The 115,343-nt window shown below is 52.0% G+C and carries 103 protein-coding genes and 1 tRNA gene (2 of these 104 only partly in view); 44 read left to right on the top strand and 60 right to left on the bottom strand.

Going from position 1 to position 115,343, the window contains the following annotated elements; translation table 11 throughout:
• The 5 genes from pyrG to F0P93_RS04920 all read left to right on the top strand — a co-directional run.
• Positions 1–1,646 carry the 3' portion of a CTP synthase gene (gene pyrG, locus F0P93_RS04940; RefSeq protein ID WP_150875166.1) on the top strand. The gene continues 19 nt to the left of window position 1, outside the view, so only the last 1,646 of its 1,665 coding nucleotides appear in the window; its start codon lies beyond the left edge, outside the window; it ends in the stop codon at positions 1,644–1,646.
• 116 nt (positions 1,647–1,762) lie between these two features.
• Complete coding sequence (gene yidC / locus F0P93_RS04935) at positions 1,763–3,601, top strand: membrane protein insertase YidC (RefSeq protein WP_150875165.1); 1,839 nt, start codon at positions 1,763–1,765, stop codon at positions 3,599–3,601.
• Between the two features lie 175 nt (positions 3,602–3,776).
• Positions 3,777–5,420: an ABC transporter substrate-binding protein gene (locus F0P93_RS04930; protein ID WP_150875164.1), complete on the top strand. Its 1,644-nt coding sequence runs from the start codon at positions 3,777–3,779 to the stop codon at positions 5,418–5,420.
• A gap of 95 nt (positions 5,421–5,515) precedes the next feature.
• Entirely contained in the window at positions 5,516–6,799 is a 1,284-nt protein-coding gene (gene hemL, locus F0P93_RS04925; RefSeq protein ID WP_150875163.1) for a glutamate-1-semialdehyde 2,1-aminomutase, read from the top strand.
• Between the two features lie 9 nt (positions 6,800–6,808).
• Entirely contained in the window at positions 6,809–7,816 is a 1,008-nt protein-coding gene (locus F0P93_RS04920) for a glycosyltransferase family 2 protein (RefSeq protein ID WP_150875162.1), read from the top strand.
• A 51-nt stretch (positions 7,817–7,867) separates the two neighbouring features.
• Here the strand turns inward: F0P93_RS04920 and F0P93_RS04915 are convergent, their stop codons facing one another.
• On the bottom strand, positions 7,868–8,632 hold the full coding sequence (locus F0P93_RS04915; protein ID WP_150875161.1) for a class I SAM-dependent methyltransferase: 765 nt from the start codon (positions 8,630–8,632) through the stop codon (positions 7,868–7,870).
• 197 nt (positions 8,633–8,829) lie between these two features.
• Here F0P93_RS04915 and F0P93_RS04910 point away from each other — a divergent pair, with 197 nt between their 5' ends.
• Positions 8,830–9,120, top strand: coding sequence for a hypothetical protein (locus F0P93_RS04910; protein WP_150875160.1), 291 nt, complete (start codon positions 8,830–8,832; stop codon positions 9,118–9,120).
• A 69-nt stretch (positions 9,121–9,189) separates the two neighbouring features.
• On the opposite strand, the gene F0P93_RS31435 is transcribed toward F0P93_RS04910, so the two are convergent.
• Complete coding sequence (locus F0P93_RS31435) at positions 9,190–9,354, bottom strand: hypothetical protein (RefSeq protein WP_165840860.1); 165 nt, start codon at positions 9,352–9,354, stop codon at positions 9,190–9,192.
• A 165-nt stretch (positions 9,355–9,519) separates the two neighbouring features.
• Here F0P93_RS31435 and hisS point away from each other — a divergent pair, with 165 nt between their 5' ends.
• A complete protein-coding gene (gene hisS, locus F0P93_RS04905; RefSeq protein WP_150875159.1) occupies positions 9,520–10,890 on the top strand; it encodes a histidine--tRNA ligase in 1,371 nt (456 codons plus the stop codon).
• Between the two features lie 124 nt (positions 10,891–11,014).
• Here hisS and F0P93_RS04900 read toward each other — a convergent pair whose 3' ends face one another.
• The 6 genes from F0P93_RS04900 to F0P93_RS04875 form a co-directional block, all read right to left on the bottom strand.
• Complete coding sequence (locus F0P93_RS04900) at positions 11,015–11,794, bottom strand: PorT family protein (protein ID WP_150875158.1); 780 nt, start codon at positions 11,792–11,794, stop codon at positions 11,015–11,017.
• A gap of 80 nt (positions 11,795–11,874) precedes the next feature.
• A complete protein-coding gene (pgi, locus tag F0P93_RS04895; RefSeq protein ID WP_150875157.1) occupies positions 11,875–13,545 on the bottom strand; it encodes a glucose-6-phosphate isomerase in 1,671 nt (556 codons plus the stop codon).
• An 11-nt stretch (positions 13,546–13,556) separates the two neighbouring features.
• On the bottom strand, positions 13,557–14,342 hold the full coding sequence (locus tag F0P93_RS04890; RefSeq protein ID WP_191908725.1) for a glycoside hydrolase family 25 protein: 786 nt from the start codon (positions 14,340–14,342) through the stop codon (positions 13,557–13,559).
• A gap of 197 nt (positions 14,343–14,539) precedes the next feature.
• Positions 14,540–15,175 carry a peroxiredoxin gene (locus F0P93_RS04885; protein WP_150875156.1) on the bottom strand — a complete coding sequence of 212 codons (636 nt, stop codon included), beginning with the start codon at positions 15,173–15,175 and terminating at the stop codon, positions 14,540–14,542.
• A gap of 138 nt (positions 15,176–15,313) precedes the next feature.
• On the bottom strand, positions 15,314–15,967 hold the full coding sequence (locus tag F0P93_RS04880; protein WP_486284516.1) for a response regulator transcription factor: 654 nt from the start codon (positions 15,965–15,967) through the stop codon (positions 15,314–15,316).
• Positions 15,939–17,453, bottom strand: coding sequence for a sensor histidine kinase (locus F0P93_RS04875; protein WP_150875155.1), 1,515 nt, complete (start codon positions 17,451–17,453; stop codon positions 15,939–15,941). The genes F0P93_RS04880 and F0P93_RS04875 overlap by 29 nt, the downstream gene beginning before the upstream one ends.
• 176 nt (positions 17,454–17,629) lie before the next feature.
• Here F0P93_RS04875 and F0P93_RS04870 point away from each other — a divergent pair, with 176 nt between their 5' ends.
• The 6 genes from F0P93_RS04870 (at position 17,630) to F0P93_RS04845 (ending at position 20,814) form a co-directional block, all read left to right on the top strand.
• Positions 17,630–18,115, top strand: coding sequence for a DUF3299 domain-containing protein (locus F0P93_RS04870; protein ID WP_114404727.1), 486 nt, complete (start codon positions 17,630–17,632; stop codon positions 18,113–18,115).
• Positions 18,116–18,229: 114 nt separating this feature from the next.
• Positions 18,230–18,306 (top strand) — tRNA-Ala (locus F0P93_RS04865).
• A 226-nt stretch (positions 18,307–18,532) separates the two neighbouring features.
• Positions 18,533–19,090 (top strand): RNA polymerase sigma factor, encoded by a 558-nt coding sequence (locus tag F0P93_RS04860; protein WP_150875154.1) that lies wholly within the window; start codon positions 18,533–18,535, stop codon positions 19,088–19,090.
• A gap of 5 nt (positions 19,091–19,095) precedes the next feature.
• Positions 19,096–19,314, top strand: coding sequence for a hypothetical protein (locus tag F0P93_RS04855; protein ID WP_150875153.1), 219 nt, complete (start codon positions 19,096–19,098; stop codon positions 19,312–19,314).
• Between the two features lie 107 nt (positions 19,315–19,421).
• The gene (locus tag F0P93_RS04850; protein ID WP_150875152.1) at positions 19,422–20,099 is read left to right on the top strand and encodes a ClpP family protease; all 678 of its coding nucleotides are present in this window, start codon (positions 19,422–19,424) and stop codon (positions 20,097–20,099) included.
• A gap of 154 nt (positions 20,100–20,253) precedes the next feature.
• Positions 20,254–20,814 (top strand): NUDIX hydrolase, encoded by a 561-nt coding sequence (locus F0P93_RS04845; protein ID WP_191908724.1) that lies wholly within the window; start codon positions 20,254–20,256, stop codon positions 20,812–20,814.
• 88 nt (positions 20,815–20,902) lie between these two features.
• Here F0P93_RS04845 and F0P93_RS04840 read toward each other — a convergent pair whose 3' ends face one another.
• The 4 genes from F0P93_RS04840 to F0P93_RS04825 all read right to left on the bottom strand — a co-directional run bounded on the left by F0P93_RS04840 (position 20,903) and on the right by F0P93_RS04825 (position 24,504).
• Entirely contained in the window at positions 20,903–21,469 is a 567-nt protein-coding gene (locus F0P93_RS04840) for a C40 family peptidase (RefSeq protein WP_150875150.1), read from the bottom strand.
• Positions 21,470–21,557: 88 nt separating this feature from the next.
• A complete protein-coding gene (locus F0P93_RS04835) occupies positions 21,558–23,690 on the bottom strand; it encodes a Tex family protein (protein WP_150875149.1) in 2,133 nt (710 codons plus the stop codon).
• Between the two features lie 172 nt (positions 23,691–23,862).
• Positions 23,863–24,054, bottom strand: coding sequence for a cold-shock protein (locus F0P93_RS04830; protein WP_114404734.1), 192 nt, complete (start codon positions 24,052–24,054; stop codon positions 23,863–23,865).
• 186 nt (positions 24,055–24,240) lie between these two features.
• Entirely contained in the window at positions 24,241–24,504 is a 264-nt protein-coding gene (locus F0P93_RS04825; RefSeq protein WP_150875148.1) for a hypothetical protein, read from the bottom strand.
• A gap of 255 nt (positions 24,505–24,759) precedes the next feature.
• On the opposite strand from F0P93_RS04825, the gene F0P93_RS04820 reads away from it, so the two are divergent.
• On the top strand, positions 24,760–24,963 hold the full coding sequence (locus F0P93_RS04820; protein ID WP_150875147.1) for a hypothetical protein: 204 nt from the start codon (positions 24,760–24,762) through the stop codon (positions 24,961–24,963).
• Between the two features lie 87 nt (positions 24,964–25,050).
• On the opposite strand, the gene nudK is transcribed toward F0P93_RS04820, so the two are convergent.
• Entirely contained in the window at positions 25,051–25,632 is a 582-nt protein-coding gene (gene nudK, locus F0P93_RS04815) for a GDP-mannose pyrophosphatase NudK (protein WP_150875146.1), read from the bottom strand.
• Positions 25,633–25,690: 58 nt separating this feature from the next.
• Between nudK and F0P93_RS04810 the strand changes: the two genes are divergently transcribed.
• Positions 25,691–26,443: a DeoR/GlpR family DNA-binding transcription regulator gene (locus F0P93_RS04810; RefSeq protein ID WP_150875145.1), complete on the top strand. Its 753-nt coding sequence runs from the start codon at positions 25,691–25,693 to the stop codon at positions 26,441–26,443.
• Here the strand turns inward: F0P93_RS04810 and F0P93_RS04805 are convergent.
• Both F0P93_RS04805 and F0P93_RS04800 read right to left on the bottom strand, forming a co-directional pair.
• Positions 26,440–26,739: a hypothetical protein gene (locus tag F0P93_RS04805; RefSeq protein ID WP_114404737.1), complete on the bottom strand. Its 300-nt coding sequence runs from the start codon at positions 26,737–26,739 to the stop codon at positions 26,440–26,442. The genes F0P93_RS04810 and F0P93_RS04805 overlap by 4 nt on opposite strands.
• A 207-nt stretch (positions 26,740–26,946) precedes the next feature.
• A complete protein-coding gene (locus F0P93_RS04800; RefSeq protein WP_150875144.1) occupies positions 26,947–27,324 on the bottom strand; it encodes a DUF4397 domain-containing protein in 378 nt (125 codons plus the stop codon).
• Between the two features lie 169 nt (positions 27,325–27,493).
• On the opposite strand from F0P93_RS04800, the gene F0P93_RS04795 reads away from it, so the two are divergent.
• The gene (locus F0P93_RS04795) at positions 27,494–28,456 is read left to right on the top strand and encodes an MBL fold metallo-hydrolase (protein ID WP_150875143.1); all 963 of its coding nucleotides are present in this window, start codon (positions 27,494–27,496) and stop codon (positions 28,454–28,456) included.
• Positions 28,457–28,614: 158 nt separating this feature from the next.
• A complete protein-coding gene (locus F0P93_RS04790) occupies positions 28,615–29,820 on the top strand; it encodes a L,D-transpeptidase family protein (RefSeq protein ID WP_150875142.1) in 1,206 nt (401 codons plus the stop codon).
• On the opposite strand, the gene F0P93_RS04785 is transcribed toward F0P93_RS04790, so the two are convergent.
• Complete coding sequence (locus tag F0P93_RS04785; protein ID WP_150875141.1) at positions 29,821–30,501, bottom strand: murein L,D-transpeptidase catalytic domain family protein; 681 nt, start codon at positions 30,499–30,501, stop codon at positions 29,821–29,823.
• Between the two features lie 129 nt (positions 30,502–30,630).
• On the opposite strand from F0P93_RS04785, the gene F0P93_RS04780 reads away from it, so the two are divergent.
• Entirely contained in the window at positions 30,631–32,037 is a 1,407-nt protein-coding gene (locus F0P93_RS04780; protein WP_150875140.1) for a hypothetical protein, read from the top strand.
• Between the two features lie 21 nt (positions 32,038–32,058).
• The gene (locus F0P93_RS04775) at positions 32,059–32,802 is read left to right on the top strand and encodes an EcsC family protein (protein ID WP_150875139.1); all 744 of its coding nucleotides are present in this window, start codon (positions 32,059–32,061) and stop codon (positions 32,800–32,802) included.
• A 118-nt stretch (positions 32,803–32,920) separates the two neighbouring features.
• On the opposite strand, the gene F0P93_RS04770 is transcribed toward F0P93_RS04775, so the two are convergent.
• Both F0P93_RS04770 and F0P93_RS04765 read right to left on the bottom strand, forming a co-directional pair.
• Positions 32,921–33,511 (bottom strand): hypothetical protein, encoded by a 591-nt coding sequence (locus tag F0P93_RS04770; protein ID WP_114404744.1) that lies wholly within the window; start codon positions 33,509–33,511, stop codon positions 32,921–32,923.
• Between the two features lie 108 nt (positions 33,512–33,619).
• Entirely contained in the window at positions 33,620–34,090 is a 471-nt protein-coding gene (locus F0P93_RS04765) for an FKBP-type peptidyl-prolyl cis-trans isomerase (protein WP_114404928.1), read from the bottom strand.
• 223 nt (positions 34,091–34,313) lie between these two features.
• Here F0P93_RS04765 and F0P93_RS04760 point away from each other — a divergent pair, with 223 nt between their 5' ends.
• The 3 genes from F0P93_RS04760 (at position 34,314) to F0P93_RS04750 (ending at position 38,076) form a co-directional block, all read left to right on the top strand.
• The gene (locus F0P93_RS04760; RefSeq protein WP_150875138.1) at positions 34,314–34,979 is read left to right on the top strand and encodes a fasciclin domain-containing protein; all 666 of its coding nucleotides are present in this window, start codon (positions 34,314–34,316) and stop codon (positions 34,977–34,979) included.
• Positions 34,980–35,277: 298 nt separating this feature from the next.
• Positions 35,278–36,195, top strand: a complete 918-nt coding sequence (locus F0P93_RS04755) for an EamA/RhaT family transporter (protein WP_150875137.1) — start codon at positions 35,278–35,280, stop codon at positions 36,193–36,195.
• Positions 36,196–36,315: 120 nt separating this feature from the next.
• Positions 36,316–38,076: an ABC transporter ATP-binding protein gene (locus F0P93_RS04750; protein WP_150875136.1), complete on the top strand. Its 1,761-nt coding sequence runs from the start codon at positions 36,316–36,318 to the stop codon at positions 38,074–38,076.
• 60 nt (positions 38,077–38,136) lie between these two features.
• On the opposite strand, the gene F0P93_RS04745 is transcribed toward F0P93_RS04750, so the two are convergent.
• The 7 genes from F0P93_RS04745 to F0P93_RS04715 form a co-directional block, all read right to left on the bottom strand.
• The gene (locus F0P93_RS04745) at positions 38,137–38,412 is read right to left on the bottom strand and encodes a hypothetical protein (protein WP_150875135.1); all 276 of its coding nucleotides are present in this window, start codon (positions 38,410–38,412) and stop codon (positions 38,137–38,139) included.
• A gap of 103 nt (positions 38,413–38,515) precedes the next feature.
• Complete coding sequence (locus tag F0P93_RS04740) at positions 38,516–41,089, bottom strand: penicillin-binding protein 1A (RefSeq protein ID WP_150875134.1); 2,574 nt, start codon at positions 41,087–41,089, stop codon at positions 38,516–38,518.
• A gap of 233 nt (positions 41,090–41,322) precedes the next feature.
• Entirely contained in the window at positions 41,323–41,811 is a 489-nt protein-coding gene (gene msrB / locus F0P93_RS04735; RefSeq protein WP_150875133.1) for a peptide-methionine (R)-S-oxide reductase MsrB, read from the bottom strand.
• Positions 41,812–41,909: 98 nt separating this feature from the next.
• Positions 41,910–42,464 carry a fasciclin domain-containing protein gene (locus F0P93_RS04730; RefSeq protein WP_150875132.1) on the bottom strand — a complete coding sequence of 185 codons (555 nt, stop codon included), beginning with the start codon at positions 42,462–42,464 and terminating at the stop codon, positions 41,910–41,912.
• Between the two features lie 363 nt (positions 42,465–42,827).
• A complete protein-coding gene (locus tag F0P93_RS04725; protein ID WP_150875131.1) occupies positions 42,828–43,703 on the bottom strand; it encodes an anti-sigma factor in 876 nt (291 codons plus the stop codon).
• The gene (locus tag F0P93_RS04720; RefSeq protein ID WP_150875130.1) at positions 43,700–44,248 is read right to left on the bottom strand and encodes an RNA polymerase sigma factor; all 549 of its coding nucleotides are present in this window, start codon (positions 44,246–44,248) and stop codon (positions 43,700–43,702) included. Before F0P93_RS04720 ends, F0P93_RS04725 begins: the two co-directional genes overlap by 4 nt.
• A gap of 168 nt (positions 44,249–44,416) precedes the next feature.
• Positions 44,417–44,695 carry a hypothetical protein gene (locus tag F0P93_RS04715; RefSeq protein WP_150875129.1) on the bottom strand — a complete coding sequence of 93 codons (279 nt, stop codon included), beginning with the start codon at positions 44,693–44,695 and terminating at the stop codon, positions 44,417–44,419.
• Positions 44,696–44,896: 201 nt separating this feature from the next.
• On the opposite strand from F0P93_RS04715, the gene lysA reads away from it, so the two are divergent.
• Together lysA and F0P93_RS04705 are read left to right on the top strand one after the other, a co-directional pair.
• Complete coding sequence (gene lysA, locus F0P93_RS04710) at positions 44,897–46,156, top strand: diaminopimelate decarboxylase (RefSeq protein ID WP_150875128.1); 1,260 nt, start codon at positions 44,897–44,899, stop codon at positions 46,154–46,156.
• Between the two features lie 77 nt (positions 46,157–46,233).
• A complete protein-coding gene (locus F0P93_RS04705; protein ID WP_150875127.1) occupies positions 46,234–46,947 on the top strand; it encodes a YebC/PmpR family DNA-binding transcriptional regulator in 714 nt (237 codons plus the stop codon).
• 35 nt (positions 46,948–46,982) lie between these two features.
• On the opposite strand, the gene F0P93_RS04700 is transcribed toward F0P93_RS04705, so the two are convergent.
• The 4 genes from F0P93_RS04700 to F0P93_RS04685 form a co-directional block, all read right to left on the bottom strand.
• Positions 46,983–47,222, bottom strand: coding sequence for a hypothetical protein (locus tag F0P93_RS04700; RefSeq protein WP_150875126.1), 240 nt, complete (start codon positions 47,220–47,222; stop codon positions 46,983–46,985).
• A gap of 92 nt (positions 47,223–47,314) precedes the next feature.
• Positions 47,315–50,218 carry a T9SS type B sorting domain-containing protein gene (locus tag F0P93_RS04695; RefSeq protein WP_150875125.1) on the bottom strand — a complete coding sequence of 968 codons (2,904 nt, stop codon included), beginning with the start codon at positions 50,216–50,218 and terminating at the stop codon, positions 47,315–47,317.
• Between the two features lie 201 nt (positions 50,219–50,419).
• Positions 50,420–51,415, bottom strand: coding sequence for a glycosyltransferase family 2 protein (locus F0P93_RS04690; protein WP_150875124.1), 996 nt, complete (start codon positions 51,413–51,415; stop codon positions 50,420–50,422).
• A 107-nt stretch (positions 51,416–51,522) separates the two neighbouring features.
• Positions 51,523–53,007, bottom strand: coding sequence for a circularly permuted type 2 ATP-grasp protein (locus F0P93_RS04685; RefSeq protein WP_138990435.1), 1,485 nt, complete (start codon positions 53,005–53,007; stop codon positions 51,523–51,525).
• Positions 53,008–53,224: 217 nt separating this feature from the next.
• On the opposite strand from F0P93_RS04685, the gene F0P93_RS04680 reads away from it, so the two are divergent.
• The gene (locus F0P93_RS04680) at positions 53,225–54,781 is read left to right on the top strand and encodes a DUF5723 family protein (RefSeq protein WP_150875123.1); all 1,557 of its coding nucleotides are present in this window, start codon (positions 53,225–53,227) and stop codon (positions 54,779–54,781) included.
• A 4-nt stretch (positions 54,782–54,785) separates the two neighbouring features.
• Here the strand turns inward: F0P93_RS04680 and F0P93_RS04675 are convergent, their stop codons facing one another.
• Complete coding sequence (locus F0P93_RS04675) at positions 54,786–56,351, bottom strand: hypothetical protein (RefSeq protein WP_150875122.1); 1,566 nt, start codon at positions 56,349–56,351, stop codon at positions 54,786–54,788.
• Positions 56,352–56,677: 326 nt separating this feature from the next.
• On the opposite strand from F0P93_RS04675, the gene F0P93_RS31695 reads away from it, so the two are divergent.
• Entirely contained in the window at positions 56,678–57,016 is a 339-nt protein-coding gene (locus F0P93_RS31695) for a Uma2 family endonuclease (protein ID WP_225309374.1), read from the top strand.
• 63 nt (positions 57,017–57,079) lie between these two features.
• On the opposite strand, the gene hslU is transcribed toward F0P93_RS31695, so the two are convergent.
• Both hslU and porQ read right to left on the bottom strand, forming a co-directional pair.
• Entirely contained in the window at positions 57,080–58,477 is a 1,398-nt protein-coding gene (gene hslU, locus F0P93_RS04665; RefSeq protein WP_150875121.1) for an ATP-dependent protease ATPase subunit HslU, read from the bottom strand.
• Positions 58,478–58,616: 139 nt separating this feature from the next.
• Positions 58,617–59,654, bottom strand: coding sequence for a type IX secretion system protein PorQ (gene porQ / locus F0P93_RS04660; protein ID WP_150875120.1), 1,038 nt, complete (start codon positions 59,652–59,654; stop codon positions 58,617–58,619).
• 537 nt (positions 59,655–60,191) lie between these two features.
• On the opposite strand from porQ, the gene F0P93_RS04655 reads away from it, so the two are divergent.
• Complete coding sequence (locus F0P93_RS04655; RefSeq protein WP_150875119.1) at positions 60,192–61,040, top strand: NHL repeat-containing protein; 849 nt, start codon at positions 60,192–60,194, stop codon at positions 61,038–61,040.
• A gap of 209 nt (positions 61,041–61,249) precedes the next feature.
• Here F0P93_RS04655 and F0P93_RS04650 read toward each other — a convergent pair whose 3' ends face one another.
• The 3 genes from F0P93_RS04650 to F0P93_RS04640 are packed head-to-tail and all read right to left on the bottom strand — an operon-like array spanning position 61,250 to position 63,302.
• Positions 61,250–61,984 carry a hypothetical protein gene (locus tag F0P93_RS04650; protein WP_150875118.1) on the bottom strand — a complete coding sequence of 245 codons (735 nt, stop codon included), beginning with the start codon at positions 61,982–61,984 and terminating at the stop codon, positions 61,250–61,252.
• Positions 61,984–62,742 carry an LVIVD repeat-containing protein gene (locus F0P93_RS04645; RefSeq protein WP_150875117.1) on the bottom strand — a complete coding sequence of 253 codons (759 nt, stop codon included), beginning with the start codon at positions 62,740–62,742 and terminating at the stop codon, positions 61,984–61,986. The genes F0P93_RS04650 and F0P93_RS04645 overlap by 1 nt, the downstream gene beginning before the upstream one ends.
• A gap of 11 nt (positions 62,743–62,753) precedes the next feature.
• Positions 62,754–63,302, bottom strand: coding sequence for an LVIVD repeat-containing protein (locus F0P93_RS04640; protein WP_150875116.1), 549 nt, complete (start codon positions 63,300–63,302; stop codon positions 62,754–62,756).
• Positions 63,303–63,404: 102 nt separating this feature from the next.
• On the opposite strand from F0P93_RS04640, the gene F0P93_RS04635 reads away from it, so the two are divergent.
• Both F0P93_RS04635 and F0P93_RS31990 read left to right on the top strand, forming a co-directional pair.
• Complete coding sequence (locus F0P93_RS04635) at positions 63,405–64,961, top strand: acyl-CoA carboxylase subunit beta (protein ID WP_150875115.1); 1,557 nt, start codon at positions 63,405–63,407, stop codon at positions 64,959–64,961.
• Between the two features lie 13 nt (positions 64,962–64,974).
• Positions 64,975–65,148, top strand: coding sequence for an AAA family ATPase (locus tag F0P93_RS31990; RefSeq protein ID WP_225309373.1), 174 nt, complete (start codon positions 64,975–64,977; stop codon positions 65,146–65,148).
• A gap of 130 nt (positions 65,149–65,278) precedes the next feature.
• Here the strand turns inward: F0P93_RS31990 and F0P93_RS04625 are convergent, their stop codons facing one another.
• Positions 65,279–66,190 carry a sugar phosphate isomerase/epimerase family protein gene (locus F0P93_RS04625; RefSeq protein WP_150875114.1) on the bottom strand — a complete coding sequence of 304 codons (912 nt, stop codon included), beginning with the start codon at positions 66,188–66,190 and terminating at the stop codon, positions 65,279–65,281.
• Between the two features lie 316 nt (positions 66,191–66,506).
• On the opposite strand from F0P93_RS04625, the gene F0P93_RS04620 reads away from it, so the two are divergent.
• The 3 genes from F0P93_RS04620 to F0P93_RS04610 all read left to right on the top strand — a co-directional run bounded on the left by F0P93_RS04620 (position 66,507) and on the right by F0P93_RS04610 (position 70,378).
• A complete protein-coding gene (locus F0P93_RS04620; RefSeq protein ID WP_225309372.1) occupies positions 66,507–67,112 on the top strand; it encodes an RNA polymerase sigma-70 factor in 606 nt (201 codons plus the stop codon).
• 105 nt (positions 67,113–67,217) lie between these two features.
• Positions 67,218–68,330, top strand: coding sequence for a FecR family protein (locus tag F0P93_RS04615; RefSeq protein WP_150875113.1), 1,113 nt, complete (start codon positions 67,218–67,220; stop codon positions 68,328–68,330).
• A gap of 71 nt (positions 68,331–68,401) precedes the next feature.
• Complete coding sequence (locus tag F0P93_RS04610) at positions 68,402–70,378, top strand: STN and carboxypeptidase regulatory-like domain-containing protein (RefSeq protein ID WP_150875112.1); 1,977 nt, start codon at positions 68,402–68,404, stop codon at positions 70,376–70,378.
• 3 nt (positions 70,379–70,381) lie between these two features.
• Here F0P93_RS04610 and F0P93_RS04605 read toward each other — a convergent pair whose 3' ends face one another.
• Positions 70,382–71,110 carry a LytR/AlgR family response regulator transcription factor gene (locus F0P93_RS04605; protein ID WP_150875111.1) on the bottom strand — a complete coding sequence of 243 codons (729 nt, stop codon included), beginning with the start codon at positions 71,108–71,110 and terminating at the stop codon, positions 70,382–70,384.
• A gap of 47 nt (positions 71,111–71,157) precedes the next feature.
• Entirely contained in the window at positions 71,158–72,291 is a 1,134-nt protein-coding gene (locus F0P93_RS04600) for a sensor histidine kinase (RefSeq protein WP_150875110.1), read from the bottom strand.
• Positions 72,292–72,597: 306 nt separating this feature from the next.
• On the opposite strand from F0P93_RS04600, the gene F0P93_RS04595 reads away from it, so the two are divergent.
• From F0P93_RS04595 to F0P93_RS04585, 3 genes are all read left to right on the top strand, one after another.
• Entirely contained in the window at positions 72,598–75,066 is a 2,469-nt protein-coding gene (locus F0P93_RS04595) for a TonB-dependent receptor domain-containing protein (protein WP_150875109.1), read from the top strand.
• A gap of 114 nt (positions 75,067–75,180) precedes the next feature.
• Positions 75,181–77,532 (top strand): TonB-dependent receptor, encoded by a 2,352-nt coding sequence (locus tag F0P93_RS04590; protein WP_150875108.1) that lies wholly within the window; start codon positions 75,181–75,183, stop codon positions 77,530–77,532.
• Between the two features lie 177 nt (positions 77,533–77,709).
• Complete coding sequence (locus tag F0P93_RS04585; protein ID WP_150875107.1) at positions 77,710–78,795, top strand: M20/M25/M40 family metallo-hydrolase; 1,086 nt, start codon at positions 77,710–77,712, stop codon at positions 78,793–78,795.
• Positions 78,796–78,861: 66 nt separating this feature from the next.
• On the opposite strand, the gene F0P93_RS04580 is transcribed toward F0P93_RS04585, so the two are convergent.
• The 4 genes from F0P93_RS04580 to F0P93_RS04565 form a co-directional block, all read right to left on the bottom strand.
• Positions 78,862–79,773: a DUF4249 domain-containing protein gene (locus tag F0P93_RS04580; RefSeq protein WP_150875106.1), complete on the bottom strand. Its 912-nt coding sequence runs from the start codon at positions 79,771–79,773 to the stop codon at positions 78,862–78,864.
• A gap of 4 nt (positions 79,774–79,777) precedes the next feature.
• Positions 79,778–82,465, bottom strand: coding sequence for a TonB-dependent receptor (locus tag F0P93_RS04575; protein ID WP_150875105.1), 2,688 nt, complete (start codon positions 82,463–82,465; stop codon positions 79,778–79,780).
• Entirely contained in the window at positions 82,462–83,463 is a 1,002-nt protein-coding gene (locus F0P93_RS04570) for a FecR family protein (RefSeq protein ID WP_191908723.1), read from the bottom strand. The genes F0P93_RS04575 and F0P93_RS04570 overlap by 4 nt, the downstream gene beginning before the upstream one ends.
• A 73-nt stretch (positions 83,464–83,536) precedes the next feature.
• Complete coding sequence (locus tag F0P93_RS04565) at positions 83,537–84,142, bottom strand: RNA polymerase sigma factor (protein WP_150875103.1); 606 nt, start codon at positions 84,140–84,142, stop codon at positions 83,537–83,539.
• 221 nt (positions 84,143–84,363) lie between these two features.
• Here F0P93_RS04565 and F0P93_RS04560 point away from each other — a divergent pair, with 221 nt between their 5' ends.
• On the top strand, positions 84,364–85,329 hold the full coding sequence (locus F0P93_RS04560; protein ID WP_150875102.1) for a fasciclin domain-containing protein: 966 nt from the start codon (positions 84,364–84,366) through the stop codon (positions 85,327–85,329).
• 85 nt (positions 85,330–85,414) lie between these two features.
• Here F0P93_RS04560 and F0P93_RS04555 read toward each other — a convergent pair whose 3' ends face one another.
• The 4 genes from F0P93_RS04555 to F0P93_RS04540 all read right to left on the bottom strand — a co-directional run bounded on the left by F0P93_RS04555 (position 85,415) and on the right by F0P93_RS04540 (position 94,320).
• Positions 85,415–86,857 (bottom strand): DUF1501 domain-containing protein, encoded by a 1,443-nt coding sequence (locus tag F0P93_RS04555; protein ID WP_150875101.1) that lies wholly within the window; start codon positions 86,855–86,857, stop codon positions 85,415–85,417.
• A gap of 5 nt (positions 86,858–86,862) precedes the next feature.
• On the bottom strand, positions 86,863–90,207 hold the full coding sequence (locus tag F0P93_RS04550; protein ID WP_150875100.1) for a DUF1553 domain-containing protein: 3,345 nt from the start codon (positions 90,205–90,207) through the stop codon (positions 86,863–86,865).
• 259 nt (positions 90,208–90,466) lie between these two features.
• A complete protein-coding gene (locus F0P93_RS04545; RefSeq protein ID WP_150875099.1) occupies positions 90,467–93,340 on the bottom strand; it encodes an outer membrane beta-barrel protein in 2,874 nt (957 codons plus the stop codon).
• A gap of 128 nt (positions 93,341–93,468) precedes the next feature.
• Complete coding sequence (locus F0P93_RS04540) at positions 93,469–94,320, bottom strand: GLPGLI family protein (protein WP_150875098.1); 852 nt, start codon at positions 94,318–94,320, stop codon at positions 93,469–93,471.
• A 135-nt stretch (positions 94,321–94,455) separates the two neighbouring features.
• Between F0P93_RS04540 and F0P93_RS04535 the strand changes: the two genes are divergently transcribed.
• Positions 94,456–95,940, top strand: a complete 1,485-nt coding sequence (locus F0P93_RS04535) for a sensor histidine kinase (RefSeq protein ID WP_150875097.1) — start codon at positions 94,456–94,458, stop codon at positions 95,938–95,940.
• Positions 95,941–96,063: 123 nt separating this feature from the next.
• Positions 96,064–96,741 carry a response regulator transcription factor gene (locus F0P93_RS04530; RefSeq protein ID WP_150875096.1) on the top strand — a complete coding sequence of 226 codons (678 nt, stop codon included), beginning with the start codon at positions 96,064–96,066 and terminating at the stop codon, positions 96,739–96,741.
• Positions 96,742–96,745: 4 nt separating this feature from the next.
• Here the strand turns inward: F0P93_RS04530 and F0P93_RS04525 are convergent, their stop codons facing one another.
• From F0P93_RS04525 to F0P93_RS04505, 5 genes are all read right to left on the bottom strand, one after another.
• The gene (locus tag F0P93_RS04525; RefSeq protein WP_150875095.1) at positions 96,746–97,330 is read right to left on the bottom strand and encodes a DUF8453 domain-containing protein; all 585 of its coding nucleotides are present in this window, start codon (positions 97,328–97,330) and stop codon (positions 96,746–96,748) included.
• A gap of 173 nt (positions 97,331–97,503) precedes the next feature.
• The gene (locus F0P93_RS04520; protein ID WP_150875094.1) at positions 97,504–97,731 is read right to left on the bottom strand and encodes a DUF433 domain-containing protein; all 228 of its coding nucleotides are present in this window, start codon (positions 97,729–97,731) and stop codon (positions 97,504–97,506) included.
• A 65-nt stretch (positions 97,732–97,796) separates the two neighbouring features.
• Positions 97,797–98,573 carry a recombination directionality factor gene (locus tag F0P93_RS04515; protein WP_150875093.1) on the bottom strand — a complete coding sequence of 259 codons (777 nt, stop codon included), beginning with the start codon at positions 98,571–98,573 and terminating at the stop codon, positions 97,797–97,799.
• 92 nt (positions 98,574–98,665) lie between these two features.
• Complete coding sequence (locus F0P93_RS04510; RefSeq protein ID WP_150875092.1) at positions 98,666–100,348, bottom strand: ELWxxDGT repeat protein; 1,683 nt, start codon at positions 100,346–100,348, stop codon at positions 98,666–98,668.
• Between the two features lie 132 nt (positions 100,349–100,480).
• Positions 100,481–101,212, bottom strand: a complete 732-nt coding sequence (locus F0P93_RS04505; protein WP_150875091.1) for a class I SAM-dependent methyltransferase — start codon at positions 101,210–101,212, stop codon at positions 100,481–100,483.
• 36 nt (positions 101,213–101,248) lie between these two features.
• Between F0P93_RS04505 and F0P93_RS04500 the strand changes: the two genes are divergently transcribed.
• The gene (locus tag F0P93_RS04500) at positions 101,249–101,998 is read left to right on the top strand and encodes an ABC transporter substrate-binding protein (RefSeq protein ID WP_150875090.1); all 750 of its coding nucleotides are present in this window, start codon (positions 101,249–101,251) and stop codon (positions 101,996–101,998) included.
• On the opposite strand, the gene F0P93_RS04495 is transcribed toward F0P93_RS04500, so the two are convergent.
• The gene (locus tag F0P93_RS04495; RefSeq protein WP_150875089.1) at positions 101,990–103,255 is read right to left on the bottom strand and encodes a hypothetical protein; all 1,266 of its coding nucleotides are present in this window, start codon (positions 103,253–103,255) and stop codon (positions 101,990–101,992) included. The genes F0P93_RS04500 and F0P93_RS04495 overlap by 9 nt on opposite strands.
• 120 nt (positions 103,256–103,375) lie before the next feature.
• Between F0P93_RS04495 and F0P93_RS04490 the strand changes: the two genes are divergently transcribed.
• The 3 genes from F0P93_RS04490 (at position 103,376) to F0P93_RS04480 (ending at position 105,833) form a co-directional block, all read left to right on the top strand.
• Positions 103,376–103,891 (top strand): DUF2911 domain-containing protein, encoded by a 516-nt coding sequence (locus F0P93_RS04490; RefSeq protein WP_150875088.1) that lies wholly within the window; start codon positions 103,376–103,378, stop codon positions 103,889–103,891.
• Between the two features lie 186 nt (positions 103,892–104,077).
• Complete coding sequence (locus tag F0P93_RS04485) at positions 104,078–104,755, top strand: hypothetical protein (RefSeq protein WP_150875087.1); 678 nt, start codon at positions 104,078–104,080, stop codon at positions 104,753–104,755.
• A gap of 40 nt (positions 104,756–104,795) precedes the next feature.
• Positions 104,796–105,833, top strand: a complete 1,038-nt coding sequence (locus tag F0P93_RS04480; RefSeq protein ID WP_150875086.1) for an AraC family transcriptional regulator — start codon at positions 104,796–104,798, stop codon at positions 105,831–105,833.
• Here the strand turns inward: F0P93_RS04480 and F0P93_RS04475 are convergent.
• The 8 genes from F0P93_RS04475 to F0P93_RS04440 all read right to left on the bottom strand — a co-directional run bounded on the left by F0P93_RS04475 (position 105,769) and on the right by F0P93_RS04440 (position 113,802).
• A complete protein-coding gene (locus tag F0P93_RS04475) occupies positions 105,769–106,188 on the bottom strand; it encodes a DUF4260 domain-containing protein (RefSeq protein WP_150875085.1) in 420 nt (139 codons plus the stop codon). The genes F0P93_RS04480 and F0P93_RS04475 overlap by 65 nt on opposite strands.
• Before the next feature lie 116 nt (positions 106,189–106,304).
• Entirely contained in the window at positions 106,305–106,763 is a 459-nt protein-coding gene (locus tag F0P93_RS04470) for a DUF1569 domain-containing protein (RefSeq protein ID WP_150875084.1), read from the bottom strand.
• Between the two features lie 57 nt (positions 106,764–106,820).
• Complete coding sequence (locus F0P93_RS04465; RefSeq protein WP_150875083.1) at positions 106,821–107,177, bottom strand: DUF4180 domain-containing protein; 357 nt, start codon at positions 107,175–107,177, stop codon at positions 106,821–106,823.
• 18 nt (positions 107,178–107,195) lie between these two features.
• The gene (locus F0P93_RS04460) at positions 107,196–108,116 is read right to left on the bottom strand and encodes an NAD-dependent epimerase/dehydratase family protein (protein ID WP_150875082.1); all 921 of its coding nucleotides are present in this window, start codon (positions 108,114–108,116) and stop codon (positions 107,196–107,198) included.
• A gap of 274 nt (positions 108,117–108,390) precedes the next feature.
• Positions 108,391–109,929, bottom strand: a complete 1,539-nt coding sequence (locus F0P93_RS04455; protein WP_150875081.1) for an FMN-binding glutamate synthase family protein — start codon at positions 109,927–109,929, stop codon at positions 108,391–108,393.
• Positions 109,930–110,022: 93 nt separating this feature from the next.
• Positions 110,023–111,261 carry a 3-phosphoshikimate 1-carboxyvinyltransferase gene (locus F0P93_RS04450; protein ID WP_150875080.1) on the bottom strand — a complete coding sequence of 413 codons (1,239 nt, stop codon included), beginning with the start codon at positions 111,259–111,261 and terminating at the stop codon, positions 110,023–110,025.
• A 195-nt stretch (positions 111,262–111,456) separates the two neighbouring features.
• Positions 111,457–112,050 carry a hypothetical protein gene (locus F0P93_RS04445; RefSeq protein WP_150875079.1) on the bottom strand — a complete coding sequence of 198 codons (594 nt, stop codon included), beginning with the start codon at positions 112,048–112,050 and terminating at the stop codon, positions 111,457–111,459.
• Positions 112,051–112,182: 132 nt separating this feature from the next.
• Positions 112,183–113,802: a DUF4139 domain-containing protein gene (locus F0P93_RS04440; RefSeq protein WP_150875078.1), complete on the bottom strand. Its 1,620-nt coding sequence runs from the start codon at positions 113,800–113,802 to the stop codon at positions 112,183–112,185.
• 175 nt (positions 113,803–113,977) lie between these two features.
• Here F0P93_RS04440 and F0P93_RS04435 point away from each other — a divergent pair, with 175 nt between their 5' ends.
• Entirely contained in the window at positions 113,978–115,054 is a 1,077-nt protein-coding gene (locus F0P93_RS04435) for an Ldh family oxidoreductase (protein WP_150875077.1), read from the top strand.
• A gap of 29 nt (positions 115,055–115,083) precedes the next feature.
• Positions 115,084–115,343, top strand: partial view of a hypothetical protein gene (locus F0P93_RS04430; RefSeq protein WP_150875076.1) — the beginning only. The gene runs 1,090 nt beyond the window's last position; 260 of the gene's 1,350 nt are visible here — the first part of the coding sequence; it begins with the start codon at positions 115,084–115,086; its stop codon lies beyond the right edge, outside the window.

Raw genomic sequence — 115,343 nt, 5'->3', positions numbered from 1 at the left:
AAACCGCTAAGTACATATTCGTTACGGGCGGTGTAACTTCTTCGTTGGGCAAGGGCATTATTGCCTCTTCGCTTGCAAAATTGCTTCAGTCTCGCGGCCTGTCGGTCACGATTCAAAAGTTTGATCCTTATATCAATATTGACCCCGGTACGCTCAATCCATACGAGCACGGCGAATGCTACGTCACCGACGACGGCGCGGAAACCGATCTCGATCTGGGCCACTACGAACGGTTTCTGAACATTCGTACGTCACGCGCCAACAACATCACCACGGGCCGAATCTACAACAACGTCATCACCCGCGAACGCAAGGGCGATTTCCTCGGACGGACGGTACAGGTTGTGCCGCACATTACCGACGAAATCAAACGCAACATCCGGCTGCTGGGCGAAACCGGTGAGTACGACATCATCATTACCGAAATTGGTGGGTGTGTGGGCGACATCGAATCGCTGCCATTTGTGGAGGCTGTCCGGCAGTTGAAGTTTGAACTGGGCGAAAAAGATACGCTCGTCATTCACCTGACGCTGATTCCGTACCTGGCGTCGGCGGGTGAGCTGAAGACCAAACCGACCCAGCACTCCGTTCGGATGCTGCTCGAAAACGGCGTTCAGCCCGACATCATCGTGTGCCGCACCGAACACCCGCTTCCGCCCGACATTCGCCGGAAAATTGCGCTGTTCTGTAATGTGCAGGTGAATTCGGTCATTGAAGCCATCGACGCCGAAACGATTTATGACGTTCCGCTGCTGATGCGGAAAGAAAAACTCGACCAGCGGGCGTTGTACATGCTCGATCTATACAACGATCAGGACGCCGATCTCGATAGCTGGAAGGAGTTTCTGGGCCACCTCAAAAATCCGACGGATTCGGTTACGATCGGGTTGGTCGGCAAGTACGTTGAGCTTCGGGATGCCTACAAATCCATCGCCGAGTCGTTTATCCACGCCGGAGCCAAGAACGAGTGCAAGGTCAATGTCGAATGGATTCAGTCCGAAACCCTGGGCGATTTTGACCAGGTATCGGAACGGCTTCGGGACCTCGACGGCATTCTGGTTGCGCCCGGTTTTGGCGAACGCGGCATCGAAGGAAAGATCAACGCCATCCGCTTTGCCCGTGAAAATGGAATACCGTTTCTGGGCATTTGCCTCGGAATGCAGTGTGCCTGCATCGAGTTTGCGCGCAACGTGCTGGGCTGGTCCGACGCCCATTCGTCGGAAATGAACCCAAATGCATCGCACCGGGTTATCGACATGATGGAGAGCCAGAAAAAGGTGACCAACAAGGGCGGTACGATGCGGCTTGGTGCGTATCCCTGCAAAATCAAAAAAGATTCGCTGGCGTTCCAGATTTACGGAAAGTCGCAGATCAGCGAACGGCACCGCCACCGGTACGAATTTAACAATGAATTTATCAACCAGTTTGAGAAAGCCGGGCTGGTGCCAACCGGAATCAATCCGGAAACCGGGCTGGTCGAAATTGTGGAGCTGAAAAACCATCCGTGGTTCGTTGGTGTGCAATTTCACCCCGAGTTGAGAAGCACCGTGATGGACCCGCATCCGTTGTTCGTACATTTCGTGCGGGCGTCGATGGGACACTCTCAGGAGAAACGCCTGGTCGATACCACGGCGAATGTTGGTTAAGCCTTTGCTTCTCCGTACTTTTGCGGACTAATTATTACGTTTAAAGTTTAAGGTTTAACGTTTGAAGTGCTCGTTAGCCACGTTAAACCTTAAACTTTAAACTTTAAACCAAAAAAATGGATCGTAATCAAATTATTGGTATTGTATTGATTCTGGGGATGTTGCTGGGGTACCAGTTGTTAATGCCAAAGCCCGCTCCGGAAACAAAGCCCCAACAGCAAACCGCCACCACTGCCCCCACGCCGGAAGCCGCCAAACAGGCGGAACAACCCCTCGACTCGGCAGCCTCCCGAATGATGTACGGCGATTTTGCAGCCGCGGCAACGGGCCAGAGCCAGGATATCGTCGTCGAAAACCCTGATATCCGGGTTACCTTTAGCACCCAGGGAGGACGCGTCAAAGAAGTCCTTCTGAAAAATTACAAAACGTACGACCAGAAACCGCTCGTGCTGCTGAATGAAGAAAGCAGCGCAATGGTGCTGGAACTGCCTACTAACCGGGGGAAAGTTAACATCGAAAAATTGTATTTCGAAACGGCCACGCCACCCCAGACCACCGTTCAGGGAAACGCTCAAACCGTAACGTTCAAACTCGCCCTGTCACCCACCGAATCCGTTGAACAAACGTATACCATTCCCGCAAAAGGATTCGTGGTTGATTACGACCTGAAGCTGAACGGCCTGGATAAGCTATTGACGAACAACGATATCCGGTTCCTGTGGCAGGATAAAATGCGGCAGTTTGAAAACGATATGGCCGAAAACCGGAAGTCGGCTACCATCAATTACCTGTCGGCCGACGAAAATTTCGATGGTCTGTCGGAAGGAGCGGCCAATCAGGAAGCGACGCTGGAAGAGCCGGTGCAGTGGTTTACCATCAAGCACAAATACTTTCTGGCCGGGTTTATTTCGGAGAGCAGCCCCTTCAAAAAGCCGGTTTTCAAAACGATTGTGAACGAAGCGGATTCCAGTACGGTCAAAACCGCCATTGCCGACGTGCTGATTCCCATTGCCGATGTGAAAGCGGGCAAAGGCAATTACCGCTTCTATTTTGGCCCGAACGATTACCAGTTGCTCGACGAAGTGGCACCGGAATTTGACCGGAACGTCTACCTGGGGTATGCCATTCTGAAACCAGTGAACAAGTACTTTTTTGTGCCGGTGTTTAGTTTTCTGGAGAAATTCATTTCCAACTACGGTTTGCTGATCATCGCCCTTGTTGTTTTCGTGAAACTGCTGCTTACGCCTTTGACGTATCGTTCATACGTTAGTATGGCAAAAATGCGGGTTTTAGGCCCCGAAGTGAATGCGATTCGTGAGAAGGTGGGCGACGACATGGCCAAGCAACAGCAGGAAACCATGAAACTGTATCAGCAGGTGGGCGTGAGTCCGCTGAGTGGCTGTATTCCGGTTCTGGCCACGATGCCGGTTTTGATGGCGTTGTTCTTCCTGTTTCCAAACCTGATCGAACTGCGGCAAAAAGGGTTTCTGTGGTCGAATGATTTGTCGACCTACGATTCGTTCATCAAATTCCCGTTCACGATTCCTTTCCTGGGCTCACACCTGAGTCTGTTTACGATCTTCATGACGGCGTCGAGTTTGGCCTACGCGTATTATAATAACCAGATGACGCCCGCCCAGCCCAACAGCCCGATCAACATGAAAGCGATGAGCTACGTGTTTCCGCTGATGTTCATGTTTGTTCTGAACTCGTTTCCGGCCGGTCTGACGTTTTATTACTTTGTGTCGAACGTCGTGACGATTGCCCAGCAATTGCTGATTCGCAAGTTTGTCGACGAAGACAAGATCAAGGCAGTGCTGGAGGAAAACCGGAAGAAGTTTGCGAAGGGCGATGTCAAGAAATCGAAGTTCCAGGATTTGCTGCAACGCTCGCTTCAACAGGCTGAGGAAGCTAAAAAACAAGCTGAAGAGGCTAAAAAACGACCGAAAAAATAAAAAAGATGGCTCACTAATCTGTCTTCTTTCTAACAAAACCAACACGTCTGTGTTGGTTTTGTTAGTTTTGTGCCACGCTTCTTAATCCAGCCCCATGAATAGGTCTTTTGCTTTCCATACCGGTTTCAGGTCATTTAGCCTCTGTGTCCTAATCTGGACGACCGCATTGGCGGCTATGGCCCAAACCGATAACGCTGAACGGCGCTACCAGTATGCGGTACGCTTCTTTCAGCAGAAAGACTACGTGAAAGCCAAGGCTGAACTCAAGCCGCTGACCGAGATCCGAACCAGTGGCATAGCACCCTACGCACACTATTACCACGCGCTGGCCGATTTTAATCTGAAGCGGTTTTCGGAAAGCCGGTTGATGTTGAAGCAGCTGATCGACCGGTTTCCGGATTGGAAAAAAATGGACGATGCCTATTACCTGCTGGGGGCGGCTTTTTTTGAAAACGGGCAATACGAAGAAGGCATCGAAAACCTGGGCCGCATCGGCGACCCAGCCCTCAAACCGGACGTCAGCAAACTGCAAACCTATTATTTCAGCCAGATCAACGATTTGAACCGGTTGAAACTGATGCAGAAAGAATTTCCGAACAACCGCGAACTGGCACTGGCGCTGATCGATCAGATCCAGCGAACATCGACAGCCCCGGCCGACCTCGAACTGTCGGACCGGCTGACCAACCGGTTTGGCGTACCGGGCATTGCGCGGCCCGTAATGACGGAAGCGTCATCCAATACGGCGACCGTTGCCAGACCGGAGAAAAACCGCAACAAAGGGTATTACAACGTGGCCGTGCTGTTTCCGTTTCGGCTGAACGACATCAACCCGGACGACCGCGCCCGCTCGAATCAGTACGCGCTGGATTTGTACAACGGCATGCGGCTGGCGAAAACGAAATTGCAGTCGGAAGGTATTACGGTGAATCTGTTTGCCTACGACGTCGATAATGATGGCACCAAAATGACGACGCTGGTCAACAATCCGGGATTCATTCAAAACGATTTGCTGATCGGCCCACTTTATGCCGAACCCAACCGGATTGCCACGGAATTCGCCAATCAAAACAACGTATTGCTCGTAAATCCCATTTCAACGAGTAGCGAACTGGTCGTCAATCAACCCCTGGCTTTTCTGGCTACCCCGTCGCTGAACCAGCAGGCGGTGAAAACCGTCGCGTTTGCCCGAACCTTGTCGATGGTGAAAAAAGCGGCTATTTATTACGGGAACACCCGGAAGGATTCCACGTTGGCGACTCTATACCAGAACGAACTGAAACGAATCGGCTACGCGGTGCAGGATTTTCGGAAAGTGAGCAGCAGCGATCTGGAAGCGATCCGGCTGTCGGAAACGAACAAACCCGGCCATATTTTTCTGGTGAGCAGCGACGAAAACACGGGGGCAAAATTGCTCCGGCTACTCGCGCAACGGCAGGTGGAAGTTCCGGTGATTGCCACTTCGTCGGCCTTCAATTTTGACAAAGATCCTCTATCGATTTTTTCAAAAAACGATTTGTACCTGGTGTATCCCGAATTCGTTGATCCGGAGCGCCCCGGTTCGGACGAATTTGAGGAACTGTACCTGGATCAGCGTAACCTGATTCCGTCGACCTACGCGTACCAGGGGTATGATATGCTGCTGTTTTTTGGCCGGATGCTGGCCCGAACCCGCGGACAGATTACAAACCGGTCGCAACTCAAAGCCGCCCCCGAAGAAGGCTACCTGCTTTCCGGCTACGATTACACCGCCAGCAACGATAACCAGGTCGTGCCCATCGTAAAATACGACGGAACACGGTTTACACTCATAAAATAATTGTGAATGAGCGAATGAGCGAATGAGTGAATAGAAAAGCGCGATCTTTGATCCTATTCACTCATTCACTCATTCACTCATTCGCTCATTAAAAGATGAAAACGAGCGAGCAACTCTTCGAGAAAGCAAAAACATTGATTCCGGGCGGGGTGAATTCTCCGGTTCGGGCCTTTCGGGCCGTAGGTGGAAACCCGGTTTTTATTAAATCCGCAAAAGGACCTTACCTTTTTGATGAAGATGGTAACCGGTACATCGAACTGATCAATTCCTGGGGTCCGATGGTGCTGGGCCACGCGTTTGAGCCGGTGGAAGAAGCCGTTCGGGAAGCGATTCAGCACTCGTTTTCATTCGGCGCACCCACCCGCAAGGAAGTGGAAATGGCCGAATTGATCACCGACATGGTGCCGTCGGTCGAGATGGTGCGGATGGTCAACTCCGGCACCGAAGCCACGATGGCGGCTATTCGGGTGGCACGTGGGTTTACCGGGCGCGACAAACTGATCAAATTTGAAGGCTGTTACCACGGCCACGCGGATTCCTTTCTGATTGCGGCCGGTAGTGGCGCCATTACGATGGGTACGCCCGACAGTCCCGGTGTTACCAAGGCCACCGCTTTGGATACGCTGACGGCTCCGTTCAACGATCTCTACGCCGTTGAACGATTGATTGACGCCAACGCCAATCAGATTGCGGCCATCATCCTGGAACCCGTTGTGGGCAACATGGGCTGCGTGTTACCCGAACCCGGTTTTCTGCAGGGCTTGCGGGATTTATGCGATAAAAATGATATTCTGCTGATTTTTGACGAGGTCATGACCGGTTTCCGGCTGGCCAAAGGGGGGGCTCAGGAACGGTTTGGCATCCGGCCCGATCTCACCACGATGGGTAAAATCATCGGGGGCGGAATGCCGGTGGGGGCCTATGGCGGACGGCGCGACATCATGAGCATCGTTTCACCCGCCGGGCCGGTGTACCAGGCCGGAACCTTGTCCGGGAATCCGATTGCTATGTCGGCCGGGCTGGCGATGTTGCGGCATTTGAACAATCATCCGGAAGTCTACACGCGGCTGGAGGAACTGGGAACCAGACTCACCGACGGCATTCGCGCCAGCATGGTTAAACTGGGACTGGATTTTACGATCAATCACCTCGGCTCGATGTACACCCTGTTCATGACGGAGCGGCCGGTTTCTAATTTCGTCGATGCCAAAACCAGCGATTTGCCATTGTTTGGGCGGTATTTCCAGGCCATGCTGAAGCGGGGTGTCTATTTAGCTCCGTCGCAATTCGAGAGTTTGTTCCTCTCGGTTGCGCTGACGGACGAGTTAATCGATCAGGTGATCTGGGCGAACGAAGAGGCATTGAAGGAAGTCATCTAATCCCGTTCGATGCGTTTTTCCGTCATCATTCCCGTTTACAATCGCCCGGACGAACTGCGCGAACTGCTCGAAAGCCTGAGCCGGCAAACCCGTGTTCCCGACGAAATCGTGGTGGTGGAAGACGGTTCCGTAACCCGGGCCGACGCGGTGGTCGAGTCGTTCAAAAACCGCCTGACGATCCACTATTTTTTCAAACCCAACGGCGGTCAGGGGTTTGCCCGCAATTCCGGTTTTGAACGGGCAACGGGCGACTATTTCGTGATTTTCGATTCCGACGCGCTGGTACCTCCGCATTATTTTGCCGCCGTCGAACAGCGGTTGCAAACCGACTGGCTGGATGCGTACGGCGGCCCCGACGCAGCGCATCCCAGTTTTACGCCCATTCAAAAGGCGATCAGTTATTCGATGACCTCGCCGTTTACGACCGGTGGCATTCGAGGCAGCAAGAAGAACCTTGGCGGCAAGTTTCATCCGCGCAGTTTCAACATGGGTTTTTCGCGGCAGGTCTACGAGAAAATCGGCGGGTATAAAATAAGCCGGATGGGGGAGGACATCGAATTTGCCATCCGGATTATTGAGAATGACTTCAAAACCGGCCTGCTCCCGGATGCGTTTATTTACCACAAACGCCGGACGAATTTCGGCCAGTTTTACCGCCAACTCCGGTTTTTTGGCCGCGCCCGCATCAACATTGCCCGGTTTTTTCCGTCAGAACTCCGGCTGGTGCACACCTTTCCCGCGTTGTTTACGCTCTTCGTCTTCTCGGTGCCGGTTTGGTATTTCTTCCACCCGGTTCTGTTTGGTCTGGCGGTTTCGGTGTTGCTTCTGTTCTCCGTTCTGATTTTTGTAGACGCCGTCCGAAAAGAGAAGAGCCTGGAAGTGGGTTTTTTAAGCATTGGAGCGGCTTTCGTGCAGCTCATCGGCTACGGCGTCGGTTTTTTGAGCGAAGGCTGGAAACGACTTCGTGAACCCAAAGGCCACCAGGAAACCGGTGCCAATATGGAATATCCGTCGTAATCCATCCGAAAACCTTTTCCGAGGGGCCTTATCCGGTCGAAAGCGAACGACTTACTTTTTGCAGAGATAAATCACCTCCCCGGCGGGCAGCGAAAACCGTTTAACTTCTTCTTTCGGGAGCTCAAACACGAAGCGATCTTCCACGACGGTGAAACCGCCTTTGGCCAGCCGTTGGGCGTAGTCGCGGCCAAAAAGCCGGACGTGGTCGCTTTGCCAGAAAAGCCGTTCCCGCTCTTTCGGGTCGGTAATGGTGGCGTCTTCAAAGGTGGTTTCGCGGTTGTAGTCGATCGGCGACTGGATGATGGCCCAGCCGCCCGGTTTTAGTACGCGATACAGCTCACTGCTGGCTTTAGCATCATCTTCGACGTGTTCCATGACGTGGTTACAAAAGGCAACATCAAAGGTATTGTCGGGAAATGGAATCTGGTGGATGTCCATTTTTATTTTCGCCAGGGGCGATTCGATGTCGGCGGTGATGTAATCCAGATTCGGCAGTTTCTCGAACCGGTCAATAAAACAATGTTCGGGGGCTACGTGCAGGACTTTCAGCGGATCGCGGTAGAAATTGGTTTTTCGCTGCAGGTAGAGGTTCATCAGCCGGTGACGCTCCAGGGCTAAGCAGTTCGGACACAGAGCGTTCGGGCGCGGGATGTTCCGGCCGTAGGGCATAAACTCCCGGAAATGGTTGCTGCAAACCGTACACTCGACGTTATTGCCCCGGTAGAAAACCATCATCACCTTCATGGCATAATGGCTGACCCGCTGCAAAACCGGGCGCGGTACGGTTTTTAAAATAAAGCTGATGAGATGTTTCATACCACGGAAAAACACCGCCGGAACACGGGTCGCTATCGCTGATCCCCCACCGGCGATGGGGCCGAATACGCAATAATTAACAGATTTCCCGATAAAATGAGATTTAGTCTGTTAAATTAGTGCTTTGATCACTTGTAGTTTTACTTACGATGGCCGTTGCTCCCTCTAAACCTCCCGGTCGGCGTCTCATCAAGCGGATGAGTACACGCACCAAATGGCTTTTGCTGGCTCCCTTCAGTCTGATTCTGATTGGTTATGGCTTGTGCGTTTTTAGCGAAGCCGCCAACCTGAAACATACCGGTGAGCCCTTCAGCCGGTGGTTTTTGCTGGGAACCTACAGTCTGGTGGTCATCAACGCCGGGCTTTCCCTGTTTGGTCAGGCCATTATTTTCCGGATGCAGATCGAAAACCGCCGGACCATCCGCCGGTACCTGAAAAAGATGCTGCGGGAACGGCTTAAAAAAGAAAACCCCGTCCGTCGAGCGTGACGAGGCAATCGAATGACCCTGCGTTTTCAGGAAACAAGACAATACCGTTTACTGAAAGCTATTTTTCACTTACGCTGCGGCCTGGCTTTTCTTTTCGGCAAAAGACGCCTTGATGGCTTCTACATCAACGTTTTTCACATCCGGGCGACGCAATAGTTGTTTAATACGCGCAATTTTGTTGTTAGCCCGGGCTTTATTTTTTTGGTCTTTGCGTTTCAGTGCTGTTACTCCCATGATTGTATGTAATTAGTCCGTTTAATCCAAATTGTCCGCAAAATTAGCGGAAATAACTCAGAAAATCAATTTTTTATTGGTAGTTATCTGACCCGATGACGGGGGAGGAGCAGGTTCCTGCAAACAGCCTGCTGAAAACTCCGCCCGGCTTGCTATTTTTGCATCATGCAAAAACCGAGTTTACCCCGCGGCACGCGCGATTTTGGGCCGGAACAGATGAGCAAACGGCTTTTTCTGCTGGAAACCATCCGGCAAACGTTCCGGCGATACGGCTTTCAGCCCATTGAAACCCCCACCCTTGAAAACCTGTCGGTTCTGATGGGGAAATACGGCGAAGAAGGCGATCAGTTGCTGTTTAAAGTGCTCAATTCCGGCGACTTCGCCAAGGATTTGACCGAAACCGACTGGCAGGAAAATGCCCGCAAATTAACCCTGAAAATTTCGGAAAAGGGCCTTCGGTACGACCTGACGGTTCCGTTTGCCCGTTACGTGGTGATGAACCGCCACGCGCTGACGATGCCGTTCAAGCGGTACCAGATTCAGCCGGTCTGGCGCGCTGACCGTCCCCAGAAAGGGCGCTATCGGGAGTTTGTACAGTGTGATGCCGATGTGGTCGGAACGGATTCGTTGCTGTGCGAAGCCGAAATCGTTCTGATGTTGCACGAAAGCCTGCGAAATCTGGGTATTCAGGATTTTACCATTAAAATCAATAACCGCAAGATTCTGACGGGCATTGCCGAGGTGGTGGGTGCCGCCGGGCAGGAGGGACTGCTCGCCATTGCCATCGATAAACTGGACAAAATCGGAAAGGAAAAAGTGGTTGAAGAATTGAAACAACGCGGTTTCTCCGATGAATCGATTGCTAAATTAGAGCCAATGTTTCAGTTTCCGGAGCAGGCTCAGGCGGCTTTCGCACAACTAAAAAGCTGGCTGTCTTCTTCGGAGGTGGGACTGAAAGGCGTTGCAGAGCTCGAAGAAGTCTGGCAGTTGGTCGCCCAATACGGGTTGAACGATGCCCGGATGCAACTGGATGTGACACTGGCGCGGGGCTTATCGTATTACACCGGTGCCATTTTTGAAGTGAAAGCGAATGGGGTACAGATTGGAAGCATCAGCGGGGGCGGCCGTTACGACAACCTCACCGGCGCATTCGGGATGCCCGGTTTATCGGGCGTTGGCATTTCACTGGGCGTCGACCGGATTTACGATGTAATGGAAGAACTGAATCTATTTCCGGAAACCGGGTTGCAATCGACGCAGGTGCTGGTGGTTCACCTCGATACTGAAGGGCGTTCGCTTGGCTTGCCGCTGCTGAGCCAGTTGCGGGCGCTGAACATCCCGGCAGAAGCGTATCCCGATACCGCTAAAGTGAAAAAGCAACTGGAGTATGCGAATGCAAAACACATTCCCTATGTCGTTTTGATTGGCTCTGAAGAACTGCAAACCGGGCTACTGGGGCTGAAAAATATGGTGACGGGGCAGCAGGAGAAGCTGACGACCAGCGAGATTGTGTCGCGTTTGAAGGGCGAGCTATGAGCAAGTAACTAAATCGTAGAATTAAACTAAACCGCTGACAGGGCCTTTGGCCGCTGTCAGGGATATAAAAACGGCGTCCCGACTCAAAGTTGGGACGCCGTTTGCATGGAGGACAGTTTGCGAATTAAAACTTGAAGCCGAGATTGACTCCCACTGCCCGGCGCTGCGAATTGTTGAATCCGCTGATGGCATCGGAGAAGCCGTGGTGATATACAAGGTCGATCAGGACCGGGCCCATGTCGAAGCCCAGATTGACCAGACCCAGAAAGGTTCCGCTTTTGATCTCATTTTCATCCACATTGACAGTGTTGCTGCTGCTCAACCGATTGGCATATTCAGCACCAACAGCCAGCCGAACGGCAGAAATGCCACGATCCGATTGCGCCAGTTTTATGCCGACGTAAGCCGGAATCTGCAACCATTTGGTGTTGATACGGCCCGAAATGTCCTTTATCGAAGCGCCATCGCCCGGTGTGAAGTAGTTCGAGCTGGAAGCAAAATACTCTACGCCCAACTGACCGTAAATCCGGCCGCCACCGCGAACGAAACCACCGATCTGATAACCCAGACGGCCCGCAGGATTGTCGCCATCTACGTCTTCACCCCGGTACCGGGTGGAGTTGGCACCCACATAAATACCGCCAGTGAAAGCTTTATACGGTCTGTCCGCTTTTACACGGCTTTGACGGCTGCCATAGTCAGCGCTGGTCGTCGTTGAGGAATACGAGCTGGTCGTGGCTGGAGTCGACGAATACGTCGAGTTGTTGATTGGTGTGCTAACGGTGTCCGTTGGCGCGACCATGGTTGCGGAGGTTCTGGTGGTGTCTGACGAAGTGTTGTTCTGAGCATAAGCGCTCCACGTTCCCAAAAGGCACACCGCAAGCAGAATACTGTTGCGTTTCATACTGATAAGGTTGTTGAAATTGTAAAAAAAAAGGTGCATGCAGCGCATACACCTTATTAACAACGATCATCTTGGATTGTTTAAAGTTGTCGCCATTCTTTATAAGAATTGATCAGGCCATTGGTCGAACTGTCGTGCGACGAAACCGGCCGGTTGTCGGCCAGTTCGGGCAGGATGCGATTGGCCAGTTGTTTGCCCAGTTCGACGCCCCACTGATCAAAACTGAAGATATTCCAGATGATGCCCTGGGTAAAGATTTTGTGTTCATACATCGCAATCAGACTGCCGAGTGTCCGGGGTGTGATTTTCTTCACCAGAATCGAATTGGTGGGCCGGTTTCCCGAAAACACCTTGAAGGGCATCAGTAAAGCCACTTCCTCTTCCTTTTTTCCGGCTTTCACCAGTTCACCCACCACCTCTTCCCCGGATTTGCCGTTCATCAGGGCTTCGGTTTGGGCGAAGAAGTTGGACAGCAGCATGTTGTGGTGTTCGCCCAGTGGACGCTGGCTGATGGCCGGAGCAATGAAATCGCAGGGAATCAGCTTGGTACCCTGGTGAATCAGTTGGTAGAACGCGTGTTGCCCGTTCGTGCCGGGCTCTCCCCAGATCACCGGCCCGGTCTGGTAGGCCGTTGGCTCGCCGTTGCGGTCGACGGATTTGCCGTTGCTTTCCATGTCGCCCTGCTGGAAATAAGCCGCAAACCGGTGCATGTATTGGTCGTAGGGCAGAATGGCGTGTGACTCGGCTCCGAAAAAGTTGTTGTACCAGATGCCCAGCAAGGCCAGCGTCACCGGGATGTTTTCTTCGATGGGCGTATTCTTGAAATGCAGATCCATCGCATGGCCCCCTTCAAGCAGTTCGGCAAAGTGGTCGAACCCGATGTAGCAGGCAATTGACAGACCGATGGCCGACCAAAGGGAGTAACGCCCACCGACCCAGTCCCAGAACCCGAACATGTTTTGAGGATCGATGCCGAATTTTTCGACCTCGGTTTTATTGGTTGAAATGGCTACGAAATGTTTCGCCACCGCCGATTCGTCACTGGCGTGACTCAGGAACCAGTCGCGGGCCGAATGCGCATTGGCCATCGTTTCCTGCGTCGTGAAAGTTTTTGACGCAATCATGAACAGCGTGGTTTCCGGATCGAGTTTTTGCAGGGTTTCATAGATGTGAACGCCATCGACATTCGACACAAAATAGACCTGCAACTGCGGTTTTCCGTTTTTCTGAACGGCATACGGTTTCAGGGCTTCCGTGACCATCACCGGCCCCAGATCTGAACCGCCAATGCCGATGTTGACCAGTTGCGTGATTGGTTTGCCGGTATACCCTTTCCAGTCGCCCGAGCTAATGCGATGCGAGAAAGCCTCCATTTTGTCCAGAACCGCATTGACATCCGGCATCACATCGTTTCCATCGACCAGCACCGGCGTGTTGGAACGATTCCGCAGGGCGACGTGCAACACAGAACGGTTTTCAGTAACATTGATCGGGTCGCCGGAAAACATCTTTTCGATGGCTTCGTACAAACCCGCTTGTCCCGCCAGTTGACGCAGCAGTTGCAGGGTTTCGGCGGTAATCCGGTTTTTGGAAAAATCGACCAGAATGTCTTCAAACCGCAGCGAGAAATCAGTAAATCGATGGGGGTTCTGAGCAAATAAATCCCGCAGGTGCTGTTCTTTTAGTTGCTCGAAATGATTCTGGAGTTCCTGATAGGCAGGGAGTTGAAGAAATGAATGGGTCGGTAACATGGTAAATGGGTTCAAAGAGAAATTTCGTTCAATCGGTCCGGTTCGCAGACAAATACGTTAAAATCGACTTTCCCGCGAATGCCATCCACGGAGCCTTTTTCATTGTGTTGCCAAATGTACAACCGCTCCGCTTTAAAATGCCGGGGATGGTCGGAAGAATAATCGGCAATCCAGAGCGGATAGTCGTCAAAATTACCGGCAATGTAGAGCAAATAAAAGTGACGGTTGACATAAATAATCGGTTTGGTGCCGTAATGGACTTCCACCAGCCGCAGCCAGACCCGAATGTCGGCAATGAGCTGATCCGCCGGAACGGTTCCTTTGGCATTCCGTTCAAAGTCGAGCACGGGGGCAAAGTCGCCGGGTTTGAGCGTTACGGTTTTGATAAAATTCTGAGCCTGTTTTACGGGATCGCGCTTCGGGTGAAAGAAGTGATAGGCACCCCGTTTCAGGCCTGCTTTCCGGGCTTCCTGCCAGTTGTGTTTGAAGCGCCGGTCGACCAGGGATGCGCCTTCGGTAGCTTTGACAAAGACAAATTGCAGCCCAATGCCCCGGGCCTGTGCCTGCGAAACCCGCTTCCAGTTGATACGGTTGTTGTGGTGAGAGACATCAATACCGTGAATCGTATACTTCAGCGGCATTCGGATTCCGTAACCGTTTACAAACTCCCACTGCAACTCGTTGACTTTCTTCAGCGAACGGTTCCACCACAGCCCAACCAGAACCAACGAAAGCACCAGAAACGGCCAGACCAATACTTTTCTCTTCCTATAGATAAATAGAACGATCCGGCTCATACTGAGCAAAAATAAGTAGAAAAAGGGGGCGGGAGTCGGTTTCGGGGAGAAACGTTTTGGGTAAGCCGGTTGGATAAAAAATAAATTTCGAATAATAAATGATGAATGTTAAATGTAAAAGTGATGAACAATGAGATCCTTTTATATTTAACATTCATCATTTATTATTCGAAATTTAAGGCAATTACGCTTTATTTTTACTTATTCGGCTGCGGAGTCGTCCGAAGGTACGGTTTGACAATGGTAACCCCTTTCGGGAATTTCTTGATGGCATCTTCCGTGCTAACCGCCGGAACCACGATTACATCCTGACCTTCCGTCCAGTCGGCGGGTGTGGCCACCTGGTAGTTCGCGGTTAATTGCAGCGAATCGATGACCCGCAGAATCTCCGTGAAGTTCCGGCCCGTTGAAGCGGGATAGGTCAGCGTCAGTTTAATTTTTTTGTCAGGACCGATGATGAACACCGACCGAACCGTCGATTTTTCGCTGGCGTTCGGGTGAATCATGTCATATAATTCGGCCACCTGTCGGTCTTTATCGGCAATCATCGGAAAATTAACCGTCGTGTGCTGGGTTTCGTTGATGTCTTTCACCCATTCGGTGTGCGACTCGAGCGGGTCAACACTGACCGCAATCACCTTCACGCCACGCTTCGCAAACTCGTCAGTCAGTTGGGCGGTTCGGCCCAATTCGGTCGTACATACCGGCGTGAAGTCGGCGGGGTGAGAAAAAATCATGCCCCAGGAATTTCCCAGCCATTCGTGAAAATTGATTGTACCCTCGGTGGTCTCTGCCGTAAAATCCGGGGCAATGTCACCTAATCGGAGTGCCATAATAAAAAGAGGTTTAAAGACTACTATAGTAGTACTATAGTGTTGGTTACACAAATGTAAAACAGTTTATCAGAATTGCGCATCTCTGGGCGATAAAGACTGCAACCTGATAACATTACCTTTGCATAAAATGGTTTTTTAAATCAGTTTTTCTTCGACGGCCATTTTCACCAGCTCGGCAGCATTCTTCACCTGAAGGCGACGCATCATGTTGGCGCGGTGGTTGTCGACGGTTCGGACCGAAAGCTGGAGTTTTTCGGCAATTTCACGGCTGCTCATGCCATCGACCAAAAACTGCAGGATTTCTTTCTCCTTCTTTGAAAGCTTGGATCGCCGGATTTTGCTGCTACGTTCCGTCTTTTTCAATTGGTGCATGTAGCCGTTCAAAATAATAGTGGCTACGGGCGAACTGAAATATTTTTCCCCACTGGCAATGGTTCGCAGTGCTTTCATCATCTCATCGCTCGATGAGTCTTTCAGAATGTAACCAAAGGCCCCGGCTTCCACCGAGCGAAGAATGTAATCTTCGTTGTTGTGCATCGATAACATCAGGGTCTTGATGTTTTTGTACAGACGAGAAATGATCTGTGTCGTCTGAATGCCCGACATCCCCGGCAGTGAAATGTCCATCAAAACCACATCGGGTTGCTGGGTTTTCAGTTTTTCAAGAGCTTCTTCCCCATCGCCGGCTTCGTCGACAATTAAAAATTCATCGTTTTGTTCCAGCAGAGAGCGTATTCCGTTTCGGACGATAGAGTGGTCATCAACCAGCATCAACTTGAGTGTACTCATATTCCTGGTGTGCGAGTTTAAAAGGTATACTGACTTGTACTTTTGTGCCTTTGTCGGGCGCCGATGATATTTTAAATTTTCCGTTGATCAGGGCCGCCCGTTCATTCATGTTGTGAATGCCCTGCGAAGGCCGCTTGCTGTCTTCTTTCCGACTGCGGTGGATCCGGAACCCTTTGCCGTCGTCGTTGACAATCAGGTGCAAATAATTGTCTTTTTCGAACAGATCGATCGTGATCTGGTGCGGGTCGGCGTGGCGAAGGGCATTGCTGACGGCCTCCTGCGCAATGCGGTAGACACCAATCTCAACGCTCTTATCTAAACGTGTATTTGACAGATTAGTATGAAAAATAATATCGATGGTACTGTCTTTGTCGTGCGTATCGGCCAGCATTTTCACGGCCGGAACCAGCCCGAAGTCGCTTAAAACCGTCGGCATCAGGTTGTTCGACACGTTTCGAGTCTCCTGAATGGTCTGCGAAATCAGGTTTTTCAGAACCGTTAAATTTTTGGTTCCTTTGGTCTCGCCACTCAGACTTTTCTCAAAACTTTCGACCTGCAGCTTGATGGCCGTCAGCATTTGTCCGATGCCATCGTGCAACTCGCGCGAGAGCCGTTTGCGCTCTTCTTCCTGGCCGGCCACGAGGTAGGAAGTCCTCAATTTCTGCTCGTCCATCTGTTGCTGGTATTGCTGACGGGTGGCGTCGAAGAGTTGCTGGCGGGTTTCTTTCAGGGCGCGGTTCAGGGAGAGAAGTTTGCGGTTGGTTGTGGCGGTTCGGGTTTCGGCTTCGACCAACTGGCCAATAATGCCTTCAAATTTATTTACGGCGGGTCGCAGAATGAACCAGCCCGCAAACACCAGGGCCAGCAGGATAAAGAGGTAAATGACAAAACCGATGAGTCGGGTATCCTCTACATTCGCCAGCGTTTCGCGGGTATATTGCTGAACGACCTCGTCCATTTTTTCTAAAAAGGGTTTTTCGTTCGCCAGCAAAGCGGTTAAATCGGCTTCGGAAATGAATTTTCCGGGGTCAGTAGCACGATCGGCCTGGAGGATGAGTTGCTGCATACTGTCCCGAAAACCCGCGTAATAGGGTTTCAGGGATTGGTACCGAATCTTAATACTGTCACTGTTCTGAAGCAATACCGGATACCCCGGTACGGTGCCCTGTTCAATGTGCAGTTGATTCGTCTGAAACTGCGCGAACAGTTTCTTGATCTCGGTCAGCGTACGCGCGAAATTGGGTAACTCAGAAGGGCGGGTAAGTTGGAGAACCTGACTGACAAGTCGCTGGCTCTGATGGCGTTGCGCGGAAGCCATTCGGATGACCATTACCCGTTCGGATTCGCGCCGGGTTTGAAACTGGCTCACAATTTCGGCAACCGTTAACAGCACGGCAATGAACACCAGTGTTGTTAAGAACAGGCGGTTAAAATGGCGGGCCGAAGGCTGAGAGGTCTGGGGTATAACGTTAACTACTTCCGACACGGTTTTATGAGGCAACCACGTTGATTAAGGTAAAGGTAACAAAATTTGTGATAATTGCAGGATGGAGGTGGTAACTTATGACTTTCGCGCTTAAAAACCCGAACCAAACCCCACCCAGTGTTGTTTTTAAACCAGAAAACGACGTAGATTTGTAATTATCTGAACGCGACCTCATCATGAAAAAAAATGTCTGCTTCATCGCTCTTTTAGGACTGCTGACCCTGGCAGCGTTTACCCCCGCCAAAGTGGTGAGTAACCGTTCGGTGGCAACCGTCGCAGAACCCGTAAAGCTGTCGTGGGAAACGCTGCGCGATGTGACTTTCAAGAAAAAATGGTATCCCGAAGAATCTGTTTACATGCTGTATCCCACCTTCGGGGCCGGGATTCAGAAACTGAGCGGCAAACCGGTCGAGTTGACCGGGTACGTATTACCGGTTGATTACGAGTCCAATCTGTATGTTCTTTCGGCTTTTCCATACAGCGCGTGTTTCTTCTGCGGAGGAGCAGGCCCGGAATCGGTGGTATCCCTGAAATTCAAGAAAAACGGCCTCAAGTTCAAAACCGACGAGCGCCGGACCTTCCGGGGAACCCTCAAACTGAACGCTGATAATATCTACGAACTGAACTACATCATCGCCGACGCCGAAATGGTGGAGCAATGATAGAAACGGTTCAAAATCAGTACGCCATGCCATTGCGTGGCGTTTTTTTTGAAATCTGTCAAAAGCTTCATTGTTTTTTCTACAAAATTTCTCATCTTTGCACCACGAAAAAAAGGGGGTATAGCTCAGTTGGCTAGAGCGCTACAATGGCATTGTAGAGGCCGTCGGTTCGAATCCGACTATCTCCACCAAAATTCGTTAAAAGCCCCAGACTGGTCGAGTCTGGGGCTTTTTTTTAATATTTAATGAATAATGATGAACGCTACATGTAAAAGTACCGGATGGGTAACTCGTTTTACATTCGACATTCATCATTGCTCATGTAACATTCTCTCCCTTTCTTTTCCCGGCAGAAAATTTTTTTTCGTATCCTTGGGTGATACCGGCACGTTATTCTGATTAACCACTAAAAAGCGTATGAATTCAACCCAAACTCTGCCCAGAGAAGTCGCCCTGATTGCTGACCGGGAACGAACGATGGAACGAATCTATGCCCAAACCTATCCGATGGTGCGCCATTACATCCGGGAACAGGGTGGTAGTGAAGAGGATGCCAAGGATATTTTCCACGAGGCCATGATTGTGTTTTACGAGAAAACCGCTCTGGAACAACTAACGTTAACGTGTTCGGTCAGTACATATCTGATGGGAATCTGTAAAAACCTCTGGCGGCAGCAGGTGGAAAAACAGCGACGAAAAACGGCTTGGAATGAAACCCAGACCGACCTCGTTTGGGAGGAGCCGGAAGACGAAAACGAACTGCCGGCACTCAAGCTGATGGGCTTTGTGGAGCAGTTGGGCGAAACCTGTCAATCCATTCTGGTTAGCTTCTACTATTTCGGTCAGCGGCTGGAGCAAATTGCCACACAACACGGTTATCGGTCGGTTCGCTCCGCGACCGTGCAGAAATTCAAATGCCTGGAACGACTGCGCAAAGCCGTCAGCCACCTGTCGATTGGTCACTTTAAATCCTGATGGCGATGCGTCCCGAATTAGAAGAAGTTCAACTGCTGGAAGCCTATCTGCGCGGAACCCTGTCTGAAGAGCAACAGATGGACGTCTCCGTCCGGCTGCTCTGGAACCCGGACTGGCAACAGAAACTGGCGGCCCAGAAACTGGCCTATCAAGCCATTCACCTGGCCGGACGCCAGCAGTTGCGTCGCGAATTAGACGCGATTTACGTCCGTCTGTTCGGCTAAAACCGGCATACCAACCTCGTTTTATAGATTCTTCAACTGGCTTTTACCGAGCCGGGGGCATTGTCGTGCCTGATAAAAGCATTTTTCATCCCAACCATTTCCTTATTATGTATTATCCCGAACTTAGCCAACGTGAGTTCCGTAACTTCGCCGTACACGGACAAAACCTGAACGGTCTGACGGTCGATCGCTACCTGCACCAGGTGGAGAACATGACCCGTTCGGTCATTGAAGAGCGGCCCATGAATTTCCGTGAGGTCGATGTATTTTCCCGCCTGATGGCCGACCGGATCGTTTTTCTCGGTTCGGCAGTCGACGACAATATTGCGAACATCATCATTGCCCAGTTGCTGTTTCTGGAATCAGCCGATGCCAAAAAGGATATCTTGCTGTATATTAACAGCCCCGGCGGTTCGGTCTATGCCGGGTTGGGAATCTACGACACCATGCAATACGTCCGGCCCGACGTCGCGACGATCTGCACCAGCGTGGCCTTGTCGTTTGGGGCGGTTTTGCTATGCGCCGGGGCACCGGGCAAACGGTCGGCTTTGCCACATGCCCGCGTCATGATCCACCAGCCGCACGGCGGAGCGCAGGGCCAGTCTGTCGATATTGAGATAACGGCGCGGCAAATTGTCATTTTGCGCAATGAGCTCTACGAAATCATGGCCCGGCACAGCGGTCGTTCGGCGGAAGAAATTGAGCGGAACGCCGACCGCGATTACTGGATGAAAGCCACAGAAGCCAAGGAATTCGGCTTCATCGATGAAGTGCTGCAGCGGTAATTCATCGAATTCGATGCCGCTTTACCTGATTTTTGTGGCGCAGAACAGGAGGTTAAAAGCCGGGAATAACCATCTTTGTGACACTGCATCACAAACCAGGGAGAAACCGCCTGTCTCCGTAAACGTTTACCAGCCGCAGCGATGCGGCTTTTTTATGGACTTACTAGAAATTTTTGACGCCAGCAACCAACCGCTGGGCTACACCAAACCCAAAAAAGAAGCACACCGAGACGGCGACTGGCACCGCACCTCTGAAATCGTGGTGTTGAATGATCGTGACGAAGTGTTGCTGAGCCTTCGTCACCCGGACAAAGCGGTTTTGCCCAATTTCTGGGACGTCTGCGTCGGTGGACACGTTGATCCGGGCGAGAGTTATGAGCAGTGTGCGACACGCGAAGTGGAGGAAGAAATTGGCGTGCGGCCCAAAACCGGCGAATTGCAGTTTCTGGGCATGGTGGCTGTGGAGGTAATCGACCCGGCTGCTTCGCTGATCGACCGGGAACACGCGGCTGTGTATGTCTTTCGCACCCGCCGGACGCTCGATCAGTTCGTCATGCAATCGGATGAAGTGGCGGATTTGCGGTTTATGCCAATTGCGGTCGTCCTGGAAGAATTTCGCACGGGTAACAATTCGCTTCGGTATACGCCACCGCAGCACACCTATCTACGAACCCTGGAAATGGCGGCCGCTTTTATTTGCCCCCCAACCCCCTAAAGGGGGCCTTAAGACCGTCAAAACTCTCCCCATAGGGGGGGCGAAAAGTGGAAGCACTTAACGGACCCTGCTCTTCTGGGAAACGGACCTAAAATGGTCGAACGGCTTTTACAAACCGGCCTTTGAAATAACTCGAATACAAATTGTCTTCCCGAACACCCCGCGACGAAGACGCGTGAATAAACATGATGTTGGATGCCCCGCGAACTTCGGTAACAATTCCGGTGTGCGAAACATACCCGGATTTTCCATCATCCGGCACGAAAAATACGAGGTCGCCCGGCTGAATCTGCGGCACTTCCACTTCATACCCCACTTCAGACTGTTGCCAGGAAACCCGTGGCATTTGCAGACCGACGGTGTTAAATGAAGCAAAAATCAGCCCCGAGCAGTCCATGCCTTCCGAGGTCTGACCGCCCGTTCGATACGGGGTTCCGGTATAGGTTCGGGCAATTTTCACCACCTGCGGCACATACCCTTTCTGATAGGTTTGCGTATCGACGGTTTTCAGCGGTTTGCCAACCGGTTTGCGATTGGCCGCCACCGGTCTCCGCTGGGCGGGCGGGGTGTAATGCGAAGTTTTGAAAAAAGAACAGGACGACAGCGTCAACACCAGAAGAGCAGTAGGCCATAAGGGGCGTAATAAAGTCTTCATTCGTAGCGATTTAAGGTGTATCGTTTAAGGTCTGGCAGAGCGGCCATGGCAATATGCCGTGGCCATCACCCGAAACAGATATAAGCTATTAAAATTTCATCGTTAAGGCAATACGCTTGCGCTGCAAATCAACTTCCAGCACCTTCACCTGCACTTTCTGGTGAACACTGACGACCTGACGCGGATCGGAAACAAACTGATTGGCTAACTGCGAAATGTGAACCAGTCCGTCCTGTTTGACGCCGATATCGACAAAGGCACCGAAGGCTGTCACGTTCGTCACCACGCCCGGAAGCAGCATGCCCTCCCGCAGATCTTCCGGTTTTCGGACCCGCTCGTCATACTCGAAAACGGCCAGCGTTTCCCGCGGATCACGGCCCGGTTTTTCCAGTTCGGCCAGAATATCGCGGAGGGTTGGCAGCCCCACTGTTTCGGTAACGTACAATTCGGGCTTTATCTGCTTTTGAAGGTCCGTTTTTTTAACTAAATCGGTTACTGTGCATTTCAGATCGCGGGCCATGCGTTCCACCACAGCGTAGCTTTCCGGGTGAACGGCGCTGTTGTCGAGCGGATTTTTAGCCTGGTCGATGCGGAGAAAACCGGCACATTGCTCGTAGGCTTTCGCACCCAGCCGGGCCACTTTCTTCAACTGATCCCGGGATTGGAACGGGCCGTTCTGCGCCCGGTATTCAACGATGTTCTGCGCCAGTTGCGGCCCCAAACCCGAAACATACCGCAACAAATGACTGCTGGCGGTATTGAGCGAAACGCCCACCTGGTTCACGCAGCTTTCCACCACCCGATCCAGGCTGCTTTTCAGGTCATTCTGATCGACATCGTGCTGGTATTGCCCCACGCCAATCGATTTGGGATCAATTTTAACGAGTTCGGCCAGCGGGTCCATCAACCGGCGACCGATGGAAATGGCACCCCGCACGGTTACATCCTGATTCGGAAATTCCTGCCGCGCCACTTCCGATGCGGAATAAATCGACGCGCCCTGTTCGCTCACCATGAACAACGGGATGGTTTTGCCGAAATTCAGGCTTCGGACAAAGTCCTCGGTTTCGCGCCCGGCGGTTCCGTTGCCAATCGTAATGGCTTCAATCTGGTGCTGCGCGACCAGTTTTAATAAGGTCTGTTGCGCCTGTTCGCGACGGCTGTCGGGGTAAATAACATCGTTGGTCAGCAGATTTCCCTGTGCGTCCAGACAAACCACTTTGCAGCCGGTTCGAAAACCGGGGTCGATGGCCAGCACCCGCTTCTGCCCGAGTGGGGGCGACAGGAGCAGTTGGCGCAGGTTATCCGCAAATATTTTGATGGCTTCCTGATCGGCTTTTTGCTTCGACGCGTTTTCAAATTCGGTCTCAATCGACGGTTTGATGAGTCGTTTGTAGCTGTCTTTGATGGCCATCGCAACCTGATCGATGCTTTCGGACGAGCCGTGTCGCAAAAACTGCCGGTCCAGCCGTTCGAGGGCGGTTTGTTCATCCGGCGAAATACTGACTGCCAAAATTCCTTCCGCTTCTCCGCGCCGGATGGCCAGCAAACGATGGGAGGGAACCCGGCGGAGCGGTTCGGCAAAGTCGAAATAATCCCTGTATTTGATCCCGGCGGTTTCCTTGTCTTTTTTGACAACGGCCCGGAGAATAGCCTCCCGTTCAAACAGATTCCGGATGCGTTGCCGGGCATCGGCGTCCTCATTGATCCATTCCGCCATGATGTCGCGGGCGCCCTGCAAGGCGTCCTGAACGGAGGCCACCTGTTCGTTCAGGAACGATGCCGCTTTTCGTTCCACGGTATTTTCGCGCTGACTGAAAATGAATTTGGCCAGCGGTTCTAGTCCTTTTTCAATGGCGATGGTGGCGCGGGTTTTTCGCTTGGGTTTATAGGGTAAATACAAATCTTCCAGTTCGGTGACTGTACCGGTCGATTCGATTTTCTGGCGGAGTTCTGCCGTCAATTTGCCCTGATCGGCAATGGATTTCAGGATGGTTTCCCGCCGTTTGTCGAGTTCGACCAGTTTTTGGTAGGTATCTTTGATGGCCCCAATCTGCACTTCGTCCAGTTGCCCCGTGGCTTCTTTCCGGTAGCGAGCAATGAACGGTACGGTAGCACCATCGTCGAGCAACTGAACGGTTTGGGCAACCTGCCGGGCGTTCAGATTGAGCAGGGAAGCAATGCGCGACGTCAGGTTGCTGGGGTCGGTGGATGGGCTCATGGAGTCGATTTACTGAATGAAGCCGCAAAAAAAGCACGAAAGGATGGTTTGTCAACAAAAAAGAATTAGAATTCCCGCTACGGTTTGGTAATCCGTTCTGATTCAGTGGGCAAAAAAAAACATGCCACCAGGCATGTTTTCTTCTTGAAACTCAAACGGCTCTATCTTTCGATTATACCAGTTCTACGTTTACAGCGTTCAGACCCTTTTTGCCACGTTCAACTTCAAATTTTACTTTGTCGTTTTCGCGGATCTGGTCGACAAGGCCCGTCGAGTGAACAAAAATGTCCTCGCCTGGTGCATCCGGCTTAATGAAACCGTATCCTTTGGTTTCATTAAAAAATTTTACTACTCCTGTTTGCATTGAATTGTGATTGAAAGAATTTGTATAAAGGACTATTTTTTTATATTTCTTTCCAAATTTTTATAACATTTTTTTGTGGACAAAGGCCACTTATTTAGGCAGGAACGGTCTATTCAGCTACGTTTTGAATCGGAGGACCCCTAAATAAGCAAAGAATATCCGGTTTGCTCCAACACCCTTTTGCCTTTAAATCCGACAGTCCAGACAGCTTTCGTAGTCCTCGTGACCGGGCGCGTACACCCCGTTGACATTCACCAGTCGATTCACCGGAATTGACTCACCGGACGCCAGCATGACGGAGTCGCCCCCGGGTTTAGCCTTCAATTCAGTCATAATAGACGTAACCGAAATCAGTTCATTCAGGTCGGTGGTGTAGAATATCTTGACATATTTCCGCAATGCAATCAGCGAACGGAGCATGTCCATATAGGGTTCTGTGTACGTTGTCATGGGCTGCAAACCAGAGTTATACCCAGATAACAAAATTTGATTGAAACTGGCTCCGGACTTGTGAATTATTTCATATCGTATTTCCGTTCTAAGTATGACTATTGTGAGATTTTTGATTGCCGGTTTTTACGTTTTTTAATCCGGTTTTAATATAAACACATCATACTATGCCACTTTTAAGGTTCGCTTAATCTGGTTTACATCTTTTTTTAATGCCGTTATGCTTTCTTTGTGACTATAAATTATCCTATCCTCATGAAATACGATCCTTTCTTTTTTATCTCCTGTATTATGGGGGATGAATTGTATAAATTGAATTCTGCCAAGAACGAACAGCTCGACTACCGGGCGCTTGAGGAACGTTTCAAGCAAGTTTGGAACCAACCGATCGATGATTTTTACCTAAGCGGTTTGCCACCCGTGATCCGCCGAAATGCGAGACGTCCGTTTATCTACTAGTGCCCGATTCCGTTTTCCCCGTAAACTTGTGAAAGACGACTCCAACCTCCGGTGAGAAGGCTGTGCAGAGGGAGGTTGGAGGTTTGGTCAGGCTGCCTGAAATTGCTGAATGCAAAGGTGCTGGAGCAGCATTATGGTTTTCCCATCGACAATTTCACCTTCGGCGATCATCTGCAGGGCCTTCGACAGTGGCATTTCCAGCACGTCGATCTCTTCTTCATCAATGCCGCCCCCGGTTCGCTTTTCGGTGGAGTCGGAATAATCTGCCGTGAAAAAATATAGCTTCTCCGTGACCGATCCCGGACTCATATAGGCTTCAAAAACTTTCCGGATGTTGGTCACGACAAAACCGGTTTCTTCTTCTGTTTCACGTCGAATCGCGTCTTCCGGGTTGTCGTTGTCCAGCAAACCGGCACAGGACTCGATCAATAAACCGCTTGCATTGCCATTGACGTAGGTCGGCATTCGGAACTGACGGGTCAGAATGACAGTATTTTTTTCCGGATTGTGAAGCAGAATCGTTGCGCCGTTGCCCCGGTCGTAGGCTTCCCGGGACTGTGTTTCCCAAATCCCATTTTTGCGCTGATACTTAAACGTCACTTTCCGTAAGGTGTACCAGTTATCCGATAACACTTCCTGCCTGATGAGCTGAACCCGAGAATTATTCATTAGTATTGGTTGTTTTTGATTGAATTTGATTATTTTTGAACAAATTAAAAACGCAGTGATGAATTTTCCAACCCGGAAGCGGCTTATTTTACAAACGGTCGAAGAGAAAGGCTCTGTCGAGGTGAAAGAGCTTGCTGAGCTCCTGCAAACCTCGGAAATTACTGTTCGCCGGGATTTGAGTATCCTGGCAACCGACGGACTGATTTACCGTACACATGGTGGCGCTATGAAAGTGGGCCTTGCCACCAATCCGGTGCAGTTTGTGCACAAAACCGCCGTTAATTCGGAAAACAAAGATCATATTTGCCGGCTGGCAGCCCAGGAGATCAACGAAGGAGAGGTGGTGTTTATGGATTGTGGGAGTACGGTTTTCCGTCTTTGTCAGTTTATCCGAAACAAACGCATTCAGGTGATTACGAATTCATTACCAGTGGTCAACGAGCTGATGCAGTCGGAAGTGACGGTGAATCTGGTGGGAGGAGAAGTGGATCCGAAGCGGCAGGCTGTTCACGGATTGATTGCCCATGAACACGTGGCCCGCTACCACGCCCACAAGGCGTTTCTGGGTGTCGACGGAATTTCGACGCAGCACGGACTGTCGGCTCATAGCGAAACCGAGGGTGGGATGACGCTCGCCATGGCTGCCCAGGCCGAAACCGTGTACCTGTTGTGTGATTCGACGAAACTGGAAAAAGACAAATACGTGCAGTTTGCTCCGCTGAGCCTGGTTCAGGTGCTCGTAACAGACTCCAATGCCCGCCCGGACGTGCTGGAATCGTACCGCGAACAAGGTGTTCGGGTGTTGAATTAATTCAGAGATGTATTGCCATTCGAGCGCTTTCGGCTCGATAAATCCTCGTAATTACCCGTCAGAATCGCAGCCTGGTGCAGCAACTCCACGGCCTGAATCTCATCATACAGTATATCGAGTTTGCGCTCGATTCGTCCGATTTCGGCAACGGCATTCTGATACGCAAAGAAATCGTCCTCCTCGCTCCGGTTTTGCATGGACTCGGCCAGGAGGTATTTACCAGCCTGGAGCACGCCCCACGACGCCCGTAATTCGTGTAAAATCGGGCTGTATTTGGTCACTTTCAGAACTCGCATTCTCAACAGCGGTTTTCGCACGCAAAGATATACAAATTTAGAAGCCGACCATTACGATGGTGCTTAGTTTACGGTTTTATGGTTTTCGGTATACGGTTTTCTGTTTACGGTTTTTGGTTTACAGTTTACGGTGGCTGGCGCATTCATCCTGTTCGTGCGTCAGTCACCGAAAACCGAAAACCGTATACCGAAAACCGTATACCTTATTTACATCAATTCAAAGTCAACACATTTCCCCGCTTCGACGGTGAACGTTTCGGAGAAACTCTGGCCGTTGGCGGCCCGGAATTCGAGTTCGTGTTCACCCGCTTTCACGGTGGTTACGGGCGAGCCCGTCGCATCGCAGGAAGGAGCGGACGCCGTTACTTTACTCAGCGTACCCACTTTTGTGCCGTCGACGAAACAATCCACCTTGACGGTTTCGATGGCTTTGTTGGATGACCAGAAAATTACCCGGCCCGAATCCGGTTCAACTTCCGTTTCTTTTTTACAGGAAACCGTGACGCTCAGCAAAAGCACAGCACACAGGGATTGCAGACAAAACCGGGTTAAATAACGGTTTAAGATGGTAGGAAAGAAGCTCATAGCAGTAGTTGTTGTTGTCGTTTGTTGGGACAAAGGTGTTTACGTTCGTTGCGATTCGAAAACAAATTTTATCTGAACTGGTGAATTAAATAGGTGAAACGGTAAATAACTAATGTCAACAATCCGGGATAGATCAGGTTAAAAAATCAAACAAAATCAAACGTGGGGTATGGAAAGGCAGACACTCGAAAATCTGACAACCCGTGAAGAACGGAGTCCGTATGACGTCGCAGAAGACGTAAGAGGGATAAAAAACGGCTTTGTCAACATCTATTTTATCGGAGAATCGCAGCCCGGTGGGAAATGGGTTCTGATTGACACCGGAACACCATCCGGTGCCGACCAGATTCTGAAAAAAGCCCGGGAATGGTTTGGCGACGACAATCCGCCCCGGGCCATTGTGCTGACGCACGGGCATTTCGACCACGCCGGATCGCTGGAGGCCTTGTTGAAAGCCTGGGGAACGGTGCCGGTTTATGCCCATCCCCTGGAATTGCCGTTTTTACAGGGGAAGTCGCATTATCCACCGCCAGACCCATCGGTTGGGGGCGGGGCAATGGCCTATATGTCGTGGATGTTTCCGACGGCACCCTTCAATTTTGGAGATCGGATTCGGCCGGTTCCGGCGGATGGTCTGATTCCGGAATTACCCGATTGGAAGGTCATTCACACGCCCGGCCACTCGCCCGGCCATGTTTCGTTGTTCCGGGAGAGCGACCGGAGTCTGGTGGCGGGTGACGCATTTACCAATACCGACCAGAACTCGGCTTTTGCGGTAATGACCCAGAAGCAGGAGCTTCACGGCCCCCCGGCTTATTTCACGATTGACTGGGAAGCCGCCAAACGCTCGATTCAGGAACTGGCGGCTTTGAATCCGACGTCTGCCGGTACCGGACACGGAAAAGCGATTCAGGGCATTCAACTCCCGCAGCTTCTGGAAGACTTAGTTCTCCATTTTGAAAGCCGGGAAGTACCGAAAGGAGGTCGGTATGTGAAGCAACCGGTGCATTCGAACGAGGAAGGCATTGTGGATATGCCAGCCCCGATTTCGTACCATGTTACCCGCATCCTCAGTATTGGCGTCATCGTCGGTACGGTGATGCTGCTTTTGGGAAGCAAGCGGAAGAAATAAACCGCAGCACTGGTTCTGAAGGCGCAAAAGCCCTGAAAGCCCCGACGGCCGCTGATCCAATCAGGGCTTTCGGGGTTTTTTCCGGTAAATGATCCTTTAAAAATTAAACACCACGGCTCGGAATGGCGTTTTAGGGGTACGTATAATCGAACTCACGTATGGAACGCCGAAATATCATCATTTTAATAGGAAGTGCCGTCATTGTCGTCCTGGTTGCCTGGTTTTCGCTCAGGCACTTTGGTTTATTAAACAAGAACGATGTTCCGGCAGAGGGCTGGGATCGTTCTCAGGCCGAAGTGGTGATGAGGCAGTTGTGCCGGGCTGCGGATTCGGTCGGGATCGACACCAACCGCTATTCATTCCTTGAATCCGATACAAAAAAGGAGTTTGGCGAGAAATTCACCGGCTTGCTACTGGAACTGCGCTACGGACTAAAACCGTCCAGGATTACGTATAACAAGATCCCGGAAAAGATTGATACCGTCTGGGCAATTGCCATGCTGAAAAAAGACGAAGGAAAATCGGCTTTGGATTCGCTGCGGAAAACACCGGTTTTTGGGCATTATACCACGCTCGTTAGCGCCTATACCAAATTAAGGAAAAATGCGCCCTCCGACACCGGAAAATACATCCGGCAAACGCTGAATTTTTACCGCTATCTGAATCGCTTCGATTTTGATCGGTTTCTGGTTGTTAATGTTCCCGCAGCCGAATTGAACATCTACGACCGGAGCGGTAAATGCCTGTTGCCAATGGATGTCATTGCGGGAAAGAAGGATACCAAAACGCCATTTTTTACGACCTACCTTACCGACATCATCACGTATCCCTACTGGAATGTACCCCGTGGAATCGGTCTGAAGGAAATTCTGCCAAAGGTGCAGCAAAACGCGGATTATCTGGAAAACCAGAACATGGAAGTGCTGGATGAAAAGGAACAGGTGGTCGATCCGTCCGAGATTGCCTGGGAAGATATGTCCGCCGAGAATTTTCCGTACCGGTTTCGACAAGCTTCCGGGTGCAACAACTCCCTGGGTTTGATCAAGTTCAACCTGACGGGGCCGGGAGCTATTTACCTCCACGATACGAACGCCCGTGACCTGTTTGACCAAACCAGCGACCGCTGGCGGAGCCACGGCTGTATGCGGGTGCAGAAACCGGTTGAACTGGCTAACTACCTGATGGGGACGCCGGTGCTGGACGAGGGATTCATGAACCGCTGCATGGTCGATCAAAAACCGCAAACGTTGACGCTGCCCAAACCGTTCCCGGTTTTTGTGGTCTACAACCGGGTCGATGTCGATGAAAAAGGACATTTGCGTTATTACAAAGATGTGTACGATCTGGACGGTCGACCAATGTAATTACAGCAGAAACGTTGATTTTTGCAGATAATCCGGGCTGGGCGAATAGACAAACAGGCACGAGCCGCCTTTGATGGCTTGAATGATGTCTTTGCTGACCGCGTTGGCAATGGCCGGGCAACCCTGACTGCGGCCCAGCCGACCGGTTTTGCGAATAAAATCTTCGCAGACATAATCCGCTCCGTGCATAACGATCGCGCGGCTGAAGGCGTTATCATTAAAACCCTGTTCCAATCCTTTCAGTTGGAGCGACAAACCGTGTTTGCCCTGGTAGGTATTGAGGGTTTGGTAGAATCCCAGGCTCGACTGGAAAGACGAAAACGTATTTGAAAACGAAGCCGCCATTAGTTCGCCCGAGTTCCGGCCGTGGGCAACGTAGGTCTGAAACAGTAATTTCTGTTGATCGAGATCGATGACATACAACCGCTTCTTGGTCGACGGCTGGCTCAGGTCAACGATACTCAGAATGGATTTCGCAAACGTGCTTTTCTGTAAACCACGAAGGGCATAGTCGAACACTTCCTTTTGAAGCCCCATGCGTTCCAGATTCAGCTCGTCGTATACCCCCGCCCAAAGGCTGGTTTTGTCAACCGCGGAGTGGGCGTTGGCTCTAACCGTGGTGCCAACACTGGCGAGGCTAAGCGGGAGAATGGCAAGGAGAATCAGCAGCGCTTTTTTCATAAAACGTTGGTTAACTGGTTAGTATGTAAAAAGGGATGTAGGTAATTAACGCCAACAAGGTCATAATAATTCGATAGTTTCATGAATTTCTGCCTCAAGCTTCAGAATTACCTTTTCATCTTAGTCCTTATGCTCTGGGGGTCAGCGACTTTGGCGTTGCCGGTTGTTTCCATTCTAAAGTACAAAAAAAACGGCGAAACTGAGTATACACCGGCGGCAGTCCGGGCGATCGCCGATTTAAAAAGGCAGGGTGGAGGCACGTTGACCTACCCCGCCGGGCAGTTCGTGCAGGGGCCGGTCGAAATCACCGGATCGGGAATCAGCATTCAGGGAGCCGGTATAGGCCGGACGTTTCTGATCCGAAACTCCCAGCGCGGCTATGCGTTATGGGCCAACCGGAAGCAGCGGGTTCTTATTCGGGATCTGTCCATTGACTGCGACAAGAGCCCGATTGAGGGCGGCATATACTTCGGCGGTTGTACGGCCAGCGGGGCCGACCGGGTTTCCGTTCAAAATGCCGATGCCAGCACGTTTGTCGTTGAAAATCAACTGTTCAATGCCGGAGATGAAAAAGCGGTGTCGGATCGCAATGTTTTTCGGAACTGCCGGGCTAGTGGTCAAAAACGGTATCACGAAGTTGGTGGAAAATCCCCTTTTATTGCCGGGGGCTATGCCCGGAATACGCGTTTTGAATCCTGCACTGTTACCGACTGCGTGGGCGATGCCTTCGACAGTGACAATGCGCCCGGTACTGTGTTTGTGCGTTGTGTGGCCCGAAACACCAAAGGAATCAGCCCCTATGCCGGTTTCTGGTCGGAAGGTGAGCAAACGGATTCGGACCACCGCGTGATGTGGAGCAATTGCAAAGCGATCGGCTACCGGGTTGGGTTTGGCGTTTCGGAGCGCGTAAAAGCCACTATTCAAAACGGAGAGGCCGAAAATTGCGTGAATGCCGTAAAAGGGTTACATTACCAATACCGCATTGTGATCACCAACTTTACGGCCCGGAATTGTGGCAAAGGGCTGGAAGCGACCGACACCGACGGCGTTTTGACGTTCAGTGGCCCGGTTACCCTGACCAAAGTACGCACCCTGAATACCGTCGCCCGAAATTCGTTTTCCAATTACGGCGGAGGAACTTCCACCAACGAGGAAACCATTATCGGTCCCGGTTGCGAGTTTGACCGGGATGCCTACATCAGTTACGAAAATTCCGGTTCGCGCCGGATTACGGTCGATGGTGCCACCTTCCGGGGCGGCAATATTCGGTACTACAACGGCCAGTTGACCGAGTTGCTGGTCAAAAACAGCCAGTTTATTAACGGCGGTATTGTGGGGGCTCGAATCAAACAGAGCCGGATTACAGCCGGTAGTCGGTTCACTACGACCGACAGTACCAAAACGGCCATTCAATTGAGTCTGGATTCGTATAATACCACGATCGATAACGCAACCTTTGAAGGGTACAACCGGGTGTCGAACAACGCAAAAATGGGAACCGGCGTTCGGCAAACGAACCGTCGGCAACCCCGATAAGCCTGTAATCAACGAATAACTATGTCACCTTACGAAGACGCCGTTGTGCGTGAATTACAGGTCTGGCGACAGAAAATGATGCGCAGACCGTCGGCCGTCAACCGGCTTTCGAAGAACCTGCAGACGCGGATGAACCGGTTCATTCCCGAAAAAGTGCATCAGGCCATTACGGCAACCATCAAGCAAATGACGCGGGCGGTGTTGTTCGGCGCGGAGTTTCTGACCCGGCAGCCGGTGCTGGAACCGCTGTCGCTGGAAGAACGGGAGGAACGGGTTCGGGACCGCATTGCGTTCTACAAAACCGCCGGAGCAGCAGAGGGGGGCGTCACCGGCGCGGGCGGCATTCTGCTGGGGCTCGCCGATTTTCCGTTGTTGCTGGCCCTGAAAATGAAGCTGTTGTTTGAAATTGCGGCCATTTACGGGTATCCGGTCAACGAATACAAGGAGCGGCTTTACATCATGCACATCTTTCAACTGGCGTTTTCGAGTCAGGAGCGTCGGCAGCTCGTTTATCAACAGATGCTCAACTGGCAGGCCAAAAGCCAGCAACTTCCCGACGACATCAACCAGTTCGACTGGCGGACCTTTCAGCAGGAATACCGGGATTATATCGACCTGGTCAAAATGGCCCAGTTGGTTCCCGGTATCGGAGCCGCTGTCGGTCTGGTCGCTAACTATCGTCTGCTGGATTCGCTTGGCAAAACCGCCATGAACGCTTACCGGATGCGGTGGGCGGAAAGGAGGGTGCTGGAGAGTGGTTTGTAGTTTATGGTTTACGGTTTTCAGTTTACGGTGGCTGACGCATGCTGGCTCAATGAGTTGAACGCGTCAGCGAGCATGCGTCAGCCACCGTAAACCGTAAACTGAAAACCGTACACTTATTTTATTTCCTTGCCGGATTGATCATTATATGCGCCCGGTGGGTGCCGGGGTCCATGATCCAGGGCATGCCGGGTGCTTCGGCTTTCAGGGGCAGGCCGGTGCTTTCGGAGGTAGCATACGGAATGTAGACGACCGACCGGAGGTAACCATTTTTCACTTCGCCCGTTGCCGCATTGTAGCTGGAGTCAGGGGCCGAATATACGAAGAGAGAAGAGGGTTGCTTGGGCATTTTCCACTTGCCGGCTTTTTCTTCTTCCTCCCGAATTTTCATGATTTCAGCCGGAGACTTGCCTTCTTTTTTTAATTCCCGGCCGCGGGCCATGAAGGGTTCCAGACCCTGGTGGTAGCAGGAGACGTTGAGTCCTTTCTGCGTCGGATCATCCGCCAGGCAGACGTAATCGTTTGTCCCTTTTCGCAACACAATCATCTCATTTTTACCTGAATAGCCCAAGACCGTTGCGCCGTCACGTTTGTCGGAGGGAGCGGCCAGTACGGCAGTTTTGATTTGCAGATCGGGCGTCGGGGCAGTCGTCTGGGCCAGGGCATTGAACGCACAAAAGCCCGAAAGTAGAAAGAAGGTAAATTTTTTCATGGGATTAAAAAGAGAGGGTTTGTCTGCCTTAAATCGATCGATCACCGGCAGTATTCCAAATTTATGAAAAAATACCGGTGATCGATAGACTATTTACGACGGGTTGGATCAGTGATGGTGTCCGCCCGGTCCGTGTACGTGTTTGTGCGTCACCTCTTCCGCCGTAGCATCCCGAACGTCGATGATTTCGACATCGAAGTTTAGTTCCTGACCGGCAAGCGGGTGGTTGGCATCGATCATCACCTGATCGTCGTTCACTTCCGTAACCGTTACCACCTGGCCCTGATTGGTCTGGAACTGCATCCCGATCTGCACCGGCTGTCCGCCAAAGGCGCTGATGGGAACCGCCTGAATCATTTGCGGATCAGGAACACCGTAGCCATCTTCGGCAGGCACCTTGATCTGAAATTTGTCGCCGACGGATTTTCCGGCCAGTCCGTTTTCCATACCCGGAATGAGGTTTCCCTCGCCGTGGAGATAATATAATGGATCCCGTCCTTCGCTGGAGTCGAGAATATTGCCGTCGTTGTCGCGCAACGTGTAGTGTATGCCGGCAACTTTGTGTTTGGAAATTTGCATGTTTAAAATATTGAATAGAAAAACAAAGGTGATATAGTTTGCGAAAGGATGCAACTAATTGCCCGATTCTACGCTAAGATTACGGATGTAAGATGACCCAAAATGAAATATTCAGCAGCCATGCCCCGTTAACCCAACTATATTCAGACAACAAAACGAAGGCTGAATGTGTTAAAAGTTGTTACTGAATTCTCAACGTTTTGTTTACCAAACCAACTTTATCATGCAAAAGAAAGCAGTTTTCGCAGTGGCACTGGCACTAGGCTTGCTGGTCGGTACCAACAAGGCCGTGGTTGCTCAGACGGTTCAGGACACTACTTCGCGCCCCGCAACACAATCGAATCCGCTGGGAAGCAGCACGTCGGTTTCGACCCAAAGCAGTGCCAACGCTTACGGGCCGATGGGTGCAGGTCGGGAATCGCGGGGTGGCATGGCTCCCGGTGGCTCAACCGGTCGCGATCTGGCCATCAGTGCGGCCAAATCGGCCGATCATACGGTTTTATTCCGAGCCATGCGGCTCTCCGGATTGTCGGAGCAGGCTGCGGGAAAAGGGCCTTATACGGTTTTTGCGCCCACCAACGAAGCGTTTGATAAACTGCCGGCCGGAACACTCGACGGTTTATTGCAGCCAGCCTCCAAATCAAAGCTGGTGAAGCTGTTGTCGTATCACGTCGTCAAAGGAAATTACACCTCCGATCAGTTGCAGGACGGACAGAAACTGAAAACCGTTACGGGCGGAACGCTGACCGTCGGCAAGCAAGGTGATGCCATCACCATCACGGATGGACAAGGCAATGCCGCCACCATCAACCGCGCAGATCTGGAAGCGACGAACGGGGTTATTCACTCGGTGGATGCAGTGCTGATGCCCGCTGAAAAAGGGAAATAGGGGAAGTTTAGAATTTAGAACTTACGTCTGATAATTATGATGTACCCGCCTTTTGCCCCTAAATCCCCTAAAGGGGACTTTACGCATCCGGATTAATCCGCGTCCAAGTCCCCTTTAGGGGATTTAGGGGCAAAAGGCGAAAGTCCTAGAATTTTTAATGTAAAATGAAGAATGGAAAATGCTAAATGTAAAAGTGAGTCGCTGCAGGCGAAAACTTTTACATTTACCATTTACCATTCTTCATTTACATTTATTACTACCTTTCCGGCAAAAGAAAATTCCTCCTTCTGTCTTTGCCATGCTTTTTCTGTTCCTGAGCATTTTGCTTTCGGTTGTTCTGCTGCTTAATTTCCGGATGTTTCCCCGTTACAGGGTCAATACCGTTCAGGCAATCGTCTTCAACTACCCGGTGTGTTTCCTGACCGGTTTTCTGCTGCTGCCCCGCGACCAGCCTTTCGCCATTGATTTCTCCCAAACCTGGACGTGGCTCGCTCTGGGGCTGGGCGTTGGGTTCATCATTACGTTCATCCTGTCGGGTCTGTCGACGCAGCGTATGGGCATTACAGCCACGTCGCTGGCCAATAACATGTCGCTGGTGATTCCGGTCTGTTTCAGTCTGTTCGTCTTTCAAACCGGCGGAAAAACCTTCGATGCGCTGAATTATATGGGTTTGATTCTGGCCGTGGTGGCCGTCGGATTGAGTACGTACAAGAAGCAGGAAGGCCAAACCGTGAAAGCCCTGGGCTGGAATAAGCTCCTGCCGCTGGCGGTTTTTGTAATGTATGGAGCCACCAACACGATGATCAACTACATGAACATCCGGTATATTCCATCGACTGATCAAACGTTGCAGGTAACGTTGACGATGGTACTGGGGGCCATAGCTGCTGGTCTGGTGATGCTGGCAAGCCGGTTGATTCAGGGTAAAGAGAAGATTGAACGCCAGACGCTGGTGGGAGCCATCACCCTGGGCATTCCGAATTTCCTGAGTTTTTACACCCTGCTGCTGGCGCTTTCTGAATTTGGCGGCAACGGAGCCTTCGTCTATCCGCTCTACAACATTGGTGTCATTCTGGTGGCGGCTTTGTCGGCTCTGCTCTTTTTCAAAGAAAAGCTGCTGTTGGTCAACCGAATCGGGCTGGCACTCGCCATTCTCGCCATCGGTTTAATTTCCTGGCAGGAACTGGCTCAACTGGCGATAGGAGTGAAGAATTAAGAGTGAAGAGTTAAGAGTTGGCTGACGCGAACTGTCTTCACTCTTAATTCTTCACTCTGCACTGCAAACTCTTCACCCAATATTTCTGTTACTCCGAAAAACCTTCCAACTGTTTTCTTTGTGAATACCGAAACCAAGAGTGGTCAGATTTTTGACTGGATTACCCTGCGACGGCTTTATGCCTTCGTAAAACCGTACCAGCTCCAATTTTACGGGCTTATTCTGATTATTCTGTTGAGTGCGGTGCTGGCTCCCGTTGGTCCGTTGCTGATTCGCTACACCATCGACTCCAAAATTGCCACCGGCGATTATCCGGGCCTGACCAAAATGCTGATTTTGATGATCGTAATTCTGGTTTTGCAAGGCATTATTCAGTTTTTCAATACCTATCTCTCCGGCTGGCTGGGGCAAAACGTGATTCGGGATATCCGGGTTCAGCTCTACCAGAAAGTCCTGAAACTCCGTCTGAAATTTTTCGACAACACGCCCATCGGCCGACTCGTGACGCGCACCATTTCGGATGTTGAAACGCTCTCCGACGTCTTCAGCGAAGGCATGGCCGCCATTGTGGGCGACATTCTGCAACTGGTGCTGATCATCGCCGTCATGTTTTATACCGACTGGCGGCTTTCGGCCATCAGTTTGTCGATGATTCCGCTGATGTTATTGAGTACGTACGTCTTCAAGGAAAAAATCAAAGTATCGTTCAATGAAGTGCGGACCGCCGTAGCCAACCTCAGTTCGTTTGTGCAGGAACACATCACGGGCATGAACATCGTGCAGATTTTTGGCAGCGAAAAGATCGAAGAGGAGAAGTTCCGGCAGATCAACGACGAACACCGGAAAGCCAACATCCGGTCGATCTGGTACTATTCCGTTTATTATCCGGTAGCCGATATTCTGTCGGCAGCCGCCACGGGTCTTGTGGTCTGGTATGGTGCCAAAGCGATTCTGAACCAGGAAGTTACCTACGGAACGGTGACGGCTTTCATCATGTTCATCAACCTGTTTTTCCGCCCCATCCGGATGCTCGCCGACCGGTTCAATACCCTGCAAATGGGAATTGTAAGCACCGACCGGATTTTGAAACTGCTGGATAGCGATGATTTTACACCCAACACCGGTACGTATGCGCCCGCAACCTGGCGGGGTGAGGTGGAGTTTAAAAACGTCTGGTTTGCCTACAACGACGATAACTACGTCCTGAAAGACATCAACTTTACTGTGAAAGAAGGCGAAACCGTTGCGTTTGTCGGTGCCACGGGAGCCGGGAAGTCGTCCATTATCAATTTATTAAGCCGGTTTTACGACATCAATCAGGGGGAGATCAAAATCGACGGTGTCGAGGTACACGAGTATAGACTGGAAGCGTTGCGCCAGAGCATTGGCGTTGTTTTGCAGGATGTCTTTCTGTTTTCGGATACCATTGAAAACAACATTACCCTCGGCAATAAATCCATCAGCCGGGAGCGCATTGTTGAAGCGGCCAAACTGGTGGGCGTGCATGAGTTCATCGAGCGATTGCCGGGCGGTTATGAGTACAACGTGATGGAGCGCGGTTCGACGCTTTCGGTGGGTCAGCGACAGTTGATTTCCTTCGTTCGCGCGATGGTTCACGATCCCCGCATCATGGTGTTAGACGAGGCTACGTCGTCGGTCGATACCGAAACGGAAGGGCTGATTCAGGATGCCATTGGAAAACTAATGAAAGGGCGCACGGCCATCGTGATTGCCCACCGGCTCTCGACCATCCGTGAAGCCAACAAAATTATTGTTGTCGACAAAGGCAACATCGTAGAACAGGGAACCCACGAAGAATTGTTGCAGCAGGAAGGCACCTACGCGAACCTGTACCGGATGCAGTATAAGGAGATGGTTTAGTTTAAATGATGAATGATGAACGATGAATTAATCCATTCATCGTTCATCATTCATCACTCATCATTCTTTTCTATTCGGTTCCGCGCCCGCCAGGGCGTAGGCGATTTTTTCGTTTAGATTTTCATCGTTGGACGGATCGTCGTCCATGCCCGACGGAATGCGCCCGGTTGGGTTCGGGCTGGGTTGTAAATCCGTTTCTTCTTCACTGGGCGTGGGCCCGGTTTGATCGATTACTTCTTCATCGGCCCGTGGATCAGTGTCCATTTCTGACGGAACATCCTCCAGGGGCATGTCATTCCTGACCGGATGTAGGTTCGGATTTTGTGATGGTGTCATAGTCCTGAGTTGATGGTATCTCTCTATAACCACCGCTTCGCCGGGGTTGTTTTTAGATTGGGCCAACAAAAAAGGTCAACCCGGAAGGAGTTGACCTGAAATCTTAGCGGAAAGGCTGGGCGCGTTGGGTTGTATCGGGCGGATCGACCTGCTCTGGAGCCGAGGGTTCAATGAACAGCGAATCGGCAGGAATGTCAACATCCGTAGAGTCCGATTCATCCTCTTCGTCATCATCGTTTCCACCGGGGCAATTCAGATAATCCTTCGTTATTTTAACCGTCGGTTTATCAAAAGGACCCTGATAAAGCTTCAGCGCCTTGTCCTGATATACTTTCTCCAAAAAACGTCCCACCAGCGGCAAGGCGGTTTTGGCGCCTTCACCCATGTCTGTCGACCGGAAGTGGATGCTGCGATCATCGCCACCCACCCAGGCCCCCACTACCAGATCACGGGTGACCCCCATGAACCAGCCATCGGAGTTGTTGGAGGTGGTGCCGGTTTTTCCCCCCACCTGGTTCCGGTTTTTGAACAAATCGTACGACCACAAATTTTGCGACGTGCCGCCCGATTCTTCCAAACCACCTTTCAGCATGTGGAGCATCAGAAAAGCCGACTCTTCGCGAATAGCCTGTTTCTTCTCGGGTACAAATTCTTCAATGACTTTGCCATTGCGGTCTTCAATTCGCGTCACCAGCAACGGTTCAGTGTGTACGCCGTTGTTTGCAAAGGTGCAATAAGCCGCTACCATTTCATACAGCGACACGTCCGAAGAACCCAGACCCACCGAAGGAACAGCCGCCAATTGGCTTTTAATACCGAGCCGGTGGGCGTATTCCACCACCCGCTGGGGCGTTGCAACGTCATTGGTCAACTGGGCTGTCACCGAGTTGATGGAGCGGGCCATGGCCCGTCGCAGGGTCATATTGGAGTAGGAGAATGATCCGGCTGAGTTTTTTGGTGCCCAGAAATCTTCTTCGCCTTTTTCGTTGATGTATTCCTTCCGGAACGGTTCATCGCGACGACGGTCGCAGGGGCCTAAATTGATCGTTGAATCGTCGATCACCGTGGCATAAACAAACGGTTTGAAGGTCGAGCCAGGCTGGCGTTTGCCCTGTTTGACGTGATCGAACTGGAAAAAATTGTAGTCGAGGCCACCCACCCACGTCCGGATAAAACCGGTATGCGGGTCCATCGCCACCAGACCGGCCTGCAAAAACCGCTTGTAGTAGGCGATGGAATCCATGGGCGACATGTACTTCTTCTTCGGTCCGTTCCAAGAGAAGACCGTCATGCTGTCTTTTTTCTCCTTCATGTAATACTGAATGGAATCCGGCTGATTCGGAAATTTCAGTTGGAGGGCCTTATACCGCTCCGTCCGCTGGGCGACTTTGTCCAGAAAGTCCGGAATTTCCTTACCATCTTCATCCGTCCAGGGGTTTCGACCCGACCAGTGGTTGTCGAACGTTCGTTGCAGCAGCTTCATTTTTTCCGCAACGGCTTCTTCGGCCAGGGCCTGCATCCGGGAGTCAACGGTGGTATAAATGCGCAAACCATCGGTATACAGATCATAGCCGTTTTCTTCACCCCACTTTTTAACGACCTCGACTACTGCATTTTTAAAATAATTGGCCGGTCCCGAATACGGATTGTCGGGGCTGTAGCGCGTTACGAGGGGTAATTCACACAGTGAATCGGCTTGTGCTTTGGTGAGGTACTTGTATTTTTCCATTTGCCGGATCACCACATTCCGGCGGTTGCGCGACTTCTCGAAGTTTCGTTTGATCAGCGGATTATACGTCGTCGTCGCTTTCTGCAAGCCCACGAGAACGGCGGATTCCTGCACGTTTAACGTCTCCGGTGATTTGCTGAAGTACGTCCGGGCCGCCGTTTTGATCCCGTAGGCATTGCTGCCGAAATCGACGGTATTGAAATACATGGTCAGGATCTGTTCCTTCGAAAAATTCCGCTCCAGTTTGATGGCCATCAGCCATTCCTTGGTTTTCAGAATAACCGTTTTCACCAGCGGAACATTATACAGCAATCCCCGCGACTGCCGCCGTCGGGTTTTAAACAGGTTTTTGGCAAGCTGTTGGGTTATCGTACTCCCCCCGCCGGAGTTGTTACCGGTTAACACGCCATAGACAGCCCGGCCCAGGCTTCGGGTGTCGATGCCTGAATGCTCATAAAACCGTACGTCTTCAGTGGCAATCAGGGCGTGAATGAGGGAGGGCGATAAGTCTTCGTATTTGATGGGTGTCCGGTTTTCAGTAAAAAACCGGCCGATCATGACTTTATCGTAGGAGTAAATTTCGGAAGACTGGGAAACCTTGGGATTTTTTAAATCCTCGACACTCGGCATTTCACCGCTGAGGTAAAGGAAATTGGTTTCTATTGATAGGATGTACAACAGAACCAGCAAAAAGCTGAAAATAAGCGTTTTGGTGGTTTGGTAAAAGATGCGGAAAGCGAGTGATCGGGTGTCGAAGCGGGCGTTGATCCAGTTTCGGTAGCGTTGTCGAAGGCCCCGGTAATGACCGGTTGCTGAATCGACACGCTCTTTTCCAAGTAGACCAGACATCATGCGGTAAACCAGTCGTCTAAAGCCGTTGCTTATGAGACCGAAAAAGCCGGTGATGCCTTGCCAAAGGGTACGAAGCTGCCCCCAGAATTTACTCATGCCTGGTATTTTGACGGTTAAAATTGAAGAACGGAGCCGTTTGCTGTCGCACCGCCGAAGGGGTGCGCCTGATGTCCGTTTGGTTTCAAAAAAGTAAAATTAATTCGATAGGCAAAAAGACGGATTGAGAAATCCGTCTCTTAAAGCAAATATAACGGAAATTTAGACGATATAATATGAAAAAAGCCAGCCCGTTCGTCGGGTTGGCTCAAAACCAAGGGGTTAGCACCCGCTTATTTCTTTTCAAATTCCAATGCTACGCCGTTCATGCAATACCGCAGACCGGTTGGCTTGGGTCCATCCTCAAAAACGTGTCCCAAATGCCCGCCACAGACGCCACATTCGACTTCCGTACGGACCATGCCGTGGGTGCGATCCACCTTTTCAACCACGTTCTCTTTCGACAATGATTTATAAAAACTCGGCCAGCCCGTTCCCGATTCAAACTTGGTATCGGAGCTGAACAGGGGCGTTTTGCAGCCCGCACATTTGAATACGCCTTTTTCATGGTTATCGACCAGCGGACTCGTAAAAGGCCGCTCGGTCCCTTGCTGACGCAGGACGTAAAATTGCTGGGGTGTCAGGATTTTCTTCCACTCCGCTTCCGTTTTAACCACTTTGCGGGGTGTGGCATCGTCGATGCGTGGCGTTAACGAAATGGATGCGACGGAGCCCGTGAGCACCAGCCCACACAAAACTCCAAGAAAAAGGTTGCGGTTCATACCTGATTAACGCAAGAAATGGGAGGATAGTTTACGAGTTAAAAAAGCCACAGCGCAGTTGTGCGTGTGGCTTTTTCTAGTCTTTTAGTTGCCTTCAGTTACATTGGCATCAAAACCGTATCGATGGAGTGAATCACGCCGTTCGACTGGTATACATCCGAAATCGCAACGGTGGCGGTTCCCCCTTTGGCATCAGTCAGAACCAGATTTTTTCCACTCATTTTGGCGGTCAGGTTGCCACCGGCCACGGTTTTCAAGGTAGCGGTTCCGTTACCGGCCTTAATGAGCTTTCCAATTTCCTTGGCGTCCAGACGACCTGCAACCACGTGGTAGGTCAAAATGCCGGTCAGGGTGGCTTTGTTTTCGGGTTTCACCAGCGTTTCAACGGTGCCGGCTGGTAATTTGCCAAAAGCATCGTTGGTGGGAGCAAAAACCGTGAAAGGACCGGCTCCCTGTAACGTTTCGACCAGGCCCGCAGCTTTCACGGCGGCAACCAGGGTGGTGTGGTCTTTCGAGTTGACGGCATTTTCAATGATGTTCTTGTTGGGATACATCATGGCGCCACCGACTTCTTTCGGCTTTTGAGCGTAAGAAACCGTGACGAATGCGCAAAGAATAGCGGCAATAATCCCTGTTTTGATGAAGGCTTTCATGATTGAAATACGAATTAAATGAAGATGGGAAAATAAAAGAACCGGGTTTTTCCCGACTCTCAGCAATACCTACGCCATCCCCTTCTATTTGGATTTTTAATTGGTGAAAAAAAAGCCTGTAAATCATAAAAAAGGCCCTGGGAGCGTTTCCAGAGCCTTTTTTTAGTAGAAATAAACGTATAAAAACTATATATATTTTTGGTCGAATCGACGTATAAACATCCCTTGAAAAACGTATAACCCTGGTTGAAAATAGAATTATAAATAGTAAATGATAAATGGTAAATATAAAAGTTTTTGCAAAACCGCCACTTTTACATTTACCATTTATTATTTATAACTCTTTTTTCAGATAGGGAGCGATCAAGAGGTCACATTTCCGACCACCACCATCGCGGAAAGCGTGGGAGTGGGGCTACCGCCCCGGCGTTCGAGCGTGATGGCAAAAGCATCGGCTTTCAGAAATTTTTTAGCCTGCTGCACCACCCGGGTGTTGTCGCCCACATCGAAGACACCGGCATCGACCGGTTTTCCGTCGACAATGGCCCAAAGCTGGTATTGCTGGGTTTCGGGCGGACGAACCAACGAATCAATTTCGAGATTAACCTGGCCCGTGCTGACATTCCAGTAGATGGTTGCGAGGTTGGCAGTAGTGCTATCGGTGGGATTCAGCCGGATGACCCGCGTGCCTGGTTCTTTCAGGATGGCCAGCGTCTGGTCGCTCTGCGACTGTTGTGCCCGCAGAACCCGTACCTCTTCGGTCAAGGCTTCATTCGAATTACGGAGCGAACTGAGCGTTTGCTGGCTTCCCTGCAATTGAGAGTACAGGAAGTAGGCAAAAAACAAGACTACCAGACCGAGGGAAGCGGCTACCAGCCAGGTAACGCGAAAGGTAGGTCTTGAATCGAATGCGTCTTCTCTGGAATTTAATGAACGAATGGGGGTTTCAGTACTTTCTTCGCTGGTGAGTGGGAGCGTTGGGGAAACTTCCTCAACCACTTCGACTTCCGGAGGGCCAAATTCCAGTTCTTTCAGAAGCCACTCTTTAATGTCGGTAGGCGGATCACGGCGGAGGGTCTGGGCATACTGTTCCACCGCAGCCGACAGCGTGTCGAGCTCCTGGCGGATCTCAGGGTAAATGCTCGACAGACATTCGACCTCCCGCTTTTCCTGCGGGCTGACGGTGCCGAGCACATACTCTTCCAGTATTCCGGACTCTATGTATTCTTTCGTGTTCATGTGCCGAATAACTTCTTCAATTCCTGTAAAGCAGACCGTACCCGCGTTTTGACCGTTCCAAGCGGCAAATTCAATTTTTCCGCCACTTCTTCGTGGGTATATCCATAGAAGTAGACAAGGTCAATAACCATTCGTCGATCCGGATTTAACTGATTCACCTTGTCGGGTAAATCAAGTGTCTCTACAGCGGGCTGATAGGCTTGCTGATGCTGATCAACAATATCTACGATATCGGTGCTGGTTTGGATTGACTGACCTGAATGGCGGGTGCGGATGGCGTCGATTGCTGTATTTCGGGCAATGTTCAGTAACCACGTAAAAAGACGGCCTTTCTGGGAATCGTAAGAGGGAATGTTCCGCCAGATCTTCACAAAAGAATCCTGTAAAACGTCGCGGGCGGCTTCTTCATCACGAACGACCTTCAGGATTACGCCGTACAAAGCCGGCGAATACTGGTCGTAGAGCAAGTGAAATGCCTGTTCCTCTCGCTGCTGGAGTTTTTTTACCAGTACGTCTTCCGTAAATGGGAGGTTTGAACGCTTCAAGGTAATGGAGTAATTCAGTAACCAAAAGGGTCGGTGTCAAAAATACGAATAAAATGATGCGGGCAAACATATGAATGCGTATTTAGTCCTGAATTACAAAAAAAAAGCCATTTCCTTCGTCCAGAAATAGCATTTTTTTACGAAAACAGGAATACATGTATCCGGAGGCTAATCAACTGGTTTTTTCGTTTTCACGGTTTTGGTCGTTTTCTTCCGCACTGTCGTGCTTTTAGTTGCCATGGCATCCTCCGATCGCCGGGCATTCCGGCTTGATTGGGTTCCCTTAACGAGTTTGCTTTTCAGGGAATCCTGTTTAGCCGTCGGTTCACCCTGCGGGAACGATTGAGCCGCCTGTCCTGGCGCGTGGGCGTTGGGTGAAGGCGTCTGGGCTTGTCCGTGACTGGCAATCCAGAGCAGGGCAGCCGTAAAGAGAGCTATTTTTTTCATCGTCGTATCGATCAGCGTTGAGTAAGGACTTAACCCGAATCCCGGCGAATTGTTCGATGGATTCTCGCTGAACGCATGATTTCGGATTCTCTTATTTTCAGAAAAAGTAGATTCCGAACCGGATTGAGATCGGGTACCGTTGCCAAACATGGCGTAAAATCGTTTATATTTGCACCTCAAAATTGGCAGACACCCCTGCGTATGCAGCTCGATCAAAACCGTTATCAAGTTCAGGGCATCGACGTTCTGGAGATGGCCGAATCGTTTGGCCTTCCCTTGTATGTGTATGATGCCGACAAAATTATTGAAAGAATAGGCACGCTTCAGGCCGCTTTTCAGGGCGTCAATCTGAAGATTAAATATGCCGCTAAAGCACTGACCAACGTGTCGATTCTAAAGTTGATGCGCAGCCGGGGAATCGATGTGGAAGTGGTTTCGGTGAATGAAATCCGGATGGCGCTGCTGGCCGGTTTTGATCCCGAACAGATCATGTATACCCCGAGTGGCGTTTCCTTTGCCGAAATTCAGGAAGCGCTCGCGCTGGGTGTTCGGCTAAATGTCGATAGCCTGCCCTTGCTGGAATTTATGGGGCAGCAGTACGGCAGCCGCAAACCGGTCGGCATCCGGATCAATCCCCACATTGCGGAAGGGGGCAACATCAAAATTCAGACCGGTCACGCCGATTCCAAGTTTGGCATTTCGATGGAACAACGGAGCCAGATTCGCGCTCTGGTCGAGCAATACGCCATTCCGGTGGTGGGACTGCACATTCATACCGGTTCGGATTTTAAAAATGCCGATGCGTTTCTTAAAGGGGCGGAGGTGCTTTTTGAGCTGGCCAACGACTACCCCAATCTGCAGTTCCTCGATTTTGGCAGCGGTTTTAAGGTGGCCTACAAAGAAGGAGATCACAGCACGGACGTGGTGGATCTGGGCCGGAAAGTGACGGCGGCTTTTCAGAAATTCTGTCAGCAGTACGGGCGGGAAATCGAACTGTGTTTTGAGCCCGGTAAGTTTTTGGTGAGTGAAAGCGGTGTGCTGCTGGTAAACGTCAACGTCGTGAAAGAGAACCCTAACCGGACGTTTGTGGGCGTCGATTCGGGATTGAATCACCTGATCCGGCCGATGATGTACGATGCTTACCACGAAATTATCAATGTTTCGAATCCGACAGGCGAAAAACAGACGTACAGCATCGTGGGATACATTTGCGAAACTGATACGCTGGGTTGGGATCGCTCGCTGAACGAGGTGCGCCCCGGCGATGTGCTGGCCCTGAAAAATGCGGGAGCCTACGGTTTTAGCATGAGTTCCAACTACAACTCGCGGGTCAGGCCCGCCGAAGTGCTGGTGTACGACGGAAAACCGCACCTGATTCGCCGGCGCGAAACCTTCGAAGACCTGGTACGGAATCAGATAGAAGTGGATTTTGAAGAAGAAATAACCATTAAAAATAATTAAGAGTTAAGAGTTAAGAGTTAAGAGTTAATGCGTCAGCCAACTCTTAACTCTTAACTCTTAGCTCATCACTCTTTACGATGGGACGCGCATACGAATACCGGAAAGCCAGAAAATTCAAGCGGTGGGGGATGATGGCCAAAACCTTCACCAAAATTGGGAAAGACATTGCCCTCGCCGTGAAAAGTGGTGGCCCTGATCCGACAACGAACGGACGACTACGGGCCATCATCCAGAATGCCCGGGCCGCCAACATGCCGAAAGAGAACGTCGATCGGGCGATCAAACGGGCGGTTTCGAAAGAACAGGAAGATTATAAAGAAATCACCTACGAAGGCTACGGCCCACACGGCATCGCCATCGTGGTAGAAACCGCTACGGACAACATCAACCGGACGGTGGCCAACCTGCGGAGTTACTTCAGCAAATGCGGGGGTGCCCTCGGAACTTCCGGGATGCTCGACTTTATGTTCGACCGGAAATCCGTCTTCCGCATTCCGGCCGGTACCATCGATCTGGATGAACTGGAACTGGAAATGATCGACTTTGGCGCAGACGAAATTTCACTGGACGAAGAAGCTGAGCAGATTGTGATCTACGGCGAATTCACGGCTTTCGGGGCAATACAGAAGCACCTGGAAGAAAAGGGATATGAACTCAAACAAGCGGAATTCGAACGCATTCCAAACGATACCAAGGAACTGACCGAGGAAGAATCCGCCGATCTGGAAAAACTGCTGGAAAAGATCGAAGAAGATGAAGATGTACTGAACGTCTTCCACAACATGCGGTAATCAAAACGTGCTGCGGTAAGCGACTCCCCAACCGCTTACCGCAACTTATCCAGTAATTGCGTTCGGGTGGGGCGCTCGCTGACCACCTCATAGTCCAACCCTTCCAAATCCAGGGCATCCACAAAATGCCGGTAGTTTGTCCCGTCCACTTCGAACAAACAGAGATTTTCATACGGTTCGTTAAAAAGCTCAACCTCCGTCGAAACCGCTTTCTGTTGCAGCAACTGGTATTGCGGGTTGGATAAATCGTTCTTCCGAATGGTGAAATACCACATAAAGTTTGTGTAGATGAAAGAGGGTTGACGATTGACGGTTGACCATGGAATCGTCCATGGTCAACCGTCAATCGTCAACCCTCAATCCGCCATTAATTTGCCCCTGATTCGCGCAACAGTTCAACCCAGCCTTTGACAATTTCGGCGGGGGCGGCACAATTCAGTCGCTTGTATTTGACGGTCACCTGATACAGATAAACGCCACCCGGCACGTCTTTTCCCTGGTTGTTCTTGCCGTTCCAGCGGAGGGAGAGGTCGTTGCTCTGGTAGACTTTGACCCCCCAGCGGTTGACCACCGTCAATTCCGCCGACTCGACAAACCGGGGGCATTGGGCGGGCTGAAAAACGTCATTTTTGCCGTCGCCATTGGGCGTAAACACATTTGGCATCATCAGATACGGGCAATTGTCCTTGCAAACCCGGTTGGAAGCCGCGCTTTCCCGACCACTCCGACTTACCGCCCGAACTTCGTAACAGCCCGCAAACGAGGTCAGATTCTGATGGCGATACGTGAGTTGAGGGGCACTGACGGAGTCGATCAGGACGAGATCCTGGCCTTCACACGGGCTGTAGTAAATGCGGTATTTCACAATGTTGCGGTCGCAATCGCCCGTGGTCGGGTTTTGCCATGTTAGGGTATTGGCAAATGTCGTCTGATTACAGAACGCTTCCGGCGTTAACGTGGAACAATTGAGAGTATCAACGGCCAGTCGGGGGGGGCACGGTCGGGTGGTGTCGATCGGCGACGCACAAATGCCCTGCGAGAAATTGTTCAGCAGAATCGTTGTGAGCGGGGCGGCATATTGCCCGACGGTTTCGACCCGGTAGCAATAGCTGCTATCCACCGACATGGTGACCGGTTGAACGCCATCGCCCGCGAACGTATCGGCTCCCTGGTCGAGGTAGGCATACGTATTGGCCGTTGTGACGGGGACGACTGCCACCAGGTTGAATGGGCCGTTTGGGCCGGTTTTGCTGCGATACACCCGGTGTTGTTTGTTGTCATTACTCCAGGGTACATTGGCCTGCCAGTTGAGCTGGACGCGTCTGACGCCGGGAGTCGCCGTGAGCCGGACCGAACTGGCGTTATCGGTCACATCGAGCCGTTGCAACTGACCCGAACCGGGATCGGTGAAGTAAAATTCAATGCGATACCGGTAGGCGTTGGCTACGGTATTGATGCCACGATCGGTATAAACCGTATCCGCAACCGTGGGTTGCAGTGTGGTGCTAATGGCCGCAATCTGGGTAAAGTTGGTGCCGGTAAGGCCGTCAGCCCGGAACAGGCGGTATTGGAACGGGCCGGTGCCGTCGTTGGGATTGATGCCGGGAGGGCGGGTCCAGCGGACGGTGATGACGCCCCGGGTGTCGAACGTACTGTCGACGGTGACGTGGGTAATCAGCGGCACCTGCTGGGGTAAATTCACACAAACCTGATCGGAAACCACGCTTTGTCCGTAGGTTGGTGATGGCAGCATGACCACAATCCGGTAGCTGTATTGTACTCCCCGTTTCAGGCCCTGATTGTTGTTATTATCGGTATACGTAGTTTGGCTAATGGGAACTTTACCAACTTCTACATAACCGGTCGAGGGAGCCAAACCCGGATTGATACACGGGTCTAAAGCGACATTCTCACAGCCTTCCTTGCGGTAGATGACCATTTGTGTGCCGGAGGGCAGGGAAGAAACCCCGCAGGCATAGGCGGCCCAATTGAGTATGATGGCTCGTCCGGCAGCATCGGCGGCTGGCCGGGCAGTGAGCCCCTGCGGTTTGGGCGCATAGATCTTGATCCGGAACGATTCGAGGGTGGCCAACTGGGTTTGCCCGCTTCCCCGGGGTAAATCGACCACCCGGAAGATGACATCGTACGGTTCGGCCCGGACGTGGGCGCAGTTGGTCTGCCAGCGGAAGGTGCCGGAAGCCGGGGTATTCTGGGCCGTTGTCGGAGAGAATGTGGCAAAAGCCGGGGCGATGATGTTAATCCGGGTTTGACCATCGGGAGCCAGATATGGCCGACCATCGGGGCCCACATTGAACGGCCCGCCATACCCGGACAATTCTACCCGGTTTCCGTCGGGATCGGTGGCCGTGATCGTTTGTTGGATCAGGGTTCCGGCTTCCACGCAAATGTCGGCGGGAACCACAATCGCTGGTCGTTTATTGGGCGATGCGGTAACGATAATCTGCATATCACGGATAATTTCCCCGATTTTGACACCGTCGCGCCATTCTTCCACAATGAAAGCAATGTTGTACTGGCCGATTTCGGCGGGAGCATCCCAGCAAACGTCGCCGGTGATGGCATTGACTGTGAGGGTCGCCGGTCCCGTGCCGGCCTCGTTTATTCGATTGACGCCAATCAACGTAGGATCTGAATAGCCGGCTACCGACCGTAACGTACAGTTGCCTTGTTCGTCGGCAATTTTGCCGGACGGTACATACAGGCGGTACGCCAGACTATCGCCATCGGCATCGAAAGCCGCCGGATTGTGGCACCATTTCTGTCCCACCCGGGCCGAATCCAACGGTGGATTCAGCAAAACCGGGGTGCTGTTCAAACCAAGGGCGGCATTGACCACGATGGTGGTCTGGAGCTGAAAACTGGTTTGAATGGAGGTTGGGATGTTGCGGACGTTTTCGTTCCGGTTGGTAATCGTACAGGTAATCCGGTAGATGCCGGGTCCCGGATAGGTATACGTAGCGACGTACGTGTTGGCCGTCGTGGCCCGGTTGATGACGATCCGACTAGCCCGTTTCACCGCTACGGCCTGTCCAATCCCAAAACAGAAATAAGACGGGTCCTGCTGGTCACTGGCCGTTCGTCCCCCGATTTCGTCGTGGTAGGTGGTCATCGTAACTTCATACGTCAGGGAGGTACTGGAAATACGGCGGGTGGTAATTTCGCCGGCCCGTAAGTGCGTGGCCTGCGTTTCAGAGATTGCCAGGATGCCCAGCAACAAGACCCACAAAAACGTGAGGAAATATGTTTTCATAACCAATTAATTTCTATACCTACAAGAACGTACAATTGCATGGGTTGTGTATACGGTTTTCGGCCACCGGGGACAATTATAGCAATAAAGTTTGGGAGTTGACGGATTCGATGGAATCGCTGTCACCTTAAATCCCCTGAAGGGCACCTGAACACCACCACGAAGGAAGGCTAAAGTCTCCTTCAAGCGATTGAAGGGCATTTAAATTTTATAAAATCCCTTTCGGTTCAGGAGGGTTTTCCAGAAAAAACGCAGGAAAATACCAACGTGCCGGGCAAATTCCCGCTGGTTTTCCAACTCCGAAAAAGGGTGACGCAACTTGAGGAGGTTAACGCTGATTTTCCAGCCAAAAATCACGGGGATTAGGGTTAAGTAGTGCAGAATCAAGAGCAGGTAAGCACCTACGCCGTATTGTTTCCGCACCCAGAGCAGGTTGGAAACGTGCATTTGCGGTTTGAATCGGTTGATGTGCGTCACCTTCCGTTCCTGATAATCGGTGCTGCTGCCGTATTCGAGGTGAATGTAGAAAGCATCGCGGAGGAGCAGCATTTTGCCCTGTTTGCCCAGCCGGTAACACCATTCCACGTCTTCGGCATACATGAAAAAGTTGTCATCCAGCATCCCGGCTTTCTGAATCGTTTCCCGGCGGGTCATGATAAACGAGCCGATGAGCCAGTCCACCTCGTTGGGATCCGTATAGTGGTTGTCGGGCAGCAGACGGTGTAGCAATTTTTTGAAAAAACCGGAACCGGGGACAATGTAAAAATACCGGCGCAGTTGGGAAAAACCGTCATAGGCTTCGGTATGAACCTGGCCGTCGCGCGTGATCTGCATGGGGCCAACGGCAGCCACTTCCGGGCGGTTGTCGAGCAGGTCGGCACAGCGTTTCAGCACGTTGTCGATCAACAGCGTATCCGAATTCAGCAGCAGCACCAGGCGACCGGCCGACTCGGTAATACCCCGGTTGTTGGCGCGGGAGAAACCGGCGTTGTACCCCATTTCAATCCAGCGGGTGTTGGGAAAAGCATTCAAAACAACCGCCCGACCGGAAGGGTCCGGATCATTGTTGACGACCAGAACCTCGTAGGTGAGTCCGGAAGTGTGTTTTTCAACCGAATGAAGGCAATCGACAATGAGATGCGGGGTTTTGTAATTAACCAGAATGATAGAGAGAGCGGGCGTCGTAGGTGCTTGCATACAGCATGCAAAGGTAAGAGTTATGCGGTAAGAGTGATGAGTTAGCTGACGTAATTGTCCGTAAACCCCGCATTCTTACCGTACAACGCTTACCGGTTTATACGGGTCTAATACAACACCCACGTATCCTTTCCACCCCCGCCCTGCGACGAGTTGACCACCAGCGAACCTTTGCGCAGGGCCACACGGGTCAGTCCGCCGGGAATCACATTGATGCCGTCTCCGTAGAGGATGTAGGGTCGGAAATCGACGTGGCGGCCTTCCGTGTGGTCGCCGACGATGGTCGGAACGCGGGAAAGCGAAATCGTCGGCTGGGCAATGTAGTTGCGGGGGTTTTCCTTGATCTTTTTCCGGAACAGTTTGTGGTCGGCTTTCGTCGCTTTCGGTCCTATCAACATGCCGTAGCCACCGGCCTCGTTGGCTTCTTTCACCACCAGTTGTTCGATGTTTTCCATGACGTATTTGCAATCTTCCTCCTCCCGGCAAATGTAGGTTTTCACATTCGGAATGATGGCTTCTTCGCCCAGGTAGTATTTGATGATGCGTGGCACATACGCGTAAATCACCTTGTCATCAGCCACGCCCGTGCCGGGTGCATTGGCCAGCGCCACCCGTCCTTTCTTGTACACTTCGAAGATGCCCGGTATGCCAATCAGCGATTCCGGATTGAAAACGTGCGGGTCCAGGAACGTATCGTCGATCCGGCGGTAAATCACATCCACCGTCTGGAAACCCTTGGTGGTGCGCATCTTGACGTAACCGCCCGAAACGACCAGATCGCGGGAGTCGACCAGTTCAACGCCCATTTGCTGAGCCAGGTACGAATGCTCGAAATACGCGGAATTATAAATACCGGGGGTGAGCACCACCACCGTAGGATCGGGCCGGTCGGCAATGTGTTGCAGCAATTGCAGCAGGCGGGTCGGATAATCGGAAACCGGCCGAACGCCCGTGCGGGCCAGCACTTCGGGAAACGTCTGCTTCGACAACTCGCGGTTTTCGAGCATGTACGACACGCCCGACGGACAGCGCAGATTATCCTCCAGCACCATAAACTCCCCGTCTTCGCCCCGAATCAGGTCGGTTCCGGTAATGTGGCACCAGATGTCTTTCGGCGGTTTGAGGCCCATGCAGGCCGGGAGAAAACACTTACTCGACTCAATCAGGTCGCGCGGCACCACGTTGTCGTTCAGAATGTGCTGATCGTTGTAAACGTCATGGATGAACATGTTAATTGCCTGAATGCGCTGAATCAACCCGCGTTCCACCCGGTTCCATTCTTCCGACGGAATCACGCGCGGAATGATGTCGATGGGCATGATCCGTTCGGTTCCTTCGCCTTCCGAATAGACGTTGAAAGTAATCCCCATCGACATCAGCGCCCGTTCGGCGGCATGCTGACGGGAAATGACATCTTCACGACTCAACTGCTCCACCCGCTGTTTAAACTGTTCGTAGCCGGAGCGAACCTGGCCGTCGGCCGTAAACATTTCATCAAAAAAATTATCCGTCTGATAGTCAGTAAATGAGAAAGAATTCCCCTGGGCTTGCGACTGTGTTTGGTTTCCTTGTGACTGCGATTGAAATTGCATAGGTGGGCTGGTGATTTTGGCGAATAAACCCTTAAAATTGCAATAATATACAAAATTATATATGGTTGGCGTTGGAAGGAGATAGTTTATTATTTATTTCGGTGAATCGATTTTGGATTTACCGTTCAGTAACTGTCTCTTCATTTCCGTAAACATCCTGTATCTTTAAAGGCTCAACAACGCATAAAAAGTTTGAATCATGTCTATTACTAGTTGAATGAGAGAGAGATACGGTCGACTACTCGCAACGTTGGCAATTCTGGGAATTTCGGTTCCGGGCAGTAGCCAATACCTGATGGGAATAGCCAACAGCAATTACGGCGGAACCCAATCCATCTATCGCCATCCGTCGGAGGCTGCCGATTCCCGATACCGGTTTTACCTGAATCTGGCCTCCGTCGATCTGTATGCTTCCACAAACCAGGTGCGCTGGGTAGCCCCTTTTTCGGTGGTGGGCTACGTAACCGGGCAAATTCCGACTCAGTACCGGAGTGAACGCGGGAAGAGCCTGGGCCGAACCGGATACCTCAAAGAGCAGTTGAATGGCCGCGATAAACGGTTGTCGGTTGGGGGCGAAATTCGGGGGCCATCGGCGCTCATCACCCTGAACGACCGGTTTGGCATTGCCCTGTCGACGCGGGCCAGAACGGCCGTCACCTACCGGAACACCTCGGAGGCCACTGCCCGGCTGATGTTATACGGTACGCAGATTGTGGAGCTTCAGCGGGTACTAAACGAAAACCAGCACGGCATGGCCAACATCAACGGCTATGGCGAACTGGCCGCTACGTTCGGAGCGGTTATTTTCGACAACGACGACCAGTTTCTGAAAGCGGGGGTGACCGTCAAACGGGAAGTAGGATTTTACAATGCCCACGTTCGGGTCGACGACGGTACGCACCAGATTGTTCGGGATCCCAATCTTTCCGGTTTTCAGGCCCTGCGCATCCGCAAGTTCGATGGCGTCTATGGCTACACCAGCGAGCTTGCCTTTCAGCGGGCGGGTTTTTCGCCAGGCTGGCTTTTCGGGAAACAATCCGCCGGTGGGGGCTGGGGTTTCGACCTCGGAATGACCTACGAATACCGTCCTAACTTCCGCCGGTATACGTACCGGGAAAAGGGGGAAATCCGTCGGGATCCGACCAAAAATAAATACCTCTACCGCATCTCGGCTTCCCTGGTCGACCTGGGGGGCATCCGGTTTAAAAACCCGGAAATGGTCAATCTGTACCAGGTGTCGGTAACCAACAAACTGATCACCAATACCACGTTCCAGGGCATCAAATCGCCCGATGCCATCAACGAGCGGATTGTGAATACGCTGATGCTTCCGCTGATGGAAAAGACGACCTCATACCGCTCCGGATTGCCAACTGCCCTGAATGTCAGTGCCGATTATCAGGTGAAAAACAACCTCTACGTCGGTCTTTTGTGGACGCAGAGTCTGGTGCCCTCCAACGCCGTCGCGCTCATCACGCCGTCGATGGTTGCCGTGGTTCCGCGCTGGGAGAGCCGCTGGGCCGAGGTGTCAATGCCGGTGGCTTTGCAGGACAATTATTCGATGCCCACGATTGGTCTGGCGCTGCGGGCGGGCCCCGTATTTGCCGGCACCGATCACCTGGGCGGACTGGCCAACATCGGCAACCCGCGGGGAGCGAATTTTTATGCCGGGGCCACCATTCCGCTCTTTCGCCGGGGACCCAAAAATCCGACCGATTGTTACTTTCCCCCGCAGGAGGGGGGCTACTGGAAACGCTTCGGCAGAAAGCGCTAACCCGTTACTTTCGGAGCAAATAGCGGTAAAAAAACGACTCCCGTTTGCCGACATACTGAAGGGCATAATCAGTGTCGGCATCGATGGCTTCGTGCGGTTTCATCCGGCTCATATCGGCTTCCCCGAAATTGGTAGTAGCGTTAGCCATTGAACGGTTGATGGGTTGCGGAACGTGAATCGACCAGACTTTGTAAGCCAGAACCCGCAGCGGCACATACAGCCCGATCATGACCCAGGTCGCCAAGACCCAACCGGCCACGGTTCGTTTTGACGACCGGTACCAGTGCATGAATCCGTTGGCAAGACCCAGGTAGTAAACGAATTGCGCCGGAATCATCGTGCGGTTTTGGAAGTCGTTCCAGCGACCCATGTAGATTAGACTGAGTAGTTGAATGGTGAGGACGGCTGTGAAAGCCACTTTTACCCAAACCGTGTTTTCGTTCGTTTGCCGGTTATACCTGCGGAACAGGAAGATGCCCACCCAGTATTGTAATCCCCAGAACAAAACGTACAAAAGCACATCGGCGGGTTGGTCGAAAGCTTCGACCAGAAAACCGGCGTATGGGATCGGCTCATGGGCCTGGTAAAAGAAGCCAAGAAGCACGCCCATTGCCAGACAATTGCCCAGAAAAACCGGTTGCCACCAGGCCGAAATCGTAAACACGTTGCGTTGCGTAAACAGCAGCCACACACCCAGACCAATGCTAACAAATGGCGACCACAACAGAGTGGCCGCAACGACAAAAGCCAGCGCGACGGGCGAGGCATTCCGGCGTTGCCAATAAACGATCAGACCCACGGCAATCCAGCCGCCGAGGGCATGTTGCGGAACCGCCTGTAGCTGCATGACGAGGGGAGCGGGGTCGAGACTCTGCGCCCAGTTGTGGTTGCTGAACGCCAGCCGGGGTGTTTCGTAGCGGGTGTAGCCCGGAATCTGGTTGGTAAAAACAGCAGTGAGCCAGCGGGCAGCATCCCAGTTAAAATCAATGAATAACGACCAGACCAGCCGAAAAGCCACCTCGACGCCGGACAGAAACGGCAATCCCACGGCAATCCAGGTCCTGAACGGTTTGCTCAACCGGGCCGCCCAGCTAAACGCCAGGAGTACGCCCAGCCAGCCCCACAGGAAAGAAATCCATTCCGCCGATTGAAACGACAGATGAGCGAATTTGGCAATCGCTGCGGTGGGCAGGTAATAGGCGAGGTAGTAACACAAAAACGGATCGTGGAGACGCGGATTCTGGTACAAAACCGGCCACGGGCGGGTGATGAGGTCGTGGAAAAGCAGATTGTGTTTGTCGTAATCGCCATACTGCGGCACGAAGGCTCCGATACCGCTCACCAACGTCCACAACAAGGCACCCACTGCCAGAATCAGCCACTCGGTTCGGGAAAAAGGTGCCGGTGCTTCGGCTGGAGGAACCGGTTGGCGGACAAATTGCCATACGCCTAGTGCAAGCAGAACCGATAAGGGAAGGGCGATCAGGGGAATAATCCAGAAGAGTAAAAACAGGCAAACCGGAATATAGAGATAACCGAGTGAAACAAGCGTTAATCGATCGGTTTTCATCGCGGAAGCTGGGCCTGTGGAAAGATGGGTGTGATGTTGTATGAACAAAAGTAAAAAAGGCCGGGCGGATTTTTGGCGTTTTGATTACATTGGCTCAAATGAAAATCGCCATGCAACAAACTACGGCTCCGGCATTTCCTCAGACATTCGATGAATTCCTGACGTGGGAACCCGTCGATGGGTATAAATATGAATGGAAAGAGGGGGAAATGATCCGATTCTCTGGTTTATCGAAAACACAATATTTTGTATACAATGTCCTGAATAAACTTTTTTAAGAAAGAGATTATTACAAAACCGGAATTCTCATCACAATACCTGACGTCATGCTTACTGCTCTCCAAATGCGTCGGCCTGATATTGCTTATTTTACAAAAGAACAAATACAACGCGGTCGGCAAGGCGAAGATGTAATCCCGGCTTTTGTCGTCGAGGTGCTGTCTGAAACAGACCAGGCGTATCGAATTGAAGAAAAAATTGCCGAATACTTCAAAGCAGGTGTGCAGGTGGTCTGGAACATCTTTCCGGAATCTGAGGTCGTCTACGTCTACACATCCCGCAAAGACGTCCCCATTTGCCTGGAAAGTGATGTCTATTCAGCCGCCCCGGTATTACCCGATTTTTCGATCCGTGTGAATGAATTGTTTGCTCTCACCCCGGCGTAAACGGGAAAACCGCCATCCCCACGAGTTGTACTGAGAATGGCGGTTTGTATAACGCTGTCGAACTTACAAAATAAACTGGCTCAAATCCCGGTTTTTCACCAGCTCGTTCAGTTTATCCGAAACCATTTCTTTCGTAATGACTACTTTAGAACCGGCGCCAATGACGTCCGGAATGTCGAACATGAAATCGTTCAGCAAATGGCTCATGACGGTTTGGAGACGGCGGGCACCGATGTTTTCGACTTCGGAATTGACCTGAAACGCGATCCGGGCAATTTCGCGCAGCGAATCTTCGTCGAAGGTCAGCTCGACCTGCTCCGATTCCATCATGGCGACGTATTGCTTCGTCAACGCATTTTTCGGAGCCTTCAGAATCTGGAAAAAATCATCCTCCGACAAACTTTGCAACTCCACCCGAATCGGGAAACGCCCCTGTAACTCCGGAATCAGGTCCGACGGTTTTGAAACGTGAAATGCCCCGGCGGCCACGAATAGGATGTGGTCGGTGTTGATGCTGCCGTATTTGGTATTGACGGTTGTTCCTTCCACAATCGGCAGCATGTCGCGCTGTACGCCCTCGCGGCTCACGTCCGGTCCGCCCGAACCGCTGCCCCGGCTGGTGGCAATTTTGTCGATTTCGTCGATGAAAATGATCCCGGTATTTTCGGCTTTGCGGATGGCTTCGTCCTTCACTTCGTCCATGTCGATGAGCTTGGCGGCTTCTTCCTCCAGCATGATTTTCTTGGCTTCGGCAATGGTTACCTTGCGTTTTTTGCCGCGCCGGGGCATCATGCCCCCAATCATTTCCTGGATGTTCATCATCGACAGTTCATCCACCGTACCGCCGATCATGCCGATGTTGGGGGCCGCATTTTGCTGTACGTCGATCTCGATTTTCCGCTCGTCCATCTCACCTTTGCGGATTTTTTCGCGGAACCGTTCACGCGTCCGCTCGTTCAGTTCAGCGTCCGTGTCGGGAACGTCATTTTTATCACTCGGCTCGTCCAGCATAAAACCGGACGGTTGTTTGATGGGCGGAATCAGAATGTCGAGGATCATGTCTTCGACAATTTGCAGCGCACGGGTTTTCACCTGTTCTTTTTTGGCGGCTTTCACCATGCTGACCGACTGCTCGACCAGGTCGCGCACCATGCTCTCGACATCGCGGCCCACGTAACCCACTTCGGTAAATTTCGAGGCTTCAACTTTGGTAAACGGCGCATCGGCAATTTTGGCCAGCCGACGGGCAATCTCGGTTTTGCCAACGCCCGTGGCCCCAATCATCAGGATATTATTGGGTGTAATTTCCTGCTGCATTTCGGGCGTGCTGTTCATGCGTCGCCAGCGGTTGCGGAGGGCAATGGAAACATACCGTTTCGCATCGTGCTGACCAATGATGTATTGATCCAGTTCCGCAACAATCTGCCGGGGGGTTAAATCTTTCAGTTCCTGTGTCGTCATTCGTAAGGTAGTTGCATGATGCAGAGGGCATGGGGTACGGGGTAAAGGATGTCGATTGTTCATTGCCCTTTGCCCGGTATCCCATGCCCTCTGTTCTTGCAAAGAAACGTAGGAAACTGCAATTTGTACCGGGATTTGGTCATTTTTTTGCCATTATTCGATTTAAGTTAATCGAAAACGACAAATGGCTGCTACCACCCACCGTCGGCGTTGCCAGGGCGCGGGCATAGGTCAACTGAAACCCTTTGGCCTGAACCGCAATGCCGAACGACAACCCGGCGGCTCCCGAACCCGTCGCCAACTTCGCTTCCTGCCGGCGCATATGACTGTAGCCCGCCAGCAGGTTGACATTCCGGTGGATCAGAAACTCCAGCCCCACGGCCAGATGCCGCAGGATTTTTTCGGGCAGGGCGGTTTTCTGCTGAACCGGATTGCCGTTCAGATCATAGGTTACATTCAGGGCCGGGTCGTTGTAAACGATGTCGAACTGGTGGAGATGGTGGGCCGTCAAGGTTGCGCGAATGGGCAAATGCTCCGGTTTTACCGTCACACCGGCTTGTAAATCGAACGGTAAATCCGGCGATTGTCCGGGGAAGTAATTTTTTAGTCGAAAACCGGCATTTTTAGCCACGACCCCAAAAATGAGTTCTTTTTTGGGGTGACGCCACGTTCCACCCACGTCGAACAAAACCGCAAACGCCGAGTAGGTTTCGATGGATGAACCAACGGCTTTGAGCGTTGCGCCGAGGGTGAAATTGCCTTCCGTCCGGGCGTGGGTCAGGCTCAGGGCGTAATCACTGGACGTGAAGGTTCCGGTTGGGTTGCCCAGCAAATCCGACTGGTCGAACGTGCCATAGGTTAAATACTGCAAACCGGCCGCCCACTGGCCTGTGGTTTTGATGGGTAAACCGTATTGCAGTGTGATAAACCGGGTGTCGGCGAAATAGGGGACAAAAGTCATGGCCAGTTGGTTGCGACCCGACGAATCGAGCAAAGCCGGATTTTGAAGTAAAAACAGAACCCCCGGTTGGGTATTCGATGCCGCCAGCCCGCCCAGTGCGGCCACGCGGGCGTGGGTCGGAACGTTTAGAAAAGCGAAACCAGCCTGCCCGCCCGGTGGCTGGGCTACGATAATGCTAGGAATCAGAAAGAAAAAAATCAGGAGAAGCGATTTCAAAGGCTGTTCTTTAGTTCACGAACCGTTTACACGTCGGGTTGCTAAAATACAATTCTTACGGGATCGAGCCAAATCGCCTGGTTTCCCGTATCGACGGCCCGGTCTCATTGATTTAAACCAAATGACGGCCGAATTACTGGTTTGGCTCAATAGCCCACTGCTTTAGCTGTGGGTAAAGTGAGATGCAACCCCTGCTACCAGAACCGTTTTAACGGTTTCATGGTCTGGCAAAACCGTTAAAACGGTTTCGTAATGACTCGGTTTTATTTCACTTTACCCACAGCTAAAGCAGTGGGCTGATAAACATTTATTTCAGCGGTTACTTTAATTAACGCAAGAAGGTGGGAACGTTGTTACGGGACTTTTAGAGTCCGGATTCAACTGCGTACAAGTCCGGTATCGGACCTTTGGGCGGGCCGTCGATAGGGGAACAGGGCAAAAAAAGAGAATAATTGACCGAAATTATTTACATTGGCCGGGTATAGCAAGTCAAGCTGAACAGCCGGTTTTTCATTTCTTATTGTAACCTTGTCTCGTATGAAAAAAATAGTCGTCATCGCACTGATTGGTCTCGTATTCCGTACCGCGTCGTCCGTTCAGGCGCAAAAAATCGAACTGACACCCGTCTGGGAAACGGATACGACGCTGCGGACTCCCGAGAGCGTTTTCTTCGAACCCGGCAAAAAAGTATTGTATGTCGCCTGTATCAATGGCGGTCCGTCATTGGAAAACAAAGGCAGCTACATTGCCAAGGTGGGCCTGGATGGCAAGGTGATGCAGATGAAATTTACCGAAAACCTGAATTCTACCAAAGGCATGGGCGTTTTGGGGAATAAACTGTATGTAACCGAAATGACCCAGGTTGTGGAAATCGCGCTGGCAACCGGCAAAATTCTCAACCGCTACCCCGTCGAAGGTGCCAAATTTCTCAATGATATTGCCGTCGATGCCAAAAAGGGAGTGGTCTACATCACGGATTCGGGCAACGGCAAAGTGTGGGCCTTGACCGGGGGAAAAACCAGTCTGGTTCTGGAAGGGGCTCCGCTCAAAGGCACCAACGGTCTTCTCGTGGAAAATGGTCAGGTGCTGATCGGCAATGGTGACGGTTCTTTGCTGAGCATGAATCCAACAACGAAGGAACTGAGCACGATCGCCAAAGTATCGGGTGGTATCGATGGCATTGTGGCTTTGGGAAACAAGCAGTATATCGTCACCGAGTGGGGTGGAAAGATTTGGCACGTTCAGGCAGATGGATCGACCGAGCTGAAGTTGGACACGTCAAAAGAGAAAATCAACTCGGCTGACATTGGGTATAATCCAGCTACCAAAACGCTGTTTGTTCCTACGTTTTTTCACAATACAGTAAAAGCATATTCGCTTAAATAGACCTTACAAGCACAAGCTGTTTTGAGTTAACCGGGGAGAGAGAGCCCTGGAAGGGCAGTCTGTCTATAGTCCACAGCCGATATCAACTCGTAGTAGCTCCGGAGGAACGGCCTGAAGATATCTTCAGGCCGTTCCTCCGGAGCTACCACTACTAATCCATGCTATTGCCTATTGACAGGACAGGTCTCCGACCTTAATTCAAACACTTCTTAAAAAACATACCCCAATTTTATACCCATCGTCGCACTTGGGAACAGGCCGCCCCGGCGGGTATTCCAGGTTCTGAACGTGTTGGGTGTAATGACATCGTCGTTGGCTGAATTCGAGAAACGGTAGGGACTGAGCTTCCGGAAGCCTAGACCGACAAAAAAATCCAGCAACAGGCGGTTGTCGCCCGGCATGGTGAGCACATGCTGGCGCCCAAACTTGCCGTGAACGCCCCAAACTGTTCGGTACATCGGGAATGTGCCGCGTTCGAAAAAGGCGCAGGTGCCATCGACGCACTCCCGGCCGACGGATGTGTTTTCCAGAACCGTCCGTTGTTTGAAAAGCGTTTCGATTGCAAAATACCGTCCGATGGGCGGAGTGGCGAAATGCGGTCGGCGGTAGCCCCGATACCGCCCGGAATACCGTCGCCACTCGGCCCGGCCGCGCCAGACTTCAAAATTCTTGAAGTCGCTATGAAGCCCCGGATACAGGTTGATGCCCTGCCAGCCGTAGCCAAACTCCGCCTGAACGGTGTGTCGCCCGCTAAAAAGCCGCTCGGCACCGACCTGAATGGTATTGTCGGGATCGAACAACGCCAGCGGAGCAAATTTGACCACCCAGCGAGGAGGGTGATTCAGAACCGGCGTGAGCGTATCGGGCAATAGCAACGACTGAGCCAAAGCGTTCAGCGGAAGCCAGAACAACCCGAAGAGAGCAGACAAAAAAAGGTATTTCATCAGTTCTCGACCGGTAATATACTGAGCAGCGTCAGTTGTTGAGACGCATCGTACCGGTATTGGAAAATGCCGTCTTTTCCGGTGACGAGCAGCACCGAGCGGTTCGGAATCACATCGTAGGAACGAATATCCTCAAAGGTTTTGATCAGTTTCAACTTCACCGGATCGCTGGCGTCGAAGACTTTCAAACCGGCATCGCCTTCGCAAACGAACAGCAGATTGCCGTCAATGCCCAGACCGTGCGGATTCGTCATCGAAATTGAATTGACCTGCACGGGGTTTGCCGGATTCGTAATGTCGACCACCTCCAGCCGGTTCGGGCCGGTGTTGCAGGATGTTCCGCTGCGGAGGGTGACGTAGGCGTAATTACCCTGCGCCACCACCGGGTCGCAACTGAAAATGTGGCGGTACAGGGCGGTTTGCTGCGGTTTCGCCGGATTTTCCAGGTTCATGATGTACATCCCGGTTTGCGTTCCGATAAACAGGTGGTTTTTGTACGGAAAAATCGTTTCGACGCCAAAACCGAGCGATACCTTGTTCAAACTGTTGGGGTCGGCACTTTTTTGCACATCGTAGACCTGCAAACTGTGTTGATTGACGACGTACAGGAAATTTCCCGCAACGGCAAACCGGGCCATTGAGCCGCCCGTCCCGCTGCCGCCGTTAGGATTGACGGAAGCAGCGTCTTTACTCCCCATTTCGGAACAACCCGCCAGAGCGGTCAGTCCGATCAGTATAAAAAGTAGATGATTTTTCATGATGCAGGATCTTAGCGGTAGCATTTCGGATCGGTGAGCTGGGCGGTTTCCCAACGAACGACCACGCCCTTTTCAGGATTGGCGCATTCAAACTGCACCCCGCGTTGTTGTGGATAGGAAGGATAGGGGTAGGCGTCTTTTATTCGCTTTAAAACCGTTACCTTCCGGGGATCGGTGATGTCGAGGGCCACCAGATCGACGGCGTTGTCGACGTAGAGCACATTTTCTTTCACGGCCATGTCGACGTTGGCGGGAACCGAAACGAAGGCCAGCTTTTTGGGAGTAGCCGGATCGCTGTTGTCGACAATGTGAATTCCTTTTCCCGGTTCGTTGATGAATAAATACGCGCCTTTGACGTAAATTTTGCCGGGATTTTTCAGCGGTTGGGGACCCAGCGTCTGGATGGTGCGGATTTCTTCGTACGTGGCATACACCGGGCGGAGGGCCTGGAACGTTCGGTCGGGGTCGCTTTCACGGTTGATTTCGCAGCCAAAAACCGCCAGCAGCAGCAGCGGGCTCAGCAATTGGCGAAGGCGGAGAGGAGGGAAGAGGTGTTTCATGGGAAGGTGCAGTTTTTGCAACAAGGATTCAAATTCGTATAAAAACGTTGGATTCCGTAATAAAAATTATTTTTGTCGCTATACATTCAATTAAGCCCTTGCATGGACGCAGAAATTAAGTCAGCCAAAACCGAAATTCTTGACCATAAAAATGCCGAAGCCGAACTGGGCGGAGGTCAGAAGCGCATCGACGCCCAACATAAAAAAGGGAAACTCACCGCCCGCGAGCGCATTGCCCTGTTGGTCGACGAAGGGTCGTTCGAAGAAATCGGCAAGTTCGTCATGCACCGCACCCGCGACTTCGGACTCGACAAGGAACACTACCTCGGCGACGGCGTAGTGACGGGTTACGGGACCATTCACGGGCGACTGACCTACGTTTTTGCGCAGGATTTCACGGTTTTCGGGGGCGCTCTGTCCGAAACCCACGCCGAAAAGATTTGCAAGATTATGGATCTGGCCATGAAAAACGGCGCGCCGGTGGTTGGTTTGAATGATTCGGGGGGTGCCCGGATTCAGGAGGGCGTGTTGTCGCTGGCCGGGTATGCCGATATTTTTTACCGCAACACGCTGGCTTCCGGCGTCGTTCCGCAAATTTCGGCGGTGATGGGGCCGTGCGCAGGCGGGGCGGTGTATTCCCCGGCCATCACGGATTTCATTCTGATGGTTGAAAACACGTCCTACATGTTCGTGACGGGGCCGAACGTGGTGAAAACCGTGACCCACGAAACCGTGACGGCGGAGGAACTGGGTGGAGCCAGCACCCACAGCACCAAATCCGGGGTTACGCATTTTGCCTGCGCCAACGAACTGGAGTGTATTCAATACATCAAAAAGCTGTTGAGTTACGTTCCGCAAAACTGTGAGGACGACCCGATTCGGCTGCCGTATGAACCGGCGGACGAAAACCGCCCGAAACTGAACGCGATCATTCCCGAAAACCCGAATCAGCCGTACGACATGCGCGAGGTGATCGAGGAAATTGTGGATGCCGGCAGTTTTTTTGAAGTGCACAAAGCGTTTGCCGAAAACATCGTCGTCGGGTTTGCCCGGCTGGCGGGGCGTAGCATTGGCGTCGTTGGCAACCAACCGGCCATTCTGGCGGGGGTTCTGGACATCGACGCCAGCACCAAAGCCGCCCGGTTTGTTCGGTTTTGCGATAGCTTCAACATTCCGCTGCTGGTGCTCGAAGACGTCCCCGGTTTTTTGCCCGGCACCGACCAGGAGTGGAACGCTATCATTACGAACGGCGCGAAACTGCTCTATGCCTTCTGCGAAGCGACGGTTCCACGCGTGACAGTCATTACCCGCAAAGCCTACGGCGGGGCCTACGACGTGATGAATTCCAAGCACATCGGGGCCGACATGAACTACGCCTGGCCGACTGCCGAGATTGCCGTCATGGGCGCCAGCGGGGCCGCCGAGATCATTTTCAAACGTGAAATTGCCGAAGCCGCCGACCCGCAGGCCCGCTTGCAGGAAAAGGTGCTGGATTATACCAACAAGTTCGCCAATCCGTATCGGGCGGCACACCGGGGCTACATCGACGAGGTAATTTACCCCGAGCAAACCCGACAGAAACTGATCCGCTCGTTTCAGATGCTGGAGAACAAAGTGGCGACCCTGCCGAAGAAAAAACACGGGAATATTCCGTTGTAAATCGAATAGCGAAATGGAAAAGCAGCATTTAACCTACTTCAGGATTGAGAATTTCAAACGGTTCGATTCGTTTGAAATGTCCAATCTGGGGCAATTCAATTTGATTGTTGGGGATAATAACGTGGGGAAGACGTCGGTTTTGGAAGCGTTGACGTTTGATGCAAATGATATCTTAAACATGCCATAATCTTTAATAATTCTTTTTCTTTTAGAGGGACTTTTGAACTTGCTCCAACCAATCCTGTCTTAAAACCCCTGAAAGACTTTTTAGAGCCGTTTTTTGCCACTGCTCTTTAAAAAACGTCTCCGGCTTTCAATCAGAAATACGCCTTCATCGCTTTGGGATAGTGCGGGATGGCCTGCTCCGGTTCGGCAATGTCGGGATGCCAGAGTTTTTCCCATTCAAAGCTGTAGTAACCCTCGTATTTGCCGGCTTTCAAGGAGTCGAAGGCTTCCCGAAGAGGAGCCTCACCCTGGCCCAGCAGCACGTACTGGTGCTTCCCGTTGGCTATCCGGGCGTCTTTGACGTGGACATGCCGGATGTACGGTTTTAATTTCCGGTACACTTCCGCGGGCGCTTCATGGGCGTCGGCCCACATGTTGAAAATATCCCAGATCAGGCCCACTTTCGGGTGTCTGGCGGCTTCCAGAATCTGAATGAGCAGATCGCTCCGGGTCAGTTCGCCGTGTGATTCGAGCAGCACCGTTACGGAACTGTTTTTTGCGAAATCGCCCAACGTCAGCAACCCCTCGCTGATCAGCTGAAGCGTGGCTTCCCGGCTTTGGTCCGGCGGAAGCTGATCAGGGAAAACGCGGACATACGGGCAGCCGAGTTGTTGCGCCAGATCGATAAACCGCCGGGCTTCATCCAGGTTTTTGGCCCGTTTGGTGGCGTCAGCATGGTGCAGTTGAGCCGACGATCCCAGATTGCAAATCCGGATGCCCTGGTCTGCAAACCGGGTGCGGGTCTCTTTGGCTTGAGCTGCTGTATTGAAAGACGGACTTTTGGTTAGATCCAGTTCGCCCGCCAGACCCCGGAATTCAACGGCTTGGTAACCGGCCGTTACGGCCGTTTTCAGAATGTGGTCGAGGTTCCAGTTGGGACAACCCAGGGTCGAAAAGGCGAGAAGCGGTTTTTTCGAATCGAAACCGGCTAAGGTTCCCAGCAAGGCCGTTGCCAATCCGGCAGCGGTGGTTTTGAGTGCAGAACGGCGCGTCAGTGCGGTCATGATGAAGAACAGGAAGCGTTAAGGCATTCGTCCCGTCAGGATGGATTACCCGAATGCAGTTGAGTACCTATAAGCAGGTTTAAGAACGATCTTTACTCATTACCTGACGACTCCGTGTCCCGTGTTTGTATTTCCATCTTTCCGTAAAATCCGGAATTGGATGGGAAGATTTCACGAAACAGAACGATCCTGACGGCCTGTACCGATCAATTTCATACCGTTTAGAAAAAAAATATACCATTCATGGGGGGAATCTACCATTTGGGTGTCATGTCGGTAGTTGCAGTAGATACGGGTTCAAAAAAGAGTAGTAGATTTGCCACCAAAAAACGGACGCAACTACGTGCAACTGACTGATCAGGAATTAATTCATGCGATACGACTGGGCGACGAACCCGCGTTTGAGGCCGTGTTCCGGCACCATTACGCACCGTTGTGCCAGTATGCCCGCACGTTCCTGCACGATTGGGATGATGCCGAAGAAGCGGTGCAGGCGGTTTTTCTGGCAGTTTGGGAAAAACGCGACACCCTGGAAATTACGGTTTCGCTGAAGTCGTATTTGTATCGTTCGGTACACAACCGCTGCCTGAACCGCATCCGGCACCTGTCCGTGCAATCGGAACACCGCGAGCAGGCAGCATATGAGGTCGAGATGTACCAGTCGTCGGCGGAAGCACCCATGCAGTCGTTAATTGCCGACGAGTTGTCGGATCGTTTGCAGGTGGCCATCCAGCGGTTGCCGGAACAATGCCGGCTGATTTTTTCGATGAGCCGGTTTGAAGAGATGAAGTACCAGGAGATTGCCGACCAACTCGGGCTTTCCATCAAAACCGTGGAAAACCAGATCGGGAAAGCCCTGCGCATTTTACGAACCGAACTGGCGGATTATCTGCCGCTTTTAATGGTACTTTTTTTAAATTAAGCAGGTAGAGGAGAGTCAAGAGAATATAGACTAAAAAAACGGTTAATTCACTGAAAATCATTTTATCTCTAATCTCATGTCTTGAGTCTTTACTCCAAAAAATAAATGCCTGATCAACCCGAAAACCGAATCGACGACGACCTGCTGGGGAAATTCCTGGCCGGGGAGACCGATGCTGCCGAGTCGGAACGGGTTCAGCGCTGGCTGGATCAGGACAACTCCGAACGTCAGGAATTCGACCGCTTCGAACGGATTTGGGATACGGCCGGGAAACTGAGCCAGAAAGCCCAACCGCCGTCGATTCCGGTCAATACCGATGCGGCCTGGCAGAAAATGCGGGGCAAAATGCGGTCTTCGTCTGAAACGGAGGATAAACGCACCCCCACAAAACCGGTCGAAGCCCCGCCGGAACCCGTCATAAAACCGCTGCCCGTTACCCCAATTCGGAGCAACCGGACCCGTAGCTGGTGGCAATCGCCGGTGTGGGCCGTGGCCGCAACGGTGGTTTTGTTGTCGGGATTGCTGTGGTTTTTCACGAAAGAAACCGAAACCGTTCCGGTGGCGCAGGTGGCTGCCGTGACCGCCGATCAGAAAATTGAGAAAATTCTGCCCGATGGCAGCCGGGTTTTGTTGAACCGCGACAGCAAACTGACGTATCCCGAGTCGTTTGCCGGCGATAGCCGCGAGGTTGAACTAACTGGTGAGGCTTTTTTTGATGTCAAACCCGACCCCACCAAACCCTTCCGGATTCAGGTTCGCAACACCACCGTTCAGGTGTTGGGGACGTCGTTCAGCATCCGGGCCTATACAGCGGACGTGCGGGTGGCGGTTCGTACCGGAAAAGTGAAATTTTCGACCAAAGCGAAAGAGGTTACGCTGGTCAAAGATGAACAGGCGGTTTTCGACGCGAAGAAAGACACGCTCATCAAAGCACTCCGGTTCGACGCCAATGCGATGGCCTTCAAAACCGGGCGGCTGGTATTTGACAGAGAACCCCTGAGCAAAATTGTGGAGACGCTCAACGAGGTGTATCATGCTGATATTCATCTGGCAGACGAACGGTTAGGGCGTTGTGAATTTACGTCTACCCTGGCTTTCGAAAATGAAAAACTGGAGAAGGTCCTGTCTATTACGGCGGAAGCGATGGATTTACTCATTAAGCGGGATGGCAACCGCATCACCTTAGAGGGTAAAGCGGGCTACGAGTGCCAGGAATGAGTCAAAGAATGCTTGCCTGTGTAGGGGTAACGACTTTTTAGGGTGTCTTCAACCCAAACGTACCATTGACGATGTACCCAATCCGTATCTTCTTCCTGCTGATTTTTTGTAGTTTACTGCATAAAACCGTTGCCCAGTCGACTCCGCCCCTCGAACGTGTTGTTTCAGTCGATTTTACCAACGAGCGAATCGATAATGCCCTGAAAGTCATCAGTACCAAAGGTCAATTTTCCTTTGCCTACAATGCCGCCCTCATCAATCCCAACAGCACGCTGAGTCTGCGGACCACCAACTCCGTCCGGGCTTTGCTGAACCAGATTTTTCGGGGAACCATCACCTACAAATCACGCGGGAACCACATCATTCTGCAAAAAGCGGAGCCGCCCGCCGAAGCACCCAAAAGTTTCATTCTGGACGGGTATATCACCGACCGCCAAACCGGGCAGCGGGTCAGTCAGGTCAGTATTTACGAAAAAACCACGCTGGCGTCCACCGTTTCGAATCCGTATGGCTATTACCGCATCAAACTGTCGACCGAAATTCCATCGGTGCGGCTGGAGGTTCGCCGGAAATATTATTTCTCCGAAACCGTCTCCATCAACGCCCGGCAAACGCACAAACTCGACATTGGGATGACGCCCCTGCCTTCGCAAACGGCTTTGCAACCCATGACCGTCCGGACGTCGATCGACACCACGCGCCCGACGCCCATTATAGCGCAACCGGTTGCCGTGACCATTCCGGTCGATTCGACGCCCGCGCCCCGCACCAGCACGCCCGGCCCCACCATCTGGGATCGCAGCAAGTCGGTGCTGGAAGAAACCACAAACGATTTTGCCGACTGGTTTAAATCGACCCGACAGGCCGTTCACGACGCCAACCTGGCGGGTGACACCATTCACCGCGACATTCAGTTTTCGCTTTTCCCGTTTGTGGGCACCAACCACACGCTCAGTGGACGGGTCATTAACCAGTACTCATTGAACCTGGTGGCCGGGTATTCGCTGGGTGTTACCGCCCTGGAAGTGGGCGGATTTATGAACCTGGTTCGGGGCGATGTCGGTGGGGTTCAGGTCGCTGGTTTTGCCAATGTCGTGGGCGAAAACCTCAGTGGGGTGCAGGCGGCCGGTTTCTTCAACGGGGTACGGGGCGATGTATTGGGCATTCAGGCGGCCGGTTTTGGCAATACCGTGATCGGAAACATGCAGGGTATTCAGGCGGCCGGTTTTTACAACATGACGATGGGCAAAATGTCCGAAAGCATTCAGGCGGCCGGTTTTGGTAACATCGTTGTCGACGACATGAGTGGTTTTCAACTGGCGGGCTTCACCAACATTGCTGCCCGCTCGATGACCGGTTTTCAGTTGGCGGGGTACGGAAACATAACCGGCGGTAACATGACAGGTTTTCAGTTGGCGGGCTTCACCAACATCGCCGTGGGCGAGCTATCGGGCTGGCAGCTTAGTGGTTTTCTGAACTACGCGACAAAGGTGGTTCGGGGTCACCAGATTGCGTTGGTCAACATTGCCGGTTCGTCGGAAACGACACCTTTTGGTCTCTTCAGTTACGTTCACCGGAACGGCTACCGGCGGCTGGAGATTTCGACGGACGAGGTGATGACCACCAATTTGACTTTCAAAACCGGCGTTCAGCGGTTCTACAACATCTTCACCGGCGGCTCGAATCTGGGCATGACTGGAAAACCGCTCTGGAGCCTGGGCTATGGCCTGGGAACGGCGGTGGACTTGAAGCGGGGCTGGATGCTGAATTTTGACCTGACCGGAAACGTACTGAGTGCAGACGACCAGTTCAATTGGGGCGAGTGGAACACGCTGGTTCGCCTGAACATGGGAATCGAGAAAAAACTGACCCGGGGCATTGCGCTCGCCGTTGGGCCTTCCGTCAATTTATACCTGAGTGACTACACCCGCGCCAAACCGGCCACACGCTTCGATGTGCCGCTCTTCAACAATTCCAGCAACCTGGTTAATACGTTTTCGACGGGCTGGGTCGGTTTTCAGGCGGCTTTGCGGTTTTGCAACCGGTAACGTCTATTTTATCCAGAGCTTCGTTTTCACAACCTGTTGAATAATCTGCTCCCGGTAATTTCGGCTGATGGGAATGCGGTGTGATTGAATGACAATCTCATTCCCATCGATGGCTTCAATTTTATCGATGGAAACAATGTAGGATTTATGGACCCGAATAAATGATTTCGAGTCTAAATTCTGCTCCAGATTTTTGAGGTAGAGCAGCGTTACATACTTTCCTTTCCGGGTATAGATCGTGACGTAATTTTGCATGCCCTGAATATACAGAATGTCATTAAACTGGATTTTTTCGTATTTGTTCTCGCATTTAATGAAGAAATAATCCGCGTTTGGATCGGCTTTTTGATGGTCGGCATACGCCGGTTTTGTGATGAGCTGAAAGTATTCCTTGGCCTTGTTAGCGGCTTTAAAAAACCGGTCGAAGGTGATGGGTTTCAGTAAATAGTCCAGCACATTCAACTGAAAGCTTTCCAGGGCGTAGCTCGGAAAGGCCGTCGTAATGATGACAATCGGCGGATTTTGTACGATTTTTAGAAAATCAATCCCGTTCATTTTCGGCATTTGAATATCCAGAAAAAGCAGATCGATCCGGTGTTCGTCCAGCAGTTTGATCAGCTCAACGGGATTTTGGCAGGTCTGAACCAGATTTAAAAAATCGATCTCCCGCACATAACTGGCAATGCCTTCCCGGGCCAACGGTTCATCATCAATAATCACGCAATTCATCATGGGATGCGGTTTTTATAAATTCATTCTGATCACCACCTTTCGCGGGCCTAGGCCGCCGTTTCCAGAGCGTGACGAATTTCCAGTTCAGACAACGTGAGCTGAAGTTGCACATCGAACCGGCTGTCCCGGTTCAGAATGGACAGAACGTAGCGGTCCGGGTAAATCAAATCCAGTCTTCGTTGCACGTTTTTAATGCCAATACCGCCGAAGTTCAGCACGTCGCTGGCGCTACTGGGTGAAGTGCTGTTCGAAACCGCGAAACAAAGGTTGCGCTGATCCAGCCGGAGATCGATCCGAATCCAGTTGGGTTGATCGGTCAGTTTCGAAACGTGCTTAAACGCATTTTCTACAAAATTCATCAGAACGAACGGGGCAATTTCCAGCGGTTCGTGGTCCTGGAAATCCATCTGAAAAATGACCTCGATGTTGTTGTTCTGGCGGAGTTTTTCCAGTTCGATAAAATTCTCCAAATACGTGATTTCTTTGGTCAGTGGTATTTTCTGGTCATTGCATTCGTACAGTTGATGCCGCAATAATTCCGAAAATTTAGCCAGCGAATCCGATGCCATATCCGGATTTTTATGAATCAGGAAAAAGATGGAATTGATGGTATTAAACAGGAAATGCGGATTGAACTGGTATTTTAAAAATTTCAGTTCTGTCTCCAGTTTTTCCTTTTCGAGCAGTTGTTGCCGTTGCCGGGTTTCCACCCAGTTTTTGGTCAATTTTATACTCATCGCCAGCGTCATACTCGCCACGGTCGATGAAAACGCATTGTTCAGAAACTTGTAAAAACAGTCCGCTTCGGAGCCGCCCCCGTACAGTTCATTCAGCGTTTTTTCGGACCAGTAAGCACTTAAATAATATCCGGGAATGATGCATAAAGAGGCAACGACTATGGTCAGCAACAGGAATGTCATATACGCCAGAAGACGGTTTTTCTCCAGGTATTTCGGGATCAGAAAATAGAGGTTGAAATAGGCTGCCAGTGCCTGAAAAATGAAATAAAATAGAAACTTGATGGAAAAAGGCGTAAAAAATAGACTGGTAGCGGCTTTATACGGATTGCCCACAGCAATGGCCCACCAGAGATAGTTATAGAGAAACCAGAACGGGATGTGGTAGAGTTTGTAGGCGAAAAACCAGTGCCGGTTTGATCTGCCGAGTGCCAGTGCGTTCATTTCAGAAATGATTAACCCATACCCAAAATACCCAATTCCCGGCGAATTTTGTCAATTTCGATACGAAACGTATGAACTAATTGACAAAGGGGTGGCGTAGCTATATGAAAGGCATTCCGCTTCACTTTTGGAGCCTTTCCATTCATTTTGCCCGGAATGCTGTCGTTCGTCAATCTGATTCTACGGGTTGTCAACCGGTTTTCTGAATGGTTTCTGCAACGGCTTTCTTGTCGGTCGATTAAAGTGGTGACCCGGTTTATCCGCTGGTGCCGCGAAAATCGATCACCCTGAAAACAGCAGCTACCGATGATGCGATTTTTTTTCTCCTTCCTGTTCACCGGTTGCCTGGTGGCCAACGGTTTTGGTCAACTGGTCGGCCAATTCACAACCGCAGCGGGGCAACCCATTCCGTTTGCCAGCATTCTCCTCTTAAATCTGGTCGATTCCACCCTGGTCAAAGGTTCGTTGACGGACGAACAGGGCGTGTTTCGAATGGAAAACAGCACGCCCGGAACTTACCTCCTGCGGTTTACGAGCGTGGGATACCAAACCTGGCATTCGCCGGTTTTTGAACTGACAGCTTCACCATTGGGCAAAGATTTTGGAACCCTAATGATGCGGGAAGATACCCGGCAACTGGGTGAAGTGGTGGTTCGGGCGGAAAAACCGCTGTTTGAACAACAGGTTGCGGGCACCATCGTCAACGTGGAAAGTAGCCTGATGAGCAAGGGGAGTTCGGTTTTGGGGGTTTTGGAGCGGTCGCCCGGCGTGGTGATCGATTACCAGAACAACAGCCTGACGCTGAACGGGAAAAGCGGGGTGATGGTGATGCTGAACGGAAAACTAATGCGACTCCCATTGGCGCAGGTGGTCGCGTTGCTGAATGGGATGAATGCCAACGAGATTTCAACAATCGAGTTATTGACCACGCCCCCGTCGCGGTATGACGCGGAAGGAAGCGCCGGTTTAATCAATATTGTCACGAAGAAAAATAAGAATCAGGGCACGAACGGTTCCGTCTCCGGAACGGGCGGCTATGGCTGGGGTGAGAAAGGAAGTGGCAGCGTTTCGCTTTCTCATACTACCGGAAAACTGGATCTGTACGGCTCGTATTTATTTTCCCACGATCGGACGTATACGGACCTGTTTATTCTGAGTTCGCAGAACATGCCGGTGTTCGGTGGGCGACTCGATGTCGTGGCCTGGGATACCACAACGGCGGTGCAAAATAACCACACGGCCACTGTGGGAATCGATTATAAAATCAACCCAAAAACCGGTGTCGGGGGGAGTATTAATTTCAACCGGAATACCACGTCTTCCACCCGCTATGCCGGAGCTACCTACACGATTTTGCCCGATTCTCTTCTGCTTTATGAGGGGAAAGTACAGGGGGATAATCGCTGGAAAAACCTGAGTTCTACCGTGTATCTGGAACGGGAATTACGACCGGGTGAGAAGTTTACGGCTGATCTGGATTATTTGTATTTTAAAAACGATAATCCTGCTACGGTGTACAGTTTATTTCAAAACCGGGATAGAACCCCAGTCGGTTCGGAAACCAATCTATTTGCACCCCGTCAGCAAAGCTTCGCCCACACAACCTTGCAGGTGGGCGTTTTTAAAGTCGATTATTCCAAACCAATAGCCCCGAAACTAAAAATTGAAACCGGTTTGAAAGCGACGTATTCCGGCGGTTCCAGCGTTTCTGGCATTGAGAGCCAGGTTGACGGGGTATGGATCGGTCGGTCTGAAACCGTCACTACGATCCGCATGAAGGAGCGAATCGGGGCGGCATATGCTTCGGTCAATGCCCAACTCAATGCCTCGATTCAATTGGCGGCTGGGGTTCGGTACGAGCATTCACAGACGCGAATGGATGACCCCAATACCAGCGAAAATACGATCAATCGGCGGTTAGGCGCCTGGTTTCCTACGGTGTCGTTTTCCAAAAAGGTCAATCCGAACGCGGAATGGCAGCTTTCGTATACCAAACGGATCAGCCGACCCTCGTACAATGATCTGGCCTCCTACGTGTTGTATAGCGACCCTACGGCGGTTTACACCGGAAACCCAGCTTTAAAACCGACGATTACCAGCAACCTGAAACTCGGGTACACGTTCCGGAATTACTCGTTTTCCCTGCTTTTCAGCCGCGACAAGTACCCCATTGCCCGGTATCAAATCACCGAGCGGGAAGCCCGAAATTTGCTGTATGTTTCTCCACAAAACCTGGCGTGGCAGAATAACCTGACGTTTCAAACCAACCTTCCCTGGAAGCTCAACAACTGGTGGACGATGAATGCTGGTTTTGTCGGCGGTTTGCGGCAATTTCGCGTCGAACATACGCGAATACCGGTCGAAAAATCGTATTTCGGGTATTCAGTCAATTTCAGTCAGACGTTTAAACTACCGGGTCGGTTTTCGGCTGAACTATCCGGCTGGTACAACTCAACTGCGTATAATGGATCGATAAAAGTAACCGGATTTGGTGCTTTAAATGCGGGCGTTAAAAAGGAGCTAAAAAACGATGCCGGCAGCCTTCAATTATCGATTTCCGATATATTAAGAACCCTTCAAATCAATCCTTATTATGGAACGCTAACGCAGGAAGCCTTCTCAATTAAAAACCATGTTCAGGTCAATACCGAATCGACTCAATTTCCTATCATAAAGCTTACGTATTCCCGGTCGTTTGGTAATATACATTCGAATAAAAAGAGCCAGCGGAAGGCCGGATCGATGGATGAACGGGAGCGGGTTCGGAAAGAATAAGGATTGAATGGAGAAAGAAATGCGGTTTCAGGTGAAATAAAAAAAAACAGCAACTGAATAGGGGTTGTGGACAAGGTAACTGTCATGACGGCATACCTACAACAACAACTACTCATGCACGTTCGTACCTCACTACTCGTCTTTATTTTGGGTGTTATCCTGCAAAACGCCAACGCACAAACTTACACACAAACCATTCGGGGAACCGTTGTCGACCAAAGCCTGCAAACCGCCCTGCCCGGCGCAACGGTTCTTATTTTAAACTCCAACCCACTCAAAGGCATCACCACCGACGCCGATGGATCGTTTCGGTTGTCGCAAATCCCGGTGGGGCGACACAGTTTGAAAATCACCAGCCTGGGCTATAAAGAACTGATTTTGTCGAACATCGTGGTCGATGCCGGGAAAGAACTGGTGCTCAATGTGGCCCTCGAAGAGGCCATTATGACGGTGAATGAAGTGACGGTTCGGCCGCAAATTGAGAAAGACAAACCGCTGAATGAGATGGCCGCCGTGAGTGCCCGGACGTTCTCGATGGAGGAAACCCAGAAGTTTGCGGCCGCCGTCAACGACCCGGCCCGGATGGCGACGGCCTACGCCGGGGTGGTCAGTGCCGATGATGGCAGCAACCTGATCGTGATTCGCGGCAACGCGCCAACGGGTTTGCTCTGGCGTATGGAAGGCGTCGAAATTCCGAACCCGAACCACTTTGCCAACCTGGGGTCAGCCGGGGGCGGTATTTCCATCCTGAGCGCCCAGCTTTTGACCAATTCGGACTTCATGACGGGCGCTTTCCCGGCCGAATACGGCAATGCACTCTCCGGCGTGTTCGATTTGCGACTGCGAAAAGGCAATAATGCCAAACGCGAACACACCATTCAGGCGGGTGTTCTGGGGCTCGATGTAGCGAGTGAAGGGCCGTTTTCCAAAAACTACAAAGGGTCGTACCTCTTCAATTACCGGTATTCGACCCTGGGCTTGCTGTCAAAAATAGGCGTCAACATTGGCGGAGCGGCCAATGTTTTTCAGGATTTATCCTTCAATATATATCTTCCAGCTGTAAAAGCGGGCACCTTTACGGCTTTCGGCTTTGGGGGGCTGAGCAATAGCGACCAGGATGCCGTGAAGGATTCGACGCAGTGGAAAAATGATTATGAACGTCACAACGACCATTTTTTTGCCAAAACCGGTGCCGTGGGTGCCACGCACTCGATCAGCCTCAGCAAAAAAGCCTTTCTGAAAACCGTTGCGCTTTTCTCGGGCTACCAAACCGGTTACGAAAATGAATCGCTGGAAACCGGGTATGTGCCGCTGCTGCAAATGCGCGAAGCCTACCGTATTCGGAAACAGATCGCGTCTTCAACCCTGACCTATAAATTCAATGCTCAACATACCTTGCGCGCCGGTGTGACGGGCTCGGTTCTGGGTTTCAATCTGGAGCGAAAGGAACGGCTGGAGGGGCATAACGCGCTCACCACGCAAATTCAGACGAACGACCAGACGGCTACGGTGCAGGCCTATGGACAATGGAATTACCGCTTGACCGAAAAACTCACGTTCAATGCCGGACTGCATTACCTGCGGTTGATGCTGAACCATACCGACGCCCTGGAGCCCCGCGGATCGGTGCGCTGGGCGTTTGTGCCGGGCCATTCGTTGAGTCTGGGCTACGGGCTACACAGTCAGATTCAGAATCTGGCGACCTATTTTGCGGCCCAACCGACGGAAAATAATGCCCCGACCAACCGGAATCTGGGCTTTACGCGCTCGCACCATCTGGTGCTGGCCTATGACTGGCTGCTCAACGACCACCTCCGCGTGAAAGCCGAATCGTATTACCAGTCGTTGTTCAACATTCCGATCAGTGCAGACAAGCAGAACGCTTTTTCGATGGTGAACAGCCTGGACGGCCTGACTACTGACCGGCTTGTGAACAAAGGCATAGGCAAAAATTACGGTCTAGAATTGACGCTGGAGCAGTTTTTACACAACAATGTTTATTTTCTGCTGTCGTCTTCGCTCTATGATTCGCGCTATCAGGGTTCGGATGGCGTCTGGCGCGACACCCGGTTTAATGGAAAATACGCCTTTAGTTTTCAGGGCGGGAAAGAGTGGGTGCTGGGCGAATCGGGCCGGAATGTGTTGGGGCTGAATCTCAAACTGACCTATTATGGTGGCTATCGCACCACGCTTATTGACATGGCCGAATCAATCCGGCGACAGGAGACGGTTTATGTTGACAGTCAGTCCTATACCCGAAAACTGCCCAATTATTTTCGAACTGATGTTCGGCTAAGCTGGAAGCGAAACCGCCCGCATTCGACCCGCACACTGTCGCTGGATCTTCAGAATGCGACCAACCGGCAGAACATTTTCGGGCAGTATTTCGAACCCCGGACCGGCCAGATCAAAACCAGTTACATGACGCCCCTGATTCCGGTTTTGAGTTACCGGGTGGCGTTTTAAAAAATACCGCTTCAAAAAACGGTCGGCAAGGTGGGAATTGTCGACCGTTTTTGTTTGGTTTGGGATCACACTGCCCCTAAATTCCCTATAGGGGACTTTTTAGCAAACGGATTATGCCGTGTCCAAGTCCCCTTTAGGGGATTTAGGGGTTAACAGACCTAATTTATCAATAAACAAATGACCGAATCCAGTAAAAACTTCCTGTATACCTACCTTAACAATGCCTCGCCCACGGGCTTCGAATCGTCGGGACAGCAAATCTGGCTGGATTACCTCAAACCGTATATTGATGAGTACATTGTCGATACGTACGGAACCGTCGTCGGGGTAATCAACGGCACAACGCCTGCCGATCAGACGCCTTACAAAGTGGTCATCGAAGCGCATTCCGATGAAATTTCGTGGTTTGTCAACTTTATTTCCGACGACGGATACATTTACGTCCGGCGCAACGGCGGTTCCGACGCCCTGATTGCGCCGTCGATGCGGGTGAATCTGCACACGGCCAATGGTCAGGTGCAGGGCGTATTCGGCTGGCCGGCCATTCACGTGCGTGATCTGGCGAAAGACGTGGCTCCGAAAGTAACCGATCTGTTCATCGACGTGGGTGCCCTGACGAAAGACGAAGTGCTCGAAATGGGCATTCACGTCGGGACGGTTTGCACCTTTGCCGAAGGACTTTTCGAACTGAACAACCGGTATTACGTGGGACGGGCGCTCGACAACCGGATGGGCGGTTTCATGATTGCCGAAGTGGCCCGGCAGTTGAAGGAAAACGGTGTGCAACTGCCTTTTACCCTGTACATTGTAAACGCGGTTCAGGAAGAAATTGGCCTCCGCGGTGCCGAAATGATTGCCCGGCGGCTGAAGCCCGATCTGGCGATTATCACCGATGTGACGCACGATACGCAGTCGCCCAAGTACGACAAAAAGGAGCAGGGCGACCTGAAAGCCGGGGGTGGGCCGGTGATTTGCTACGGTCCGGCGGTGCAGAACAAGGTGCGGGACTTCATCATTCAGGTGGCGCAGGATAAGGAGATTGCCTTTCAGCGTCAGGCGGTTAGCCGTTCCACCGGAACCGATACCGACTCGTTTGCCTATGCCGCCGAAGGCAGTGCTTCCGCCTTGATTTCGTTGCCGCTCAAATACATGCACACGACGGTCGAAACCGTGCATATGGATGACGTTCAGGCGGTGATCAAACTGATTTATGAAACGTTGCTGGCGGTGAAAGGAAACGAAGACTTCCGGTATTTGAAATAAGAATAGCATCGAGACAGAGTAGGCCGTTTGGGTAAATCCGACCGGCCGACTTTTTTGTGCCGGTTCTTAGTTGATGATACTGGCGGGGTCATTCAGGCTGATATACGCACCATTGTAGGCGGCAAATACGCCATACCCACCGGCAATGTTGGAAAACAACACCGTCGGTTCCACAAAATACTGCCCCTGGTTGGTAAACTGCTCCCGTAACGAGGTATGGTAGCGGTAATAATTTTCGTCGGTGGTCAGCAGACCCACCCGAATCCGGTTGGTCCGGGTGATCGTGTTGGGCGCGGTGAGCAGCGAATGCGAACCCGTCATCAGTCGCTCCACGCCAGCGCGACCGGTTTCGCGGTCGACAAAGAACGTGGGCCGACCCAGCCGGTTTTCCAGAACGCGACCCGTGCCTTTGTCGCAAATTGCCTGATCGATTTCCGCCCAGCCCCGGTAATAATTCGTCTGGTTTTCAGCGGTTTTTTTATCCGGAGAATTCCAGAATATCGTGGTCGTGTAGTTGGTCAGGGCGGCATTGGCGCTGTTTCGGGTAACCACCGAGTCGAGGGCGATCCGGCTGACGGGAACGGCGTGGGGGACGGTGGCTTCCGCCGTCACCCGGCGGTTTCCGGTCATGCTCACCGTGAGCCGGTAGGTCACGCCCGGCCGGATAGAAAACCGGCCCTGAGGTAAGGCGCGGTAATAATTCAGCTTATCGTCATAAGTCAACTGAATGGTTCGGGTGCTGTCGCTCAGGAACACCACCGCATCTTTCACCACCAGCGAGGGCGCAAAGGAAGAAACGATCTGGGGTTCCGACATGGCGATTTTAGCCGCTAAAACCGTGTCTTGTGGGGAAATAAAACAGATTACATTGGGTTTGGTCACCCGGTCGATGGGCAGCGCATCCACGGATAATTCATCGACCGAGCGAATGCAGCTACCCGTCAAAACGATCAGAAACAGGGCGAGGAGTGGGCGCATCGGTTTAGAATGAAATCAGGTAGTTGAGCGATGGAACAAATGTAAACAAAGCCACCCGACGGAGCGAAAGCTGCCCGGCGGGATTGATCATCAGGTTGTACGAAAACGGGTTCCGGCGTCCGTAGGCGTTGACAAGGCCCAATTCCACCCGGTGTTTAAACCGCCGACGTCCTAAATCGGCCTGGAGATTCACGTCCAGCCGGTGGTTGGCTTCGGCCCGGAAGTTGCTGAACGACGTCCTGACCTGCACCAGTGGTGATTCGGTGCCGAACAGTTGTTCCGTTGGGGTAATGACCAGATCCGCCTTGCCGAGTCCCAGATGACCGAAACTGGGAACACCCGAAACCGGCACCGAAAACGGGTTGCCGGAACTGAACGTCCAGGCTGCCGACAACCGAAGCCGGGGACTGAAGGTATACAAACCCGTGACGGAAACGCTGTGACGGCGGTCGTGCAGGGGATAAAACGCGTTACCATTGTTGAGTTCGGGAAACTGCCAGCGCGTCATCGACCAGGTGTAATTAAGCGATCCGGTCAGGCGTCCCGAGCGGGATTCCAGCGTCGTCTCCAGTCCGGATGCCTGCCCGTTGCCAGCGGTGATGTTGCGCTCCCAACTGACTTCACTGGCCCGAACGGCACTGGTGATGCCGATGAAATCCGCGCCTTCCTGGTAACTGATGACGTGGCGCATCCACTTGCGGTAACCTTCCACGGTCAATTGCCAGCGGGGGTTGAAATCGTGGATAAACCCGAGCACGATCTGCCGCGACCGCTGCGGTTTGATGAGGTCGGTGGCCGGTACCCATAAATCGGTTGGCAACCCCAGACCCGTGTTGGAGAGCAAATGAATGAACTGGTTCATGTCGGAAAAAGAAGCCCGAACCGCCTGCTTTTCCCGGATTTGTACGGCCGCTGAAACGCGGGGCTCGGCCCGCAGGAAGTTCTTTTGCCGGATGCGGTACCGGGTGATGCGCCCCCCGGCGCTGAGTTTGATGCGTTTGCCGAGGTTCCAGTGGTCTTCGGCGTAGGCGGCTGTTTCGAGCGATTCGGTTTTTTCCAGACCCGACTGATTGCCGAGGGCCGATTGCGTGATGACCTGAACGCCATTGAGCCGGTAGGCCCGGACGGTATTGATCAGTCCGAACTGGAGGTGGTGGTTGGCGGAAGGGAAAAAGTCAAAATCAGTTTTCAGCGTCAGGTCCGTGATGCCATCGAAATACCGCCACAAATCCGTGGTCTGCCCGGCTGTTTCGCCCTCGGTGCTGATGTTTTTGCGGTGCGTTTCAAAGTTGTACCGGCTGAAAACCAGGGCGGTATTGCTGAATAATTTTTCGGAAAACAGGTGATTCCAGCGCAGGTTTCCGGTCTGGTTTTGCCAGGTCAGCACGTTCACCCAGCGTTGCGCCCGGTTCAGGCTGTCACCACCGCCAAAGTAGTTTCGTCCAAAATACCCGCTGAGGTACAGTTTGTTGCGCCGGTTTAGATCGAAATTCATCTTCGCGTTGAGGTCGTAGAAATTGGCCCGCCAGGTGGTTCCGGTATAATCGTCGATGACCGACGCGACAAAGTCGCCCAGAACCGGACTGAGGTTGGAGCGCCGGGCCGCGAGCAGAAACGATGCTTTCTCGCGAATCAGCGGGCCTTCGAGCAAAAGCCGGGAGGCCACGATGCCCGTTCCGACCGCACCATGCCACTGCTGTTTGTTACCTTCGCGCATGGACATGTCGACCACCGACGACAGGCGGCCGCCAAACCGCGACGAAAATCCGCCTTTTTGCAGCGTAACGGTTTGCAGGGCATCGGCGTTGAAGGCCGAAAAAAAACCGAACAGGTGATTGGCATTGTAAACCGGGGCCTCGTCCAGCAGGAGCAGGTTCTGATCGGCGCCACCCCCGCGAACGTGCAGGCCGACCTGACCACTCAACCCCGGCTGAATACCCGCCACAAATTGCAGCGTTTTCAGGACATCTTTTTCACCCAGCAAGGCCGGGGTGTTCCGAATCTGGAGGGCCGGAAGCGTCACCTGGCCGGTCTGTGATAAACTGAACGCCCGCGCCCCGGCGGTATTGGTCAAAACCACTTCGTTCAGCAAGGTATTGGACGTCAGTTCGATATCGAGGGAGGTCGAGCCGGAAAGGGGTAGTTTTTGGTAAAAACGGCGATAACCCACCATTGCAACCACCAGTTCCACGGTGTCGCGTTCGGCGATGGTCAGGGAATAATACCCGTACGGATTGGTGGTGGCGACGGTTTGTTCGACGTAAACCGAAGCGCCGTTTACCTGCTCCCGGCTCCCTTTTTCCCGCACAAATCCGCTGATCGTGAACCGTCGCACAGGCGTTTGGCCGGTAGGCTGGGGGCGGGGCAACGGGCGCGTTGCGGGTTCGATCAGGTAACAGTCGTCGACCCGCCGAAAGGTCAGGCCGGTACCAGACAGGGCGGTTTCCAGCAGGGTTCGGGTGTCGGCTTTCCACGGGATCGGGGCCGTTATCCGGATGGTCTTCAGGAGTTTCTCATCGTACAAAAAATACGTTCCGCGCTTCTGGTTCAGGGTTTTCAGGAAACCTTCCAGGGGCTGGCCCGACTGCGCACGGGTCTGTGTTCCGGTCAGCAGTGACCCGATCAGTAAACCGCATAGCCCAACCCGGAACGGTTTGTTGGCCAACCTGAAAATCTGTCGCAGCACCTTCACCGGTTCAGCAAATAGGCATCTCCCTTTTTAGTAATTTTCAATTGGTGATAAACCGCCAGCGTGTTCAGTACCTTTTCGGGATCTTTCAGAGGTAAAATACCCGAAAACCGCCGACTACCTGCCTCAGCCGGATCGAATCGAACGTCAATCCCAAACTGCTCTTCCACCTGCCGAATGGCTTCCGGAAGGGTGATCTCATCGAAAACCAGTTGGTTCCGAAGCCAGCCATTGTAGCGTTCTGGCGATACCTCCCGACGGGTTAGCTGGCCTGTGGCAGAGTCAAGCTCGGCCAGTTGTCCCGGCACCAGCGTCAGTACTGGCCTGCTGTCCGAACCGCTAACCTCTACTTTGCCCCGGTTCAGCACCACGCGGTGGAGATTGCTGCGGCTGGTCATGGTAAATTCCGTACCCAGAACCTGAACCGTAAACGCACCTTCGCTGTGCACCCGAAACGGCACATGGGCTTCCAGATGGTGGACCGAAAAATAGCCTTCGCCAGTGAGCGTGACGTCGCGGTTTTCGCCGGATGCCCAATGCCGTCGGTGGCTGAGTACCGAATGGCTGTTGAGCGTAACGGTGGAACCGTCGGGCAGGGTGATCGTTTTCTGCTGGCCGTAGTCGGTGCGGTACGAAACCGTCTGGTTCTGCCAGAGCCAGTAACCACCCAATCCCAGCATGACCAGAATCGAAGCTGCAGCGATCCACCAGCCGGTTTGGAAACGGGTTTGTTGGGGTTGGAAATCGACGACAGGGATAGTTTCTGCCTGACGGTCGGCCAGCAAGGTTTTCAATTCCTGTAGGGACGCTTCCAGACCGGGTTTGTGGCCACTGAGCATACTATGCAGCCGCTCGGCTTCCCGAAATGCCGGAAGGTTGCCCGGTTTTCGACGCTGCCATTCCGTCCAGTAGGCTATTGCCGCCGGGTCGGTTCCCTGCCGATAGGCAACAAAACTATCGTCCAGCAAAAAGTCGTCGGCCGTGTAAAAGTCGTGTTTCATTGCGTTCATCGACATCCCGAAAGAGGGCCGGGGGTGTTAAGTTCTGATAATAGTACGTCGAAGTAACGAAATCTCACAAACCCAGCAAGGAAAAAATGAGCAGCCATAGCGGTACCAGGCTCCGTTTTTCTTTTCGATTCAGCGTCTGTCGCAACAGTTTCAGAGCTGAAGACAGCGTGTTGTAAACCGTATTGATGTGCATGCCGGTGGCTTCGGCAATTTCCTCATTCCCCTGATTTCGGAAAAACCGCAGTTCGATGAGTTGCCGCTGCCGGGGTGTCAATTGACTGAGTGCCTGCTGGAGCGTTTGCTGAAGATGCTGCTGTTCCTGCGCCTGCACGATGACCTCTTCGTAAGGCGGTTCGTAGCCGGGTTCGCGTCCGGTCAGCTCCGTAAAATGATTTTCCCGGTTAAAATCTTTCAACAGCTTCCGGCGCAGGGCGGTGATGAGGTACGACCGGATGTTGCCAACCACCGGCAGTTTCTCCCCGCGTTCCCACAGCTCCAGATACACCTGGTTGATGGCATCTTTGGTATCGGTGGCTGTGAAACCAAAGTAGATGCCAAAATTCAGTAGGTCATTGTAAGTCAACCGGTACAGCTCACTCAGGCTGGAGTCATCGCGATTGCGAAGACCCTCCCAAAGCGATGGCGGAATTTCCGGTACAGGACTGGGCATACGGCAGAACGGTTTGCAGGGAATTGATTACTGGCAGTAACGGATTGATGAGCCAAAATGTTAGCCGCGATTTGTTCAAAGTCAGAGAGAATATTTTACAAAAAAAAATCAAAAAAGTTTTGTGAGAAAGCTGCTTGCCTCCGCACTATGGTTCGAAAGCAATCCAAACACCTCCAAAGGTCGATTGCGGAGTTTTTCAACACACAACTTTTAAACTGTTTATGAAACGTAATCCATCCATTTTTCGAAAATTCACCCGCCTGAAGTTTGTGGTAGCCCTGTTAGTAAGCTCAACCTTGTTTTCAATGACGTCCTGCGACAATGACGACGACGAAGAAACACCGGCACCCCAGACCATCACCGATATCGTTGTCAACACGGCTGATTTTTCCCTGCTGGAAGCTGCCGTAGTGCGTGCCGGACTGGCTGAAGCACTCAGAACAGGATCGCTGACGGTTTTTGCACCAACGGATGCGGCTTTCAAAACCGCTGGATTTGCCGACGTGGCCGCGATCAATGCCGCACCGGTAGCGACCCTTCAGGCGGTTTTGCAATACCACGTCATCGGTCAGCGGACGGCTGCAGCTGATATTCCGACGGCAGCCAACACGGCGGTGCAGACGCTGGGCAACAGCAATGTATACATTACCAAAACCGCTTCGGGGGTTTCCGTCAATGGCGCACAGGTGACGCAGGCCGATGTTCCTGCGTCAAACGGCGTCATTCACGTCATCAACAAAGTTCTGATGCCGCCCACCCAAAACATCGTGCAACTGGCGCAGGGCAATCCGAACCTGAGTTTGCTGGTGGCTGCAGTTACACGGGGTGGCGCACCGGTTCTCAATGCTTTGACGGCTGCGGGGCCGCTGACGGTGCTGGCTCCGACCAATGCCGCTTTCCAGGCTGCTGGTTTTGCGGATGCGGCTGCCATCAATGCCGCGCCGGTTGCCACCCTGACCAATATTCTGACCTATCACGTTATTGCCGCCCGGGCCTTTTCTACGAACCTAACCAATGGAGCCGCCGTTCCGACGGCACAGGGAACCACCGTTCGAAGCAACGTATCCTCTTCCGGAGTGAGTTTTCTGGGAACGGGAAACGCCAATCAGGCTTCGAACGTGGTTTCTGCTGACAACGTGGCTACCAACGGTGTCGTACACGTGATCGACCGGGTGTTGCTGCCTTAAGTTTAGTTGATTCTGTGGGGATAATTGTATACGGACAACCGGATCTAATCGGTTGTCCGTTTTCGTTTGGGAGCGGATTGACGGTCTACGCCAGAATGGGTTTGACTACTTTTCCGGCCACATCGGTCAGGCGGTAGCGACGCCCCTGGAATTTGTACACCAGTTTTTCGTGGTCGAGGCCCAGCAGGTGCAGAATCGTGGCCTGCAAATCGTGGACATGAACCGGTTCTTTAATAATGTTGTAACTGAAATCGTCGGTCTGTCCGTACGTCATTCCTTTTTTTATTCCGCCCCCGGTCATCCAGACGGTGAAGCAGCGCGGGTGGTGGTCGCGGCCGTAGTTATCTTTGGTAAGCTTGCCCTGTGAGTAATTGGTGCGGCCAAATTCACCGCCAAAAATCACCAGCGTATCGTCCAGCAAGCCGCGTTGTTTCAGGTCTTTCACGAGCGCGGCCGTCGGCTGATCGACCGAATCGGCCATAATTTTAATGTCTTTCGGCAAATTACCGTGCTGATCCCAGCCCTGGTGATACAACTGAATAAACCGCACATCTTTCTCCGCTAATTTGCGGGCTAACAGGCAGTTGGCCGCATACGTCCCCGGTTTTCGGCTTTCGGGGCCGTACAGATCAAAGATGTAATCCGGTTCTTTGGAAAGATCGAGCGTTTCGGGAACGGAGGTTTGCATTCGGTACGCCATTTCGTACTGTTGCATCCGGCTGTTGAGTTCGGTGTCGAGGACGTGTTTGTACTGATCTTCCGTCAATTTGGCGAGGTAGTTCAGCATCGTCCGCCGGGACGTTTTGTCGACGCCATCCGGATTATTGAGGTAAAAAATCGGATCGGGACCCGACCGGAACACCACGCCCTGGTGCGTGGAAGGGATAAAACCGTTGCTCCACAGTTTGGCATACAGCGGCTGGTCACCACTGCGCGCCCGCGACAGCAGCACGACGAAAGCCGGCATGTTTTTGTTCTCCGAACCGAGCCCGTAACTCACCCACGAACCCATCGACGGCCGTCCGCCAATCTGGTTGCCCGTCTGGATAAAGGTAACGGCGGGGTCGTGGTTGATGTGTTCGGTGTGCATGGATTTGATGAAACACAGGTCGTCTACCATCGTGCTGTGGTGGGGCAGCAGTTCACTCACCCACGCCCTGCTTTTCCCGTATTGTGCAAATTTATACACCGATGCCGCCAGCGGAAACGAACTTTGGCCCGCCGACATGCCCGTGAGCCGTTGGCCCTGCCGCACTGATTCGGGCAGATTTTGCCCCCACATCTGTTCAAGCTTCGGTTTGTAATCGAACGTTTCCAGTTGCGACGGCGCCCCACTTTGCAGCAGGTAAATCACCCGTTTGATCTTGGCCGGAAAATTGGGCAAATCCAGACACGAAGCCGAACTGGCTGCGGCATGTTGGGGTAACAGGGAAGAAAGTGCGGCCGCGCCAAGACCCAGACCGCTGCTTTGCAGAAACGTTCGGCGGCTCATCTCATCGTGGATGCGGTCTTGCAATTCGTTGGTCATGGCACTTATCGTTTGATCGTCGCTTCGTCGTAATTCAAAATGGTGTTGGCAACCATCGTGTAAGCCGCCAGTTCCGGGCCTTTCAGCGTCGGGTCACGTTCGTATTCACCGGTTTTCAACAGTGATTCAGCCCGTTGTGGTGCGTTCGCAAAGCCCTGATAGGCTTCAACGTACAAGGCTTTCATCAGTTCCAACTCCCGGGGACGCGGGTTTCGGGAAACAATGGCTTGAAAGAAATACCGGATTCGCTCGTCCGACGACGGTTTGGCCCGCATCGTTCGCTGGGCCAGCACCCGGGCGGCTTCCACGAATTGCGGATCATTCAGCGTTACCAGGGCCTGCAATGGCGTAGCGGTTTTTTGCCGCCGAACCGTACACAGACTCCGGTCGGGCGAGTCAAAATTCAGCATCATCGGCGGAGGACTGGTCCGCTTCCAGATGGTATACATGCTGCGCCGGTATAAACTGTCGCCGTGTTGCTGGCGGTAACTAATCGTATTGCGGGTCGCCAGGGCTTCCCAGATACCGGCTGGCTGGTACGGATAGACACTCGGTCCGCCAATTTTTCGAACCAGCAAACCGCTGGCCGCCAGTGCATTGTCGCGGACCTGTTCGGCAGAAAGCCGGTAACTGCTGCCCCGGGCCAGCCACTTGTTATCGGGATCGCGTTCAATTTCTTCCGGCGTGGCTTTGGACGATTGCTGGTAAGTGGCCGATAGCATCATCCGTTTGACAAACAGCTTCGTGTCCCAGCCTTCCTCCCGGAACTGAATGGCCAGCCAGTCCAGCAATTCGGGGTGCGACGGCAAATCGCCCTGGCTGCCGAAGTCTTCCTGCGTTTTGACAAGACCGTTGCCGAAGTAGTTCTGCCAGAGCCGGTTGACCATCACACGGGCGAACAACGGATGATCGTCTGCCAGCAGCCATTGCGCCAGGCCCAGGCGGTTTTGCGGATAGTCGGCGGGTAGTTTCCCCAGGCGAAGTGGCGTTTGGGAAGACACTGCTGCACCGGGCGCATCGTAAACGCCCCGGTTCAGAATAAAACTTTTCCGTTGCTGACTGGCGGGCAATTCCTGCATCACCATAACTTCGGGGATGTCGGACAAAACCGCTACTTCCTGCCCGCGAACGACCGAGAGTTGCCGGTTCGTCTGAGCGAAGGTGGAATCGGCCGTGAGCAAATAATGTTCGAGCAAATTCTGCCGTTGCTGAGCGGTTCGTTTGCTTTCAGGGATGCGTACCAGATCGGCCACGGAATTGGTGCCAGCCGCCAGTGATTCAACTTCCAGCGCCGATAGCCGTCGTTTATAAATCCGGAGTTCGTCGACGGCAACCCCGTGGAGGGTCTTTTCCTGGGAGTCGTAGCCGAGTTCAAAACCGTAAAATTTGCCTTGCTTGTTGGAGTTGAATTCTCCGTGCAGAAGGCCTTTGGTCAGGTTGTCGGTAATCACGTTCATGCGGGCGGGTTTGCCGTCCACGAAAAAACGCACACCGGCGGCTTTCGCTTCGCCGTCGTAGGTCAGCGTCAGGTTTTGCCAGCGATGGAGTGGTAGTTTATCAACGGTTTTGAGTTCGATGCAATTGGCCGGCCAGACGTAACTCAGCAAAACCGTCAGGGTCTGATCCGGATTCATCCTGACCGAATAGCCCCGGTAGCCCTCATTGGCGTAGTTGGTTCGGCGAAAAATGGCTCCTTCAACGCCTTTTTGGGCCGGATTGACCCAGATGCTGACCGAAAATTCCTGATTCCGTTCAAAGTTGAGTCCCTTGCCAAACCGTTTCGGCGACTCCACCATTTTTCCGTTCACGCGGTCGATTGTCTCCGACAGAATGCCGATGCCGCATTCACCCCGCAACGCCATCGCCTGACCGACTTTCCCAGCGGTTGGCAGCGGTTTTCGCTCCTTATCACCACTCAGAAACGCGACGAAAGACCGATCGGCCCGGTTTTCGTAGATGCCATTCTCCTCGGCATCCAGCGGCAAATGTACCAGCAAGCCGCGGTTGAGCGTGGAAGTAAGCACTGGATTTGTAGCCCAGTTGGTAAACGATTTTTTGTAAAGTTGCGGTTGCAGGCGGGTTTCCAGCCGCTGAATTTTGGTCCGGATGAACTTCAGCGTTTGATCGACCTGCGGAGACGGCAGCATCACCGTCGGGCAGGCTTCGCCGTTGTGCGTGATTTGCCCGGTTTCCTTGTTTTGGTTGAAAAATGCGAACAGCGAATAATAGTCTTTCTGGCTGATCGGATCGTATTTGTGGTCGTGGCAGCGGGCACACTCCATCGTCAGGCCCAGAAAGGCTTTTCCGAAGGTATTGGCGCGGTCGGCCACGTATTCGATGCGGTATTCTTCGGGAACAATGCCGTTTTCGCCACTTTGCGAATGCAGCCGGTTGAAAGCTGTGGCCAGGATGCGTTCCCGCTGGACTTCCGGTTTTGGCGAAGCAGGCAGTAGATCCCCGGCTATCTGTTCCTTCACAAACTGGTCGAAGGGGCGGTTTTGATTGAACGATCGGATGACCCAGTCGCGGTAGGGATACGCGTTCCGCATGGGGTCGTCCTGATAGCCCTGCGAGTCGGCAAACCGGGCCAGGTCTAGCCAGCTAACGGCTTGTTGTTCACCGTATTGCGGAGATGCCAGCAGCTTGTCCACCACCTGTTCATAGGCATTGGGGGCGGCATTTTTTTGGAATGCTTCAACCTCGGCGGGCGTGGGCGGAAGGCCCGTCAAATCCATGTATACGCGTCGGAGCAGGGTTGCTTTTTCGGCTTGGGGCGACGGTTTTAAGCCCACCTCCTTCATTTTCGCCAGTGTAAACCGATCGATTTCATTGCGAACCCAGGTGGTTTCTTCGTCGGAAGTGACGCCCCAGCGCGACAGAAAACTTTGCCCCACCTTCGGAACCGCCGGTTTTTCGATTTTCGTCAGCGACCAGTGTTCCTTGTATTCCGCGCCCTGTTCGATCCATTTGATCAACACGGCTTTTTCTTCCGCCGTCAGTGTCAGGTTCGACTTGGGCGTGGGCATCACTTCTTCCGGGTCGTGGCTCAGAATCCGCTTCACCAGCTCACTTTTTCCGGCGTCGCCCGGCACAATCGCCCGGCGTCCTTCCTTGTTTTCCTGCGTAGCACCTTCGAAGTTTGCCAACTGCAAATCCGCTTCGATTTTGGCCTTATCGGGGCCGTGGCATTTGAAACACCGGTCCGAAATGATGGGTTTGACGTGTAGGTTGTAGTCCACCGTTTCGGGCGTTTTTTCCATTGCCAGCGCCACCTCTTCAGGCAGTTGAGCGGATTGACAGCCCACCAGACCCAGTGCCGCAACAAACAGGAAGAAGTGAATTGTTTTCATACGAAAGAGACTACCACACGAATTACCATCACCCGGTTTTTTGGCGGGTTGAATTAACCGATCAATCTGTTTTACTACAAAGCCAGGAGCGGAACATTTTTACTTCCTTCTCAACCAAACGAATGAACACCCCTAACCAGCCTGAAAGGCTGAAATACCATAGCCCCGGATGCAATCCGGGGAATGCGGGATGTTGGTAACATCATCCGGGGAATGCGGGATGTCGGTAATACACAATCCGGGGAATGCGAAATCCAAATTAATTCATTCGCCCCGGCCGTTGCATCCCCCGTTGCGGGAAGTTCTGATCCCGGTTTTGCCGTTCGGTTCGGGACTGAGGGCCGCTGCCAAATCTCCGCAGGTTATAGGTAAAGCTGAGCATAAAATACCGGTTCAGAACGCGACTATTCGTTTCTTCGGAATACGTTTCTGTCACATTCCGGCTGATGCTGCGGTTTTGATTCAGCAAATCATAGACCTGCAATTTTAATTCTCCCTGGCGGTTTTTGAAAAATTGACGGGTTAAGGCCACGTTCCAGAGCGCAAAATTCTGAACCGATCCAGCCGATTTTCCCGAGTAATTATTGTACGTAACATCCGTCGTAACAACCAGCCGGAAAGGCAATTGGTAATACAGATCGCCACTGAGCGATTTGTTGAAATACTCGGTATTCTGATTCGTTTGCAGAGAGTATAAAGCAGTCTGGTAACTAATGTTGCCGCTCAGTCCAAATTCAAGTTTTTCATCGAAATTCGAGTTGATGCGGGCACCCTGGCTGAACGTCCAGTTTTGCGACCGGTTGGTCTGGCTATTGACCAGACTGACGCCCCGGTTGAAGTTGATGTTACTCGTCAGGTTCACATTGGCTTTGAGGGGTTGAATGCGCCGACCGATGGCCAGGAATGCCATCACGTTATAATAACCGTTGGTGTTTACGGGTTGCGTCGTTTGCGCTCCCTGGTTGGTAAACGTCGTGGCATTCACGATTTTGTTGTTGGTTTGGGTCGCATTCAGCATAGCGAACACGCTGCGGAAGGTCGTTTGCTGAAAATTGTTGTAATTCAGCGAAACGGTATTGCTAAACTCCTGTTTCAGATCCGGATTACCCAGCCGGATGTTGAGCGGATTGGTGTTGTCGGCTACGGGCTGCAACTGCGACACGGAAGGGGCGTTGGTGCGACTCCGGTAATTGAACCGCAGCGTCCTGTTTTTACTGAAGTTATACGTAAACATCGCATTCGGTAGTACGTTGGTAAAGCTTTTGTTCAGACTGACGTCTCTTGTCTGGTTATCGCTGTGGAGATTAGCCTGTTGCATGTCAAATCCCAGCGCGTAGGTATACTTCAGACGTTTGTTTTGCAGCGTAGAACCGACCCGATTTGTCATGTAGGTATTTACAAAGTTATTGCTCAGCGATGGGTTGAATTCCGTGTAGTCTTTGGTCAATTCATCGTAGTCGTTTACCGATCGGTTGGAGGTATTGCGGTTATTGGAATAGTTGTAATGAAACTCCAGGGTTTTGCTGAGCGAAAGCGGTTCGGTATACGTCAGGTTAATCGAGTTGGTCACCGACTTGCTGGTTTGTTCGTTTCGTTGATCGATGTTCTGGTTATTCCGGCCGCCGGTTTGCCCGAAAAACTGGTTGAGGGATTGGTTGATGCCATCGGTATTCTGGTTGTTGACGGCAATGTTCCAGTTCAGGGATAACGTCCGCCCTTTGCGTTTGAACTTCCGCATCAGGAGTGCGTTGTTATTCCCCGAAATCCCGTTTCCGGTCGAATTATAATTCGTGTTGCTGGTGTTGATCAGGTTCGTCGAATCCAGTTGCTCGACGCTGGAAATCGCGTCGTTCGTCAGCGTTTGTGATTGATTAATGCTCTGGTATTCAGAATTCTGTAGGGTAAAACCGGGGGTAATCCGCAGCGTCGTCAACGAATCGATCTGGTAATTAAACCGCATGTTGAACCGGTGGCTGGTGACCTGATTGCGCGACGTGCTGTTCTGGTTGACCTGGTAGGAAGTGTCGGGCAGCGCATACTGTCGGCGGCTTTGCTGATCGGTTACGGTATTGAGGTCGTTCAGGAAATAACTCCCTGCCACGTCTACTTTCTTACCCCACTGGTCGCGGTAGTTTAAACCACCCGCCAGCGTCCGGGTGATGGCGTTGGTATTCCCGCCATTGCTTCCTCCGCCACTCCGGCCACCCGCCACAATCAGGCCACCACCACCAAAATTGGCACCCAGTCCGGCGCCCCCGCCGAATATATTCTGGCCCGTAAAGCCTTGTTGGTTGATGTTATTGGCTTGCCCGATCAGCGAAATCTGCTGGTTGCCGTTAAACCGGTTCAGGTTAAGCCGGGCCGCGTAGCGGACGTCATCGTTCGTCTCGTTCGGTCCGGCACCGATGGATTGCTGGCCGAAATAACCCTTCCGCTTGTCTTTTTTGGTAACGAGATTGATGGTTTTGTTCCGGTCACCGTCGTCGATACCCGAAAATTGTGACTGATCGGACTGCTGATCGTACATCTGGACTTTGTCGATGATGTCGGCAGGGAGGTTGCGGGTGGCCATTTTCGGATCATCGCCAAAGAACGGTTTTCCGTCGACCAAGACCCGTTTTACTTCCTGCCCCTGCGCCTTGATGGTTCCCTCGCGGTCCACTTCCACGCCCGGTAGTTTCTTCAACAGGTTCTCCACCATTGCATTGGGCTGCGTTTTGAAGGCACCGGCATTGAACTCGACCGTATCCTGTTTGATGACAATCGGCGGCCCTTCCTGCTTCACCACCACTTCGTTGAGGTTAACCGCCTGGGTAATCATTTCAATTGTTCCAGCGTCGGTATGCGGTTTGCCGGTTGTGATCGAAATGCGCTTTGATTTGTTCCGATACCCCACATACGTAATCAGCAGCCGGTAGGTCCCCACCGCCACATTTTTGAAGGTAAATTCCCCGTCTCCGTTGGTAATCATGAAGGTGACGACCGACGAATCGCGCACCGACAGCAGGGAAACCGTCGCTTCCATCAGCGGTTTTCGCGTGGTGGAGTCGACCACCGCCCCCCGGAGCTGCGACTGGGCGACGACCTTCGTTAGACTGATCATAAAAAAGAAAACAGGGAGAAGTGAGCGCATGGTACTTGGTCAATTTCAGGTTGGTATTCGGTTTACGGTATTCGGTTTACGGTTTACGGTGGCTAACGCATCCGTGGAAGCTTGCGTCAGCCACCGTAAACCGTAAACCGAATACCGTAAACCGTACACTAATTCCGGTTTTGAAAATTATTCATCATTTGCTGGCGCATGTCGGCCATGGCTTTTTGACGGATGGTGTTCAGCTCTTCGAGTGTTACCACCTGGGCGGTTTGGGGCGGCATAACGTCACTTTCCTTCACGTCCTGGGCGGCAATTTTGGTCGCTTTAAATGCTTCGTTGTCACTCTCGATTTGCAAAACCACGCCTTTTTCGGGCGTCAGGCTGCTGATGGGGGAGTACGTAAACGGCAATTCCGTGGTATACCAGATGGTATAGGACATATTCTTGAAGGGAACCGTTGCTTTCTTGCAGAGATAGCCCGCAATTTTCTTCGTTTTGTCGGTTTCCTGCCAGCCTGTTACCCGTTTCTGCGGGATTTCGGTCTGGTAGTGACTGGTAACCGAATCTTTTTTGATCGCCAACACCTCGACGGTTTTCTGGGCTGCCAGATCGAAATACACGGCACGTTCGAAGGGGCGACCATTGAAATTGCGATTTTCGCGTCCTTCAGGGCCACCTGGTCCACCTGGTCCACCGGGTCCGGGGCCTGGTCCACCACCATCCTGTATCACCTGCCGGACCATGATCCCGCCACCGCTGTTGCGGTCCTGTTCTTCCTTGCCGTGGGTCCCTGAGAAAATAAAATGCTGGACAAAAGACCGCGTTTCGGGCATACCTGCGGGGGCATCGGCACCATCCGGCCGGACTTCCTGGCCGTTGATGATGACCCGCATCTGGGACAGATCGACTTTTTGCATGACTTCATACGAAATCTTGCCGGCCGTGGGTTGGGCGTTGGCCAGTTGGGCTGCCAAATGAAGACCGATGAGGGCAGCGGCTACAGTTCTGAATCGTTTCATGACTACGGAGGAGTGAAATGATGACTGGAAAATGATGGGACAAAGGTGCGGAGGTTGGATGTAAAGCACTGTTATATAGTGTTAAGTAGTGTTAACGCCGTTGGAAAGCCGACAGAAAAGCGGGTATTTTTGTACATGATGAAACAGCGCATCCGGTCGATCTTTGTTCTGATGACGGTTTGTATCCTGGGCGTGATGACCTTTCAGGGCTACTGGCTGTATACGAGCTACCAACTCCACGAGCAGCAGTTTCGGCGGACGGTGCGGGGTGCGTTCATTTCGGCGGTTGAAAAACAGCAGTTTAACGACGCCCGTCAACTGGTTCGGGGCGAAATCCGTTCCGACGAACCACGTCGGCGGTTTCATTTTCGCCCGATGGAATCGGAAGAGGATTTCCCGGTAAGTCGCATGGCATTTGACCGGCGCAGTGACAGTGCTTTTGTCACCGTCACCGATTCGCAGCCGGTAAGCGTCCAGGTGATGAATTACCGGATTAAACGGCAGTCACGATCGTCGAAAGACCGTGTTTTTATCGACACCATGGCCCGGAAAATTACCAAAATGCTGATTTTGAACTGGGCGGGTGACCATAAATTCAACCTTGCAACATTCGATTCGACCTATCGGGCCGAGTTGCGTCTGCGCGATGTCGAGGCCGATTATCAACTGGACACGATTCAGTTAAAACCGGATATATTCCGTCAGCAGATGGACAACCCGATGCGTACCGGTTCGCCCATTAAGACCCCGCCGATGCCTATCAATCCCGTTAAAAACCAGTTTCTGCAAGCTTCGTTCGACAGTCCAACGGGCTATATTTTGAAGAAAATGGACTGGCTGCTGGCGGGCTCGGCCCTGTTGATGGCGTTGACTACCTGGTGCTTTCTGTATATGTTATCGACCATTCTGAAACAGAAAAAGCTGTCGGAAATCAAAAACGATTTCATCAACAACATGACGCACGAACTGAAAACGCCGATTGCGACGGTTTCGGCGGCTGTGGAAGCCATGCAACATTTCGGGGCGCTGAATGACGCACAGAAAACCCACAGCTATTTGACTATTTCAAAAAATGAACTGCAACGGCTGTCCGATCTGGTGGAGAAGGTGCTGAACATGGCGGTCGACGAGAAGAAGGAACTGGAACTGAACCGCGAGTGGCTTAAGCCTTCCGAACTGATTCAGGAGGTGGTGGGCAATCACCAGTTAAAAGCCTCAGCGGGCGCACCGGTGAAACTGGTGGCCATTGAAGTAGAAACCGTTCCGGAAAACGCCCAGGTTCAGGCCGACCGGCTGCACCTGGGCAACGCCATTAACAACCTGATCGATAACGCGATCAAGTATTCGCAGGAGTCGGTTCAAATCCTGATCAACAGCCGAGCCGATGAAAACGGCTGGCGGCTGACGGTGGAGGACAACGGCAATGGGATTCCGAAGGTGTATCACGAGGTGATTTTCGATCGGTTTTTTCGGGTTCCGACGGGGAACCTTCATCCGGTAAAAGGCTTCGGGCTGGGGCTATCGTACGTCCGGCAGGTCGTCGAGAAGCACGGCGGACGCATTGAAGTTTCGAGCGAACCGGGACGGGGGAGTGTGTTTGTAATCTGGATCCCTAATTAAGTAAAAAGAGTTGTTTCGCGGAGTTGAGCGGAGGAAAGGGGAGTTAAGCAGAGTAGTTTTTTAAAGAAATCTCCGCTTAACTCCCCTTTCCTCCGCTCAACTCCGCGAAATAATTTCTCTTCTATGGCAACCGTATTATTGATTGAAGATGAACTTTCGCTGGGCCTGATTGTCCGGGACAGCCTTGAGGTTCGCGGGTTTGCGGTTTTGTATGCCGCTGACGGCGAGGAAGGTTATGCGTTGTTTGTCGCCCATTCCCCCGACGTGGTGGTGGCGGATGTGATGATGCCCAAACTCGACGGTTTTTCACTGGCTGCGCGCATTCGGCAAACCGACCCGTACGTTCCGATCATCTTCCTGACGGCTCGTTCCCAAACCGTAGATGTGGTCCGGGGTTTTGAGTTGGGTGGCAACGATTACCTCAAAAAACCGTTCAGTATCGACGAATTGATTGTCCGCATTCAGGCCCTGCTGTCCCGGAACCAGACCGTTCGCCCGACCACGCCGGATCGCTTGCCAATTGGCCATTACCAGTTCGATTATCCCAAACAAAAGCTGGCGTTCAACGGAAAAGAGACGCCGATGTCACACCGCGAAGCCGAACTACTGAAGCGACTCTACGAACAGCGGAATCAGGTGCTGGAACGCTCTGCCGTGCTGCTGGATTTGTGGGGTGACGACAGTTTTTTCAATGGCCGAAGTCTCGATGTATTCATTACGCGGCTTCGTCGCTACCTCAAAGATGACCCGCAGGTACAGATTGTGAATGTGAGGGGAGTGGGGTATAAGTTGATTGTGTGAAGATTTATTTTATATTATTTTCTATAGTATATCTCAATTTTTGTAATTCAGCTTTTATATCTTCTAGGTTTTTTGGTATTTTCTGGATTTCAAATAAGGTTTTTGGTAACTCACTTTCTGATAATGGTGTTTCAGAATATTGTTCGAAAGAAAACTGAAAATTATAAGATGTTTTTTTATTACATGTTAATGATTCTTGAAAGGAAATTGTACCAGAATAGTATTTACTATCATCCTTGTTTTTTTTGTAAAAGCTACCTATTTCATCAACAATTATTGATAATTTTTCTTTTGCATTTAACACAGGTATTTCACAATCAACAATTTTAGGATTTGATTTGAAAGTGATTTGATTTCCTTTCAGGTCCAATAAAGGCCTTGTCCAAGTGAATTTAAAATTAAATGCAGCCTTTTCTCCTAAATTTTGACATACAAGCAGAAATAAACTGTGGCGGCTTTGAGAATCGATAGTTAATACAATCTGCGGTCTTTTTGATTGATTTTGTAAATAGAAGGTTTCGTAAGCAACCCAAGCTGAAATAATTGCAATTGTTAGAGAAATAGAAGCTGTCAAAGTTTCCCATTTCATCAAAGAAAAAGCGAAGTAAGAAATGAATAAAGAGCTAATCAGGAGTGTGATAAATGAAAATATTAGTATTTTTCTAGTCATATATTTATGTAATATATTCCTCCTGCTCTACTGATAATTTGTTTAACTTCAGACTAACCGATACAATAAATTAGCATCCAGAAGGAGTTTCATTAAGCAGCCAGTAAGCGGGTGCGTCGTTCGCTATCCGCAGCGAACGCCAGAGCTGCTCGGATTTGGTCAGTGGTCAGTTCGGGGAAGTCTTCCAAAATTTCTTCGTTGTTCATTCCTGAAGCCAGCCAACCAAGAATATCTTGAACCGCAATGCGTGTCCCCGCAATACAAGGTTTCCCGAATCGGATATTCGGATTGATCTGAATGTATTTCTGATATTGCTCCATAAATCAGTCACTTTTTGCTAAGATAACCAGATAATGCACTGATTGGCAAATCGGTTAGACTACGATCACTCCAACGCTGTCGGCAGTTGCTCTGGTTTGTCGCCATTTTCGCTCAGCCAGTGACTCACATCGGCCTGCGGATTTTCGCGGAGGTGACGGGCCAGGCGGTGGGCGGTTTCGAACGAAAACTGCGGCACCAGATCGACAATCGGGTACTGATACACCATGCCCGGTTTGTTGGACTTCACCTTTTTGACTTTCAGCAAAAACGGCAAATACTGCACGCTGCCGAAGAGTTTCTTGTATTCATCGAACTTATTGCGCAGGTTCGGAATGGTGGTCTGGACGGCGCGGGTGCTGAACTGCCAGTAACCCAGCAGCGGAATGTCGCGAATGACAAACCGCAACGTCAAAACCGGCAACCACTTAATCAGCTTCGCTTTGCCGGGATGCAGGTTTTTCTGCAAAAAAGTGACGGTTTCGTCCCGAATATGTGGGCGTTTTTCGACGGTCGTGACGGCGTATTTTTTCAGTTCGTCGTTCCAGATGTGGAAAGTGTGGTTGTCTCCGTAGCCGAACAGTTTGCCGTCGGCGGTGCGGATTTCGAGTCGCTCATTGCAGACAATTTCTTCCTGATCGGAATAAAACAGGATGGGCAATTCGGTGATGGTTTCGCCGTAGACTTTGTGGACGGCTTCGGCATGATCCCCGCGAATGCGGAAACTGTCGATGCTGCTCGGAACCACCTGACCCGACCGCTCCACTTTCTCGCCCACGGCGATCCGCCCTAATTCCGTTAGCGCCGAGGACGGCGACGGGGTATTGTCCGATTGAATACGCATTTTGTTGTTTACCTTCGATTCGCTGGACAAATATAGGCATTCGGCAAGATCTATCAGCATGTTTAAGCGGGTCGGTGGGGTGGATAGAACCGTCAATCCGACTTCAAAACCTTAACCGTCTGCTCCTGATCACCCGCCCTGGCGCGCAGCAACAACATCCCCGTTGGCTGGCGGCTTACATCAAACGTCTGCCGTTCGACGGCTTGGGGCTGGGGAATCTGCCGGTTTTCGATCAGTTCGCCTTTCACAGTCATCAATTGAAGCTGGATTGGCTGACGGTCGGACCCGCGAATATCGACCGTCAGCGCGTTTTGCACCGGATTGGGTAGCGGGGTCAACTGGAGCGCGGTCGGAGTGACTTCCTCCGACGAAGCTGCCACCCGGCCTGCCGGACAAATGTAACATTGAGCGTATTTGTACAATTCCATACCAGACGTTCCGTCGGTGGCCCAGAATAAAACCGTCGTGCTGCTCAACGCCATAAAACCGGTGGAAGCCGAATTGCCGGTCGGGTGGATGTCGTCGAGCATCGCAGTGCCAGCGACGGTCCCAGTTGATTTCCACGGCTCCAGGTAGTGAAAAAACAGTCTGTTGTTGACCGAACTCATGCCGGAAAATGTGGTCGAGCCAGCGCCCAATACGAGGTCAACTACCTGAACGGTTCCGGCCGGTGTTCCGTCTGATTTCCAGAGTTCGGTGCCTTTGATTCCGTCGTTGGCCGTGAAATACAGGGTGTTGTTGACACGTGTCAGATAGGAAGGAAACGACGCGCCCCCGGCGTTGATGTTTTTGACCAAAACCGTACCGCCAGCAGTGCCGTCAGACTTGTACAATTCCGCGTCGCCACTGACCGTTGCCCGGAAAAAAAGCGTTGCGTTCACAACTTCCAAATCCTGCGGCTGACCACTGCTGCTACCGACTGCCAGATTTTTGACCAGTACCGTTCCGGCCAGCGTGCCGTCCGATTTCCAAAGTTCCGTCCCGTTCGTGCCATCGTTGGCGGTCATGTAGAGCAGCCCGCTCATCACCACCATTTCGAATAGATTGCTCGAACCGGCGGGATGAATGTTCTTGACCAAAACCGTACCGGCGTCCGTTCCGTCCGACTTCCAGAGTTCTTCCCCATTGACGCCGTCATCGGCCACAAAATAGGCAGTACTTCCCAGAACTGCCATTTTACGCATATAATTCGGAACCGAATTGCCCGACGGATTGATGTCTTTTACCAAAACCGTACCGCCCGCGGTTCCGTCCGACTTCCAGAGTTCCTCGCCGGTTGTTGCGCCGGTTGCCACGAAAAAAAGCGTTCCGTTTACATTCGTAAGGCCGCGCGGATTGGCGTCTCCGCCCGGAAGAATGTCCTTGACCAAAACCGTTCCGGCCGCCGTCCCGTCCGATTTATACAACTCCCGGCCCGAACTGCCAGTGGCAACAAAATAGAGCGTACCGTTGACTTCCGTGAGCCAGTCCGGGTTGGACGATCCGGCCGGGTTAATATTTTTTAGTAAAACCGTGCTGGCTTCCGTGCCGGTTGTTTTCCAGAGTTCAGTTCCATTGGCGGCCGTGTTGGCTGCAAAAAATACCGTACCATTCATTTCGATGGCAGTAGTGCCATCACCAGATACGTACGAATTAGCGGAACCGGGATTAATGTCTTTTACCCGGGTTACGTAGTACGACGCCGGCAAGGCCGTTAACTGGGCGATGGTCGGCAATCCACATCCGCCCAAGCACCCAACCAGTACCCATTTGAAGAGATTGTAGTGTGGTTTCATGCTGATTATCTTTACGCGTTGATACGATAAACGTAATGATTATCAGCGGGTTTTAAAAGATAAATTGAGCTTGTGGCAATCCGGGTGAAGGATGACTCAAAGGGAATGGAGTAAGCGGAGAAACGCCAGAATTTACTTTTTCGTTTTCCGACCTACTACGCCCGTAGCACAGCCGAAAAAATACGATTTGTACGTCACGTCAAGCCCTTCGTTCATCAGGTAAGTTGCGAATTTTTGACAATTTTCAAATTTTTGACAATAGACACCCAACATACGGTATTCGTCCGCACTATTCAGAAATAATTTGCCAATTAATGGAATGATTTTTTTCAAGTAGAAGAGGTATAAACCATGCAGGATCCAGCCTTTGGGAGCTGATATTTCTACAAATGAAAAGGAACCGCCGGGTTTTAAAAGCCGGTTAACTTCACGGGCAAGAACCCTTGTTTGGAAATCATTAAAGGTTTTCAAGCCGAAGGTAGAGATAACAAAATCAGCGGAGTTCGACTCAAAATGGTTGTTCAGAACGTCACACTGGACCATTTCGACCGCCCGGTTTCTGACTTTCTCGCGGTGAAGTGCGGCTTTTTGCATCATCACGGGCGAAATGTCAACGGCAATCAGCTTTCCTTCTGCATTCAGTTTGGGAAGAATATGGCCCCAGGCTTCGCCCATTCCGGTCATTAAATCATAACCAACGGAGTTGGGTGCAATCGAAGGCAGATTGTTAAGACAGGCTGCCCGCCAGCGTTCCGTAAACCCGAATGACGAAATATAATTGGCAAGTCCATACGTTTTGGACATTTTATCGAACAGCGATTTGATATATTCCGGATCATAAATAGTTTCGGGATTGTCAGTCATGGATTATCGATATTTGTTACCCAAATCTACAAAAGAATGCCACCCCAACGCATCATTTCCGTCGTTCCTTCCCAAACCGAACTGCTCTTTGATCTGGGGCTTGATCAGGCAATTGTGGGGATTACCAAATTCTGCATTCATCCGGCGGAAAAGGTGAAAGATAAGGTCAAGGTTGGAGGCACAAAAACACTGCATCTGGACCAAATTCACGACCTGAAACCGGACTTTATTTTGGCTAACAAAGAAGAAAATACCCGCGAACAAATCGAAGAATTGCAACGTCATTATCCCGTTCATGTCACGGACGTCAATACCGTCCCGGATGCGCTGGCAATGATTCGGGAGGTTAGTGAGCTTTTCGGAAAAGGCCGGAAAGGGGAGGAATTGGCAAAGCAAATCGAAGATACTTTTTACGATTTCAAATCGGTACAATCTTCCGGACCTTCCGTCGCGTATTTCATCTGGCGAAAACCGTACATGGTCGCGGCTAATCAGACTTTCATTCATTCGATGCTGGAACTGGCTGGTTTTCAGAATAAATTTGGGGGACGAACGCGCTACCCCGAAGTGACCGAAGCCGATCTGAAAACCGCCCAACCCGAACTGATTTTACTATCGTCGGAACCGTATCCATTTTCGGAAAAACACACCGCCGAACTACAGGAAATTTGCCCAAGCTCGAAGATAGTGCTGGTCGATGGTGAAATTTTTAGCTGGTACGGAAGCCGGTTGCTGAAAGCGGCTGATTACATTCAGCAACTGTGGAAGAGTCTCGGTCTACTGTAAAACCGCATTGATTTGATCGTCGTAAAACCGGGCCGATTTCACCGCGCCGGTTCCTTGGAAATAATACCGTAGTCCGACAATCTTGCCAGCATCTTCCTGAAACCGTCCTTCGTAAGCGAGTTTTTCGTTCACAAAGACCTTTGCCTGTTTGTCCTTAACCTCGCAACGTACGGTTACCCAATCGGAAAAGTCGACGCCAAAAGCGGACAGATCGGTGGTCTTTCCCGAAATGTGGGTTCCGTTAAACGACAGATTCAATTCACCAATACAGCCTTTCCGGGACAACTGTAGAAAGTGCATGCCTTTGGAACACAGTAGCATAATGCCCACATGCTGGCAAACGGCATCGAAACGGTTGAACGTACTTTTTACCAGTGTTCTAAATCCGAACGTATTGCCGGACAATTCGCCCAGGGGCTGCACATAATGCAGGCTGGTGTTCGGAACGCTTTTCTGAAAAATGATTCCCTGTTCGGTTAGATCGGTTTCGGTCAGTTCAATGGCGCCGTTTCGCCGGATTTGTTTGTCCGGGAAATAAACCGGAATCGAATCGCGGTTGATGGTGCCGAGCCAGCCGTCGGTTTTGATGTACAAATCGTGTTCCTTCACGATGGAGTCGTTCAACACAAGCTTGGCGCGGAAATAACCGGGGTAAAAATAGGTGCTGGCGTACTGATGCCCTTTTTTATCGACCCGAAAGCGTAGTTTCGGATTCCAGCTTTGCTGGATAAAAACACTGTCGGCGTTGGAGTCCGTGGCATCGTACTGGAACAAAACCGTATTCGGAAGTCCTTTGGCCACCGGGCGACTGCTGAAGGTCACTTCGCCAATGTGCAACGGTTTTGCCCGCTTCTGAAATGCCCAGATTCCGGCCAATCCCACCACCACCACGCCAACGACCCACGGCCAGCGGATTGCGGAAGGGCGGGAAACCGGAACGGGAGCGTTTTGAACCGGAAGGGACGGAGCGGTTTCTTCGGCGATAAGAACCGGCTGCTTCCGGAATTCCCGCCAGTTGTCGTAGCCCACAAACTGCGCGAGCGTATTCAGCGTCGTGGTCGTTGGCGCACTGTCGTAGCGAACCTTGCCCCAGATGCGTTTCAGGGTGCTGACGCTGAGCGAAACGCCGGTTTCGTCGAAAATGCGTTCGCTCAGGGCTTCAAAATCCTGGTTTTGCCACTGGCTGCTGTCGCCCCAACGCACTTTTTCTTCGATCAGCAGGCGGCACAGCTGTAACTTATCGTCTTCGGTAGTCATTGGCAATCAGCGTGAATCAACTTGAACAGGCTTGAACAAGGGCCGGACTACCAACTTTCAGAAGATTTTTCCACCTTTGTCCGGTTCATTATTCCAACAACCAAAGTTACATAAACCAATATGAAAAAATTGCTCGTTTTCACAACATTGCTGTTGATCGCCCAGACGACTTTTGCCCAGGACGACAAGTCGAAACGCCCCAGCCCGCCCGCCCAGGCCAAACAAACGGTGGGTGGCAAAACCATCACCATCGACTACAGCCAGCCATCGGTCAAAGGCCGGAGCGTTTGGGACCCGGCGGGCAAAGTGGCCCCGATCGGAAAAGTGTGGCGGACGGGCGCGAACGAAACCACCACCATCGAGTTTTCGGAGGATGTGAAGCTGGAAGGAAAACCGGTTGCCAAAGGGAAGTACGCACTTTTTACAATTCCCGGTGAAAAAGACTGGACGGTTATCATCAACAAAGGCATCAAATGGGGGGCCTTCACTTACAAGGAAGAGGAGGATGTTGTACGCGTGACGGTTCCGGCGAAAAAGGCCAAAAGCTTTCAGGAAAAATTTATGATCGACATTTCCAAGAAGGGGGATGTCTCGATGGTGTGGGCGGACACGAAGGTTGATTTCAACGTGAAGTAATCCTGCCGACCGAACCGGTAAACAGCAAGCGGAAGGTGTTAACTGACAGCTTCTTTTCTCTCCCAATTCTTCATTAAAGCTTTTGAGGGGTGGTTATTCAACCGCGGTTAAAACCGTGGTTCGGATAACCATTGCCTGAATCTTTCGCCGTGCCCGGTTCCAGTCGGGTGTTAAACAACATAAGCAATGAACATGCAACATTTTGCCAATCAATTTGCCTGGGTTACGCTAAGCCTGCTGGTCAGTACCCTCACGTATGGCCAGAATACCGTGGATCTGGTCGGGCTGGCGCAGCAAAACAGTTACACCCTTGAAAACCGTTCGCTGACCGTTCTGGCAGATGGAACGAAACCCGGAGTCCGGCTGGAGGAGAAGCAAAATTCAACGGAAGGGGTTGCGTGGCTACCCGCCCTTTCGTTCCGTGAAGGGACAATTGAGCTGGACATTCGCGGCAAAGATGTGCTCCAGCGCAGTTTCGTCGGAATCGCGTTTCACGGTTCCGGCGAGCGGAATTACGATGCAATCTATTTTCGGCCGTTCAATTTTCGGGCCACCGACCCCGTTCGTCACAGCCACGCCGTTCAGTATATCGCCCTTCCGACATACGACTGGCCGGTTTTGCGCAAAGACTTTCCGGATCAATATGAACAGCCCATTGAACCGGCTCCCGATCCGAATGCCTGGTTTCATGCCCGGATTGTGGTGGACAAGGAAACTGTCAGCGTTTTTGTGAACGAGAACGCCAAACCCAGCCTGGTCGTCAAAAAGTTGAATGACCGCCGGGATGGGAAAATCGGATTATGGGTGGGAGCCGGTTCCGGGGGTGATTTTGCGAATCTGAAAATTACGCCCCGAACTCCTTAAAGGGGTGAAGAATTTCGTCAGCCATTGTATCTTCGTAGACATGACTACTGAAGATACCCTTTCTTCCGGTTCTTTCAATCTGATCCTGTATGCTGCCCGGCAGCGGGGCGCTGATTCGTCGGCTTTGTGCCAGGCCGTTGGTATTGATCCGGCGGTTTTGCAAAACCCCGACGGGCGGGTGCCGATTCGGGCCGTGCAGACACTTTGGCAGGAAGCCGTTCGGGCAACCGGAGAGCCGGACCTGCCGCTGCAGGTGGGCGAGTTGATCAACCCGTTGTCGATGGGCGTAGTGTCGTACGTCATGATGCACTGCCCGACTTTGGGCAAGGCGATCGAGAAACTGTGTCAGTATCAGGATATTGCCTGTGAGGGGGTGCTGACCGCCGGGTGGCTGGTCGGCGACCGGTTTCAGCTCTCCCTAACGTTGACCAGCCAAGCCATACGGTATCCGGACTACACCTTTGGCTCTGAGCTTTCGGTTTACCAGTCGGCTTTTCGGGCTATGACGGGGCAAAAGGTGGTGGCCGAAGAAATCCGGTTTGCCTTTCCGGAACCCCCAAACCGGCAGGACTACGAACGGGTTTTTGCGCCGGCGAAAGTCGAATTCAATGCCACCGAAACCGCCCTGGTGCTGGATGCCGCCTGGCTGGAAACCCCGATTTTGAACGCCAATCCCAGCCTTTTTGGCTTATTTGAACAACATGCCGACGAATTGTTAGGAAAACTACGGACAAAACCAGACGCTTCTCCGGCGCTTTCGGTTCGGGTTAAACAGGAAATCTTCGCGCTGTTAAAAGGCGAAGAACCTGCGTTGGCGGCTGTGGCTGATGGGCTGGCAATGGGCGTTCGAACCCTCCAGTTGCATTTGAAAGAAGAGGGCGCAACGTATCAGCAATTGCTGGATGAAGTGCGGCATGACCTGGCCGTTCGGCACCTCCGCGAACCCCATTTCAGCACCACCGACATTGCCTACCTCCTCGGTTTTTCGGAGCCCAGCGTGTTCTACCGTACCTTCAAGAAATGGACAGGCTCGACGCCCGGTGCGTTCCGGACTGCGGTGCTGCGTCCAACGGCTTAGCGGCCGTTTTGCCAATCGGGCCCAGGTGCGTATGCTCGAAACTGTCCGCGTATTTCAGGCCGTAGCCCATCATCCGATCCATGGCCGCGTGGCCGAACAGCAGAACACCGGTCAACACCAACGGCTGGTTATTCAGCAACAAACCCACTAGGCCAATGGCAATCGCGAAGGCTTTGTGGTGAACCAGGTTATAGGCATAAGCCCCGATTTTCGGGTTGATCAGATACCCCAGCATGCTCAGATCCGGTACCAGAATCAGGGCCGGAAACCACCACCAGGCAAACGGCAACTGGCTGAACAGCACGATGGAGAGACTAAATTGAGCGAATTCTTCGAGTTTTAAAAGCGTTTTCATGGCGGTCTTTGTGTTTTTGTGTAGGACAAAGTTCCGCCAAATAAACCGGGTCGGGGGTGACCAAATGTGAAAACCGGGGTGACGAAAAACGAATTTTTCTGCTGTGTTAGTCGCTGTCAGACCCCAAACTGGGTTAAGTGATGGTCCAGGTGTTTATAAAACATATTATTCCACTCATTGACGCTCAACTTGCCGAACGAATGGGAGGCTTTCTGGTCGAAATGGGTTTCCCCCAGTTGCTGTGTTTTTCGGATATACGTTTTCAAGCGGTTCTTTTCCGTTTCAAAATCCCGCTTGTCCTTTATTAAAAAAGCCGGGCCGGTCGGCAGGTTGCGTTTGTAGGGACTTGCTCCGACAATTCGCTTTTTGACAAACGCCCTGATGACCAACTGCATCAGAACGTTGTGCTTTTTGTGGATGTTTTCGTAGATTAATTCGTAGGTCACATTGCAATGTGCCAGCATTTGCGCCACATCCATCTTCCCCCAAAGGGGCAGGGTGTCGGGAGTCAGCCGATCAATCCGTTGAATGATTTTTTCGGAAACTTCCTGGGTGAAAAGGTTGGGTAAATCCATGATCGTAAGGTTCAGGTACCGTTTGCGGCCCCTTTCAACCGGGTCGCCGGGCCGAATTTACGACAATCGTTCAATCGCTTCGCTTAGGGTTTGAACAAAATTGATCTGTCGGCGCTGGTTGCTCTCGTAGATAAAGGCCTTGATACTCTTGCTGGTGTACGCCGAAAAGTCGCCAATGATCGCCAGCCGGACGCGGTAATTGGAGAATTTCTGGAGGATTTCGCCGGCAAGACCGGTTTTCAAATCGAAGAAATCCGGCGTAATCGTCTTTTCGTGCAGGATCATGCGATCGAAGTCCTGGTAATACAAATCGACGACGAGTTGCAAACCGTCCTCCGGATTGGTAATCAGCACCTTGTCCGAAATTACTTCGGCCATTCGAATCCCGTTGACCTCGTGTGTTTCGATTTTCATGCCAGGCTGTTTCGTTCGTTATGCATTCGCCACCGTTCGTTTAACGCCTTCCGCCGGTTTTGTTGGCTCAAAATGAAAGGCTTTTTCAAATTTACCGCTGTCGAAAACGTAATCCCGGTCGTATTGGTACGCCATTTCCGGAAATTCGCGCATAATCGGAACGAAAAGACCAACCAGGCGAATCATCCAGATGGGTAGTGCGGAGGATTTCGGTTTCACGTTCATCTCCTTGGCAAACAAGTCAATCCATTGCTGCCCGGTTAGGCGGGTGGCGTCGGTAGGCAGGTGCCAGACCTGGTTGTAGGCACGGGCGGTATTGCCGAGCAGGGCGGTGGCTTTTGCCGCATCCGGGGTATAGGTAAAGGTATGAACCTTGTCGAGCCGGGCAAACCAATTGGCGGCTTTTCCCTTCCGAAAGTTATTTACAACGGTTTCCACGAGCACGCTTTTATCGTTGTTGGGGCCGTAGAAATCGGCAGCCCGGGCAATAAGCGCGGTTAAAGTACCCCGTTTCACTTCGTCCATCAGCATGGCGGCTATTTCGGCCCGCACCTGTCCTTTTTTGCTGCTGGGATTGATTGGTGATTCTTCGGTCATGTGGCCAATGGCATTCACATCATAGAGGTAGACGTTGTCGAAGAACACCAGCTTAGAGCCCCATTTCTGGCAGGCATCAATCGTGTTGCGCATCAGAGCCGGCCACTTTTCACGCCAGATTTTGTGGTTGTAGTCGAGACCGACGGTAAGGTAAACCACCTCTGACCCTTCCACGGCCTTAAAAACCTGATCGCGGTCGGTGAGGTCAGCCGGAAATAGTTCGTCGGTCGGATTCACTTTTTTGGGATTCCGGCTCACCAGCCGAATCCGATCCGTAAATGCAGGAAGTTCTTTTGCCAAATCACTGCCGATGGTACCCCCTGAGCCTAGTATCGTTTGCATTTTCTTTTCTGGTTAAATACAGCTCAAAGGTCCGGCAAAAAAGGCTGGTAAGTGATGACGAAAAACGAAAATCTGACTGACTAATTGCGCCGATCGTTTTGTTTACTGGCTGGCTCTGGTTCCGTAAACGACACCCCAGGACGTTTGGAGTAACAGTTAAACCTTAAACAATAGCCGCTGACAGGGTCTTCGACCGCTTTCAGGGCTGTCGTCACCCTGTCAGCGGTCGAAGACCCTGTCAGCGGTGGTAAGATGAATGGAACTGAACTGAACGCTAGGTTCGAATCTTCAGCAAATCCGCAATGGACGTAAACGGAACCACATCCTTTGTATAGCCGTAGGCATCGCAGAGCGGCTGAATCCGGTTGTTGTCGCCCATGGCCAGATCGACGTCTTCCATCGTAAACTGGCAGGGATGTTCGTAGCCCGCAGCGTGCGAAATCTCCAGGATTTCTTTGGTCAGCGTCTTGATGTAATTGTAAAACCGCTCGCTTTTAAGCGCCGGGTCGATCCCGGACTGCAGCCATTTGCTTTGCGTGGCAACACCCGACGGACAACGGTTCGTGTGGCAAATCTGGGCCTGAATGCAGCCGATGGACAGCATCGCTTCCCGGCCTACATTCACGAGGTCGGCTCCCATCGCAAATGCCATGATCGCCGACTCGGGCAGCCCCAGTTTGCCGGAAGCAATGAACGTGATGCGACTGGTTAAGCCGCGTTTCTGAAAAATCTGGTAAATTTTTGAAAATCCGTAGACGAACGGCAGCGAAACGTGGTCGGCAAAGGAGGGAGGTGCCGCGCCGGTGCCGCCTTCACCTCCGTCGATGGTGATAAAATCCGGACCTTTTCCGGTTTCCAGCATATAGTCGGCCAGCTCATGCCACAGCTCAAGTTTGCCCACCGCCGACTTGATGCCTACCGGCAGACCGGTTTCAGCCGCCATCGACTCGATGAATGCCACCATCGTCGGAATGTCGGAAAACGCACTGTGCGAAGCCGGGGAAATGACGTCCTTGCCCATTTCGACGTGACGGATTTCGGCAATTTCGGCGCTGATTTTGGCGGCTGGCAATACGCCCCCTTTGCCCGGTTTCGCGCCCTGCGACAGTTTCAGTTCCAGCATCCGCACAAACGGGTTTTCCTCGACGAGCTTCACCAGTTTTTCCATGACAAAATTACCGTTGTTGTCCCGGATGCCGAAATAAGAGGTGCCGATGTTTACGACCACATCCGCGCCAAATTTGTGGTAAGGCGACAATCCGCCCTCGCCGGTATTGTGGTAGCAGCCGAACTTTTTGGCGCCTTTATTCAGCGATTCGATGGCGGTTGCCGATAACGACCCAAAGCTCATGCCGCTGATGTTGACGATGGAAGGCGGGTGATACGGTTTTCGGCGTTGGTGAAAAAGCCCGATCACTTTGGCTCCCGGAGCCGTGTAGGGATTGCTGTAATTGGGATTGTCGGGGGCCAGTTTGAGAGGGAGCAGTGCCGGGTTGATGAAAATATACCCGGCACTGGTAATGTCCTGATCGGTGCCAAACCCCTGAAAATTGTTCTCCTGCTTTGCTGAAGAATAGATCCAGGCCCGCTGTTGCCGGTTAAAGGGTAGTTCCTCGCGGTTGTTGGCGACAATGTACTGCCGCAGTTCCGGACCGAAACTTTCCAGAAAATACCGGATGTTGCCGACCACCGGAAAGTTGTGCCGAATCGTGTGTTTTTTCTGAGTAATGTCGTAGAGGGCCAGCAGAAGCAGGCCGATCAGCAGCCATCCCCACCCGGGAATGCTGCCCAAAAACGCGAGAATAGAATCCAAAAGTGCCAAAGTTCAGTGAGTGCGGTAAAAGTACGCAAAACCGGTAAGGTCTCGCATGCCATTGTTACTTTTCGCTCTCCCCTGAAAGACCGGCTACTTCTCGAACTGGACACCGGCTACCCGTGCCATATCGTCCCAGAACGAGGGGTACGATTTGGCTACTACTCCCGGTTCTTCGATCACCACTTCCTGACGCATCGATACGGGCGCAAATGCCATCGCCATACGGTGATCGTCGTAGGTATCGAAGGTCGGAATGGCGTCGATTGTAGCGGTTTTTCGAACTTCATACCGCGTATTTTTTTCTACTTCCACCAGTTCGGCACCGATTTTCCGGAGTTCGGTCTGGAGGGCAAAAATGCGGTCGGTTTCCTTGATTTTCAGGCTTTCTACACCCGTCAGCGTGAGCGGAATGCTTTTGACGGCGCAGCAAACCGCCACGGTCTGGGCCAGATCAGGGCAGTCCGTAAAGTCCCACGCCAGCGACGGTTGCGCCGGGGTTTTGGTTAAAACAACACCCGTCGCGTTGAACGTACTTTCGACGCCGAGGGGGCGCATGATGTCAACAATGGCACTATCGCCCTGCAACGACGCTTCTTTTAGACCCAGCAATTCGATTTCTGAGGATTCGTCTTCAGCCAGTGCCAGCATACTGAACCAGTAACTCGCGCCCGACCAGTCGGATTCAATCGTGTAATCAGCGGGTGTATACGGCGTTGGCGGCACGGTGATTGTTTTATTGGTCCAGTCGGCAACCGTTTGAACACCAAAGTGTTCCATTTGCCGCAGGGTCATTTCAATGTAGGGACGGGAACCAATGTCACCGGTCAGTTCGAGCGTCAGGCCGTCGGGCAGGGTGGGAGCCACCATCAGCAGGGCCGAAATATACTGGCTGCTCACATCACCCCGAATGGCCAGGCGGTTGGTTCCGTTTCGCGAAAATCCTTTCGTTGCGATGGGCGGAAAGCCTTCGTTTTTCAGGTAATCGATATCGGCACCGAGCGCGCGGAGGGCATCGACCAGAATACCGATGGGCCGTTCGCACATGCGGGGCGTTCCGGTCAGCGTTTTGTGTTGGCCCGTTACCGCAAAATAAGCCGTCAAAAACCGCATGGTCGTTCCGGCATCCAGAACGTCGGCCACCGGATCGTCCGATTGCAACAGCCGGATCATCGTCTGCGAGTCACGGGCCGCCGAAACGTTGTGTAAAGTGCCCCGAAAATGAGCCAGGGCATTGATAATCAGGGCGCGGTTGCTTTCGCTTTTGGAAGAAGCCAGCGGAATCGTGGCCCGGACGGACCCGGCAGGAGGTGTCAGACGTACAGCGTTCAAATCAGAAGTCGATTGGTTAATATTCCGCAAAACTAGTGCAGAGAATGGATAATGAACAAGGAATACTGAACAATGAGGAATGAATATCGAATATTGAATATCGAATGTTGAATAACGAAGTTGGACACAGCAATGCTTTCGTTATTCAATATTCACCATTCATTATTCGGTATTTAGTTGATATTCAATTGACCATCAATACGTTTCCAGTACTTTCAGCCGGTGGTTTTTATTGATTCGATAGCGGGGATAGCTCATTTTGTAGCAAATGGCACCCAGCGCAATCATGACGGCGGGGGCTTTTAAGGCGCGGGAATCGGCCGCCAGTTTTTTTTCGCTTCGGGAAAGATTAATGACATCGGCCATGAAAAAAAGTGTACCGGCGATGGGAAAAAGATAGGTGCCTTGTGTGATGAAAGGAATCTGGCGGTTAACGTACACCTTTTCAATCTGATCGATCCGAAAATGGACGGTTTCGGGCAGGAACGTATTCGGATCTTCCAGAATCAGCATCAGGGTCGAGTCCGTAACCCCGTAAACCGGTTCGCGGTACTTTTTGCCCTTGTACCGAAACTTGATTTCTTCATTTGGGAAATACCGGTAGCGATGAAAACCGCCGAGTCGCCCCATCACGTCCAGCGCCAGGTATTTCTGCCCCGGCCTGATCATCGCCACATACGGCGACTTCTGTTTGATCATCAGCGAGTCAACAGAAAGCGTATCGCTCTGGGCCTGAATGGCGTAAGCAAGAAGCAGAAAAGAGATCGTGAGGAGCAGACGATGGATCATATTCTCTAAACGTTGAATTTGAGAAAAAATACCCATAGTCGTGCCAAATTTGAGCTTTCGCCTGTAAAACCTGTTAGGTCTTGGAGACCTAACAGGTTTCATGGTGAGGTTTCAGGGTGATTTTGCGGTTAGTTACTGGGCATTGACAAGCTGTTTTCCTTTGGGGTACTTAATCGTGTATTTAAACAGCAAATCCCGGCTTTCGTTTGGTTTGAGCGACAGATTCCAGGTCAGCCGCCCGGTTTCGGTGTTGCGTTCCGCTCCGGCACTGTCGTCCAGTTCAACTTCAATCCGGTTGTCGGTCGAAACCGGAATCTGGTCGTAAAGCGTCAGATTGACCGGTTCGGATTTGGTATTGCGTACGGTAATTTTGTAGCTGTATGAATCGCGAACGGACGAACTCAGGCCTTTGCGGCTGCTGAAATCCTGCGTTTTTTCCCGCTTCACGATGATTTTCTTATCCCGACCCAGTCCCAGCGTCAGCGTGTCACCGGCCTGCTGCAAATTCACCTGTGATTCACCGACATAGGTTCCTTCAAAATACGTCCGGGCGGTTCCGTTCAGCAGATTCAGTTTTTCCCAGCCCGACAGGGTGGCAATCAGAAAAGCATCCGAATCGACTTTTGGCGTGGCCGTATAGCGGTACGTAGCCGGAACCTCGCCGGTTTGAATGGCAACCACCTGCGGGCGGTTATTGGACAAAATGGTATAGGGCGTGGCGATTTCAAAATTGACACTCGTTGGCTGCTCGCTGACCTGCGTAAAATCGGCGGTGGTGGCCAGGTCGGCGGCTGGTGCATATTCCTCACGTGCCGCGCCACCCGCGCTTGCATCGGCTTTTCGCATTTGCATTTTGACCTGAGCGGGGGCCATTGTTGGGATGGGTCGGGGTTCGTAAAAGCTGACAAACTGTGTTTCCAACTGCGGTTGGGTGCCGGGCAAGGCCGGGTTCGAGGTCGAAAGCGTCAGACGGACGTTCTGCCAGTCGAAACCGGTATTCTGGTACACGTTGGCTTTATACGCCAGCGTCGCCGGGCTTTTCGTGTCGCGAACCCGGATGTCGTAAAACGGCACCCAGCCGGCATTGTCCACTACATAACTCACGTCCAGATCCACGGTGGTTCGGGCTTTGGCCGACAGCGTCACTTCGATTTCGCCAACGGGCCGCTCGCGTTTTGCATTCTGCTCTTTGACCTGTCCTTCGAGCCGGTCGACCTTTTCTTTCTGGGTTTTCACCGTTTTTTCCAGGGCCAGCAATTTTTTGCCGATGTCAGTCAGCCGTGTGCGGAAAAAATCGGCCATATCTTCGACATCATCGACCACCGTTCCTTTTTCGGCCCCCACTTTCTGATTGGCCAGCACCATTTTCTTTTCGTTTTCGAGCACTTCCTTTTGCAGATTCAAACCGTCGAACGTGTCGCGGGCGATGCGCAGGGAATCTTCCAGGCGTTGCAACGATGCCGGTTTGGTTACTTTGGTCAGAAAATTGGTTCGGAACTGAACGCCCTGGATGGTGGCATCACCTTTGCCGCTGACCTGAATACTTTGCGGATCGGTTTGGGCCGAGGCATTCTCGATGATCAGCCGTGTGATTCCCGGAAGGAGCGTGGCACGGGCCTGGGCGTTGATCTGGGCACGGTTCAGAAAAACCGTAACGTGCTGAATGGTCGAGCTGACCCGCTGTTCGTCTTCCTGCGCTTTGGCGGTCGAAACCCACAGGCTGATCGTTATGGCAAAGAGGATTATTTTCATGGAGCGATGAGGGGAAAATGGTGAATCGAGAATATAGATACCGTTCGGAGCGGTTTCGTTTAGTCTGTCGGCTATTTTTGCAAAAAAAAGTCGGGCCAAAGCGGTTTCGATTTAGCGAATAGTTCGTAAAAACCGCCATACCGGGCGCAAATTTCCGGTTGTTACCGCTACTCAAATGATTCCAGTTCACCAACTTAAGGCATTTACCAAACAGGTTTTTCTGAAAATAGGCTTTTCCGACGCCGACGCCGACCTGGCGACCACGGTTTTGGTCCAGGCTGATCTTCGTGGAGTCGATTCGCACGGTGTAGCCCGGCTGGCGGGGTATGTCCGTCTGTATGATCACGGCCGGTTGAATCCGACGCCCGCAATTCAGGTCGTTCACGAAACGCCGTCGACGGCCGTGGTGGATGGCGACCGGGGTGTTGGGCTGGTCGTCGGGCCGAAAGCGATGCAGATTGCCATTGAAAAAGCGCGGGTGGCCGGCACGGGCTGGGTGGCCGTCCGGAATTCCAATCACTTCGGCATTGCCGGGTATCACGCCATGCTGGCCCTCGAACACGATATGATCGGGATGACCATGACCAATGCCGCTCCGCTCGTAGCCCCCACGTTTTCACTCGATAAATTGCTGGGAACCAATCCGATTGCGGTGGCCGTGCCCGCCCTGACCCAACCGCCTTTCGTTGCCGACTTTGCTTCAACCGCTGTCGCCTACGGAAAGATGGAGATCCTTCAGCGGAAAGGCCAGGAAGCCCCGCTGGGTTGGGCACAGGATGCGCAGGGCCAGGCATCGACGGACTCAAATCCGATCAAAAACGGTGGCGCATTGTTGCCGCTGGGTTCCGACCGCGAACACGGTAGTCACAAAGGTTACGGGTTGGGTGCCATTGTCGATATTTTTTCCGGCGTGTTGTCGGGCGCCAATTACGGTCCCTGGGTGCCGCCCTTTGCCACTGCCGGTTTCATGGCCGCTCAGGAAGGCGTTGGGGCCGGAACCGGTCACTTTTTCGGTGCCATGCGCATCGACGCGTTCCGACCCGCCGATGAATTCAAGCAGCACATGGACAACTGGATTGGCGCGTTCCGCAACGCCCGCGCCGTTGAAGGCAAGCAGGTGCTCATCCCCGGCGACCCGGAGCGCGACATGGAAGCCGAGCGCGGTGCAAACGGATTACCGCTGATTGAACCGGTGATGCAGAGTTTACGGGAATTGGCGGAGCGGTTTGGAGTAGAAGGGCTGGATGGTTAGTTTTACATACAAATAAATCGTCCGCTTTTATGAAAACCGTATCCCACCAACTGATTAATAAAGCAACATCATCGATTTTAGTGCTTGTGGTTTTGACTCTCGCCGGATGTGGCATCGAGGAGAAAGCGATACCCGCAATTGCTGAGGAGCTACGTTTAGGCCCCAAAATACTGAGTGCATCGATCCCCGGAATTCCAGATGAAAATATAGAAATCGACCATAAGAAAAATCAGATTATCGTTACTGTTCCAGCCGATTTAATCAATCTGACTAAAAAGATTGAATTCAC

The sequence above is a fragment of the Larkinella humicola genome (assembly GCF_008727875.1).
In the GTDB taxonomy this organism is placed as follows: domain Bacteria; phylum Bacteroidota; class Bacteroidia; order Cytophagales; family Spirosomataceae; genus Larkinella; species Larkinella humicola.
This window is presented reverse-complemented; position numbering and strand designations above follow the sequence as displayed.

Bases quoted from the DNA above. Each gene is read 5' to 3' on its own strand.
- F0P93_RS04860 (WP_150875154.1), top strand. From the start codon at position 18,533: ATGAATTCAACCCAAACTCTGCCCAGAGAAGTCGCCCTGATTGCTGAC.
- F0P93_RS04765 (WP_114404928.1), bottom strand. From the start codon at position 34,090: ATGCAAATTTCCAAACACAAAGTTGCCGGCATACACTACACGTTGCGC.
- F0P93_RS31435 (WP_165840860.1), bottom strand. From the start codon at position 9,354: ATGGGAGTAACAGCACTGAAACGCAAAGACCAAAAAAATAAAGCCCGG.
- F0P93_RS31695 (WP_225309374.1), top strand. From the start codon at position 56,678: ATGCTTACTGCTCTCCAAATGCGTCGGCCTGATATTGCTTATTTTACA.
- F0P93_RS04910 (WP_150875160.1), top strand. From the start codon at position 8,830: ATGAGTACACGCACCAAATGGCTTTTGCTGGCTCCCTTCAGTCTGATT.
- F0P93_RS04725 (WP_150875131.1), bottom strand. From the start codon at position 43,703: ATGAACACGAAAGAATACATAGAGTCCGGAATACTGGAAGAGTATGTG.
- F0P93_RS04475 (WP_150875085.1), bottom strand. From the start codon at position 106,188: ATGAAAACGCTTTTAAAACTCGAAGAATTCGCTCAATTTAGTCTCTCC.
- hemL (WP_150875163.1), top strand. From the start codon at position 5,516: ATGAAAACGAGCGAGCAACTCTTCGAGAAAGCAAAAACATTGATTCCG.
- F0P93_RS04695 (WP_150875125.1), bottom strand. From the start codon at position 50,218: ATGAAAACATATTTCCTCACGTTTTTGTGGGTCTTGTTGCTGGGCATC.
- F0P93_RS04840 (WP_150875150.1), bottom strand. From the start codon at position 21,469: ATGAAGACTTTATTACGCCCCTTATGGCCTACTGCTCTTCTGGTGTTG.
- F0P93_RS04640 (WP_150875116.1), bottom strand. From the start codon at position 63,302: ATGAAACACCTCTTCCCTCCTCTCCGCCTTCGCCAATTGCTGAGCCCG.
- F0P93_RS04780 (WP_150875140.1), top strand. From the start codon at position 30,631: ATGCTCTGGGGGTCAGCGACTTTGGCGTTGCCGGTTGTTTCCATTCTA.
- F0P93_RS04625 (WP_150875114.1), bottom strand. From the start codon at position 66,190: ATGACCGCACTGACGCGCCGTTCTGCACTCAAAACCACCGCTGCCGGA.
- F0P93_RS04530 (WP_150875096.1), top strand. From the start codon at position 96,064: ATGGCAACCGTATTATTGATTGAAGATGAACTTTCGCTGGGCCTGATT.
- F0P93_RS04595 (WP_150875109.1), top strand. From the start codon at position 72,598: ATGATGCGATTTTTTTTCTCCTTCCTGTTCACCGGTTGCCTGGTGGCC.
- F0P93_RS04645 (WP_150875117.1), bottom strand. From the start codon at position 62,742: ATGAAAAATCATCTACTTTTTATACTGATCGGACTGACCGCTCTGGCG.
- F0P93_RS04585 (WP_150875107.1), top strand. From the start codon at position 77,710: ATGACCGAATCCAGTAAAAACTTCCTGTATACCTACCTTAACAATGCC.
- F0P93_RS04605 (WP_150875111.1), bottom strand. From the start codon at position 71,110: ATGATGAATTGCGTGATTATTGATGATGAACCGTTGGCCCGGGAAGGC.
- F0P93_RS04440 (WP_150875078.1), bottom strand. From the start codon at position 113,802: ATGAAAATAATCCTCTTTGCCATAACGATCAGCCTGTGGGTTTCGACC.
- F0P93_RS04870 (WP_114404727.1), top strand. From the start codon at position 17,630: ATGAAAAAAAATGTCTGCTTCATCGCTCTTTTAGGACTGCTGACCCTG.
- F0P93_RS04745 (WP_150875135.1), bottom strand. From the start codon at position 38,412: ATGACACCATCACAAAATCCGAACCTACATCCGGTCAGGAATGACATG.
- F0P93_RS04515 (WP_150875093.1), bottom strand. From the start codon at position 98,573: ATGCGTATTCAATCGGACAATACCCCGTCGCCGTCCTCGGCGCTAACG.
- F0P93_RS04580 (WP_150875106.1), bottom strand. From the start codon at position 79,773: ATGCGCCCACTCCTCGCCCTGTTTCTGATCGTTTTGACGGGTAGCTGC.
- F0P93_RS04740 (WP_150875134.1), bottom strand. From the start codon at position 41,089: ATGAGTAAATTCTGGGGGCAGCTTCGTACCCTTTGGCAAGGCATCACC.
- F0P93_RS04485 (WP_150875087.1), top strand. From the start codon at position 104,078: ATGAACATGCAACATTTTGCCAATCAATTTGCCTGGGTTACGCTAAGC.
- F0P93_RS04730 (WP_150875132.1), bottom strand. From the start codon at position 42,464: ATGAAAGCCTTCATCAAAACAGGGATTATTGCCGCTATTCTTTGCGCA.
- F0P93_RS04470 (WP_150875084.1), bottom strand. From the start codon at position 106,763: ATGGATTTACCCAACCTTTTCACCCAGGAAGTTTCCGAAAAAATCATT.
- F0P93_RS04465 (WP_150875083.1), bottom strand. From the start codon at position 107,177: ATGAAAATCGAAACACACGAGGTCAACGGGATTCGAATGGCCGAAGTA.
- F0P93_RS04565 (WP_150875103.1), bottom strand. From the start codon at position 84,142: ATGCCCAGTCCTGTACCGGAAATTCCGCCATCGCTTTGGGAGGGTCTT.
- msrB (WP_150875133.1), bottom strand. From the start codon at position 41,811: ATGAACCGCAACCTTTTTCTTGGAGTTTTGTGTGGGCTGGTGCTCACG.
- F0P93_RS04500 (WP_150875090.1), top strand. From the start codon at position 101,249: ATGCCACCCCAACGCATCATTTCCGTCGTTCCTTCCCAAACCGAACTG.
- F0P93_RS04700 (WP_150875126.1), bottom strand. From the start codon at position 47,222: ATGTGGTATTTCACCATTCGGAAGAACGATTTATCCAACCCGCAATAC.
- F0P93_RS04490 (WP_150875088.1), top strand. From the start codon at position 103,376: ATGAAAAAATTGCTCGTTTTCACAACATTGCTGTTGATCGCCCAGACG.
- F0P93_RS04885 (WP_150875156.1), bottom strand. From the start codon at position 15,175: ATGGCACTCCGATTAGGTGACATTGCCCCGGATTTTACGGCAGAGACC.
- F0P93_RS04770 (WP_114404744.1), bottom strand. From the start codon at position 33,511: ATGAAAAAATTTACCTTCTTTCTACTTTCGGGCTTTTGTGCGTTCAAT.
- F0P93_RS04550 (WP_150875100.1), bottom strand. From the start codon at position 90,207: ATGAAAACAATTCACTTCTTCCTGTTTGTTGCGGCACTGGGTCTGGTG.
- F0P93_RS04615 (WP_150875113.1), top strand. From the start codon at position 67,218: ATGCCTGATCAACCCGAAAACCGAATCGACGACGACCTGCTGGGGAAA.
- F0P93_RS04690 (WP_150875124.1), bottom strand. From the start codon at position 51,415: ATGCAAGCACCTACGACGCCCGCTCTCTCTATCATTCTGGTTAATTAC.
- F0P93_RS04795 (WP_150875143.1), top strand. From the start codon at position 27,494: ATGGAAAGGCAGACACTCGAAAATCTGACAACCCGTGAAGAACGGAGT.
- F0P93_RS04880 (WP_486284516.1), bottom strand. From the start codon at position 15,967: ATGAGTACACTCAAGTTGATGCTGGTTGATGACCACTCTATCGTCCGA.
- F0P93_RS04805 (WP_114404737.1), bottom strand. From the start codon at position 26,739: ATGCGAGTTCTGAAAGTGACCAAATACAGCCCGATTTTACACGAATTA.
- F0P93_RS04705 (WP_150875127.1), top strand. From the start codon at position 46,234: ATGGGACGCGCATACGAATACCGGAAAGCCAGAAAATTCAAGCGGTGG.
- F0P93_RS04915 (WP_150875161.1), bottom strand. From the start codon at position 8,632: ATGAAACATCTCATCAGCTTTATTTTAAAAACCGTACCGCGCCCGGTT.
- F0P93_RS04610 (WP_150875112.1), top strand. From the start codon at position 68,402: ATGTACCCAATCCGTATCTTCTTCCTGCTGATTTTTTGTAGTTTACTG.
- F0P93_RS04930 (WP_150875164.1), top strand. From the start codon at position 3,777: ATGGCCCAAACCGATAACGCTGAACGGCGCTACCAGTATGCGGTACGC.
- F0P93_RS04755 (WP_150875137.1), top strand. From the start codon at position 35,278: ATGCTTTTTCTGTTCCTGAGCATTTTGCTTTCGGTTGTTCTGCTGCTT.
- F0P93_RS04785 (WP_150875141.1), bottom strand. From the start codon at position 30,501: ATGAAAAAAGCGCTGCTGATTCTCCTTGCCATTCTCCCGCTTAGCCTC.
- pgi (WP_150875157.1), bottom strand. From the start codon at position 13,545: ATGTTACCGACCCATTCATTTCTTCAACTCCCTGCCTATCAGGAACTC.
- F0P93_RS04890 (WP_191908725.1), bottom strand. From the start codon at position 14,342: ATGAGCCGGATCGTTCTATTTATCTATAGGAAGAGAAAAGTATTGGTC.
- F0P93_RS04510 (WP_150875092.1), bottom strand. From the start codon at position 100,348: ATGAAACCACACTACAATCTCTTCAAATGGGTACTGGTTGGGTGCTTG.
- F0P93_RS04790 (WP_150875142.1), top strand. From the start codon at position 28,615: ATGGAACGCCGAAATATCATCATTTTAATAGGAAGTGCCGTCATTGTC.
- F0P93_RS04820 (WP_150875147.1), top strand. From the start codon at position 24,760: ATGAAATACGATCCTTTCTTTTTTATCTCCTGTATTATGGGGGATGAA.
- F0P93_RS04825 (WP_150875148.1), bottom strand. From the start codon at position 24,504: ATGACAACGTACACAGAACCCTATATGGACATGCTCCGTTCGCTGATT.
- F0P93_RS04520 (WP_150875094.1), bottom strand. From the start codon at position 97,731: ATGGAGCAATATCAGAAATACATTCAGATCAATCCGAATATCCGATTC.
- F0P93_RS04525 (WP_150875095.1), bottom strand. From the start codon at position 97,330: ATGAAATGGGAAACTTTGACAGCTTCTATTTCTCTAACAATTGCAATT.
- F0P93_RS04540 (WP_150875098.1), bottom strand. From the start codon at position 94,320: ATGAAACGATTCAGAACTGTAGCCGCTGCCCTCATCGGTCTTCATTTG.
- F0P93_RS04555 (WP_150875101.1), bottom strand. From the start codon at position 86,857: ATGACCAACGAATTGCAAGACCGCATCCACGATGAGATGAGCCGCCGA.
- F0P93_RS04495 (WP_150875089.1), bottom strand. From the start codon at position 103,255: ATGACTACCGAAGACGATAAGTTACAGCTGTGCCGCCTGCTGATCGAA.
- F0P93_RS04675 (WP_150875122.1), bottom strand. From the start codon at position 56,351: ATGAAAACCGATCGATTAACGCTTGTTTCACTCGGTTATCTCTATATT.
- F0P93_RS04775 (WP_150875139.1), top strand. From the start codon at position 32,059: ATGTCACCTTACGAAGACGCCGTTGTGCGTGAATTACAGGTCTGGCGA.
- F0P93_RS04810 (WP_150875145.1), top strand. From the start codon at position 25,691: ATGAATTTTCCAACCCGGAAGCGGCTTATTTTACAAACGGTCGAAGAG.
- F0P93_RS04635 (WP_150875115.1), top strand. From the start codon at position 63,405: ATGGACGCAGAAATTAAGTCAGCCAAAACCGAAATTCTTGACCATAAA.
- F0P93_RS04445 (WP_150875079.1), bottom strand. From the start codon at position 112,050: ATGATCCATCGTCTGCTCCTCACGATCTCTTTTCTGCTTCTTGCTTAC.
- F0P93_RS04855 (WP_150875153.1), top strand. From the start codon at position 19,096: ATGCGTCCCGAATTAGAAGAAGTTCAACTGCTGGAAGCCTATCTGCGC.
- F0P93_RS31990 (WP_225309373.1), top strand. From the start codon at position 64,975: ATGGAAAAGCAGCATTTAACCTACTTCAGGATTGAGAATTTCAAACGG.
- yidC (WP_150875165.1), top strand. From the start codon at position 1,763: ATGGATCGTAATCAAATTATTGGTATTGTATTGATTCTGGGGATGTTG.
- F0P93_RS04800 (WP_150875144.1), bottom strand. From the start codon at position 27,324: ATGAGCTTCTTTCCTACCATCTTAAACCGTTATTTAACCCGGTTTTGT.
- hslU (WP_150875121.1), bottom strand. From the start codon at position 58,477: ATGACGACACAGGAACTGAAAGATTTAACCCCCCGGCAGATTGTTGCG.
- F0P93_RS04845 (WP_191908724.1), top strand. From the start codon at position 20,254: ATGGACTTACTAGAAATTTTTGACGCCAGCAACCAACCGCTGGGCTAC.
- F0P93_RS04830 (WP_114404734.1), bottom strand. From the start codon at position 24,054: ATGCAAACAGGAGTAGTAAAATTTTTTAATGAAACCAAAGGATACGGT.
- F0P93_RS04560 (WP_150875102.1), top strand. From the start codon at position 84,364: ATGAAACGTAATCCATCCATTTTTCGAAAATTCACCCGCCTGAAGTTT.
- F0P93_RS04480 (WP_150875086.1), top strand. From the start codon at position 104,796: ATGACTACTGAAGATACCCTTTCTTCCGGTTCTTTCAATCTGATCCTG.
- F0P93_RS04435 (WP_150875077.1), top strand. From the start codon at position 113,978: ATGATTCCAGTTCACCAACTTAAGGCATTTACCAAACAGGTTTTTCTG.
- F0P93_RS04920 (WP_150875162.1), top strand. From the start codon at position 6,809: ATGCGTTTTTCCGTCATCATTCCCGTTTACAATCGCCCGGACGAACTG.
- F0P93_RS04590 (WP_150875108.1), top strand. From the start codon at position 75,181: ATGCACGTTCGTACCTCACTACTCGTCTTTATTTTGGGTGTTATCCTG.
- F0P93_RS04685 (WP_138990435.1), bottom strand. From the start codon at position 53,007: ATGCAATTTCAATCGCAGTCACAAGGAAACCAAACACAGTCGCAAGCC.
- F0P93_RS04505 (WP_150875091.1), bottom strand. From the start codon at position 101,212: ATGACTGACAATCCCGAAACTATTTATGATCCGGAATATATCAAATCG.
- F0P93_RS04535 (WP_150875097.1), top strand. From the start codon at position 94,456: ATGATGAAACAGCGCATCCGGTCGATCTTTGTTCTGATGACGGTTTGT.
- F0P93_RS04655 (WP_150875119.1), top strand. From the start codon at position 60,192: ATGAAAAAAATAGTCGTCATCGCACTGATTGGTCTCGTATTCCGTACC.
- F0P93_RS04715 (WP_150875129.1), bottom strand. From the start codon at position 44,695: ATGAAAAAAATAGCTCTCTTTACGGCTGCCCTGCTCTGGATTGCCAGT.
- F0P93_RS04680 (WP_150875123.1), top strand. From the start codon at position 53,225: ATGAGAGAGAGATACGGTCGACTACTCGCAACGTTGGCAATTCTGGGA.
- F0P93_RS04600 (WP_150875110.1), bottom strand. From the start codon at position 72,291: ATGAACGCACTGGCACTCGGCAGATCAAACCGGCACTGGTTTTTCGCC.
- nudK (WP_150875146.1), bottom strand. From the start codon at position 25,632: ATGAATAATTCTCGGGTTCAGCTCATCAGGCAGGAAGTGTTATCGGAT.
- F0P93_RS04760 (WP_150875138.1), top strand. From the start codon at position 34,314: ATGCAAAAGAAAGCAGTTTTCGCAGTGGCACTGGCACTAGGCTTGCTG.
- F0P93_RS04460 (WP_150875082.1), bottom strand. From the start codon at position 108,116: ATGCAAACGATACTAGGCTCAGGGGGTACCATCGGCAGTGATTTGGCA.
- F0P93_RS04900 (WP_150875158.1), bottom strand. From the start codon at position 11,794: ATGAAACGCAACAGTATTCTGCTTGCGGTGTGCCTTTTGGGAACGTGG.
- hisS (WP_150875159.1), top strand. From the start codon at position 9,520: ATGCAAAAACCGAGTTTACCCCGCGGCACGCGCGATTTTGGGCCGGAA.
- F0P93_RS04570 (WP_191908723.1), bottom strand. From the start codon at position 83,463: ATGAAACACGACTTTTACACGGCCGACGACTTTTTGCTGGACGATAGT.
- F0P93_RS04650 (WP_150875118.1), bottom strand. From the start codon at position 61,984: ATGAAATACCTTTTTTTGTCTGCTCTCTTCGGGTTGTTCTGGCTTCCG.
- F0P93_RS04545 (WP_150875099.1), bottom strand. From the start codon at position 93,340: ATGCGCTCACTTCTCCCTGTTTTCTTTTTTATGATCAGTCTAACGAAG.
- F0P93_RS04850 (WP_150875152.1), top strand. From the start codon at position 19,422: ATGTATTATCCCGAACTTAGCCAACGTGAGTTCCGTAACTTCGCCGTA.
- F0P93_RS04835 (WP_150875149.1), bottom strand. From the start codon at position 23,690: ATGAGCCCATCCACCGACCCCAGCAACCTGACGTCGCGCATTGCTTCC.
- lysA (WP_150875128.1), top strand. From the start codon at position 44,897: ATGCAGCTCGATCAAAACCGTTATCAAGTTCAGGGCATCGACGTTCTG.